We start from the raw sequence: 115,343 nt of genomic DNA on the forward strand, positions 1-115,343 counted from the left end.
AGGGTTCCATTTGCAAAAGCAGCCGCATAAGAAGGAAAAAATTGGTTAAACAAAAATAACAACATTAAAACATAACTAAATAATGCTTTGACTGATCTGTTCATATTAATTCCCCTTTAAATAATTTAATGTAATAAACTTCTTATAAAAATCTATATTTAAAATCAAAATTGATTTAGATAAAGAATAATAAATTTACTCTAACCATTTTTAACTTTACAAATTAATAGTTCTTTTTACGACTATATTTATTAATTTCTTGTATGGATCTATACTTTTTTTAATATTTCGTCAGGATATGTCAATATATTCCTCCTCATTATGTATTAGCATATCATCATTATCCACAGCTAGTCAATTATGTTTAAGTTTTTTAATAAATTATTTATATTTCTTATAAATAATTTAACAATTTATATACTTATTTCAATATCCTACAGCATTTCACATTAAACCAACAGTAAAAAAAACACTCTAGAACTTGTATAAACATTTGCAAAATGATCGAAATACGGACCATTTCACAATTGTAATAAGGTCTAAAGTGTTTTTTATTTGTTAATAAAATTACATGTTTAAATGTTTAAGTTAAAACATTACTGTTAAAGAATACACTCCTGTTCCAGGAGCATCTTTATCTCCCCCATTATTGTGCCTTACCAACACACAGTAGGTCTTATTTGCTTCTAAAGTTGCTGTAATTCTAAAGTTTTTATCTGTGCTACTTATGTTATTTTGTATTGTGGCAGAAACAGAACTTCCCGCAGCGTTTGTAAGGGTCCCAATCAAATCTGTTGTACCTGAGCTCTGAATAACATAGGTCCCTGATGATTGTGTTGTAAATCTTAAGACATCAATGTCACCTGTATAATTTATTTCTCCATTTGCTTGACTACCAATAACTACAGAACTAGCATTCTCAAATTCATTTCTATAGTCATCTGCAAGGGATGTTACTTTTATAACATATGTACCGATACCCGAGCTTAAACTATGAGCTACTCTTAAATAATATGTTTTGTTTGCTTCTAAATACTTTATTATGCTAAAGTTATTACCTATACCATAACTGCTATCACTTGCTATTACAGTATTCAGGTAGTCATACAACCAGCCATCGACATTTGTACTTCCAGTACTCTCAAATCCGTAATAGCCTGAAGCATTTGGTACAAACTTAAAATAATCAATGTCCCCTCCTGTTTCAATGTTTCCTTGCGTATCTTGACCAATTTCAAAATAGGTAGCTGACATAATGCTATTTCCATGGTCATCTGATCCATTACTAACTGATAAAGAATATCTGCCAGTTCCCGGATTATCTCTATCTCCTCCATTATTGTGTCTTACCTGTACATAATATGTCTTGTTTGCTTCTAACGTAACAGCTATTTTAAAATTTTTATCTGTGCTGTTTATATCATTTTGTATATACGCAGATATAGAACTTCCTACTGTATTAGTAATGCTACCTGTCAAATTTGTTGTTCCTGAGCTTTGTATTATGTAAGGTCCTGTAACCTGTGTAGTAAATTTAAATATATCAAAATCGCCTACATAATTTATTTCTCCATTTGTTTGACTGCCAATAACAACAGAACTAGCATTTTCAAATTCATTTCTATAGTCATCCATTAGGGATGTTACTTTTATACCATATACACCAATACCTGAGCTTAAATAGTGTATAACTCTCAAATAATAAGTTTTATTAGATTCCAAATACTTTACTATATCGAAGTTATTACCAATACCATAACTACTATCGCTCGCTATTAATGAGTTTAGACTGTCATATAGCCGCCCCTCCACATCTGTGCTTCCTGAACTCTCAAATGCATAATAGCCTGAAGTGCCTGGCACAAACTTAAAATAATCAATATCTCCTCCAGTTTCAATGTTTCCTGGTATCTCTTGATTTAAAATCAGGTTGGTGGACAAAGCTGAGTTATTTCCGTGATCATCAACTCCAGTAATAACTTTTAAAGTATATGCTCCAATACCTGTTGCATCTTTATCAACACTATTATGTCTAACATAAACATTGTAAATTGTATTTGCAGCTAAGGTAACTTTTATTCTAAAGTTTTTGTCAATACTGCTTATATCATTAGCATAATAAGTAGGAACAGAACTTCCGCTCACATTGGTTAGACTACCATATAAGTCAATTAGACCTGTACTTTCTATTATATATGGCCCTGCATTTATAGTGGTAAACTTGAAGCAATCAATATCGCACGGATAATCCAAATTCCCACTTGTCTCATTATCTACAGGAACCACTCCTCCTAAATTAGGCTCATTCCTGTAATCATCAGGTAATTGTGTTAATTTAATTCCGTATGCTCCTGTTCCGCTATAACTATAATTGGAAGCTCTTACATAATAACATTTATTTGACTCTAAATAACAAGCCATATAAAAATTACTTCCATATCCTGAGTCATTATCGCTTTTTATATTATTGTTTATATCATTGAATAAACCTCCTACAACATTCGTACTACCAGTACTTTCGATACTGTAATAACCTGATAAGCTAGGTATGAATTTAAAATAATCTACATCTCCTGCAGCATCGATCATACCTTCTATTTCTTGACCAATTTGTATTAGTGTTGCTGTGCTGGTATCGTTTCCATGATCATCAACATATGCAAATACACTGTTGCTAGAAATAAACGACTGATTAAATAAAAATAATAATAAATAAATTAGCAATAATTTAGGTTTCCTATTCATTTAGATGCTCCTTTTAATTCTAATTTTGATGTTTATTCATTTTCACAAATATACCACATACATACATTTCATGTCAATTACCCCATATATTATTAATTATAAACATCAAAATCAAGTAGTATTTTAAACCTAATACTATACCCTCGTAGCTTTTAAAATTTCATAATACAGTCTATCTTATCGGGTTCAATGTTGGCATAGGCCTTTTTATGTAACCGTCAATTATACTTTTTATTTTTTCATCCTTTGCAATTCCCTCATCAGAATAAAGCTTTCCATTATAGCTATCAAGAACCCACTCATTACCCTGACGCTTAAAGTTCAAATCCAATCTCCCCAAATGATTCGTATCTTCTCCACCGGCTTGGATAATGGGAATACCGTTAGTATCTATCGGCTTAAAGGTAGTCATATGGTCATGTCCGCTTATTACAGCTGACACATCCTTTATTTTTTTATTGATACTCATTCCCGCATGAGATAGCACAATCTGTATATCGGAATTACTCTTAACCTCAGGCAACAGCTCTTTGACAACCATAAGGCCTGACATAAAATTCTTGTTAACGGTCATTTCAAGCTTCTCCTCCTGTGGACTTGTAGATGTAATACCTATAATACCCACTTTCATACCGTTTACATTTACAATAGTATACGGCTTAATACCTTCCATGTAATTATCTGTATTCTTTAATTTTACATTTCCACAAAGTATGGGAAACTTAGCCCATTTAACCAAATCCGAAATTTGACTGTCACTTTCCTGGAGAGTACCGCTGTTTTTCTTTGATTTTTTGCTCCCCGGAACCTTAAATTCATTATTCCCAAGCACCATGGCATTATATCCCATTTGATTTAGCAGATCAATCTCAATTTTTCCTTGATAATTCTCATATTTCCCACGCTTGAAAAGATCGCCTGCATCAAGTAGAATAACATTTTTCTGCTCATTGCGTACCTGTTTTATTATAGTTGCGTATCCTGGCATCGTTTCAAAGTGTCCATGAATATCATTAGTACTTAATACAGTCAGTGAATACTCGTCCTTATTTATAATTCCTGTATCCGCAGTTTTTTTGTTAGGACCATTAGTTGGTTCTATTATCGGCTGGCTGGTTGGATTGAGTGTTTGCCCGGTTGGATTAAATGTAGTGTTTGTAGTTGGACTATTTACAGGGATTTTGGTATTTCCAGAATTACACGATGTAAGTGCTAATGGCAAAATTAAAATTATAATCAATATAAAATTTAAATAGCTTACTTTTAATTGTTTACCCATCAATTCTCCTCCATATTCTTGCTGTCAGTGCAAACTAAGTTACACATTTACTTTGTTAAACTACTTATATATCAAGGGTTTCAAGTTTTTTTGAATAAAAAAACAATGCCCCCCTCTTTTTCTGGTATAATTGAAGTTCCCACGCACCAAAAATCCAGAAAGGAAAGTGTCATTGTGAACTCAATTATAACTCTTTTAATAGCATATAATCAAATACTACTTTTGCAAATTCAACAGTTACTCGTTTTTATTGCGAAAAATATACCTCTAAGCTCTTCTAAATACGACTCCGAAAGTCCTAAATACAACAAGTACATTATCGACAAAGCACCTATTATCAAGCATTTTGAGCATTTTGAGCATTCTGAGCGTTTTGATTACAAACAGCTTCTTTCTGAATATCGTTCCTCAAATGGTAAGGAGCTTAAACCAGTTAAGTCTCGTGGTAAAAACCCTGTCCCCGAGTCCTTTACCTGTCCTCACTGCGGAGCCCCTCACAATTACCTCTATGATAATACAGGCGGTAGAGGCCACCTTCTCTGCAAGGTTTGTGATTTTCGCTTTAGCAGGCAAAAAGCCGAATTCAAGCCTGTTGTTTTTATCTGTCCTTACTGCGGTCATACCCTCGATCTTAAAAAGAATCGCAAACATTTTAATATTCACAAATGCATAAATAAAAAGTGTTCTTTCTATCTCAAAAACCTAAAAGCCCTTTCTCCTGAAGACTTGAAAGAGTATGAAGAAGAAAAATCAAGATTCAAACTTCATTACATTTACCGTGAATTTACACTAGACTTTTTTAAAATCGATTTAAGCTCAATTCCTGATAAACTATTTTCGTTAAACTTCAGGAATTTCTCTCCCCATGTAATGGGACTTTGTCTCACTTATTATGTAAACTTGGGGCTTTCGAGCCGTAAAACATCTCAAGCTCTCTACTACATTCACGGTGTTAAAATTTCTCATGTTACTGTTAGTAAATACGCTAAAACCGCTGCTTACACAGTAAAACCGTTTGTTGATAATTTTGATTACAAGCCTTCCAATAATCTTGCAGCTGATGAAACCTATACAAAGGTTAAAGGTGTTCGTCATTATGTTTGGTTTGTCATGGATGCTATAAAAAAATCGATCCTTGGTTACCAAATTTCTTATACCCGTGACATAGCTACTTGTGTTTTAGCTATGCGAATGGCTTTTGCAAAGTTTAAAGAATTCCCGGGCAAAGCCTTAAAATTCGCTGCTGATGGATACACTACCTACAAACTTGCCCAACAGTTGTTTGCCGAAAAAGGAATGGATTTTGATCTAATCCAAGTAATCGGGCTTACAAACGATGATCCTGTTTCAACAGAGTACCGCTGGCTTAAACAAATTATTGAGCGTCTTAACCGAACCTTTAAGTTCTCCTATCAAGTCACCAATGGCTAAGGAAGTAGTGAGGGTTCAAACGCTCATGTTTCATTGTTTGTAGCATATTACAATTTCTTAAGACCTCATCCTTACACCTACTGGCAACCACTCAACTCAATCCCTGAATTAGAATCCTTGCCCAACATGCCAGCTAAGTGGCAAAAGCTAATTGAACTTTCTCAGCATCTTATTGTTTCAAAACAGACTCATTGCTCGTCTAGCACCTCGGAACTATGACGATGTCAAGGGCGAGCGGTGTTTGCTCGTTCATCGTAGGCGAAGCCGAAGACCCTTGATATCTACACTACACCCAAATCCTCTTGGCTTGGTGGTCTGTGCAACAGACCGCCTGCCTTCCGGCGAGGATGGGGTTTGGGGCAACGCCCCATTCAAGCGGGGTTCAGGGGGAATGCGTATTTCCCTTGACAGGGATTGGGACAGAGTCCCAAGGTCTTCCATTGTTTAGGTATATTTTTCACTTTTCAAGGTTCAACTCAAATGTGATATTTCTTCCGTTGTTTTTCATAGGTTAGTTAACACTACCATCTTGCTGATATTTTTCTTATATTTTAACACAATGGAAATTTGAAACAAGAGATTTTATTATTCATAAATTTTCCAGACACTAAAAAAACCGGGACAAGAACAATTAATTCTGTTTGTCCCAGCTTTATTTGCTATTATTTTTTAATATGACATAGAGTACCCTGCAACATTATAATTCTTAAAATTAAAATCTTTGCCATTGGCATTTAGAAGTGTATTGTCTCCATATAATACAAAAAAGGTTATTCCACCATCAAGCACATTAACGTTTGCATAATCCACCATGTTATCTATGCTCTTGTCATATGGATTTCTTATTTTAACTCCTATTCCATTCCTCACACCAATTTCCCATGTAGCCTTTTCCATCTCCAAATTGATTTTATCAATAATCATTTTTGTTTTCCGTTCTTTTGTTAGACTCAAGACAGAATTGGGTTCTATCTGAAAATCAGACATTACCTTGTCCTTTTTCTCAGTTACTCCATCAAAGTACACAACCCTGTCATCCTTTGCATTCATATATATAAGTTTTTTCTCAGTTCCATCATATAAGGTGGTGGTAAAAAAGTAAGGCGGTCCCCATTGATCCTCAAAAACCCCTGGAATAGTCTCAACTTTTTTTGTAAGGAAAAACTTGTCCTTTAAAATTAGTGCTTTTAATAATATGCTCTTTTTTATTTTTTCAAAATTATCCTTGTTACCTGAATTGGAGTACAACTCATCATCAAAATCACTTAAAAGTTTCTTCATATCAATATTTACTTGAGACATATCATCAATATTATAACCCTTCGAAATCCCTTCCAGATTTATCGATTGATTTTCGATATTATTGACAATAACCTTGCACGATAGGTTCAATGTCTGCTTAACCTCTTCACTGTTTGCTGTCGAATAGTTTAAATAAGCCAGCGGAACAAAAACCATTATAATTAGAAGCAGTATTATTATAACCGCCATAATTTCTCCCATATGCTCACCCCTGTGATCTAAATTTAGGAATAACTATAATATTACTTCTGATTTCTATGCGGCTGGCAACAGAATTATTGCTGAGTGTAGATAACCTCTTTTATTGTTGCACCATCATTTTCATATGAAAGCTCTCTTAAAAATTCACCGGTTTCCAATATATAATCGCTTCCTGGAACTCCTGCAGTAATTCTTTCATTATCGCTGTCACCATAAACAGTATTTGTGCTGTCATAACTGTAAATACTATATCCAAGCTTTGTTGAAACGCTGATAATTATGGGTTCATTCCTGTTTTTTATATCAGCAATTACATCATATCCCTTGACCAAATCCTTTGGCTCATTTGATATTATACAGGATTTCAGAGACTTAATTCTTGTATCCACAGCTTTGCCTGAATTACCTCCAAAAAATGTTGCATTTATCAGGCGGCCAAATAATGTAAGATCATTATCCTCAACATATATGGTAACCCTGTCACCTACGCTCAGCTTGCTGTTTAAAATGTTCATTCCACCCTGCACCCCAGTGTTTCCGCCTATTTCTTTTCTTAGATCATCACCGTCATAAAAATATGTGTCATAAACTCCTGCTTTAAGCTGCCTTTCCAGCTTTATTTTAATTCGGTAATTGCCATACTTGGATAGCGAATCGGATAAGTAAGTAAATAGCTGCGGTGTTAATATTCCTAATGTAGAAAGGCTTTCACAGACATTATAATTAATGCTGTTTACATTAATTGAAACAGATTGATGCATAAAATAAAATGATGATAACAATACCATATATGTAAGAAACATGATGATAAGAAAAGTGCCAAAAAGCTTCCCAGCCATAAAGACCTCCCTTGTTTAATTTGTGCTTGGAGACGCCTGGGCGGATGATCCCATATCAACTATTGTAAAATCAACAGTATCAATAGACCCATCTGTTTTATATGTCTTCTTCATTGAATATACCTGAGAATCTGATATCTTGTTTACATCAAAACTTCCGCTTCCTCCAATGGTCACCTTAATACCCGGCTGGTTTAGATAGGATCTTATTGTACTTCCCATTACCCTGTTTGGATCATTAACCATTTGAATCAGCTTCTGCTGCTCTGTTGTACCCTTTTCACCCATTTGCTTGACACCTTCCTGCTGAGGCAGGATTGCAAAAGCAATAAGTCCAAGTACAATAATTAGAACAATTACAGTTGCAATTATCTTATCCATAAAAACTCCTCCTTTAATTGTGTTTGATTTAGAAATGGTTATAGAATACTAACCGTTTATCTTTAATCGTTAATAAGCATTAATTTGGGCTTGATACTAAGGAATGCCAATAGTGTATTTCCTCCAAATACTTCTTATCCACCTCAAATCTATAATCTGCAGTATAAACCGATTCATAGTCAATGCCGCTGAGGTTTGTTTTCCCGCTGAAATCCACATTGTCTACATATATTTTAACTTCCGGTTTGTCAGCATAATATCTTATTGCAGAAACAACATCACTTCCTTTAACGCTGCTTTTATTTGTATCAACACCCATGGTTTGTGCCTGAACCTTGTCCATTTTATCTGCTTTATCTGCTGTAGAACCTATTATTTCAAGGTTTCCTCTAAAAAGGTTTATTACTACTACTAAAAGACCTATAATTATAACTCCTATAACCACTTCAAAAACTACCTCTTTCATTTCCTCACCTCTTTTCAGCTTAAGTTATCATTGTAATAATGCCATATATCTGCCGACAATCAGTTTTCGAAATCACTCCTTATATGCTCTGCTAAATGTAAATTAATGTTAACTTATTACATGAGCTGGCTCATATTGTACGATTTCATCCATGGAATCATGAGATACATGATCATGATTACTATTAGAATCATAAAAAACATAATGCCCAGGATATTTATAAGATCAATCCTTTTCTTTATCTTTCTTGCTACCTCTCTCTTTTCCATTTTGAATTCATTATGGATATTGAGTATAGCCTGATCAAAGTCATAGTTATTTGCCTGGTCAAGCTTTTCATAAAACAGTTTTAAATCAAGATCCTTGGTACTGCCAATAAGGTCCATATATATGGTTTTATTGTCAATATTGTTTCTCTTATTGGCATCCTGTATTTCCTGAAGCATTTCCTTATAGTATTTGGACTTTTCAATAAGCATTTCCAAAAGTTCCATGAAATCAACTGGCTTTATGGAGCCATTAACAATTATGAGCTTTTTTAAGAACCTCAACTCCTTCCTTGCATCAGCCTTGGCAAAAAAGCTTGCCAAGTAAACAAGTATTTCAGGTATAAAACAAAACAGCAAGCTGATTAGAAGTATTGAAAATATATTTATTTCCCTGTATTTGTAATAGTCATGGAGCCTGTAATAAACCTTGTTTGCAATGGTGTCCTTTGGAAGTTCCAGGCTTTCATCCGCAGCCTTTATATATAATTTAATCCTTGACTGTAATTCTTCTTTGGACGTATTAATAAGCTCATTTTTAGAGATTTGTGACAACGCTGTGTCAAGACAATTGATTTCGTATTTTAAGGCCAGTTCTTTATCATTAACCTCACCCTTATACTGATACAAAAGGTCAGAGTAATAATCGAACCTATTATAGATATCCCTGGTATAGATCCCTACATCGGTGTAGTATTTGAGGAATAAAAATACTATGGCAATGATAAACAATATAAGCTTTATTCTAAAAAGCTTTTTAACAGAAAGCCTAGAATAGCTTAAAAATGACTTGTAGCCACCATAAATTTTAGAACCTTTTTTAGGAGTAAAAATGTTAATCCGGTCTATAACTTCAATGAGAATTTCCAGGCCGTTCTGTTTCTTTTCTCCTATTTTATACTGTTTTACGTCGGTAACTGTTTTCTTGATTACTGCAAGAAATGCCAGCAAGAAAGCTAAGAAAGCAGGAACCAGAAAAAGATTTGTAGATATGTCCATAGGTAAACCTCTCAATCCGAAGTTCTTTCCAAAAACAACATCATTCCTATATAAAACATAAGAGCAATTAAAAATCCCAACTTAACACCAATCCCATATGGGCTTGAATAAAATTCTACCGACTTATCGCCTAAAGCTGTAAAGTTGAAGCGTTCCACAAACCATATTCCAGGGAGAAGAAAGATGCTTAGAAAAACATAGGTCCTTGTGGATGCACTTAAATCCTTTTGGTTTGCTATATCTATAAGTATCTCTTCTGTTGTATTTTCTATCTGCTCCTTTATCACAGTGTTTCCGCCTTTATAGTGAGCCTGTTTTATAAGGTTTAAAAGAAGAGAGACATATTCGTTCTTATATGCCCTGTCAATCATTCTGAAGGTATTGTTTATATCATACATATCATTCTTTTTAAGCACATCATAAATTTTTATCATTTCTCGCTTTACAGCTTTGTCAAAATCATTCAGTGAAACGTTAATGGCCTTTAATATGTTTCCATGGGTTATATATCTGCTGTTTATGATTTTAAAGGTCTCCGGCAGTTGATTATTAAACCTGGATCTTGCAATCATTGTGAAAATATAAAATAGTAATATCGCAAATATGATAGCCATAAATATATAGAAAAGCAGTATGTACCAGATCACGGACACTAGTGGGATGAATATTATAATGCTTAATATGACTGCTCCTAAAAACATAAAGCATGCCATAGTAGCAAATTCGAGATTTCTCTCATATGAATAGTTGTTGAACATGCCGATCTTGAAAGCTATATTTTCAGCCATTATAAGAAAGTACCTGTTTTTCTTGAGTTTTTGTGTTATCTCACGAAGTGCATAACGCTTATCCTTGTTTATGCTATAAAACTGCTTGATCTTGTATGCATTAAGCCTCTGGAACATAATCCGTATTACAAGGACCACAGCAATAAGTACAAGCAACACACATACAGCCGTGAATAAATCCATCTGGATAACATAGCCTGCAAGCCTTTTCCATCCTTCAATTATTCTTGAAATTAAGGACATATTCCGTCACCTACTTTATATAGCTTTTTCATTCTTGCATCTTGAGAAGTAATCTATAAACTCGCTGATTTCCGTTTCATTAACATACCTTCCTATCTTGGAGAAATACTCCTTTGAAGGAGGATTTAATGCAATCCAATTGTTCTTTTCCCTGTCATATTGGATAATAACGTTGTACCTATAACTTTTCTTATATATATACTTGAGAACAGCATACTGGGCCATCTTGGCAAGGTTGTACAATAGATCCTTAAACCTGCCCTCAACAACAGGTGATATAAACGTCTCCTGCTCCACATACTCTATTTCCACTATGCTGTCTACAACTATCCTGCCGTTTTCCAGCTTTGCAAGGTGCACTACAAGGTCAAGGCCCCTTGCAATATCAGCCTCTGCAACATCGCTGTTATTATACATTTCTGTTCGCATCATAAGGTTTCTAAGATTGGTAACCACCTCAAATGGGGTCTTGGAGTGAAGTGTAGCTCCCACACCTGCATTGAGCCTCAAGCTTGAATTGACAAGCTCAGCAACCTCGGCAGGCTTTGTAATTTCACCAACATATATTACATCCCTGGCCATTTTAAGCATTATCTCAAAAAGCTGGGCTATTGTCCTGTCCGGGTTTTCAATCAGTGTCAGAACATTTTTCCAGGGATACTTTTTCCTGGCCTGAAGTTCATTTTGGGTATCAAGTATACCTATGCCCCACATATCAGGCACCTTCTCCATCATAGCCAGCAGGAAAGTAGATTTTCCAACCCCCATATCCGAACCTGTAACAAAGTGGGATCCTCTCCCCTTTTGGTTCATTGTCAGGAATTTATATACAAGTTCATTAATGGTATTATAAGTGTCCCGCATCTCCTCCAGGGTTATTTTGGAAAGGTTGAATATTCTTTCATTATAATAAAGATCACCTTCAGCTGTTGCGTTAAACCCTGCAACAGTTATACGGCTGCTGTTGTCCTTTGAGGTTACAAGGGTAGGGTTGCTCTTGTCATAGTTTAGAACTGCATTTCTTGTAGTCTTCTTTTGTATATTTAATATAACATTTTCATCTTCAAACCTTAAAAACTCCAAATGCAGCTTGTTTCCTCTATAAACTATATAAACATAATCCTTGTCAATTATGCCTATTTCACTTATTTTGTGGTGCTGAAGCGAGTCTATGACATCCTGGCCATAAACATCTGCATAAATAAATATAGCTAGAAGCTTAAGCTTCTTTGTAAGGTCATACCTCTCTTTTATATAATCTTCTTCCGCCTCAGCAATTTTCCAGATTTCCTTTTCAGACACTTTAATAAACAAGTTATACTTATTAATTATTTCTGATATGTCCATGATCTCCAAAAGCATCTCAAACACTACCTGAACATTGTTGTTCCTAAGCTCGGTAAAATCTATAAACCTGTTTATGCCGTCATCATCAAGCTTATAAAGCTGTTTTAATATGATTACATACTGATTTATAATATGTGCCCTTACTTCTTTTCTCCCTAGGGCAGCTTTGTCTTTATAACCTGTATAGCGTTGTATCTCTTTCTCTGCTTCACGTCTGTCTACGTTATAAAGCCTTTGGTATTTATCTGTATCGTTTAGTATTTCATCAATTTCCTTGGAGATTTTTTTAAACTCCTCAATACTATTGACCTTCAAATTTCCCACCCCCACTATTTCCTAGACATACAAAATCATGAAATGATTTTGCATCATTGGTTGTTGTCGTGTGAAATGATAGCACAGTATGCACGTCATTTCCTTGACATTAGGAATGAAAACAACTTGCCTTGTTTTGCTCCTGAATCCTTCAATTTAATACCTGAACCATATTTTTTTAATAAAAACTCTGCCAGCAAAAGCATTTCTTCATAAACAGCAGCCGTTTTCATACCTTTATTAAGTATAAAATTTAGTACGGAATGATCATTGCATTCATTTACCATGGAAACATCGTAGCTGATGGTAAAAATTTCGCCGTCATAGCCTTTGGATTTCAATATTTCTCTGACATCAGAAGTCTTAAGATTTATATTATCCCTAAATCTGTTTAAAACATATACTATCTTGTCGGCAAACTCTTTATACATGTGGTTTCCAACCGCCATATCAACAACATTTTTATACTGGTTAAGAACCACAACGATTACATCTGATCTTTCGAAAAACCTGTGTGTAAGAAGGCTGTTCCCTGATATAGTGTCAAAAACTATTGCATCATAAATTTTTTCCGAGAAGCTTATTACCTCGTCGATTATATAACTATTTAGTTCAAAACATTCATTAGCTATAAGAATATCCAGTTCCGGGTTTATGGATTTTACACATGTATCAAAATTATCTTCCCTCAAAAGACCTGCCTCAACTAAACTTATAAGACTATCAAGGCCTTTTAAGGCATGGGTATCACTAAAATAATATTCAATGTCCTTGCTGAATTTGTTAATATCTCCAAGCAGCACCTTTCCCTTTATAAGCTTTGTGAGCATTGCGGAAAGGTTAATTGCACTTTGGGTCTGTCCCATTCCCTTTTTTGGTGCTGTTACCGATATCACCATAAGCGCCGTCTCCTCTTTATCTTTGTACTTTAATCTGTGTTTTCTGGGAATCATTCTGAGCTTTAGTATCTTTTACTTCCTGCTTCGAGCTTTGGGTGGCATTGATATTTGCAGTAGATTCCGCTGTCCTTTCTATAGGAACAATGTCAGCAACGGCTGAATCCTTTTCATCAACCTTTATAAGAGGAATTTTCTTAGATTGCACCGAATAATTAAAAGTCTTCGCGGAAGCTTTCTGGCTTTCGTCAATATAAAGCCTCGTTTCAAGATATCCCAATTTGCTGGCTAAAAGAACATCCCTGTAGCTTAATTCATCAAGAGAGAATATCAGAGTATATGAGCTTATTATTCCATCCTTGCCTTCCGACTTATAAATCTTTCGTACTTTTGTTTTAGGAACTATTACATCATAAGTACCATTTCTATAATTTACAATTAAATCAACGATGTTACCAGGCTTAACCTCTTCCGCTACAATGCTCTTTACAGCAAATTCCTTCAGCCTATCGTAATCTCCAAACCATTTTTGCTCTGTTGAAAGGCTGTCTAAAATTATCTGTTCGCCATACCTGAGATCTTCTTTTGTTATTTTGTTTTTAATCACATCAATATCAAATGCAGCATTTGAGGCAACATAATCAGTGGGTATGTCAACTATCTTTACCTTTGCCTTAATTATTTCATCCGTTAACTGGGTATACTTAGGAATCCCTTCCTTATCTGCTACAACAGCTATTCTCGTCTTTGGCATGGCTGCTACATCAACTTTAGCTCTTATATCTTTTTCCAATCTAGTTGTAAGGCCAGGTATTCTTATGTTATTAAAGTAGTAAATGGTTCCAGCCATAAGCAAAAGAGATACTGCAATAAGTAAAATGAATTTTTGATTCTTTAGCATTAAAATTCATCCCTTTCCTATGTCATTTCAAAACTTTATAATAATCCATTAATTTCTTAACATTTGTCTATCGCAAATAAAAATCTGTCTATGATGTTTAATCATACCTTAACCTCTGCCAAAAATAGATCCTACAATGCTTCCTATTTTACTTCCAAATGTTTTTTTGGGAATTATATTAAAGTGGGATAAGATATTAAGATACTCGTTAGATTGCTTTTCTACTGCATTTTTGGCATAAAAAGAATTGATATTTCTATATTTTTCCCTATCTTGCTGGTAGCTGATACTGCCTATATATTTATTACCGCCAAAAAAACTGTTTAAAATATTTTCTGGAAGGTTACACTCCTTTTTGTAATCAAAAGCAATAAGTCTGATGTTATCACCTGAAACCCCATGTTTTTCCTTCATATACAAGAAATATCCCTCAAAGTCTCTTATTACATCTATGTTTGCTGTAGCAGAAATTATGTTGAAGTCACTTTTCATTATTGCTGCTTTGCCATACAGATCATGTATCGAGCCATTTAAACACACAATGGTAATATCAAAACACCTGTATGCATATTCCATAAGCTTTTCAACATCAAGGTCCTTATACTTTTCATAATTGCTAATGTCATATGGGTCTGTGAGAACATAAATGTTGTTTAAATCCCCAGTCCTTATACAGGCCTTTTCCAGTATATCCTGGGTAAACATATTACGTTCCATTGATTCTTTTATCATGTTAAATCCGAAATTTTCATTTCTTGCTGATAAGTATTTGTCTAGCTTAGGCACAAGATTAAGATTCAAATCAAGACTGGATGTCGTGAAATCCAAATTGACAACAATTACTTTAAAATTAGTAAAATTTGTAATTGCATAGGCTGACTCAGCAGCAAACTCAGAATTTCCCAGCACATTTAGTATTAACTTCTTAAAGCTTACAGGAGAATGTCTGGCATAATCTTTTCTGCTATTCATAGCATCAATATTATTAACTTTATTTCCTTTTGCATATACTTTTTTAAGATCATTCACGAGCACAGCAACATTCAAGTATCTTTCCTCCGGATCCTGCCTCGTACACTTGCTTATGATTCTGTCTAATTCCTCCGATAAATCACTGTCAAATAACCTTATGGATTTTATCTCATATGGAGGATCATTAGGACTTTTTCCTGTGACAAGATGATATAGTGTCACTCCAAGGCTGTAAATATCTGTTCTTTCATTTGTTTGACCCGTTCCATACTGTTCGGGAGCAGCGTATCCTCTTGTTCCGATGTAAACTGTATCAAAACTGTTCTCTTCTTTATATTCACGGGCAATGCCGAAATCTATAAGTTTAATGGCTCCATCCTTTGATAATATTATATTACCCGGCTTCATATCCCTGTATATTATGGGGTTGGGCTTTTGAGAGTGTAAATATTGAAGCACATCGCAAATCTCAAGTGCATAGCTTATAACCCTATCTTCCGAATACTTTCCCCCTTTGGCAAGCTCAACATCAAGGGATGTTCCTTCTATATAATCGACGATTATGTAAATGTTATCATCATCCTCAATTATATCAAAGATTCTTGGAAGAGCAGGATGGTTCAATCTTTTTAGTATGTTAGGCTCGACCAGAATATCTATCTTGGAATTTTTATTTATCTCCTTAATAGCCCACAAGGTCCCAAGCTTAACATTTTCAGCAAGATAAACAGTACTCATACCGCCTTGCCCAAGAGGCTTTAAAATACGGTATTTTCCATCGAAAAGCCCATTATAATTCATATTTATCACCATTAATATGGAATTTTGTATGGATTAAAGAATTGGTTGGATTTGAAAATTAGTGTATGTTTTAATTATATCAAAAATTTTACCATAATTCAATCTATTAAAATTAATTTAATCTATACATTTGTCTCGATATTATTTCTATTATCGTTAAGCCTTTTGATATTTGCTCCAACCAAACCTATGATTAATTTTTAATTGTGAAATTATTATTAAATTTATTCAAAATATATTGAAAAATTCTTAAAATAAAAGTAAAATTGAATAGGTAAAAAAATACATTATATGGCAGAGGTAAAAATAATTAAATTTTATATAGATTAAGGTTGCAAAATCGCTTGCGATTTTGCTCATAGTGATATTTAAGGGGTAAAATCAAGTTATGAAAGGTAGAATGAAGTATATAGCGACAGTTTTGGTCGTTACTATATTGCTCCAGATTCAATGTTTTAACACGGTAGTAGCAAAAGAAAGAATAGCAAGTGAAGATAATAATGTAATTACAAATAATAAAATCACAAGCAGTGATACAATGATCAGGCAATTTAAAGCACCTGGTGGAAATCAGGAAAGCACATTTGAAGATAAATTTGAGGGCATAAAGGTAGAGACCGCATTACCTAAAGAGGCTATGGACTTTGTCCATAAGCTGGAACTTAAGAAAAAGCTGTGTGAAAGTCTTTTTGAAATATCTTTAAGCCAAGGAATTGGCAGCGGTATAACAAATACTTATTCAGTTGAGGAAGCTGTCGATCTAATTGTAAATAAGTTGGATAATGAGCTGGATGTTTCTAACTGCGGTGTACCTAAGGAAATGATATCTTCAGTTCTATTTAGAGAAATAATTTGCTATGACGTGTTTGATAAATATGGAGATGGAAAATGGGCTAAAACCCTGGGAATATCCCAGATAAGTGTAGACGGAGCAAGAATTAACGACCAAATATTATCAAAAAAGGAGAATAGACTTCCAAAGTATTCCAACTTTACAGATGAAGAGATGTCTGTAATGCTAAAGGATGATCTTCTGAATGTACAATTTGCTGCTGAGGCTTTGAAAGCAAGAGCTTATTTAAAAAATATTTATATAAGAACCCATAATCAGTGGGAAATAGAAGAAATCTTAGCAGAATACAATGGCTATGAAGGTCAAATTCCCTTTGTTTCACAGCTTGCAGTTAAAATCGGGCTGGATATAAGATTGCCTGAAATAGGACTTGTACAATACAAGGATACCTATGGAAAGGAAACTTACAAATACTTAGAAGCTTTTAAAGCATATTATGAGGCGTTAAAAACCGCCTCATAATTTTTGTGTTCTATTTTTTATTTTTAATCTGTTTTTCTACTGCTTTTATGAAATTGTCGGTCTTATTTCCCTTAACCTTTACATCAGGAGTAATTTTCTGCCCCATTATGTTTTTCTCTTTAACATTCCAATAGAATGAAACAAGATAAACAAGGTACTTTTTGGATTTATTTTCGTATACGGTTTGCCCAACACCTTTTCCAAATGTAGGTCTTCCTACAATAGTAACATTAGGTAAGTACTTCTTTAGCCCTAGTGCAAGAAGCTCTGAACTGCTGGCGGAACGCTCATTCGTGAAAACAAAAATCCTTTTAAACTTCACAAGGTTAGCATCGGAATAATATGAATCCATATAGCCGTCACGATATATAAGGTAACTGGTAGCACATTGAGGAAGTAGTAAATCCAGTATCTCATTGGCTGCTTTGGTTAACCCTCCGCTGTTATCCCTCAAATCTATTATCAAATTCTTGTCTTGAGGCTTATTTATTTTATCAATAGCCTTTTTAAAATCCCTTGATGTATTTGATGTAAAAGAATTAATTCCTATGTAGAAAATATCATTTGCCACGAGTTTGGATATTATATGGCTGGAATTATCCAAATTCATGATGCTGTCATAATCCTTGCCTGAAATAACAAATGAAAAGATATCATCCTTTGGCTTGATGGATTTTATAAAAGCTTCAATATCTTTAATGCTTACATCCTTTTTTGTGTTGAACTTCTTCGATTTCTTATCAAAATCCTTGACTCTGTCCAAGTAAAGGTAATTTTCTTTGATAAAGTCAGTAATCTGTCTGCTTTCAGGCAGCTTCCTTTTTTCCAATTCTGTTTTAAGCCTTGCTGCAGTCTTGTTGTTTTTATTTGCCTTTAATGCCTTGTTATTATAATCCTCAGAATTCTTATAGTCCTGTAAAATATAGTATTCACATGCCGTAAGGGCCAGAACCTGGTCGTATTCTGGATTAACAGCCAGTATTTTCTTATAACAATCTATTGCTTCCTTATGTAGATTAATATACGAATAACTATCCCCCAGGTACCATAGAATATCAATATTTTTAGGAAATTTGTTGAGACCTTTCTTTGCAAGGCTTATACATTCATCATAGTTCTTCATGTAAAAAAAAGCACTTACCCTATCCACAATCGCATCCAAATAATCAGGCTCTATTGTTAAAGCCTTATTAAACATGGCTATTGACTCTTTAAATTTACTCTGGTTGAGATAAATGCAGCCCTTAACATCATAGGCAAAGGTATTATCGCTATCTAAATCCAAAACCTGCTTGCACAATTCCTCTGCTTCCTTGTACTCTTCATTCATCGTAAGGTTCTTTGCCTTCCACAGCTTGGCATAAGATGAATCTTTATCAATAGCCAAGGCTTTATCAAGGCTTTCCAAAGATTCCTTGTACATTTCCAAATAATATAATGATCTGCCCTTAAATACGTGGATTTCATGAACTTCCGGTGCTATCTCAATGGCCTTATCAAAGCATTTAATGGAATCTTCATATTTTCCCATATGACAGAGAGCATCTCCCTTACCTGCTAATGCATCAATGCCATTCTTACCCTTGCTTAAATTAATGGCTTTGTCATACATCTCTATTGCTTCTTGGTAATTAGAAGAATCATTCAAAATATCTCCTTTGTATATGTATGCCTCAATGTTGTTTGGGTCATACTTGATAGCCTTATCATATAAACCCAGGGCTTCTGATGCTTTTCCAAGCCCTTCCAAGGCATATCCCTTATTTAAATACGCAAAAGAAAGCCTTGGGTTTTTTAAAATTGCCCTATCGCTGTACTCAATTGCCTCATCATAACTTTCCATCATGTTTAAAGCATATGAAATATTGCTGATATATGCGGCATTTTCCGTGTCAAACTTATTGGCAGCTTTATAGTTATCCAAAGCATTTTCAAATTCTGATCTTCCAGAGAATGCATTGCCTTTTGTGTTGTAAGTATCAGCCAATTTCGGATCAAGCTTTATAGCCTTATCACATTCTTTTATGGCTTCATCAAACTTTCCTAAAGCCTCAAGTGCTTTCGCCTTGCCAGCTAGTGCTCCAACCTTTTCCGGATTAATATCCAGTGCTTTATCATAGTATATAAGAGCATTTTTATAGTCCTCTTCTCCTAGATACTTATCTGCCTGAACCTTATATGAATCAACCCTCCTACTGTCTGTACAGCCCTGTATAAACAAAGGAAATAGCATCATACACAATAGTAGAATACTTTTTTTCATTAACAATTACCTCACAAATAAATGCAAAAATTAATAGCTTAACATTCCTAAAAACTCATCCAGTTTATTTTTTATAAAAGATTCAAATGATGTATTAAGAAATGTTATATTATGTTTATCGTCAACTTCTACCATTTCCCACTCACCTTTTTTTGAAAAACCTATACTGTGACCATTATAATAGTCACCCAAAAATACTATATCCTTTAATTTTTCCGCTTTTGATTCTTCATAAATCTCTGATGCCTGTACTAATCCTCCATAAAGCATAAAGTAATTGTCTCCGATATCACCATAACCAATCTCTTCTAAATATTCAATATAATCTGCCGGAACACCAGGGTGCTCTTTTGTAATTACATTAATTTCATCTTTTGGCATTCTTTCAAATGAGCTTCTGATACCTTTTTTGATTAGTTGATATAAAAATTCGTCATATCTTCCCATTGATACTTAATCCTTTCCTTAAAATATTACTAAATATATTAGTTGATTTTATATATGATTAGTAATAACTAAGAATTAACTTTCGCTATAAATTTTGCTTATGTGTTGACTTAACTCATCAACACATAAGGCAAATTAATTTCTAAGTCATTGCTTAGCTATAACTTATGACAGATGCACTAAAATGCTTTGCTACATTAATTATGTCACTCATATTTATTGCTCCATCCTGGTTCACGTCCAAATCCTGTTTGTATTTTCCGTCTCCGGACGTACTATTAAAAACCAGTGCATACGCCATGATATCAGACATATTTATTGCACCATCACCGTTAGTGTCTCCAATCCACATCAATATAGGACTGGTACTTGTTGATAATTGAACATTACCATTTACCACAACCTTGGAGATTTCTCTTTTTAAATAATTCTTCTTGCTTATAATTAAAGTATGTCCCGATAGACTTCCCGAAACGCCGGAAATCTCAAAGAAACCATTCGAGTCTGTAATAGCCTCGACATCTGCATCTTTAACCTCAACCTTAAAGCCGCCCTTTATATATGCTGCATATTGGCTTGGAACTGAAAAATCAGGTGATATGTATCCGGTAATCTTATAATCATTTTGATTAGATGATGTAGGAGTAACTACTGGAGTCGGTGTTGGCCTAATACTTACCTGTGCTCCGAAATGCTTTGCCATCCCGGCTAACGCACCGACAAATGCTGCATTATAATCTATTGCCACCTCAGTATATTGATACTCATCAACACTCTCTTTAAAAGTATCGGTTTTATCGGGACCTCCAATCAAAGCACCCCTTAATACATATTTTGCAGGAGTCTTATCTGCGTTGTTTTCATATCCCTGCCCCCCCTGTGCAGCCCTATGGTGGACAAATGAGGACCACTTTGTTCCAAAACCCACTTCATAAGACATATTGGCAGGATTCTTACCAAGGATATAATCCATCTGTGACTGAGCAAAATCCAGGTATTTCTGGTTTGGTGATACCCTGTTGAATAAAAAGGCAACCATTGATTCCGCAGCGGCATATCTTAAAACCCCCCAGTAGTGAAGTACCCTAAGTCCTGCTGGTGTCTTATCCAGTGTATTTATCCAGTAATCGAGATTTGACTGGACCGAAGTTTTAAAAGTAGTATCTCCTGTCAGCTCTGCAATCTTCAGATGAGCTGCAAGATACATGTTATCCCAGCACATGGTCCATTTATTTTTTAATGGATCTTCCTGGTTAATATTCTTTTGGAGGGCATAATCTTTTGCTTCAGTCATATACTGCTCGTTCTTTTCTGCCACATAGAGCCATATCGCACCCCATGCTAAATCATCATACATGCTTGTAGACTGGTAAAAGAATTGGTAATCCCCTATTTTAGGTGATGCCTTGCAAAGTTGGTAAAGCTCCTTTGCAGCTTTCAGGCATTTATCTGCATATGCAGAATCTATACTTTTATAGTTTAAATACATAAGTGCCAATGCTGCAACAGTTTCTCCTACAATATCAGTTGCAGGATTAGATGGGTTAGCCACATAAAGAGCAGGCCTGTCACCGGTCTGAAGCTCCGGAGCTCCCCAATACTGGTGGTCTATAATTCCATCTCCCAATTGATAATAAAAAGTAGTAGGATTTGGGTGGCACCTTAAAAAATAATCTGTAAAATATTTTAGTTGTGAAAGCATTTTTTCAGTATTTCCTGTTGCGTCAAACACATCCCTGAACTCATAAATGGACCATCCAAGGACTGATGCGGCATACCCTTGAGGCAAACCGAATTTAACATGGTCTCCTGCATCATGATATCCACCTGTCAAATCAAGGCCTACATCCACACCATCTGTAATATGACAGGGGCCTTTCCTCCACTCAAAAACATTATCATCGACAGCTTCCTTACCACACTTGTTTGCATCATAAAACTCAATAGCATATTTAAGTGCCGTTGCATAGTCGAAGCTTTCCGCAAATACCTGCATCCTATTAGGCAAAGCAGATATGATTAACGTCAGCATCAGTAAGAATACACTTGCCTTTCTTAAGCATTTGCCTGTTCTTTTCATGTTAATCTCCTCCCAAAATAAAATTAAGTATTAACAAATAATTAACTGGTCATTAATCCAGTAATTTTTGAGTCTTGCTCTTATTTTTCTATCTATAGTTAAAGTGATTAATGATTAATCTATAATTTAATTATGTATAAAAGGCAAGCCCCTCTATTTTATTTTATCATAAATAACCAATTATTTAAAATTACCTGCATTAGCATGATCAAAAAATACTTCCGCTATAAATTTGTTATTCAAGCAACAAGATATTACACGAAACAACAATTTGTTTAACAATTACTTTATACAAAATGATAAAGCATAATCTAGATTTCCTTATTGTGAGAAACTGTAGCATTTAAAGGTATCAAATTAATTATTTTAATACATTTTATCATTTTTTATAATTTTTTAATTTTTAATTAAAATTATCAGACATAATTTTATTATCTACGTATTCTTTAATATAAACACAATGTAAAAATAATTTTATGGAGGACTTGATTATTATGAATAACAAATTATATCTTTCGGATAATGATAAAAAATTAGCAGGGGTTTGCGGTGGATTAGCTGAATACTTTGGAATGGATTCAACTCTGGTCAGATTGATTTGGGTAATACTTACCTTGTTTGCCGGACTTTCCATACTATTCTACTTAGCAGCATGGTTAATTATTCCAAGAAAACATTTATCATCCGATAAAATTTGGTAGTAGGTTAAGGAAAGGGCATTTCATAGAAACAAATCACTTTTAATTATTATATAAGAATTAACAAGTAATTAACTTGCCAATGAGGCATTTCAAAAAGCTGAATGAATCATATTACACAAAAAATACTTGAATAATGTATTTTTGAAATGTCCTAAATCATACCATCAATTCCGCTTTCTGAAATGCCCTTTATGCAGTACTTTAGTCATTACTTAAAATATGCTTTGAAACCAAATCTTCTATATTTTTTTCGGTAAACTCTTTAATTGATATGCCTTTTTTAAGCTCCCATGTTTCTATAAGGGTAGATGAGCCTTCTACTTCCAACTTTTCCAATGGACTTAATATTTCCATCTCAACAAGCTTGCCATTGGTATAAGTTTCATAGGAAGCACCCGAATCAGGATAAATCATACCGGCTATATAGTCTGATCTTTTTATAAAAAGACTGTCGTTTCTAATATAAGCTGCCCAGCCTTCCTCATTATTTGTTCCCATTTTGAATGACTCATCTTTTGCAGGCTTTACATCCAAAACTACATATTGATCCAACCATGAAACACGCTCATCGTTAAAGCGGGTATATGGCCATAAAACAATTGATCTATTTGGTAAACTCCCTGTACTACTTTTTGTAAGGGGTATGATTTCCTTACCACCAGGTTCCATAACAGTTACACTCCAGGTTGACAGTTCCACTGGCCATGCATTAAAATTTGTTAATTTATGTTCTATTTTAACTCTATTCTCATTGGGGTCAAGAGTTATAACCATCTCTTTCTGTATTTGCGTCCATGGTTCAATCTCTTGAGTAACATGTACCCCATTTTCAACAATCTCATATTTCACAGGATTATTATCTGCTATATATGTTCTCGGCACATTTTCAGGGCTGTGCCAAAGTCTGTGTCCACCCATAATCCTCCAAGTTCCAAACTTGGTATCTAAAGTAATATCAGCTTTCTCACAAAACTGGTTTTCCCCTCCAATAAAACCGAATCTTATAATTCTTGGGCCGCAGTCCAGCGTTACAACAAGATTTACCTCATTATTGGATATTTCAATGCATTTTCCAAAATCAAAATATTTAATTTCACTTATCTTTACTTTATTCATATTACACCTTCTTTATAAGAAATATCACAAAACACTTTAAGCCTGTTTAAGCTGCTATTCCCAACGTAAAGTAAGAAGTTCAGCTATAAAGGTCTAAAGTGTTTTTTAAAAATCGCTTGCGATTTTATCAATCTATATTAAAAGTTATAGATCTATTACATTTGTCTTAAGCAAATTATGGTGCAATATACACCATAATTCTTAAGACACTAATTTACCTTTATAAATTCTTAAAAGTTGAAGGATCAATGATTATCCCATTATTACTTCAACATTGTGAGTTCCCTTATCCTGTATGTGAGGAATAAAGTTACCTTCCTTTTCAACTCCATCAATTATAACCTTCTTAACACCTTTATTAATTTTATTAGGGTTCTTTATTGTAATATTATATACTGTTTCTCTGAAAACCCTCTTTATTTTGATGTTATCCCAATCCTTAGGAACGCATGGATCAACAACAATTCCATCATAGTCAGGTCTTACACCCAATATCCATTTTGTTATAGCTTCGTAGTTCCATGCAGCTGTTCCTGTAAGCCATGAGTTCTTTGCTTCCCCAGGCTTAACAGCATCCTTACCTGCAATCATCTGAGCATAAACATATGGCTCCATCTTGTGAATTTCGCTGATATCTTCAATGTAAGCAGGAGCAATCTTTGAATAGTATTCAAAAGCTTTTTCTCCTCTGCCTAAAACTGTTTCAGCAATCATTATCCATGGATTATTGTGGCAGAATATACCTGCATTTTCCTTATAACCTGGAGGATATGAAGAAATTTCTCCAAGATTTACATGATACTCACTGTATGCCGGATTCTGCAACACACAACCATACTTTGTGTTGAGGTACTTATCTACAGATTCCATAGCCCTTAAAGCTTTACCGCTTTCAACACCGATTCCTGCCATTACGCAGAAGCCCTGCGGCTCAATAAAGATTTTACCCTCTTCATTCTCATCACTACCAACTTTGTTGCCGTAGAAGTCATAAGCACGTAGGAACCAATCCTTATCATACCCGTGAGTTTCTACACAGTCTTTCATCTTTTGAACTTCATTCATGATGCTCTGACTCTTTTCCTTATTGCCCAATTTATCAAAGAGCTGTGCATACTCTTTTCCTATATAAACGAACATACCACCTATAAACACTGACTCTGCAGTTCTTCCCTGCTTGTTCTGGCAAGTCTGGAAGGATTCATCAGGATTAGTTGAGAAGCAGTTGAGGTTCAAGCAATCATTCCAGTCTGCTCTACCGATAAGCGGCAATCCGTGAGGTCCTAAATTATTTAATGTATAAGTGAATGATTTTTCAAGATGTTCAAGTAATGTACCTGTGTTATTTGGATTGCAATCATATGGAACCTGCTCATCCAATATTGAAATATCGCCGGTTTCCTTTATATAAGCTGTAGTAGCCAGAATTAACCACAATGGATCATCATTAAATCCTGAACCGATTTCATTATTACCCTTTTTAGTAAGAGGCTGGTACTGGTGATATGCACTACCATCCTCAAACTGTGTAGCAGCAATGTCAAGTATTCTTTGTTTTGCTTTATGTGGTATCTGGTGAACAAATCCGAGAAGATCCTGGTTGGAATCTCTAAAGCCCATACCTCTACCTATACCTGTTTCAAAGAAAGAAGCACTTCTTGACATGTTAAATGTTGTCATACACTGGTATGGGTTCCATATGTTAACCATTCTGTTTAACTTCTCATCATCACTTTCAACTGAGTATTTTGACAATAAATTATCCCAATGTTTTGCCAAATCTGCTAATGCCTTTTCAACTGCATTGTTGTCCTTATACTTTTCAATTAAAGCCACTGCTTTAGATTTATTAATTACTCCCTTTGAAACCCATTTTTCCTCTTCCTTGTTTTCAACATAGCCTAAAACAAAAACAAATACTTTTTCTTCATTTGGAGCAAGCTTTACATTCAGACCATGTGATGCAATAGGGTTCCATCCTGTAGCTACTGAATTTCTAGATTTACCTTCAGCAACAACCTCAGGTTCATGCAATCCGCCGAACTGACCCAAGAATGTGTCTCTGTCAGTATCAAATCCGTCAATAGGAGTATTTACACTATAAAATGCAAAATGATTACGTCTTTCCCTGTAGTCTGTCTTATGATAAATAACGCTTCCATCTACTTCAACAGCTCCAATGCTGTAAGTTCTTTGGTAGTTTGTCATATCATCATAAGCATTATAAAGACAGAATTCTATGAATGAAAATAGTGAAACTTCTTTTGCACTGCTTCCTGTATTCTTTAAGGATACTCTGTGTATCTCAACATTATCACCAAGAGGAATGGTATAAGTAATTTCAGTCTGAAGGTTGTTCTTAACACCCTTAATCTTTGTATAGCCGAGACCATGTCTGCATTCATAGCTGTCAAGATCCTTTTTAACAGGCATCCAGCTTGGTGAGTAATATTCATTTCCATCTTTAATGTAGAAATATCTTCCGCCATTATCAAGTGGAATGTTGTTATATCTGTATCTTGTTATTCTTCTAAGTCTTGCATCCTTGTAAAAGCAGTAACCTCCTGCTGTATTTGAAACAAGACCAAACATATCATCACTGCCAAGGTAATTTATCCAGGGATATGGAGTTTTCGGAGTGTTTATAACATATTCCCTGCTTTTATCATCAAAGTATCCAAACTTCATTTTATAAGCTCCTTTCGAGTATTTAAAGACACACCTAAAAGCTACACTATTTAAATGTGCTGTCAATAAAATTTTATGGAATCACTTAGGAATGCCTTAGAAATAACTTCGTATTCTCAAGGACAAAATCCCGACGATTTAACGGAGTTTTGGATGATGAGAATCGGATGTTATTTCTTAGCCATTACTTATTATAAAATCTCTAAACTGTCTACAAACTTGTACCTACAAAAAGACCATTATAGGGTGTAATTTAATGTTAAAACCTTATAACAGCCTTATATTCAAAATTTATTTAGTTTTTAAGCAACTTAAAATAAATAAATATTCTATAATTATTCTTTTACAGCTCCAGCAGTTAATCCGCTTATTATATATTTAGAACAGAATGAGAACACGATTATAATAGGCAGCATTGACATTGCAATGGCAGAATAAACTGCACCGTAGTCGTTCTGATAAACACCCTTAGCGAGTGCTGCCATAAGAGGCATTGTAAACTTTTCCTGTGTATTCAAAATGAACAACGGCAGCAAGTAACTGTTCCATGAGCCTACAAAAGTAAATATTGACATAGTAGCCAATGAAGGTATAATCATAGGAATTACTATGCTGTTAAATATCCTAAACTCCGAACAACCATCCATTCTGGCAGATTCCAATATTGAATCGGAAACAGTACCCTGTATATAATAACGTGTAAAGAATACCATTGCAGGATTTGCAATTGCAGGTATTACTAATGCAAGTCTATTATTCATAAGGTTAAGTGAATACATTACCTCACTTATACCAGCTAATGCTATCTGCTGAGGAACGATCAACGATCCTAATACAAGAGCAAATAAAAACTCTTTTCCTTTAAATTTATATTTTGCAAAACCAAAGGAAGTCAACGCACCGAAATATCCTGATAATACAGTAGCACTTACCGCAATCATAATACTGTTAAACATACCAGTCCATATAGGAACCAGTAACGTCATTCTTTTATAGTTTTCCAGAAATTCAAGTCCAGGTATCAGCAAGAGTTTCTGGGCAATATCAACACTTGAATGAGTACAGTTTATAATCATGAAGTAAAAAGGAAGAAAGCATATTACACCCAAAGCTGTCAAGAATATATACAATATAGTCTTTCCAATGCTGAATCTACCCTTTTTCTTAACAGTATAAAAATTACTGTTTAAGTTCTTTGCAGTAGCACCACTATAGTTCGCACTATAGCTCATTATATCCACCCCTTAATTATTAGCTAAATTTTTGTCAAGAAGCTTAAAGGTAATTGCAACACAGATTACTACTATGACAAACATACCAGCATAAATTGTTGCACCATAACCGTAATTCATGTTCTTGATAGTCATATTGTACATATACATAACCAAAGTGTAAGCTTTATCCAACGGTGCACCAACACCGTTTGTCAAAACGTAAGGAATATCGAATATTGTCAAACCACCTATGACTGATGTAACAATATTATACATAATACTTCCTTTTATACCTGGTATAGTGATATGTCTGAATGTCTGCCACCTGTTAGCACCATCAACATCTGCAGCTTCATACAAATCATCAGGAATAGCTTTAATACCGGCCATGAATATGATCATACTATAACCGAACCACATCCACCACAACGTAAAGGAAATAGCTCCTCTTGTAGCAGTTACATCCTGAAGCCAATAGAATGGCTCAGACAAAACGTTTAGCTTCATAAGAAGCATATTTAATGAACCTGCCTGCCAATCAAGAATGTAATAGAATAGCAAACCAACTGATGCCATAGTTACAAGATTTGGTAAGTAAAAGATAGCTCTGAAGAAACCTGCGGCTTTTATTTGTGCTTTTCTGTCTGTCAATATTGATGCAAGGCCTATAGCAAAAATCATCTGCGGTATAACGTTTCCTAACCAAATAATAACGGTATTTGCCAAACACTGTCTAAAGGTACTATCCTTAAGCAATTCAGTAAAATTGTCAAAGCCGACAAACTTAGGTGCAACAGTACCTCCATCCCACGAATTGAAGCTTAGCCATAAGGTGTAAAACATAGGAAACAAGGTAAAAACAGCTAGTACCGCGAAAAAAGGGGCAATAAAAATATAGCCGTATTGACCGTATTTATCTCCTGCTCTTAATTTATTTAACAAAGTTCCCCTCCTAAAATATTTAATTGAGTTGTCCCTGGCAACCATTAAAGGTTCACAGGGCAGGAATTGAAAATTACTCGACAGTTATGTCCTTCAAGTTAGTCTTAACCTTATCCTTGAATGTCTTGAGCATATCCTCCTTAGTACTTATCTTACCGGCAAGATATGATCTCATAGTGTCAACAAATGCATTCTCAATGGTGTCGTCATATTTTGTAAGAATGTTACCATTGATGTCTTTAATAAATGGTTCATAGAACTTAAACAGATCAACGCCCATAATCTTACTAATTTCTCCAGCCCCCTGAGAAATTACCATAAGGTTATTCGGGAAGTCCTGATTTTCTAACGCCCATTTCTTCATTGCATCGTTATCAGCTGTAAAGTACTTTAAGAATTCCCATGCAAGTTCTTGTTTTTCTGACTTGCTATAAATTCCGAACCAAGTCCCCCCCCAGAAGTATGTAAATGGCGGCTTCACTATCCCCCATCTGTTTCCTCCTGTAGCGTTCTTGTCGTTTGATCCAACAATCCACGGAACCCCCCATGTAGGGCAAGCCCACGCCAAAGCTTTATCATCTGACGCAATAGCAGCTGACCATGCTGGTGACCATTGGTCAAATGCAGCTTCGTATTTGTTGTCTCTAAGCTTTTTTGCAAAATCAATGAAGTCTAACATTTTCTGATCGATTGTAAGTTTGTTATCAACAACCCAACCTTGGCCCCGACCACCGATATACATTTTTTGTGGTTCTTCGAAAGTCGGAAACAAAGATACTTTACCAGCACTCTTATCTTTCAAAGTCCTTGCTGTCTCAAGCATTTTTTCAGGTGTTGAAATCATATCAGCTATAGCTGATGGGTCATCTGTACCGAGATATTGTTTAGCTGCACCCTTCTTGTAAGCTACAGCGCCAGCTGCTGCCTGGTGTGATAATGCTTTTAAACGAGCATTTGCATCAGTCCCAACTGCTACCGTATAAGGTATCATATTTCCAATGATATCCTTCGCTCTTTCAGTCAGATCCGCATATGCCTCAGGCATTTCAACAAATCTCTTTACAAATGCTGACTCTGCCGGAAACACATCAGGTACGCCTGAACCAGCTCTTACTGCAGAAGTGATTTTGTTCTGATACTGTTGATCCTTGTCGGGTACGATTGAAATGTTGACTTTAATGTTTGGATAAGCAGCATTAAATGATTTTACAATATTTGGCCCTTCATCTTTATTAAAGTGCCAAAATGTTATTTCACCTTTTAATGCCGTTCTATCCACGGGTGCCTCAGAAACCGAAGCACTAGCTTCTGCAGAAGGAGCTGCTGACGCTTCTGTAGATGAAGATGGTTCTGTTGAAGAAGCAGGATCCATATTTTCGCCACATGCTGCAAACATAGAAACCATCAATGATACACAAGCCACAACTGCCAAAAGCTTTTTGTACTTTTTCATTAAATAACTGTCCTCCTTATGTATTCTATATATTTATATCAGCTCATGGAGAAAAGGCTCGGTACCAAACCTCCATGAAATAATATCAAAACCTAGTCATGTCTTATATTTGAGGAGTAATCCAAAATAGCTGTTCCTAAGTTATATATTAATTCTGGATAACCAATATGTCAAGTGAATAATTTTGTGCAAACCGTTATAAAAAACGCTGGTAATTCAGTCAATTTTTATGCAATATTATACACAATTTTAAATGGATTTGGCTTAAATCTTTTAATTAAATACAAATAATATAAGATAATTATACTGCTTTATTCTCTCTATCTATAAACTAACATCTATCAAATCGCGACTTATCAATTATACAACAAAATTTTGTAACAATAAAGCCTTTTTATTTTAAAAATGATAATTAAAATATATTCAAAAAAATGGCATGTATACTATTTGTTTTCACTCATTTGTAGTTCTTGCCACTGCTGTCTTGATATTAGGACTTGTCTGGGCTTGCTGCCCTCAAATTTACCTACAATACCTCTAGCTTCCATTTGATCAACAATTCTGGCAGCCCTAGCATATCCCACCTTAAACTTTCTCTGTATAAGAGAGACAGATGCCATACCTGCTTCTACTACAAGCTCTGTGGCCTGTGGAAGCAAACTGTCGTTATCTCCAGGGTCGCTTTCCTCTTCATTAGTGTTAAGATTACTAATCTCATCAATAAGGTCATTATTATATTCCACTTCACCCTGTGTCTTTATAAACTCAACAACCCTTTCAACTTCTTTATCTGATACGAATGTACCTTTTACTCTAATAGGCTTTGGCTCTCCAACAGGATAAAACAGCATGTCCCCTCTTCCTAAAAGCTTTTCCGCACCAGCCATATCAAGTATAGTTCTTGAATCTACCTGAGAACTTACTGCAAAGGCTATCCTTGACGGTATATTAGCTTTTATTACCCCGGTAATAACATCTACGGAAGGTCTTTGAGTCGCTATTACAAGATGCATTCCCGCAGCTCTGGCCATTTGTGCAAGCCTGCATATGGCATCTTCCACCTCATTTGGAGCAACCATCATAAGGTCTGCCAACTCATCAATTATGATAACAACTTGAGGCAGTCGCTTTTGCTGGCCATCCTCCTCAACTACGGAATTATAACCTTTAATATCTCTTACTCCCTTTTCTGCAAAAAGCTTGTACCTGTTAACCATTTCCTGCACAGCCCAATTAAGTGCTCCAGCCGCTTTCTTGGCATCAGTAACAACAGGAATCAGCAGATGGGGTATTCCATTGTAAATACCAAGCTCAACAACCTTAGGGTCAACCATTAACAGCTTTACATCATCAGGAGAGGATTTATACAAGATACTAACAATTATACTGTTAATACATACGCTCTTACCTGATCCTGTAGAACCTGCAATGAGCATATGGGGCATTTTACCTATATCTCCCACAATAGTATTTCCCGATATATCCTTGCCGATGGAAAAAGCAAGTTTGGAAGGAAACCCCTGGAATTCTCTAGACTCTACAACTTCTTTCAAAAAAACGGGAATAACTTCTTTATTGGGTACTTCTATACCAATTGCTGCCTTTCCCGGAATCGGTGCTTCTATCCTTACACCAGAAGCAGCAAGGTTTAATGATATATCATCGGCAAGGTTGACAATTTTGCTGACCTTAACACCAGGACTCGGCTGCAGCTCATATCTAGTAACCGCAGGTCCTCTGCTTATATTAATCACTTTAACATCAACACCAAAGCTTTTTAAAGTTTCCTCAAGCTTTTTGGCCACTTCCATTGCCGTATTCTTTAATGTCTTTATGTCGCTGATTTCCTGATCATTATCATTTAAAAGCTCAAGGGGAGGAAAATTATAACTGGCACCAACCATTTCCTGTAATGATATTTCCTTGTCAACATCATTTTTTAAGCTTTCCACATCAATTTTCTTCTTCTTTTTTACATCCTTCATTATGAATTCTACATCTTCATCCATAATAGCCTCAAGACTGATTTCTCCCGAATTGGGTTGAACATCGCCTTCAACAGAAATGTCAAATTCATTATTCCTCTCATTCTTGATTTCCTTAGGATTTTTCTTCTGATTGGTGTTTAAAGCCGACTCCTCTACATCATCACTGTCTGTGTTGAAGTTAATCAGCTTGAATTTTCTTTTTGGGACAAGACCATCCTCATCTGCCACGCTGCCCCTAAAAGTATTTCTAACAGCATTGCCGGCACCTTTAATGACTTTCAGTTCGGTGCTTTTGTTTTTTACTCCTTTCAAGAAGCTTGCTAATGAAATATTTGTAAGGCGGATAAGCATTATAATGGAAAATGAAGTTAAAATTATAAGTGTCCCTACTGGGCGGAAAATTGATATAAGGGGCGTACTTATAATACCCCCTAGTATTCCTCCGCCGCTAAATTCATTGCCTAGATCGTAAAACACAAAAAGATGACCTATAAATCCCTGATTAGTAAATATTTGTTTATCGTAGTTAGAACTGTAAAAGCCTGTACTAATAATTGAAGATAACATTAACAACACTATTATGATATGTAAATATTTTTGATTAAGAGTATCATTCTTCTTAAAAATCATAAAAGCTGAATATACTATAAGCATCGGAGGAATGACATATGCAGGTATTCCCATAAAACCTAAAAGAACACTTTTTGACAGATTTCCAAATGCCCCAATAAGATCGCTATTAATCATTCCTATAAAAGCAAGGACACCTAGAGTTAACAGAATTAGACCAATTATTTCATGATTGTACCTCAGTATTCCATTTTCATTTTTCTTATTTTTCTTCTTTTGTATTCTTTTTACCTTCACTTTTGCACCCCCAAAAACATCGAAAAAAGTTAGTAATACAATTACTAACTTCGTTTTTAATATAACACATTTTTATTATCTTTTCTATAGTGAAATAAGTGACAATAAATGTTGTCAATTTTATGAATTATTCTATTTCGGTGCCTGGCTGAAGTTTCGGATTCAAATATGCAGATAAGGAAGTGCTTAACACCCTTCCTACTACATATTTATTACTGCTGTTTTTAAATACCTCCACTTTCTCGCCCATGTAATTTATCTCCATAGTGGCTAAATTATCTGAAGCCTGATTACTGCTATTAAAGGAATTATTATTAAAAATGGATTCATCAGGTATTATGGTATATAAAATCATTGGAGGGTTCCCCTGTCATTATTGCTAGCGTTATCCTTTTTCATAGCAATAAACTCATACAGCTTACTTAAGGCTTCTGAAAGTCCTCCCAAATCGTCTATAATTCCATTTTTAACAGCTTCCTCCCCAAACAACACAGTCCCCACATCATTTGCCAGTTCACCAGTCTTTAGCATTAATTCTTTAAATTTTTCCCTTGTTATTTTTGAGTTTTTTGATACAAATTGAACAACCCTCTCCTGCATCTTGTCAAAATATTCATATGCTTGCGGAACTCCTATTATCATCCCATTTAGCCTTATTGGGTGAATAGTCATTGTTGCAGAAGGTGCAATAAAGGAATGGGTTGTGGAAACAGCCATGGGAACCCCGATGCTATGTCCTCCTCCTAATACCAAAGAGACAGTAGGCTTGGACATACTTGCTATCATTTCAGCTATGGCAAGCCCTGCTTCCACATCTCCACCAACTGTGTTTAAAATCAACAAAAGCCCATCAATTTCAGGGTTTTCCTCAATTGCAACCAACTGAGGAATTACATGCTCATATTTTGTGGTCTTGTTTTGCGGCGGCAGTACCATATGCCCTTCAATCTGCCCTATTACAGTAAGGCAGTGGATATTCCCTTTGTTGGTAACTAGCGGCGTAGTCCCCATTTCCTTTAAGGCTTCAATGTTTTCAGTTTTCATGCTTTGTTCCTCTGCAGCCTCTAAAGATTTAAACGGTTTGCTAAAGGTCACCTTGCTTTCTTCATTCATTTTTACACTTCCTTATAATATATAATAAATATTATTATTGGATGATTTTAATAAAAAAAACTAAGTAAAATATGTAATTTTGCGACAGCAAATTATTCTTTTCATAAAATTTTTCTTTAATTGTGGCTTTATTTTTGATATTGTAGAATAAAGATGACCAAATTTATTTACCATTTTGCAACCATTAATTATGTTATAACAGATTGCGGGGTAAATAACATAATTTTTTAGACATAAAAAAAAAGCCCATAAAGGGCTATTAGGGGAGTAAATTTTCTTACTCACAATAATTATCGACATAGATTTAAAAAACTTAACACTAAATTTAAAATTTTTTTTAAATTTTTATTTATAACTTTTTATTCTCGAAAATGTTACAAAGTTATTAAGTATTTCTTTACCAAAGGTTTTTTAATATTCTCTGTAGAAATTAAAATAAAATTAATTAATCAATAAAATATTACAGATTGGGAGATACATATGAAAAATTTTATCAAACTTCTATTAATAGTAACCATCTTGTCTACATCGTTACCATCTTCTGCATCCCTGTCTCCTGTTACTGCAATAACTAATTTGACTCTATCGGCTACGTCTGATGTTGCTGAAGTTGCTGTTTCAAATGACTTAAGGGGCTTATGGGTTGCTACTGTGGTGAATATTGACTATCCGCAAAAACCTACTACCGACTCTGAGATACTTAAGAAAGAAGCTTTAGAGGCATTGGATTATGCCAAAGACTTAAGACTTAACGCCATATTTCTGCAGGTACGCCCTACTTCAGATGCATTCTATCAATCAAAATACTTTCCATGGTCAAAATATCTGACAGGAACTCAAGGATTAAAGCCTGCCAATTCCTTTGACCCTTTGAAGTTTTGGGTGGAAGAAGCACACAAGCGAGGCCTCACTTTACATGCATGGATAAACCCTTATAGAGTTACAAAAAAATCCTCTGCTGATGCCAAAGATACACTTAATTCTTTAGCACCTTCAAACCCTGCACGCCTAAACCCAAATTGGGTAGTTAAACATAATGACGGTAACTATTATTTTGATCCCGGAATACCCGAAGTACGCAAGCTGATTATAGATGGCGTAACTGAAATAATTGACAATTACCAGGTTGACGGAATTCATTTTGATGATTATTTTTATCCTGGTACCAATTTTAATGACAAAACAACCTTCAAAAAATACGGTACAGGCTTTAAAGACATTGGCGATTGGCGAAGATCTAATGTGAACAAACTCATTTATGACCTGTCAAAAGCAATTAAATCCAAAAATAAGGATATTCGTTTCGGTATTAGCCCATTCGGAATTTGGGCCAATAAAAAGAAAAATTCTCTTGGCAGTGATACCAATGGCGGAGAATCATACTACAGTCATTATGCCGACACAAGAAAATGGGTAAAGGAAAATATGATAGATTACATTGTGCCCCAACTTTACTGGTACATTGGTTTTAATCTTGCTGATTATTCCAAGCTCCTAACCTGGTGGAAAAATACTGTTAAAGGAACAAGAGTAGATTTATATATCGGTCAGGCAGGTTATTTATCAAATAATCCTAATCAATCTAGTCCCTGGCATGGAACTTCTGAAATGGAAAAACAGCTTAAGCTGAATGAAAAAACTCCCGAAGTTAAAGGAAATATTTTCTTTAATTATAGTACTATGGCCAAATCACCTTCATTATCGTCTTTAATTAAAGCAATACATGAAAAAAGGGACAAGCTTGGCACCAAAGTACCTATAACAGTAGCAAATCCAGCATCAAATATTAATACTTCTTTAGATAAGTACTATATTTATGGTACATCAGATCCGAATAAACCTCTTTATTTAAACGGGAATCAAATAAAAACCCGTTCCGATGAAGGCTACTTTGGTACTATCGTATCACTTTCAGAAGGTCCCAATGCATTGACTCTTTCCCAGGAGGGTTCTTATATAACCAGGATGATATACAGGCAAAACAATGTACAAAAGCCCACAAAAATGAGCTCACCCAATATACCGGCCTCTTCTGTTTTCCCTAAGTCCAAGGTATTCTTATCGGTTGGCGAGAAGATAACATTATCCTGTCAGGCACCTGCGGGTTCTAACGTTACTGTAAAGCTGGGCGGAAATAAATACACCATGAAACCCAAACCGGTAAGTACAAGTGGGAGCGGTATATATGCAACAACCTTTACATATGAGTTTACTGCCCCAAGCTACTCCGGAACTCCAAGAAATATTGACTTGGGAGCCCCAGTTTATACCATGACATATAAAAAAGTAACCAAGACGCAAACTGCACCGGAAAAAGTTGGAGTAATAATGAAAGGCTCACCATTTTTTGCAAAGGTAACAACCGATATTGCAAATACCTATGCAACTACTAATACTTCAGACGGTGCAGCTTATGAACTGTATAAGGGAATGGTTGATCGTATTACTGCAATTAGGGATAATTTTGTTAGATTATCCTCTGGCCAATGGATTAAAAGCAGCAGTATAAACACTTATACATCCACCACTTCAACACTTCCTGCTGTAAACAAATTGACATACACTCAGGGAGTAAGATGGGATTTTCTAGAACTGGAAACGCAATCCAACGCCGCAGCATATGCAAACTTTGACGGTTTATCTTTAAAAATAAACATACCGGCATCATCCACTGCATCTATGCCTATACTTCCCCAAGACTCACTCTTTTCTTCTATTGAGGCTTCTTCAAAGAGTATAGGCACTGAATATTCCTTACGGCTTAGTGATGATAAATATATAGAAGGTTATTATGTGGAAAAGAAGCAAAATTCAATAGTTATCCATGTAAAAAAACCTGTTAAAGCAGTTGAAGGCAGTCAACCCCTTACAGGTCTTACAATAATGGTTGATCCTGGTCATGGTGGAAGCGAAACAGGTGCAATAGGCCCTCTTGGACTTAAATACCCTGAGAAAGCTGTTAATCTGCAATCATCACTTAAATTAAAACTCGAACTGGAAAATCTAGGTGCAAATGTACTATTAACCAGGACAACCGACAAAACACTTTCACTTGATGACAGGCTAACTGCATCAAGAATTGCCAAGCCTGATATGTTTATCTCGGTACATGCCAACAGCATGGGAGATAATGTAGATATTTCAAAAATTGAAGGCTTCTCGGTCTTCTACAGGGAAGATTTGGCCAAACCTCTCGGGAACACTGTGTTGCAAGGCACAACGAACAAAATGGGCCGTGTTGATAAAGGATTACATAAGAATAACTTTTATGTGACAAGAGGAACATGGACTCCATCTATCCTTATTGAAAGCGGATTTATGCCAAACCCAACAGAGTTCGGATGGCTGATAGATGATTATGCACAAACGATTCTTGCAAAATCCATAGCAGATTCCATTGTTGAGTATTTTTCAAGATAGGTTAACAGTTAGGTATCTGTATAATGCTCATATCGCCTTAATATTCAAAAAGGCTTGCAGTTGATGCTGCAAGCCTTTTTGCGTCCCTAACCAGTTAATTATTTATTAAAAACTTAGTTAATCTTCCTGGAACAGTGCTGTAGATAAATACCTTTCCCCTGTATCAGGAAGCACTACAACAATTTTTTTACCTTTATTCTCAGGTCTTTTTGCCAGTTCAGTTGCTGCAAACACAGCGGCACCTGAAGATATGCCAACCAGCAAGCCTTCAGCTTTAGATAGCTTTCTTGCTGTTTCAAATGCCTCATCACTCTTTACCTTTATAATTTCGTCAATAACTTCAAAATTTAAAACATCCGGGACAAAGCCTGCACCGATTCCTTGTATCTTATGGAGACCTTTGCTCCCACCGGACAAAACTGCTGAATCAAATGGTTCTACGGCAATTATTTTCAAATCCGGCTTCCTCTGTTTTAAAACTTCACCTACACCTGTTATAGTACCACCGGTTCCTACCCCTGCAACAAATATATCAACTTCCCCGTCAGTATCCCTCCATATTTCCTCAGCTGTTGTCCTTCTGTGAATTGCTGGATTTGAAGGGTTTTTGAACTGTTGTGGAATATATGAATTTGGTATTTCCGCTGCAAGATCTTCAGCCTTCTTTATTGCCCCACTCATGCCCTCTGATCCAGGTGTAAGGACCAACTCAGCACCAAGTGCCTTTAAAAGGTTTCTTCTTTCAACACTCATTGTATCCGGCATAGTAAGTATAAGCTTGTATCCCCTTGCTGCTGATACAAATGCCAAGGCAATACCTGTGTTTCCACTTGTGGGCTCTATTATAACAGTATCTTTATTTATAAGTCCTTTATCCTCAGCATCCTTAATCAATGCAAAACCAATTCTATCCTTAATACTTGATGCAGGATTAAAGTATTCAAGCTTTGCGATAATACTCGCCTCAAGATTGTTATGCTTATTATAGCTAGATAGCTCCAATAGCGGCGTATTTCCAATAAGATCAGTCAAGCTTTTAGCTATTTTTGACATCTAATTCGCCTCCAAAAATTATTCCTACTATTCAAATAGATTTTGTTTGTCACATTAATTCTAATGTTTTGAACATGAATTGTCAATGTGTAGCCCTACTCCCATGATATCTTTCACCACATATGCTACAGAAAAAATGTGGTAAAGAAAAAATATATTATATCAACAAGTTTAGAGAAGAAAAACCGTCAGCAAACCATGAAGGCAGCGGTTTGGCAACAGGTACCCTGACACCGCTCATTACCATTTCACGATATACATTACCTGATATTTGAGCTATGTTTATCATTGAATCATTAATTAAACTGCTCTCGTACATGCATACCCTTTCACCACTCACACACAGATCCTTGGATGAAAATACTATATGCTTTCTGCATGTTATAGGTCTTACCGGGTATATAGAACACCCATTATCGCTATCTAAGAATGGACATGGTATTGATTGTTTGAGATAGCTCATTTTTACACGTTCATTTGACATCTGAAGAGAACTTGGCTGAAACTTTAATATACTCTTTACCTTTTCTGATAACTGCCCAACCTTATTTTCATCAAAATTTTCATTAACATACCTTCTAATATTTTCTGCTTCAATTACAGCTGTTTCTACTATTGCACAGCAGCAATGCCAACACCCCTTGTCACATGGACTATATTTCTTAAATTCATCAATTGCATCATCAAATGTTAGGTAAACATCCTTTAAAAGAGTCAGTCCATTTTCCATGCTAATATTCAAGGGTTTCTTCGTCTCCTTGTCCAAAAGCTCTTCCAATAATTCTTTTACCCTTTCCCTTCCGGACTCTATCTTTGTCTTATTATATACTATCTGTTTGCCTTCATAGTTTTCTGTACCAAGGTACTCTAAATCTCCATCACAACATTTCTTATATTTTTTTCCGCTGCCGCATGGACATAGGTCGTTCTTTCCAATTAACATTCCCATTTTATATTCCCCCTACACTTATACTATATAATTTTTATTAATCACTTTTAAGATATACTGATATAATAACGGATTTTTCTTATTTATTCTATATCAATCTCTTAATATAGACATAAAAATCGCACTAATTTTATATATTCAAATTAAGGAATGAAATATACAAACAATTAATGCGATTTATCTTCAATAGCTTATTTATAAGTCTCCATACATCTTTCAATTACTGCAAATGCTTCTGCTCTCGACAACTTAGTATTAGGCCTTATTTCATAGCCTTTATAACCCTTTATTATATCAAGTTCATATGCCTTATTTATATATCCTGCAGCCCATGCAGGTATTTTTTTAGTATCTATAAATTCTGGCAAAGTATTTGCTGATTTCTCATAACCAAAAGCTTTCATTGCCATTACTGCCATTTCCGCACGCGTCACATATGCCTTCGGCATGATTTTATTATTTTTATAACCATTTATTATTCCCATTTCTGAAGCTTTAATAATATAACCTAAAGCCCACTTGGAAATCTTATCATTATCAGCAAAAGACGATTTCTTCTCTTTACTGGGTTCATAACCTGCCGCTGTTAGAAGTAACTTTATAAATTCCTCTCTTGTAATCAATTTATTCAGCTTAATGGTACCATCTTTATAACCTGATATAAATCCCTTCACTGATAGATCATTAACTGATTGTTCAGCCCAATGTCCTTTTATTTCCTTAGAATAATCTGCTGATGGGATGTTAGGTGTAGGTTCCACTTTAACTGCAGGTGCCGGAGTATATGTTACTATAGGTGCTGTTGATTCCTGTACCGATGCCATTTCTGCTGTTGACTCCGGTGTTGGTTCTGCATTTACTGTCGGAGTGGTTGTTTCAATGGTCGCATCGTTTTGGATCTGTATTTTTACAGGCTGGGTATATAGATCATAAGTGTCTCCAGCTGCATCTGAAAGCTTTGCACTATAGCGAAGAGTCACATATGCATCACCCTGTTTTTGAGCTGTGATTTTATTCCTATTAACATGTAGCTTATCTCCGCCTGTTAACACTATAATCTCAGGAACAACCTCCTTCACTTCACCTTTATAGGTTTTCACATCTGCCTTTAATGATATAGATTCACCATTTTTAATGACATACTGACTTTGTTCGGAAGTTATTTCTGCAGCCCAATTGGAAAAAAACTGGGCACAATTTGTTGTCATGCTGCAAATACCCATTTTGAAGTACTTTTTAATTGTCGCCTTATCAATAAAAGTCCATGGACATATAACCATTCCTCTATGCTTGCTTATTTCCAAAAATTCTTTGCTAATATAAGAATACTTTGGCATGAAGCTTGAATTCAATGCCTGAGCCTGAAATAATGCAGATCTTAGTGACCCATAGACATCCAGAGAGCTTAAAGAACCGCTATAAAGAAATCCCAATGACATTCCAGGCATTATTTCTTTCATCCTCTTTAGCTGATCCTCTTTAAAAGAAATTGTGACCAAATGTGAATCATATCCTGTCTTCCTGACTAAATCATTATATAAGCCTACAGTAACCGGATCACTACCTTTTATTTCAACAAAAATAACCTGATCTTTTCCTGTAAACTTCTCAAAATACTGGTCAAGTGTCGGAATTTTTGCCGTCGGGTATTTTATAGGAAACTGTTTATTTACAAAATACGTTGAAAGCTCTTCAAGCGTTTTGTCAAATACTTTACCTGACCCGTTTGTTGTACGGTTAATGGTTTCATCATGCATAATAACTAAATGCTGATTCCCATCTTCACCAACCTTTGTCGGAAAGATGTCATTTTCAATAGTATCTGCTCCTAACTGAAAAGCAAGTTCACAACCTTCTATTGTATTTTCAGGTGCAAGCTTTGGAACCCCTCTATGCCCTATTAGAAACGGCCTTCTCACAATAGTTGTGTCATGGTTGTAAAGAGCCAATGCTTGTCTTGCCAACTCAGGTGAACCGGTTACAATACCGTTCGCTCCTGCTGTGATAATGTTGTGAAGTGCTACAAGCTTTATATCCAGCGATGAATTATCCGATATTGTCTCCTTGGGCCATACTGTAATTAGTCTCTGTTGAAGAAACTTAATATTATACCTTGTTGCTCCATCTTCCGGGATAACTGCTACCTTTGAAAGGCTCCTATTTACAGTATTCATAACATTCATAAGCTCATCGGTACTGGCACTAGAAGACAAATTGTCGAATTCAACAATTCCCCTTACAAATGTATATATTTCTCTTGCTTGTTTTACAAGGGCCGGATTCTTTGATACGACAAAAGCATCTTCTATCATATTATTTTTCAAGAACTCTGCAATGGCTTTTGCTGAATCTGCATCATTAACTCTGAATGCAGGTATCACCCTGGATTTCATAGCCTCATACATTGTGCTTACAGTTCCTATAACACTGTTTGAATTGTTTTCCAAAACTTCAAGGTTGTTATTAATTGAAAGAATAGCTGTAGCTGCAAGTCCATTGGATACTATCCTGTCAAAATCCTCCCTACTGTTAATCTCACTTACTATTGTAGGAGCCATAGCAATTTTTGTATCAGCCTCAACAACTCTCGAATAATTATCTTCATTCCGTATCATTCCAGGCATTTGTTCTTCCAATAAGGTAATTTTTAAATTATCTATCCTCATCTTGCTTCCTTTAGCCTGTAATCCTATTCCGCCCTCAAGATAACTAACTGCCTGGTCTGTTTCGATTAAAGGTATATTGTTTATCCATTCCTGTATTCTATTTGAATAAGCTTTTATAGTATAATGATACATTTTGTTTTCATTTATAGCTTCTGTAAAAAAGGCATTCTTTTTAACTTTCCATTTATCAGCACCTGTATATTCAGCAAATTCAACCCCATTCTTAACTGTTGCATCCTTTCTTACAGTCATTTGATAATATGGATAATCATTATTTTGAACACGGTAAATAATAGAATTCCAGTTATCTTCATCACTTGAGGTCAGATTGGTTATATCTGCCTCAATGGAGTAATTGCCAAAATTGGCCAAATATTCTGGTAATAGTATTCCTGCAGGATTATCATGAGATGTTCTTGCATCTATCTCAAACGCCCCATTTTTTACTCCTATTTTTGATGCAGAGGTTCCTTTCTTCCTTGTCCATCCATAAGGTATAGTCCCCTCAGGCAGCATGTCGAATTTTTCTTCATATAACACAAAACTTTCTTCAAAGCTTTTCCTTGTAAATAACAACACTTTTGTGGAAATACCATCCTTGGTTACTGTAGCTGTTGTATTTCCTGTCTCAACAATTTGAATACCACCATTAATGTACTGTGCTATATTGGGGTTGTCAAATGACCACTGACACTTTTCTCCTGTTACTTCTCTGGAAGTATTATTACTCATTTTCTCAATAAATTTTATATCGGACAATTTTATTTCATTTTTGGTTGCCAGAATATATCCTTTATCATGGGAAATGGAAACAGGCCTTACTTCTGTCGCAGAAGGAACTACATTAATGTCTATATCCTTCTCTACATTATAGTAGATAATCTTTATATTGCATCTTCCGGCTTTTAAAGGATATATTTTGCCATCATCTACCCTAAGAACCTTTTCATTAGAAGAGTACAGTTTGACTTTTTCAGATGAAACAGATTCTTTAGTCACTCCATCGGAAAAGTCAGCAGTAAAAGTTGGAATTATAGGGCTTGATAACGCTTCCATAGAAGAAGGTATATCGGTATTTATGTCGGTAACAGAAAGTCTGGTAACCTTAACATTGTCAAAGGCTACCTTGCACTGGTCAGCTTCAAAGCCAACCTTACCCCTTTCCAAAATATTTTCATCAAGTGTCTTGTCCGCTAACAAATCAAAATGTAAATCTCCACTAGCCTTAATATATTCCTTGATATTTTGATCAAATACACGCACTTTCATCGTATATGATTTGTTAAATTCAAGAATACCTTTATTCCAATTTCCTATAAAAGGTATTGACCATTTGTTATCCAAATCCCTATAGGATATTTCCCAAACTCCCGACTTTCTTATTGATGCCTCATTGTATGGATTTTTGCCATTTGAAGGTACTCGAAACATAATAGATGCCCACCGATTATTATCCATCACCGCATCAAAACAAACATCTGCCTCTATTGTGTAGTTATCCCATTGCACAGGTGCTGTTATTCTAGCCTGTTTTCCTGAACCTGATCCGTCGAAAACCAACGAATTATTCTCATCCCCATCCCATAAAAATTTTCCAACACTAATGGAAGGGCTTCCTTCGTTAGCATCTGATATCCAACCCATTGGTATATCTCCTGTACTATAACCTTCAAAATTCTCCTCCAGCAAAATACTGTTAAAAGAATCATCCTTTACAATATTATCAGATAGAATTATAGTTCCATATTCGCTGGTATCATTCCAAAAGCCTTGTTTATATGCACTCCATGCTTGAGAAACTTTTGAACCATCCGAATCCTTATCAGTAATGCTTAATTCAAACCCCAATGATTTTTTCAAATATGGATCAAAGGAAAGCATGTCCCAAGGAATTGCAGCTTCACATATCCATCCTTCGCCATATGTATTTATAGAACGAAGAATCTTCTTTTCATCCTTTCCGACATGATTTTGGGAAGAACCAAAACTGAATCCGGGAGTATTGCTATTTGGCCTATATGCAAAGCTTGCCTCCATATCACTGGATATATGAGGCGAAGACTGATGGGTTGTAGGATCGAAGAACATTGTTATATTATCCTGTTCATCCCAATTACCATTAAAATCATGAACAAAGTCTGCGTCTTCTTCTTTAACATCAACAGCTATATAAAGGTAAGTGTTGTCCCACAGCATTCCGAATTTAGCCTCTGTTCCGTTAAAGCCGCTCCCTAAATAGCAGGAATCAACCTGAGCACTAACTTTTTCTTTCCAAACGCTTTCATCTATCTTTCCGTCTATTTTAGGCGGAACTGATGTTTTACTTATCTCAAGTGATTTTCGCATATTAATATCTGCCGCATTTACGTTAAGTAAGCCAATACTCTGTACTACCATAATAAGCGATATTAAAATGGAAACAATCTTTTTCATTTAATTACCCCCTAGGAAATAAATAAATAAATTTATATAAAAATTATAAAAATTAATTAATTTTTTATGTAGTATAAAACATAAAATAATAAATATCCTTCTATTAGGAATTTAATTAATTCCAGTCAATACTTATTAACCATTATACTATAATAAGTGTTAAATATACAATCTAAAGGTATATTTGCTAAATAATAGAAGAGGCCTGACTTGAGGTCTATTAAAAAATGTATTATTTTATATATTATATCTTTAGGATACCATCAAATTTATTTTTTTAGAATGACTTATTTTTAGGTATTTGACATATTTTTCGATTATTTCATTTATAATGGTTAAAAATAAAACCACGAAGTGATTTAACTGTGTAAAATGCACAATAATCTCCTATACATTAAAAAAGCCAATGCAGCTATAACCGCATCGACTTTTTCTTTCTTTGTATTATCTTCTATTTTTTTACCCATTTTATTTTTCATTGGTTTTTATAGCTATATAACCCCAATCACAGAAATTGTCTTAAATCTATGAGACGTGTAACCCTATCTTGAATATCAGGATATTTCATTTTTCTGTCATAGAGATATGACTTAATTCCTATTTTTCTTGGGCCTTCATAATCACATACATAATCATCACCTACAAAACATATATCATGAGTGCTGACACCAGACTTTTGAACAGCTTCATCATAAATATTTCTGTGAGGCTTCCGCCAGCCATTTTTTACAGAAGTGACCACAATCTGAAAGTAGTCTATAATGCCTGTCTTACGCAACAAGTCTTCAATACCGTCATCCACAATAAAATTTGAAACTACACCAATTTTATATTTATTTGATAAATACTCCAGCAAACTCACCGTTTCATCTTCCACATAGCACCTTTCCGAATAGTTTTTCCAGTAATTTTGATGTATGCTGTTTAAAATCATCTTGCTGTTTTCGTTTATGTTTTTTCTATCCAGCATAAACATGAAACGCTCCGTAATGCTATGCTCTTTATATTGAGGGAGATTTTCATCGATTGAATCAGCTGCCAATCTATATTCATCAAAAAACTCTTCAAAGTCCTTCCATAAATATTCAACCCCGCATCCGTTATAAGCCCAGAAAGCATAATCTCTTCTTTTAGGCAGCTGCGTCATATCAATTATAGTTTCCATGCAATCAAACAGTATGAATTTTATATTTATCACTCCATTCAAAATCCGGCAAAATACTTGTGAAAGGTTAGATCATCTGTCAACTCAGGATGGAAGGATGTTGCCAACATATTATTCTGTCTTGCCGCTATAATTTTACATTCATGGACGGCAAGCACCTCAACATTTTCTCCAGCCCTTTCAATCCAAGGTGCCCTTATGAACACCAGTTCAATAGGATATTCTGATACCTTATCCATTACAGCACTGCAGGAAAAACTATCCAACTGGCTGCCGTAAGCATTTCTTCTTACTTCAATATCCATAACCCCAAGATGAATACTGTCTTCCTCAACAATTTTCCGGGCCAGCAGTATCATTCCTGCACAGGTTCCCCATACAGGCATTCCGCTATGTATTCTATCCACAAGGCAGCCTGAAAGATTAAAATCCCTTAAAAGCTTTCCTATAGTAGTGCTCTCACCGCCCGGAATAATAAGACTGTCTATTCTTTCAATATCCTTTTGGGATTTAACTTCCACAGGCAAGACATCATTAAGCCTTTGAAGGCTATTCATATGTTCCCTGTATGAACCTTGTAATGCCAATACGCCGATTGTCTTCAAACTTACCAACCCCTGTCGGACAATATGTTTTCAGGCTTTATCTCTGAAATCTCCAGACCATACATGGCTTCACCCAAATCCTCGGAAACCTCTGCTATAATCTCAGGATTTTTGTAATAAGTCGTTGCCTTAACAATTGCCCTAGCCATTTTCTCAGGATTTGAGGACTTGAATATCCCTGAGCCCACAAATACCCCTTCACTTCCTAAATGCATCATTAAAGCTGCATCCGAAGGTGTTGCCACTCCACCGGCCGCAAAATTAACAACAGGCAGCTTCCCTTCTTTAGCAACCTTTACAACCAGCTCATATGGTGCGGCAATTTCTTTTGCAAATGTCATAAGCTCTTCCGAAGGAAGGTTCATAAGCTTTCTGATTTCTCCCATTATAGTTCTCATATGCCTTACAGCTTCAACTACATTACCTGTTCCTGCCTCACCCTTAGTCCTAATCATGGAAGCCCCTTCACCAATTCTCCTTAAAGCTTCACCGAGGTTTTTTGCTCCGCATACGAATGGGATTTTAAAGTCATGTTTATCTATATGGAAGCTTTCATCTGCTGGTGTAAGTACTTCACTCTCATCAATATAATCTATTCCCAATGCTTCCAAAACTCTTGCCTCAACAATATGGCCGATCCTGCACTTCGCCATAACAGGAATTGATACTGCCTTCTTAATCTCCTTTATCATCTTAGGGTCTGACATTCTTGCAACGCCGCCCTGTTTCCTGATATCGGCAGGTACCCTCTCAAGTGCCATTACAGCAACCGCTCCAGCTTCCTGGGCTATCTTTGCTTCCTCAACATTTGTAACATCCATTATTACGCCGCCCTTTAACATTTGGGCAAGATTTTTGTTAAGCTCATATCTTTCTGACATGCTATCCCCTCCAACTGTATCGATACACATTATAGGTGTACCGATAAATTTTATAGATTATAGCACGCCTTCATATAAATTACAATACAAAAAATTACTCCAAAGCTTGTGAAAGATCATAAATCAGATCATCAACATCTTCAATTCCTATGGATATTCTTATCATATCAGGCGAAACCCCTGCTGCTTTCTGATCCTCTTCCGACAGCTGTGCATGTGTTGTGCTGGCCGGGTGTATTACCAGAGACTTTGCATCCGCTACATTTGCAAGGAGTGAGAATATCTTAAGTTTCTCGATAAACCTCTTACCTGCCTCTACCCCGCCTTTTATTCCAAAGGTAAATATGGATCCAGCTCCCTTTGGAAGGTATTTTTGTGCCAGATCATAGTATTTATTACCTTTTAGTCCCGGATAATTAACCCATGAAACATTAGGATGAGCTTCTAAAAATCCAGCAATTTTTAGAGAATTTGAAACATGTCTTTCAACCCTTAATGAAAGTGTCTCAAGACCTTGAATAAGCAAAAAAGAATTGAATGGGCTTATAGCCGCACCTGTATCCCTTAATAACTGTACCCTTGCTTTTACAATAAACGCTACAGCTCCCGCTGCTTCAACATATTTTACTCCGTGATAGCTGGGATCGGGTTCTGTAAGACCGGGAAATTTTCCGCTGCCTGCCCAATCGAAGTTTCCAGAATCAACAATCAGACCGCCTATTGATGTCCCATGTCCACCTATAAACTTGGTTGCAGAGTGGACAACTATGTCGGCACCAAACTCAATAGGCCTTATTAAATATGGTGTTCCAAAGGTATTGTCAACAATAAGAGGAATTTTATTATCATGGGCAATTTTAGCAACAGCCTCAATATCAATGAGGTTTATGCCAGGATTGCCGATAGTTTCGATATAAACCGCCTTGGTTTTTTCATTAATAGCTTTTCTGAAGTTTTCAGGATCATCCGGATCTACAAAAATTGTATTTATTCCGAGCCTGGGAAGTGTTGCTGCAAAAAGATTATATGTACCTCCATATAAAGTGCTTGCCGAAACGATTTCATCTCCGCTGCCGGCAATATTCAAAATGGCATATGTTATGGCAGCAGATCCTGAAGCTACAGCCAAGGCTGCTTTTCCGCCTTCTAATGCTGCAATCCTTTGTTCCAATACATCATTTGTCGGATTCATAATCCTGGTATAAATATTTCCCGGTTCCTTAAGTGCAAACAGATTTGCAGCATGTTCAACATTTTCAAAAACATATGATGTTGTCTGATATATAGGCACAGCCCTTGAACCAGTCGTAGGATCAGGCTTTTGTCCTGCATGTACCTGAAGAGTATCGAATTTCAGCTTTCTTTCACTCATATTATCAGTCTCCTTTATATTTAACTTTATTTTTCCTATATTATTACTCGGTTTTTATTTAAAAAATCACAAGCAATTTTGCATCCTTATCGTTGTGAGAAATTATGTTGTAGAATATACTATAATTTTGTACCATTTAATACTTATATATAATACATATCCGGGGAATTACCACTTATTTTCTTGTATTCATTAACAAGGTCCTCCAAGGTAAGAGAATCCACAATGCTGTTTATACTTTCATTGATCTTATCCCATACATTCAGCTTTATACAGTTCTGAATGATACTTTGGTGTGATATATTATCCTCAAGACCTTCATCAACAACCGATAGATCTCCTTCTAAAGCCCTTAATATACTGCCTACCTTTATGTTAACAGGGTTGTCAGCTAATACATACCCACCTTGTGCCCCTTTAACACTCTTTACCAAACCGGATTTTCTAAGAATTGAAAAAACCTGTTCCAAATAATTTTCCGATATGTCCTGTCTTTCGGCTATACTGCACAATGAAACATGATCACCTGCCGAGTTTACGGCTAAGTCAACCATTGCCCTTAATCCATATCTTCCTTTTGTTGAAAGCTTCATAGATTACCCTACCTTTTCCCTACTATTCCTATTTGTTTTATGATACATCTTATTTACTGGCCTGTCAATCATTTTTCTTATTATAAGGCATGATTGAAATATTACTTCCCGTTTTGAGCGTGTGTTCACGAGTTAAGTTAACACGAAAGCGAAATTATTATACGGGAAGTTATATTTTCAACATGCCTAACCATTTTTAAGTTGATTCAAATCAAATGGAGTTTGCTGGTATACATAGTAGTTAAGCCAATTTGAAAAAAGCAGGTTTGCATGCCCTCTCCACTTGACAATAGGCTCTTTCGCAGGATCATCATCAAGAAAATAATTTTGCGGAACTTTAATGTTAAACCCTTTTGAAACATCCCTATCATACTCAGCTTTCAAAGTAAGAGGATCATATTCGGAATGGCCTGTTACAAATATTTGCCTTCCACCCTTGGTTTTAACAATATACACCCCTGATTCATCAGATTCCGAAAGTATCTCCAGATCATTTATTTTCTCAATGTCTTCCCTTCTAATGCCAGTATGCCTTGAGTGAGGCACAAAAAACTCATCATCAAACCCTCTAAAGAGCATAACATTCTTCTTGTTTATCCTATGCTTGAATACACCAAACATTTTTTCAGACAATGGATATTTGGGTATTCCATAATGGTGGTAAAGTCCCGCTTGGGCAGCCCAACAAATATGAAATGTTGAGTACACATTAGTAATGCTCCAACCCATTATTGCTTTTAGCTCGTTCCAATATGTCACTTCTTCAAAGGGCATTGTCTCAATAGGTGCTCCAGTTATGATAAGACCATCAAACCTTTCGTTCTTTACAACATCAAAAGTTTTGTAAAAAGTTGCAAGATGCTCCTCAGGAGTATTCTTTGATATATGTGTCTGGGGATGCAAAAGTACTATATCAACCTGAATTGGGGTATTACCTACAAGTCTAAGCAGCTGTGTCTCAGTGACAATTTTTGTCGGCATAAGATTTAGAATAGCTATTTTAAGAGGCCTAATATCCTGATGTATAGCCCTTTGTTCAGTCATGACAAATATATTTTCATTTGACAGAATCTCCGCAGCAGGTAGATTATCAGGTATTTTTATCGGCATATGGTACCTCCTTATAATATCTTCTTATATAAAAATCAAATGTAAATGATAATTGATTTTTTGCAATTTTAATTCCAAGTTAATTTATATGAATAATATATTTATATTATATCTTTTCGCTTCTTTTTTCAATACAAAAAGAAATTATTGATATAAAAAAACGACCTGCATATTTTTTCTGCAGATCGTCTAGCTCTTTCACCTTAAGCCCTTATAAGTATTATTAACCCCTACATTTTCATGTTCATATCCATATGAAGCAATTCAGGGTTTAACATTCCGAATATCATAGCTATATGTGCAACTACAAGGAATATTCCTACAAAAATAGAATGTAATTTAAGTCTTCCCATCTCATCCCGCTTTCTTCCTATGATGCCCATTTCAAGTAATGCCATTCCAAGCAATGGAACTATTCCTGACAAATAAAAGCCCACAGCGATTACATCAGCTGGTCCCCTCCACTCACCCTTATCCTTTGATCATTAAATAATATAAGCTTCTTATAATATATCAGCTCATTATGTAGATTTTATGAAGATCCTTAAATACTTATTATACTAAGCTCTTCGCAAAACACATTCGTGTATAATAAAAGTATATTGTGTATAAAAAATTCCCAAAATAAAATATAAACCACTTTTAATCAGACAAATGATATAATACTGCGTATTATAGTATATATATATATCAATAGAGGTGAATCTCATGAAGAAACTGTATTTATCACATACTGATAAAAAAATAGCCGGTGTATGCGGAGGTATTGCAGAATATTTAAACATAGACTCAACTTTAGTCAGGCTTGGTTTCGTTATATTAGCCTTGGTTGCTTTTAGTTCGGTTTTTGTATATATAGCATGTTGGTTTATATTTCCAAGCGATGAGTTCTAGACTATCAAATAAAGCAACGAAGGGATTTTGTAAACATTAAAAATAGCCAACTCAATTACGCTTATTGCAGTTGGCTATTTGAAGACCTAAAATATTTTTTATTTGTCGTGATTTATTTTTATATATATGTATATTAACTCAAAATCATAATTAATATTTTAATTATTCCTTAACTAACTTTAAGTTCCAGTCTGAGTTTATCTGCTACCATTGCTATAAACTCAGAGTTTGTAGGCTTCCCTTTTCCCAAGTTTACAGTATATCCAAAGAGGGAGTCTATTGTATCAACCTGACCTCTACTCCAGGCAACCTCAATAGCATGGCGAATTGCCCTTTCCACTCTACTAGGAGTAGTATTATATTCTCTTGCTATAGATGGATAAAGCTGCTTGGTTATGGAATTTATTACGTCAAGGTCCTTTACTACCATTATTATAGCATCTCTTAAATACTGATACCCTTTTATATGTGCTGGCACTCCTATTTCATGCATAATGCTTGTAACCTCAGCTTCAAGGTTTCTTGGTGAAGGAGAAAAAACAGTCGGCCTGTCGTTTGAATGCTCGGATATCAAGATTGATGACTGGTTTACATCCTTAAGCTGCCTGATTCTTGATACAAGTATATCCATATCAAATGGCTTAACTACATAGTATTCCGCTCCTAGCGATAACGCACGCTGTGTTATCTTATCCTGGCCTACTGCTGATAGAATTATAAACATTGGTTTTTTGCCCATCTGAATGCTATTAACCCTCTCTAACACTCCAAGTCCATCAAGATGAGGCATAATTATATCCAATATTGCAATATCCGGTCCGTTGCTTGCAATCAAATCGAAAGCCTCCAGGCCATCTCTTGCAACTCCTACAACTTCAATATCACTTTGATTGTTTAGATACTCTGCTAATATATCACCAAACTCACGATTATCATCAGCAATAACCACCTGTATTTTTTTACCTAACAATTTAATTCCCCCTCAGCTTTTGTAAAAATTATGAATTCCATAGATATTATATTTCTGTTTCGACAAAATTTCAAGTCCAAATTGCTAATATTTAGGAATGTTAGTTTATTTGTACCAGCTTTTTTTTATTTTAGTATTCATAGATAAGACTTTGCATGGACTTGTAAAAGCAAGTTTATTAACATAATTTCCTGGACATAGAAGATCATTTCCCTAAATGAAACTTCCACCATTATTCTTAATATAATTATATACCATATTATTGATATTTCCCAGCTTTTAATTTTCGTTATTTCCCTGAACAATAGCTATGCTAGAAATATTTTTCGATAGACGCAAAAGATTAAACTGTGTTTTATTTAATAAATAGGTGCTTTAAACATGTCCGTTTAAGCACCTACATATTTTTGTAACATAAACTTTAGTATTTAAATGGACATATCAGCTGACTTTCTCCAGATTCTGGACATTTGTGCTTACCGTATTCTTCATCATCTTCTCAATAAAAATTCCATATCCTCGAGTAGGGTCATTGACCAGAACGTGCGTCACAGCACCTACTATCCTTCCATCCTGTATTATGGGACTTCCCGACATACCTTGTACTATTCCTCCCGACAAGCTCAAAAGCTCTGGGTCTGTAACTTTTATTACCATTCCCTTTGCACTGTCCAATTTCTGCCTCGAAACCTTTTGAATTTGTACATCATATTCTCTAACATCACTTCCATCAATATTGGACAGTATTTTAGCAGGGCCTTCCCTCAACTGACTCTTTAAAGCAATGGGGTAGAGCTTACCTTCTATCCTTGAAGCTGCATTATCATCCAAACTCCCGTATATCCCGAATTCAGAATTCTTGCTTATTGCCCCAAGTCTTTTTCTCTGTTCCATAAAAATTCCTTTCAATTCACCTGGTGCACCCTGTTTTCCTTTTTTTACAGATAATATTGTTGATTCTAATATCTCCCCATCTTTCACAGGCATTATCTTACCCGTATCAAGATCTGTTATACCATGCCCTAATGCACCAAAGCTTTTCGTACCAGGATCATAAAATGTAAGCGTCCCTATGCCGGCTGTACTGTCTCTAACCCATAAACCCAAATGATATTTGTTATCATCTGATGACTTGACAGGCTTAATGTATTTATTTAGCACTTCATCTCCATGCTTGATGCTCAAATTTATATTCTGTCCTCCACTGTTATCAATCTGCTCAATAAAATCATTTATTGAGACCAAATCATTTCCATTAGCTTGTAAAATTAAATCTCCCGGTTTTATACCGGTCTGTTTGGCTGGAAAGTTTTTATTTCCAGATAGATCTTCAACATCTGAAACACCAATCACAAGAAGTCCTTTTGTCCTTATTTTTACACCAATGGTATTTCCGCAAGCTATAACTTCCCTGCTTGGGACTACATTGATTTCCATGGTCTTCACAGGGATTAATCCAAATAAATTCATTCTAAGATTGACGCACCCCTGCTTTAATGACTTTAATGAAAAAGGATTGGTAAGTCCCACATCCAGGGTGCTTGCACTTGTTACCCCCATCTTTTGGCTAAGGAGGCTGATAACCCCTTCTCTATCAGCTTTTATGCTTACCAGGAATGGGCTTTTAAAATCATATGCAAAATCATCCCCTTCTGCCAAGGTCAATTGACCTGGTATTACATTAAGGGTTTGGGAATAACTAAGTAAGACTACCAAAATGCTTATTATTAGAAAAACTAAAATATTTTTTCTCTTATTGTTTGAATTCATCATTTATATCTCCCGGCACCAATGTCATATATATTAACACTTTTAATACATAACGTTTTCTTTTCATTCCTGCCTTAATTAAGGAATGACTAAAATATTGCTTCCGGTTTTGTACGAAGTTTATTGCGGAAGTTATATTTTAGTCATTGATAATGATAAGTTAACCTTTTATAACTTTTATTATTCAAACAAATTAATGCATTGAAGGTAAATAAAAAAACAGCCGAGTAATTATCCCGACTGTTTCTTGTAGTTAATATGTGTTATTAACTTTTATTTCCCAATCATACTTTAATTATTTCCAGAATCAATTTTGAATTTTTTAGCATTCTTAAGTATTTCCTCAGCATGCTTTAGTGTAATATCTGAAATATTGGCCCCGCCTAAGATTCTGGCTATTTCATTTTTAATTTCTTTGTCATTGATCTTGCGAATACTTGTTTTTGTCTGGTTATCAGCTGATTGTTTTTCTATCTGAAAATGCTCATCGGCCATGCATGCTATTTGTGCAAGGTGGGTTACACATAAAACCTGGTGACTTTCTGATATTATGGAAAGCTTCTCTGCAACCTTTTGTGCAGCTTTTCCGCTTATGCCTATATCTATTTCGTCAAAAATAAGGGTTGGAATGTCATCAACATTTGCAAGTATTGTTTTAATAGCAAGCATTATTCTTGACATTTCACCACCGGATGCTATTTTTGAAAGAGGCTTTAATGGTTCACCTGCATTAGGAGAAATCAAAAACTCCACCCTGTTAAGCCCATTAGCTAAAAATTTGTACTCATCATTTTCATCTTTTTCTGAGTTGAACTCAATATTAACCTTGAACTGTGCTTTTTTCATTTCCAGCTCTTCAAGCTCTTTTCCAATCTGTTCCTCCAAAATCTGTGCTGCCTTATTTCTTTCATCATTTATCTGTGAAGCAATTCCAAAAAGCTCATTGGATGTACTTAGGAGCTTTTTACTAAGCTCATTTACAATCTCATCACTTTTTATTATTTCTTCATATTCCGCTTCAGCTTTATTTAGATATTCTAAAATCGCTTCTATTGTATTGCCGTATTTTTTCTTAAGCCTTACAATAAGGTCAATTCTCTCCTCTATTTGTTCCAATAATTCAGGGCTGTATTCTATATTATCCCTTTCTTTTCTAATATGCTCCACTATATCATCCAATTGATATAATATCTCTTCCATTTTTACCGACAGCTTTCCATACTTTTCATCCAGCTTGGAAATAGAGTTCAGTTGTGATATGGCATCGCTGAGGCTGTCATAAACAGAGCTTTTTATATTGTTTCCGGAAAAAATATTTTCATATACACCCGATAATGCCTCAATAATTCTTTCAGCATTGGAAAGAACGTTCCTCTGCTTGTTTAACTCTTCATCTTCTCCTACCTTAAGCTTTGACTTCTTTATCTCATCTATCTGATACCTTAAATAATCGATTTTCTTTTCCCTGTCATTTTTATCGCCCGCAAGGGACCTGATTTTGTTCTTTATATCTTTATATTCCACAAGCAGAGCTGTATAATTTTCTTTAAGAAGGTTTATCCGGCTTGCTCCAAAGGAATCTAAAAGGTCTATATGGCTTTCTGTGCGGAGCAATGACTGGTTGTCATGCTGCCCATGAACATCAATGAGCTTGCTTCCAAGCTCTTTTAACATTGAAACAGTAGCCATTTTTCCATTTATTCTGCAGCTGTTCTTTCCCGCCAATGTAAACTCCCTTGAAATAATCAAGGTACCGTCTTCCTCAGGCTCAACACCTATCTCCCTTAGAAGCTCCTCTATATTGTTACCTTTTACCTGAAAAACCGCTTCCACAGAAGCCTTATCCTTACCAGTCCTGATCAGATCCTTTGAAAGCCTCTCTCCAAGAATTGCATTTATTGAATCGATAATTATAGATTTACCTGCCCCAGTCTCACCGGTTAATACATTTAAGCCTTTTCCAACTTCGATGCATATCTTCTCAATCAAGGCAATATTCTGTATTTCAAGTTGTTGAAGCAAGTCATCACCTCCAATAATCAATTAGTAATGCCTATATATTTTTATTAGCCAACTTGTTAAATCTATTGACCATTTCTTCCGCTATTTTTTCAGCTCTGCAAATTATCATTATGGTATCGTCACCAGCTATGGTTCCAAGAACTTCAGTCCACTTCATTGAGTCTATAGATGATGCACAGGCTTGGGCCATACCCGGAAGTGTCTTTACCACCACGATATTGTTTGCATAGTCGCTCGATACATAGGACTCGGCAAATATGGTAAGAAGCCTGTTTGAAATTGCACTCTCAGTTGGTGTAAAAGGAGCATATTTATAACGTCCATCTTCCATCATTACCTTAATGAGGCGAAGTTCTTTTATATCTCTTGAAACAGTAGCCTGGGTCACATCAAACCCAAGTTCCTTAAGCTTTTCAGCTATTTCCTCCTGGGTCTCAATTGTTTCCTTTTCTATCAATTCAAGAATTTTAGAATGTCTGCTATATTTCATCCTTGAATGTTTCTCCCCTCATGTAAAATTTTGATCTTAATATTTTGAAGAAATTCTTGTTTGCTACCTTTATCATTTTTACCGAGCAAGGAGCTTTTTTAACCTCTATGGAATATCCGCCTTTTACTTCATATCCATTCTGTCCATCAATAGTAACCATGGCACTATGCTGATAGTTTTCATCCACTACAACCTTAACCAGCCTTTCGGCAGCAGTTATGAAAGGCCTTGAATACAATATATGCGGACAAATAGGCGTAACAATAATTATATCCAGATCCGGCTCAACAATAGGCCCTCCAGCAGACAGCGAATATGCTGTCGACCCTGTAGGACTGGATACTATTATTCCGTCACCAGGGTAAGATTCTGCAAATACATTATTGATATAGGTTTTGACATGAAGTATTCTTGATAATTCCCCTCTTGAGATCACCACATCATTTAAGGCTATATCTTTAGCTATCACCTCTGATTTGCTGTAGATAACAGTTTCCAGCATCATTCGCTCTTCAATAGTATATCTGTCATTTAAAATGCTTTCAAGTGCTGCATCTATATCGGACTTTTCAATTTCTGTTAAAAAGCCAAGGGTACCTAGGTTTATTCCTAGTATGGGAACATTTGCAGTATATGCATTTCTGGCAACTTTTAGATAAGTCCCATCGCCGCCCAAGCATAAAACCCCTTCAGCCTTTGAGTAAATTTCTGTTTCATCAAGGGCCTCTACATTAAATTCCAATTTACTTGCAGATGCATGAGGCATCAAAACCCTTCCGCCCAGCTCAATGATTTTGCCGGCTACCAGTTTTGTAAATTCAAAATTGATATCTTTATCGGAATTTGTTATTATACCGATTGTTTTCATTATTTCCCCTTAATGTATATTAAAAGTGCCATCAATCAATAGTCATATGCTACAGATTAATAACTTTTAATGTAGTTTTATATTATAATAACACACTAAACACAATTCTGAAAATAATTTTTGGTGAATTTATAAGAATTGATTTGCCAAATTACTACAGATCGGCATGGGCACTATCAACAATTTTTGAAATATCTAGATCTAAAGATACAGTGTCATCCAAATTTGACAGATACAAAAGGTATTCAATATTGCCTTCAGGACCCTTAATTGGCGAATACGACAGTCCTTTTAATGAAAATCCCAGACTTGAAGCAAATTCTGCAATATTTTTTATAACTTCTTCATGTACTTTTGGGTCTCTTACAACACCCTTCTTGCCCACCTTTTCTCTACCAGCTTCAAACTGAGGCTTTATAAGGCATATTACTTGACCGTTTGGGTTAAGGAGCGTCTTGACTACAGGCAAAACCTTTTTCAGGGATATGAAAGATACATCAATAGAGGCAAAATCCTTAAGTTCTCCCATTTCTTCCGGCTTAACATATCTTATGTTAGTTCTTTCCATATTAATTACTCTTTCGTCATTTCTAAGCTCCCAGGCAAGCTGACCGTAACCTACATCAACTGCAGTAACTTCAAGAGCCCCTCGCTTAAGCATGCAATCTGTAAAGCCTCCTGTAGAAGCACCAATGTCAATAGCCCTAGCACCTGTAAGGTCGATATTAAAGAAATTCAATGCCTTCTCAAGCTTAAGGCCTCCTCTACTTACAAATGGTATGGCGTTATTTTTTATTTCAATCTCTGACTCAATATCAAATTTTGAGCCTGGTTTGTCTTCCTTGTTTTTATTTACATAAACAAGACCTGCCATAATAGTACTCCGCGCCTTTTCTCTGCTTTCAAACAAACCTTTTGCAACTAATAATACATCAAGTCTTTCCTTTTCCAAATCTTTTCCTCCAAATGTCCTTAGTAATGACGAAAAATTTACTTAGTCATATTGAAAATATAACTTCCCGTATAATTTCGCTTTCGAGTTCACTTAACTCGTGAACACACGCTCAAAACGGGGAGTAATATTCCAATCATGCCTTATCCAATAGTAGCCAAACCATACCTTGAGCAAAATTTGCCGAATAAATTCTCCACCTTCATTCTTTCCTGCTTTATTATAACAAGTATCTGCTGTTTTTCATCCTCAGTAAGGTTAAAAAACCTGAGCCCGTACTCAATCTTATAATCCAAAGTCTTTTTTGTTCGTGCTATTTGTGCAAAACCGCTGAAATTCATGGAACCAAAAGCTGTAAACACAAGCTTGATGTTAGAATTCATATTAATCTGATCCTTACATATGATAGCGGCTCCTGACTCACTTAAATCATTTATTATTCCTATATACTCGAATTTCTCATCTATACCTATTATCTTGCAAAAGTAACTTGCTTCATACCTGGCTGATTCTCTCATATCCTGAAACACATCGATTTTTATAATCTTTAATTTTATAGTTTGGGGAAGTGCCAGAGATATATCTTCCACCATACATGTCAGCGTAATAATGTTCTTCCCAATATTGAACTTGCATTTAACAAAGTCATTAATCAATACGGAGGCATTTAGTAATTCATTGGTAACAGGCATAACAAGTGAATCCCTGTTGACTTTTAAAAATGTATTCATAGACCATAAATTATTCTGGCTTGCCTGTACCCTGACAAAATAACCTGGTTTTAAATATGCCATTACCTGCGATACATCCAAGGTAGCCACCCCTTTACCAACTAATGATCTTACTGCTTTTTACACAACTTAAGTATTTCGCCTACTAGAGATTCTGCATCAAGCTTATACCTTTTAAAAAGCTGGTTTTTAGATCCATGAATAATAGGTTGATCTGGGAACCCAAAGAGCTTGGATTTTACATTTATTCCTCTTTGGTTTATCATCTCAAGCACACTACTGCCAAACCCTCCGGTAATAGTATTATCCTCTAACGTTATCATCTTCTTGGTCTTCATGACTGAATTGACGATAAGCTTAACATCAAGTGGCTTGACAAACCTTGCATTGATGAGTTCGACAGAAACACCAAGTTTTGTAAGTTCCTCTGTAACTTTTAGAGCAGTTTCAAACATTGTTCCTATGGATAGGAAAGTCAAATCACTTCCCTCCTTGTAAAGAACCCCCTGCCCAAGTTTGATCTCACTGCTATCAATAAGGCGATCCTTACCTTTACCTCTTGGATACCTGATGGCAACAGGCCCAGTATGCTCAGAAAACGCAAACCTAATCATCTTTCTCATTTCGTCATAATCACATGGTGCCATTATTGTAAAATTAGGTATATGACTTAAGAATGATAGATCATACAGCCCTTGGTGAGTTTCCCCGTCTTCACCAACAATTCCTGCCCTATCTACTCCAAAAACAACATGAAGATTCTGAAGAGCAACATCATGAAGCAATTGGTCGTAAGATCGCTGTAAAAACGAAGAATAAACCGCAAATACAGGCTTTAATCCATTTCTAGCCAAGCCTGCAGCAAAAGTAACCGCATGCTGCTCAGCTATTCCCACATCAAAAAATCTATCGTGAAACCTCTTTGAAAACTGATCAAGTCCTGTACCGTTAGGCATAGCTGCGGTTATGGCAACAATATTCTCGTCGGTTTCTGCAAGATCAGTAAGCTCAGATCCGAATACATCCGAATATGAAGGTCCTCCAGCTGACAGCACCTCTCCTGTTTCAATTTCAAATGGTGATATTCCATGAAAAAGGTGTGGGCTTTCTTCTGCAAAAGTATAGCCCCTTCCTTTCTGAGTGCATACATGTAATAATATTGGGCCTTTCATGGTTTTAACTCTTGTAAGCACTTCATTTAGCTCCACAAGGTCATGCCCATCAATTGGTCCGAAATACTTAAAACCTAATTCTTCAAAAAATATACCCGGCATAATCATATATTTTACTGATCCCTTTACCTTGCCTAAAGCCTTTACAGCACTTCTTCCTATAGCGGGTATTTTGTTTAATATAATATCCAAATCCTCTTTTACTTTGAAATAAAAGGGCTCTGTCCTTATCTTCCTTAAGTATTTTGAAAGTCCTCCAACATTTTTGGATATGGACATTTCATTATCATTTAATATGACAATAAGGTTATTAGGAGATCTTCCTGCATCATTCAGTGCTTCAAACGCCATTCCTCCAGTCAAAGCACCATCGCCTATCAAGGCAATTACCGAATACTTCTCCTTTCTTATGTCTCTAGCCTTTGCCATACCCAGAGCTGCAGAGATTGAAGTACTGCTATGCCCAGTATTAAAGGCGTCGTGCTCACACTCATTAACTTTGGGAAAACCTGAAATACCATCTAATTGTCTTAACGTGCAAAACTTGTCCTTCCTGCCCGTAATAATCTTATGTACATACGATTGATGGCCTACATCCCATATTATTTTGTCAGTAGGAGTATTAAAAACACAATGTAGTGCCAAAGTCAATTCAACAATCCCAAGGTTGGACGCAAGATGTCCCCCAGTTTTTGACACATTGTCTATTAAAAAAGCCCTGATTTCTGCAGCAAGCTCTTCAAGCTGATTTATGTCAAGTTTCTTTATATCATCCGGTGAGTTAATATCATTTAAAATACCACCCAAAAACCTTCAACTCTCTTTCGGTTTAACTTTACTACATGAACATCATTTAAGTAATGATTATAGCACATATGAATCCATATATAAAGTGTTGTCTGTCGCTAGTTGTTTCTTTTTGCTATATATAAAGCCATATTTTTTAGAAAATCAGCCTCTACCCCAAAAGACTCAAGGGCACTTATCCCTTCCTTTGTGACCTCATCCAAAATTTTCTTAGCTCCGTCCAACCCATATGCTGTAATATAGGTAGTTTTATCATTAGAAACATCACTGCCGCTGTTTTTACCCAAAGTAGATAGATCGCCTTCAATATCCAGTATATCATCCTTTATCTGGAATGCTAATCCAATTTTTTCTGCGAAGATTGATAGCCTTGATACTTGAGTTTCATCCGCACCGCATATTATTGCCGAAGAAACAATTGGAGCCTTAATCATTGCTCCTGTTTTACATTTATGCATATATGTGAGAGTTTCCAATGAAACCTTCTTACCTTCAGATTGGAGATCCACCACCTGGCCTCCTATCATACCGGTAGTGCCTGATGCCTTTGCAATATACTGCATGGCTTTAACCTTACTTACAATATTATCGGCACTTTTTAAAGCATCTTCAATCATTACCTCAAATGCATAATTAAGAAGGGCATCCCCTGCAAGTACCGCTAACCCTTCACCGTATACCTTATGGTTTGTAAGTCTTCCTCTCCTGTAATCGTCATTATCCATTGAAGGGAGATCATCATGAATAAGTGAGTAGGTATGTATCATTTCAATGGCACATGCATATGCAATAACCTCTTTAAATTCCTTTCCGAAAAGATCACACACTACCAGTGACAATACCGGTCTGATTCTCTTCCCCCCAGCCATAAGACTATATTTCATAGCCTCATAACAAGTTTTTTCCGGCACATCCCGAACCACTAAAATCTTTTCAAGTGCTTCATTTATATAGTCAAGATAAATCTCATATCTTTTATTAAATTCCATTTCCCGCCTCCACAATTTTATTCAACCGAAAAGTCCTCTTCTTTTATTTCACCTTTTTCATTCTCCAAAAGAATAGTTATTTTCTTTTCCATTTCATCAAGCTTGGTATTACAATATTTTGTTAATTCTATACCGCTTTGAAAAGCTTCAAGAGATTCTTCAAGTGAAAGCTCTCCTCTCTCAAGCTTTTTTACGATCCCTTCCAACTCTATTATTGCCTCTTCATAACTTTTTCTTTTCATAACCCGGCCTGTCCCCTTCTCCTTTTATGCATTTCTTATTTCACAACGCAATCAACTGTGCCATCCCTTAAGTTTATTTCCAATTCTGCTCCCTTATAAACATCATTTATAGACTGAATTACTTTTCCATTTTCTTTGTCTTTAATTATGCTGTATCCTCTGGCCATTATTGTAAGGGGACTTAGTGCATCAAGCTTCCCTGCCAATACTGCAAATCTAGATTTATATTCTGAAAAATTCATCTGCAAAGCTCTTATAAGACTCTTTTGAAAAATATCCAATCTCATTCTTTCCTGATATATTCTGTCAAAAGGCTGCTTAAATGCAGCACTGTCAGTAACACGGAAAAGCCTGTTTCTTTGAATAACCAGATTCTGATTTAAGGACCTTGCCAATCGGTATACCAGGTTGTTCAAGTCATTTTTTAGTGCTGCTTTCTCTGGAGCAACTATTTCTGCAGCTGCTGAAGGCGTTGGTGCCCTTTTATCAGCCACAAAGTCAGCTATGGTATAATCTGTCTCATGTCCAACAGCTGAAACAACCGGTATGTTAGACCTATATATGCTTCTTGCAACAACCTCTTCATTAAACGCCCATAACTCCTCTAATGAGCCTCCACCTCGGGCTAAAATGAGCACATCAACACAACGAAGCTTATTTATCCTGTCAATTGCCTTTGAAATTTGTTTTGCTGCACCTTCGCCCTGTACAGCTACCGGATAAATTTTTATATTAATGTTTGGATACCTTCTGCCCATTATATTAATTATATCTCTTATAACTGCACCTGTTGATGATGTTACAACTCCAACAGCCCGGGGCAATAGAGGCAGCGGCTTTTTAAAACTTTGGTCAAATAACCCTTCCTTTTCCAGTTTCTGCTTAAGCTGCTCAAAAGCCAAATGAAGAGCCCCAATTCCATCAGGCTGCATTGACTCCACATAGAGCTGGTATTGACCATCTCTTTCAAAAACCGAAACATAACCGCCTATAATAACTCTCATACCGTTTTCCGGAATAAATTTCAACTCACAGTTATATGTTTTGAACATAACACATTTTATAAGACTGGATTCATCCTTAAGCGTAAAATACATATGTCCCGAGTAATGATTTTTATAATTGGAAATTTCGCCTCTTACCATAAGGCCTGAGAGTAAAACATCTCTGGAAATCACATTTTTCAAGTACCTGTTTATCTCAGATACTGTGAGAATTTGTCGCATAAAACCTCCATTTTGCGAATAATGCTAACACTATCAATGTATGGACATACAAATTAACACACACCCTTGAATATGGTATGTGTGTTAATTACATTAAATAATATGCTATTCGTTAGAACCATCTACATGTACAGGAAATATCTTGGATACTTTACCCAAGATGCCGTTAACAAATGATCCTGCATCTTCCGTACTGTATTTCTTAGCTAGTTCAACCGCTTCGTTTATGGAAACATTGAATGGTATATCTTCTCTAAAGCAAACTTCATAAATACTTAACCTTAGTATTGACAAGTCAACCTTTGAAATCCTATTGATTTTCCATCCCTTAGCATGCTTTTCGATAAGTGCGTCAATCTCTTCAATTTTACTATATACACCATTTATGACTTCGTTTACATATACTGTGTCATTTTCAGTTAACTTCTCTTCCTCTAAAACGTATTGTACCTGCTGCTCTCTATCATCCCTCTGTATCTCCAACTGGTATAAGAGCTTCATTGCAGTTTCGCGGGCTGCTCTTCGTCCCATTAAATATTACCTCCAAATAAGCTTTGCGTATATCAAATTTATTAATCCTAAGTAATTTAAATGTAAAAGATTAACCTATGTTTAATAAAACTTAGCCACTTCTTACCTTAAAGTACCTGGCGGAAAAATCTTATCCAGAAACTTTCTTAGATAATCTTTGTCAACACTTAATACCTTACCAATATAATACCCCACTGCCATGCAAATTACAATAAAAATAAACTTTAATACCCCAATTATAAGAATAGATACAGCAATTAGAAAGCCTATTATTGCTCCATTTACTTCGCCCTTGTGAGATTTATAAAAACTGTATATTTTGTCCATATTCATATAATTTGCCTCCAGGGCTTATTCCACCCTATTTTTATTATACCCAACAAATATATTATCAACTATCACCTTAACCTCAATTACCCTTATCCCTGAAGTATCCTCTACAGTTTTCTTAACCTTGACCTGAATATCTTCGGATAGTATAGGTATATTTACGTCAGATAATACTACAGCTTTTATTACTACAGTTACCCCTTCCATTCCCTTATATACATAAGCCTTTGCTTCCTTAATGCCGGAAAGCCGTTTTGTAGCTGCCAGGGCAATACTTTCAATGGAGTTTAGTGAAACCTTAATCTCACCTATTTCAGTTTTTTTGCTGATAGTCCTTTTCTCTGTGTCATCATTCGTTCCTGATAATAACAATATAACACTAACTGCTAGAATACCTAATCCTCCAAAAAAAACTATGCACTGGAATACATTGTTAGTCAATAGGTTTGATGATATATATGTTGAAATGCTTTCAAAGGAGTCGGGCATGACTGTTAAAAACATAATTGCCATGGTAAATATAATAACTACAACAAAATATATACCTAGTATAGCCCGCTTTAATGTACTGTTCATATTTTGCCTCCTCTTTTGTTTTATCTAAAAAATATCTATTCTACATTGGAGTCATTTTTATTTTCGGTATCAAAATTAACACCCTGTATATGAATATTAACTTCCACTACATTCAGGCCGGTCATTGTCTCAACAGTCTTTTTTACTCTTTCCTGTATATCCCAAGCCACATCGGGTATCCTGCAGCCGTAATCAATAATTATATATAAGTCAATTGCTGCTTGTTTTTCACCAACCTCAACCTTAACGCCCTTAGAGAGGCTCTTTCTGCCCAGCATCTCAACAATTTCTCCGGCAATACCACCGCTCATCCCTGCAACGCCTGATACTTCCATAGCAGCAATCCCGGCTATTATGGCAACAACCTCATCAGTGACCTTAACCGTGCCTAAGTCACTTAAAAGCTCATGATTGATTTCCTCCATAAAAAACCCTCCCAGCATGGAGAACATAATTGCTAAAAAATACTCTTTATCAGGAGTTAATTATATCATTATATATAAGTATTATCAATATAAGGAGGATCAATGCTTAAAATATATTTTTTATTCTTATTTTATCAATATCCAAATTTGCCTGTCTTGACACAATATCATATATCTGTGCTGTCTGAGAGGAAGAAAGATTCGGTGCCTTAACCACTATGTCTACACTTCCGTCATCTGCAAAGAATGCTATAACATCGCTGAATCCATTTTTCATTATCAGGCTTTCAATTCTCATTTCTCTGTCTGAATTTTCAGCCATTCTTGTAACTTTCTCATAAGCTTTAGTTCTGGCTTCCTTTGTCAGGCCTGAATCGTCAGCAATTGCTTTCAATGTATCATTGTTTCTTCCCCTGTTTACTTCTTTATCAAGCTTTGCCCGTGCAAAAAAATCATTTGCTTCTTTTGAGGCATCCAGTCTTTCACTTGCTTTTTTGTCTGATTCCCCACTGCCTTTTGTATTATCATTATCACTTGTCTTATCGTTGGTATTGGTTTTATTATCTTTATTCTCCTCTTTACCTTTAGAGTCCTTACTATCTTCTTTTTTATCCTTATTTTTGTCTGCTTCTTTATCATCAGATGAAACAGCATATTCACTGTCCACATAAACAGCTTCACCCAACCTTGAATTATCGCTGTTATCTACCGAGGTGCTGCCCTTCTTATAACTATACTGAAGATAACCGGCAACCACCAGCATTAAGACTAAAGACAGCACAACTATTTGTTTTCTTTTAAATACCATCATATAAAAGCCCCCTTTTAATATTTGAATTATGTATTTAAATGCCCTATACTTGTCATTTAATTTATATTCATAATCCTGCAAATTTATAATTAAAATTATTAAAATCAGTTTATTTTGTATAGCTGCTTCCGCTTTCTAGAACTTCAATTCTATGAATCGGAACATCTAAAAGCACCTGTACTGCTCTGGCAAGTCTTTCTTTAACCTCAGGATCTGAAGCTCCCTCAGCAACAACCACTACACCCTTAACCTGGGGCATAATTTCTTTTAAGACTATAGGCTTTTTATTATTTCCTTGGATTTCTTCGAATACCACTTTGTTTTCACTGTCATTTTGTTTTATACTTCTTACCCCACCTCCTGAGTCTTTTTCCTCTGTATCATTTTCATTCCTTTTAATATCGTAAGCAGGTACAATCTCTTTTCCGGATACATATGTCACCATGACATTAACCTTCCCTGCTCCTTTTACCGTCATTAAGATTTCTTTAAGCCTCTTTTCATTCGTGTCTGTATCACTAGACTCCACTTTGGCAGCTGTCTCCACAACCGGTGTTAAATTACCATTAACCGGCTCTTTTTTTGGCTCATTCTTTTTGAACAGGGACCCACCGGCTACAATAGCAATTATCCCGATTATGATAACTATAACTGAGTTTTCTATAATTTTTTTCTTATTTTTACTTTGGAATAACTTTTCCAGTAACTTTTTAATTTCTATCATATCCTTCTCCCATTCATCCTTTTGTAAGGAATGACTAAAATATTCTTAGTCATTACTAAATTACCTTTGAGTCTTTGTTTGCTGACTTTGGCATGTAATTATGATATCTTCCTTTTTCACCCCCAGAAGCTCATTTATTTTGTTCTTTAAATGTGAATCCAGCTTACTGTCTACAACATTGTTTGTAGCTACTTTATCGGTTTTTATGCTTCTTTTGTTTGTTTGGTGAGTATTAGCTATGGAAATTTCACTTCCAGGGCCTACTTGAATTTTTTCTACTTTTGGTATCATACTTACACTCTGGACAGCATCCTCTTCATCTTTCTTATTGAGACTCATATATATCCGCTTAATCTCCCCATACTTTTCCGAGTTTACGTCTTCATCTACAATTACATCAGCCTTCACTGATTCTATCTCATCATTTTGTGCTGCATAGTTTTCCAATTGGTCTATAATTTTTTGTCTGTATACTTCAATAACTTGCTTTGATTGGTTTTTATTTAATACCTTACTCTTTTTCTCAATATCCATTTTGTTGATATTTATGGTCTCAAAGAGTTCCAAGCCTTTTAAATCTGATTCCTTCTCAATAAATTTTAATATAGGAGTTATGAGAGTAATCATAATAAGAAATCCCGAAATCAAATTAATATACTTTTTCATTCTTCCCGAAGGAACTAAAATCTCAAGAAGAACAATAAATATTACCAGTGTTACTATATTGATGGTCCATCCCCTCAAAAATTCAATCATAAACTTCTCCTCCTTATAGATACCTAACTGTAAAACCAGTTATATACAGTTCGATATCTTATGAATGACGGGAATATATTTTAGTCATTAGGAATGGCTAAGGCATTCCTAAGTCATCGTATAGCAGATGAAATGCTGCTTGAAGCAATTATTGCCGTTATGGCAATTAGGAACATAAATGCCACGCAAGCTACTACTCCTAAAACGAATGTAAGAGATCCTGCTACATCATTTATGCACTTTACAATTCTATTTTCTGCAATAGGTTCAACCAATACAGCTGTCATTTTATATAATGATATAAGTGCAAATATTTTAATTATTGGTACGAGGCATATAGACACGATCCCTATCATTACAGCTATACCTGATGCATTTTTTATTAGCAGTGTACATCCTAAAACTGTATCTGCTGCATCTGCAAGGTATTTTCCAGCCACAGGTATAAATGCTCCTATTGCAAACTTGGCAGTTTTGCTTGAAACTCCATCAACAACAGCACCTACTGATCCCTGTATTGTAATTATTGCTATAAAGACAGTCAGTATTAATCCTAAAATTACTGTCCCTGTCTGCTTTAAAAAGGATGCCAGTTTGGATATCTGAACCTTGTCTGAAATATTGTTTACCAAAGATAAAATAGTTGAAAGAAGAATTATTGGAATAAAAATATTCTTCATAATTGTTGCAACAATCTCAACAATCACCACAAGAAGGGGCTGAAATATGCCCCCTGATGTAATATTCCCACTTGATATAAGTAATGTAATAAGTATAGGAATAGATGCCTGCATAAAATCAACCATGTCGTCTATTATACCTCTTCCCATGGTTAATACAGAGTTTAAGCTAACTATCAAAACCGATACAATAACTATGTAGCAAACAAAAAAGGCTAATTCCCCAACGCTCGCACTTAAAAATGACGATTGAAGGTTTTTAAGAATAGCACACAAAACTATAAGAACAATAAGCTTAATTAATATACCAATGTTTATATATATTTCTTTAAAGAAATAACGTAATACTCCATTTAATATACTCTTTATATTTAGATTAAACTTACCTTTAGCAGCATTTGTTATAAACCCATTAGGGTCATACTCCGGCAAAAGCTCCTTTATACCATTATTGGCATAGTTTTGCATCTGGTTCTCAATGCTCTTAGCTTCCTCCGATTTAGCCTGCTCTTCAATAAGCTTATCATCCCCAATATTATCACTTTCTGCATATACATTATATATATAAAGTGATTGCATTTGAAACAAAGTAAGAATGATAATAAAAACCAGAATTGATACTTTAACATATTTTTCAAATTAAAAATTAATGTTCTCTTCATACTAATCCTCTTTGGTACTTTTATTTTTTGTACATAAAACATATTTATATATAGATATTTAACTACGTCCAACTTTATTACATAAAATTTTAATTTTAATATAATTTGTTGTCTCCTTAACTACCGGATTGACTGTCCATGGAAGGATTCATATATAGTAACCAGTCCTTTAGCATTTCACACATATAATCAAGAAATCCTTTGCGTAGAACCTCATGCTTTGTTTTTAGCTCTGACTGTGCAATAAGTTTTCCATTCAAGGAGAAACTAATATTTCCAATGTTCACACCTTCGCTAATAGGTGCTTCTATAGAATCAGGAATTTCTTCCACACGTTTTAAATTATTGAATTCCTCATCCGTTAATGGGTACTTTATTTCATCACTCGAAGTTATTGCCACAAACTTTTCTTTTCCTTTTATCACCGGTACTCTTTTAAACTCATCATCCACCCTTTTCAATGTACGTAGCTTGTAATTTTTAAAAGAATAATCCAGTATTTTTCTGCTGCTCTCTGCCCTGATAGTTCTTGTCGGACATCCAAGGACAACAGATATCAACCTCCATCCATCCCTTGTTGCAGAACATACAAGGCACCTTCCTGCCTGGCCGGTATACCCTGTCTTAACACCATCAGCACCAGGATAAAAACCCAGCATTTCATTTGTATTATATAAACTTCTGCCGGTAATACTTTTGGAAATAGTCTTGCATATGCTGGCGAATTCAGGTTTTGAAAGTGCATACTTTGCCATTTGAGCAAGCTCAAGAGCAGTAGAATAATGGCCCTCACGGTCCAAGCCATGAGGCGTTTTAAAGGACGTATTTACAAGATTTAGTTCCTTGGCTTTTTTATTCATCATATCTACAAATGTTTCCACATCTCCTCCAATGTGCTCAGCTATAGCTATAGCCGCATCGTTACCCGAGTTGAGCATCAGACCGTATAATAACTCCTTCAATTTCAGCTTTTCTCCCTCTTTCAGGTTGATACTTGATCCTTTAATGCTTGCGGCCCTTTTGCTTATTGTGACTATATCATCAAGATTACCGTTTTCTAGAGTTACTATGGCTGTCATTATTTTTGTAGTACTGGCAATATACTTTCTTTGTTCAGCATTTTTTGAATATAAAATCCGTCCGCTGTTTGAGTCCATAACAATAGCAGCATGTGCATTAACTACAGGAATAGACGCAAGAACATCCTTCTGCTTGGAGACAAAGGCTTTTATGACAAGCTGCCCTTCATTCAAATCATCTGAAAACGAATAAGTGCATATATTTACAATCATTATAAAGATAATGATTATACTAGTTTTACATTTTATACCTATCACTTAACCCACCTCAAATTAATATTTATATGAAAATATATGAATTGAATTTGTCTAATATAATAAATTTGATTAATTAATATCACAATATACTATATAAAGATCAACTTTTATATAGAGCTAATCCTTATGCAATTATATTACAATATTTGTAAAGGAATTGTTTTTAATCTCGACCAAAACTTACTACTTATAATCTTATAGTTTTAAGACACAATAAGACTATAAAGGGAGGTGATATTAAAATGGCAAACAACAATAACAACAGCAAAACTCAGTTTGATAACATGAAGTATGAAATAGCTAAAGAAATTGGTGTAAACTTAAAACAGGGATATAACGGTGACTTAACTGCAAGAGAAGCAGGTAAAGTTGGCGGTAATATAGTTAAGAAAGTTTTTCAGTCATACACTGGTAACAGCTATCCTACTGAAAAATTAAATGACACTTCCAGATAAGTATAGCATTCTGGCATAGTTTATAGTGCTTTTTATTTTAGTAATATGATCTTCTTATTCATAAATATTAAAAAGCACTTCAATGTAATAAAATATTGCTAGATTTCACTCTGTGAATCAGCACTAAAAGGACTTCAAATATGATTTTGAAGTCCTTTTAGTATTAAGAAACATCATAACTTTCCAAACATAAATAAGAAACAGGCAGATAATAAAGCTTCTCCGACTGTCTCTTTTAACATACCTTCTATTTTAATTATTTCAATGCTATAAAATCCTAATTAAGCATTAATTCTTGAGGCTTCCTGCTGTGCCTTGCTTATTTCCTGTTGACTTGCATTCTCAATTTGATACCATCCCTTTTGAGTCATCAAGTCAAAAATCTGTTTCTGATGATTAAATGTACTTGTAAGAATACTTGCTGCATCATTCCTTAAAAACTGATTATTGCTTTCAAGTACTAAATTTGTCAATGAAGATGCTGCAAGCTTATGCTCATTCAATAAAATGGACATGACTTCCTGATCAGTAAAACTTTTCATTTCCAATCCTCCTTACTGTATTGTCGCTGTATTAATATGTTTGATTAGTGTCTGTAAATCACTTTGATGATCTTTTGCCATCTGCTGGCATAAACTTTTGATTTGTGCATCGGTACATATTTCTGCACAACTTTCCATAACCTTGATGCTATTTTGTGTCATTTTGATGTTATCCTGAACCAGCATAAGCTCTTTTGAAGTAAGTGACATAAGCTACCTCCTTAGTTAATATTAGTTTTATCATATCAATAAATATCATTTGCATTTTTTTCTGATATATTCATTTATATTTAAAGTGATTAAACTTTTAACATAAATAAAATAATTTATTTAAGAGCCATTTAAAGATACCGAACTGTAAAGTTATATAATATTTTGCCTGGAGTAGCCCTTTTTCGGCGATTCTGCACACTACATATAACTAGTTTTACAATTTGGTATCTGCAAATACATAACCAAAGGAATAAAGGTAAAAATAAAATATAGACAAATGTAAAAATTAATTGATTTTTATGTATTTTATACAATTCTTCATTTAAAATAACTGAAAGGATGATATTGTGTTAGTAGTTTTTATAAGGACTCTCATACTCTTTTTAATAGTCGTTGTTGTCATGCGTGCTATGGGAAAACGACAAATCGGCCAACTCCAGCCTTTTGAACTGGCAGTTGCTATAATGATATCCGAATTAGCTGCTGTACCAATGCAAAATACAGGAATTCCTTTGATAAATGGAATAATTCCTATTATCACATTGCTGGTTGCACAGCTCTTACTGTCATTAATATCCTTAAAAAGTGTCAAAGCTCGCGGTATCATATGCGGTAAACCAAATATACTTATTGAAAATGGTAAAATCATTGAAGCAAACTTGCGAAAAGAAATGTATACATTGAACGATTTGCTTGAGCAGTTGCGTATTAAAGGCACAAGCAACATATCGGATATTGAGTATGCAATCCTTGAAACTAATGGGCAACTTAGCATAATTCCTAAATCCCAAAAAAGGCCTATCACACCTGAAGACATTAAAATTGACACCCAATATGAAGGAATCCCCTTAGATCTTGTAATTGATGGTGACGTCAATTATAAAAATTTAAAAAGAGCCAACCTTGATGAAAGCTGGCTTATTAATCAGCTAAATAGTTTGGGTATAAGAAATATAAAGGAAACTCTATTTGTCAGTTTGGATTCAGCTGGAAAATTATACTTGCAGAAAAAAAGTAAGGAAGGGGAGGGGCATTGATTTGCATAACACCAAGATATTTATTGGAATCATTCTTCTGGTATCTGGTATGTTAGTATTTAGTCTAGTTAGCTCATACTACTTGAATCGCTCAGCTCAAAAAATAGATTATCAAATAAGAAAAATTGAAGCAAATTCCAGATCCAACGATTGGATAAATGCAAATATAGAGCTTTCCAATCTTGAAAAGCAATGGAAAAAGTCTTCAAATACATGGGCAATGCTTATTGATCATGTAGAAATTGATAATATAGACGATTCACTAACTCGTATGAAAGAATATATCAAAGCCAAAAATAGTGTTTTATCTTTAGGAGAGCTAGCCAGTTTAAAACAATATGTCAACCATATTCCACAAAAAGAGTCTTTTAGCCTTATTAATATTTTTTAGCACAAATTATATGTTTTGCAATAATTATTTTGCATTTTAAATTATTGCAAAACATTTCGTTTTCATGACTATAATTAATCATTCCTTTATTCATCAATCATCAATTAATGAAATACGCCATTTGTCAGGTAAATAATAAATAAAATATATAACACACCGCAAAATATAAAAGGTAATGGGGTTAATTCCTTCTTTACCTTCATCCATAACAGCAAAATGACAGATGATACTAATGATAATACACAACTTACCATAGCAGTATTATTAAGCTTCCATGTAGTAAAAACTATTCCAACCGCCACAGGTATACAACTTTGAAATACCATTGCACCACTAATATTTCCTAGTGCAAGTGAATCTTTTCCTTTCCTTATCCATATTATACTGTTAAACTTCTCAGGTAATTCAGTAGCAATTGGAGTAATAATTAAAGCAAGAATCATCGGTGAAATTTTCAACGCTTGGGAAATTCCTTCTATATTTGACACAAAGATGTACGACCCTGAAACTATTCCAGTAAGTGCAATTGATAACTGCAATAAAATTGCAGTCAAACTTACCTTTGATTGAGAAAACTTTAATATATATAGCTTTTCAAGCCTATCTACAGAAGTTTTATCGTGCTTTACAGTTAGAAAAACATAGTATACATACATTAATATCAGCCCGATAGATATTATCACTTTTGCAGTGTAATTTTCTATAAATGACATTGTTATTGCAATAGAGTACATTAATGCAAAAAACTCCATATCCCTGCCAAATATTTTTTTATTTATCTTAATGCTAAGGCCGCTTTTTCGTTTTTTACAGAAAAGTATAACACTAAACCCAGTTATAAAAAATGCCAGCGTACTCAGCATAAAAGGTGCACCTAATATTGCACCTATACCAACATCTAAAGAGCTGTCTTCTCCGCTTTTTCCTGATTTTATAATTGCTATTATCGGAATTAGTGTTTCAGGCAGACATGTACCAACCGCTGAAAAAATGCTTCCTATAACTCCATCCCCAAAGTTTAGCTTTTTCCCAAACCATTCTATTGCATTTGTAAATAATTCACAACTTAACAGTATTATGATTAGCCCTAAAAACAATAATATAATATATATTTGCATATAACCTTTTCCTTTATATTGCATTTCACCACGGAATGATTAAAATATAACTTCTGCTAAAACTTGCCCCCTTAGTTGACTTAACTCGTCAACACTCACATAGAAATCGGAATAGATATTTTAATAATTCCTTAATGAGCATCTCATATTATAATAACTATTCTCAAAAAAGCACTAATATTCATATAATACATGTTTAATAAAATAACAAAGTAACAAAGTCATTTTGCATTGTTCGTTCCGAGGATTACATAATTCCCCACTCTAAAAAATAAGTTTCATTCTTCATTCCTTTGATGTTTGATGATATGAAATTTGAAGATTGAAGATGCTATGTGCTATGTGCCATGTTATGGCATGTGTATACAGACAATAAAAAAGGAGGTTGCAAACTGCTTGTGTAAGCAATATTACAACACTCCATATAATTAATCCTTATTAAAAGTGATTAATATATATTACATATACTTCTTATTATTCAATTAATTACTTCTTATTATTCAATTAATATTTCGCTTCCATCCTTCTCATCTCTAGTGTATTTATGATTTCTAGATGCTTCTTCAATATCTCCATATGCCCAGTATTTTGGCGATACATCTGGGAATGAACCCACTTTCACCTTAAGAGGTCCTCTATAAAGCATTCTATTAATCATTGTAACAACTTCTGCACGGGTTATATTGTTGTTTGGTTTAAATGACCCATCACTATAACCCTGAATTAGTTTAAACCTGTATATCTCTTCAATATAGTTTTTAGCCCAGTGCTTATTAATGTCAGTAAAATGTACCTTTGATGGTGCTATATTATTAAGATGCAGGTAATTAAATATTACTGTGGACAACTCTGCCCTAGTTATAGGTGCATTCGGATGGAAAGTAGAATCCTTATATCCCTTGAATATTCCACTCTTCGTTACCGCTTCAATATATTTCAATGCCCAATGCTTATTGGAAACATCCTTATAACTGCTTTTTGCACCATCCTTCACAGTAAGTCCCATAATACGAGCAAACATTGCAGCTACCTCAGCTCTTGTAACATTTTGCTTAGGCTTGAATGTTTTATCCTTATATCCTAATATGTACGAACTATGGCTACCTGGTGTAAATCTATTGGAGTATAGCATTACTCTAATTGTTGATTTATCATCATTTCCAGTAGTGATATTTTCAGGTATATCAACTGTTTGATCACTGCTAATTGTAACTGTATTATCTGTATACTCCTCTGATTTAGTCAATGAATCAACTTTAACTTTATACTCTTTTGTATATGATTCGCCTACAGCAAGATTACCTATCATCCATACAATTTCACTTCCCTTTACTGCACCCTTGGCTGCATCATAAACTTTAGTAAACTTAGGTATCTGTGCTGCTATTTTAACGTTTGTAGCATTGACTTTACCAATATTCTTGTATTCAATAGAGTAAGTTATTATACTTGATTCTTCATACCTGCTCTTGTCTGAACTTATAAACACTGCCAAGTCTGCATCCTTATTGTAGCCAGGTCTTACTATTGTTGGCTCTACAACAACAATTGGAGTTGCAGTAGGTGTCGCTGTAGCAACTGACGCTTTTGTTGGAGTTGCTGTTGCTGTAGTAGTTGCTGTTGGTATTGTACCTGTAATAGGTCCAGGTCCAGCTGGTTGATTACTTGTTGGCTCAGCAACAACTTTTGTTGGAGTTGGGCTTGCTACATTTGGCGTCACTGTAGGTGTTGGTGTTAACGACCTTACTGTTATACTTCCGTCTGTAAATTCTGCACCTATTTTGATAATCTTCTTTTCAATGAGTCCAGAAAATGCTCCTACTGAATCTTTTCTTATATAATATGTACCATCAGATGCAGTACTCTTTACTTTAAATTTTATTTTTGCAAATATTCCATCATTAACTATTTGCATTCTGCCTTGTGTTCCATCACTAAACAGGAAGTATATCTTTCCTTCGTCTTTATTATTGCTACTGAAGTTTCCTAATGGAACAGGTACTATTTCGCCTGCTTCTGCACTGTCTAACTCCAATGCACTTGCGTCATATTCCAGTATAAAGTTACAATTGTTAATTCCAATTGATGGTACATCCTTAAACTCTACTGGTACAACTACTTCTCCTGATGCTTCTGCATTCACCTTTCCTATTATTACATTCATACTGTATAAAGGCGTAGCTGTAGGAGTCCCTTTTACCGTTGAAGTAGCTGTTGGCGTAGCAGTTGGAGTTGTGCTTGCTGGTGTCGCAGTTGGTGTCACTGTTGCAGCTACAGTAGGTGTTACATTTGTTCCTGTTGCAGTTGCAGTAGGTGTTGATTTTGCAGACTCCACTGATATACTTCCGTCTGTAAATTCTGCACTTATTGGGACCAACTTATCAACCAATCCTGAGAATGCTCCTACTGAATCTTTTCTTATATTATATATACCAGCTGCTGCACTACTTTTTACTTTAAATGTTATATTTGCAAAGATTCCATCATTAGCTATCTGCATTCTGCCCTGTAATGCATCATTAAATAGGAAGTATACCTTTCCTTCGTCTGAATTATTACTGCCGAAGTTTATTAGTGCATCCGGAACTATTTCACCTGCATCTACCTTCTTTACTTCCAACACGTTTGCATCATATTCCAGTACAAAGTTGCAATTGTTAACTCCAATTGCTGGAATATTCTTAAACTCTACTGGTACTACTACTTCTTCTCCTGCAACTACATTAACCCTTCCTATCACTACATTCATCTTGTATACAGGTTTAATTGTAGGAGTTCCTTTAACTGTTGGTGTTGCAGTTGCAGTCGGTGTTGCAGTTGCAGTCGGCGTTACTGTTGGTATCATAACACTTGGTGTCGCAGTTTCCGTTGGTGTTGCAGCACCTGGTGTTGCAGTTGCCGTTGGTGTTGCAGTACCTGGTGTTGCAGTACCTGGTGTTGCAGTTGCTGTTGGTGTTACTGTTGGTATTGTAACACTTGGTGTCGCAGTTGCTGTAGGTGTCACTGTTGGTGCTGTAGTTGCAACTGTTATACTTCCGTTTGTAAATTCTGCTCCTATTGAGGTCATCTTACTATCTTTAAGTCCTGAGAACGATCCAATCAAATCTTTCCTTATGTCATAAACACCTATAGCTGTAGTACTCTTAACTTTAAATGTTATCTTTGCAAATACCCCGCCATTTTCTATTTGCATACTGCCTTGCGATGCATCATTGAATAAGAAACTTATCTTTCCTTCTTCCGACTTGTTATTGCTAAAATTAGCCAACGGAGTTTTAATTATATCACCAGCTTCTACGTTCTTTAACTCCAGTGCAGTTGCATCATATACAAGTTTAAAGTCGCAGTTGTTAATCCCAAATGATGGCACGTTCTTAAACTCTATCGGTACTACTACTTCTCCTCCTACTTCTGCATTCATCTTTCCTATCACTACATTCATCCAGTACATAGGAGTAGCTGTAGGTGTTCCTTTTATTGTTGGTGTTGCAATTGGTTTTGCAGTTGCTGTAGGTGTTATTGTTGTAACTATAGCACTTGGTGTTGCAGTTGCTGTTGGTGTTACTGTTGGTATAGTATCACTTGGTGTCGCAGTTACTGTTGGCGTTACTGTTGGTATTGTAACACTTGGTGTCGCAGTTGCCGTCGGCGTTACCGTTGGTGTTGCAGCACTTGGTGTTGCAGTTGCTGTTGGTGTTACCGTTGGTATTGTAACACTTGGTGTCGCAGTTGCTGTTGGTGTTACCGTTGGTATTGTAACACTTGGTGTCGCAGTTGCTGTTGGTGTTACTGTTGGTGTTGCAGCACTTGGTGTTGCATTTACTGTAGGTGTCACTGTTGGTGCTGTAGCTGCAACTGTTATACTTCCGTTTGTAAATTCCGCTCCTATTGAGGTCATTTTATTATCTTTAAGTCCTGAGAACGATCCGACCAAATCTTTCCTTAGGTCATAAACACCTGTGGCTGTAGTACTCTTAACTTTAAATGTTATCTTCGCGAATACCCCGCCATTTTCTATTTGCATACTGCCTTGCGATGCATCATTGAATAGGAAACTTATCTTTCCTTCCTCCGACTTGTTATTGCTAAAATTAGCCAACGGAGTTTTAATTATATCACCAGCTTCTACGTTCTTTAACTCCAGTGCAGTTGCATCATATACAAGTTTAAAGTCGCAGTTGTTAATCCCAAATGATGGCACGTTATTAAACTCTATCGGTACTACTACTTCTCCTCCTACTTCTGCATTCATCTTTCCTATCACTACATTCATCCAGTACATAGGAGTAGCTGTAGGTGTTCCTTTTATTGTTGGTGTTGCAATTGGTTTTGTAGTTGCTGTAGGTGTTATTGTTGTAACTATAGCACTTGGTGTTGCAGTTGCTGTTGGTGTTACAGTCCCAACTACAATACTTCCGTCTGTAAATTTTGGACCTATTGAGGTCATCTTATTATCAATCAGACCTGAAAAAGATCCCACTGAATCTTTTCTTATATTATATATGCCTGAAGCCGCAGTACTCTTTACTTTAAATGTTATCTTTGCAAATACCCCGCCATTTTCTATTTGCATACTGCCTTGCGATGCATCATTAAACAGGAATTGTATTTTCCCTTCTGACTTATTACTGCTTAAGTTTGCTAATGGCTCAGGTACTATATCACCAGCTTCTACCTTCTTTAACTCCAATGCATTTGAATCATACACCAGTTTAAAGTCACAATTATTAATCCCAAATGGAGGTACATTCTTAAATTCTATAGGTACTACTACTTCTTCTCCTATCGCTGCATTCATATTTCCTATCAGTACATTCATCCAGTATATAGGAGTAACTGTAGGTGTTCCTTTTATTGTTGGCGTAGCAGTCGGTGTAGCAGTTGGTGTAATCGTAGAAGAATCTGCAGGTGTACTAGTAGGTTTAACAGTAACATTCCCAATATTTATAATACCATTCTCGAATATTGGATTAATTGATGTCAATTTGCCATTTAAATTACCAGAGAACTTTCCATAGCCTTCAGCATTAATTTGATAAGTACCTGAAGCTGCATTACTATTTATCTTGAATTTCAGTTTGGCAAAAACTCCATTGTTTTTTATTGGTGAACTACTTTGAGTTGCATCATTAAAAAGCAAATTAATTATTCCGCTATTCTCCATACATGCCAAATTTACTATTGAATCCTTGACAATACTTCCAGCTTCATATGTTACGTATTCAAAGATACTTTTATCATATTTAACCGAAAAATCGCAATTGTTAATTCCAAAATCCGGTACATTTTTAAATTCAATTGGTACCTCTATAACTCCACCTGCTTCTCCACTAATCTCTCCAATATTTACATTGAGATTATACAACGGGTTTGGTTTTGGAGTAGAATTATTTGTTGGAGTAGAATTATTTGTTGGAGTAACTGAGATTGTATTAGTTGGTGTTTGTACCTCAGTATTGCTAGGCACAGGTGTTTGAGCAGAATTAAAAATTTCAATGCTGCCATTATTAAATTGAGGTTCAATTGAAGTCATTTTTGCTGATGATATTCCAGAAAAAGCACCAATAGTATCAAGTTCTAACCCGTAAACACCAATATTAGCATCGTTAACTGCTTGAAATTCTAAATTCACAAAAATACCATTATCCTTTATTGGCATTCCACCTTGAGATGCATCACTAAATAATAGCTTAATAATACCTTCATCTGGTTTATTTATGCTCAAATTAGCTAGCGGTGCCGGAACTATTGTACCAGCTTCATTTGATACATATTTTAAAACATTAGAATTATATTTTAGTGTAAAATTACAGTTATTTATCCCAATTGATGGAATATCCTTAATCTCAACAGGCACTTTAATTTTATCTCCAGCTTTAACTTTAACTTTACCAATTTCTATATTAACAATTGGCTTATTAGTTACAGTAATGCTTCCATCTTTAAATATTGATTCAATAGGTATTAACTTACTATTGCTTAAAGCGGAAATTGAACCAATTGCTTTGATGCCTACTGAATATTTCCCAAATGCGGCACTCTGCTTAATTTTAAATTTAACATTAGCAAAAGTACCATCTTCTTTTATTGACATTGCACCTTGAGCTTGATCATTATATAAAAATTTTACTAGCCCATCAGATGGCATATTGTAGCTATAGTTAGCCATTGGCAATGTTACAATATCACCTGCATCAGCAGAGATAAATTCCATAATATTTTTGTCATAAGCTAAAGTGAAATTACAGTTATTAACACCCATTACAGGAACTTCATTGAAAGTTATAGGTACTATAACTGTATCTCCCTGATTAGCTTTTACATCACCAATTTGAATTTTCATTTTATTTCCTGGTGAACTTTTCGTTGGTGTAGGTGGCACACTAGTTGGTGTAGGATGCACACTTGTTGTTGGAGAAACACTGCTTTCTATATCTTTTACATTTACACTTCCACTTAAAAACTGAGTGGCTATTGATTTTAAATTATTATTTTGTTTACTCGAAAATGAACCTAATTCAGATAGATCTATTCTATATGTATCCCTTATAGCATTGCCTTTTATTTTAAATTTAATATTTGCAAAGACTCCATCATTTTTAATTGATCTGGTCCCCTGTGAAGAATCACTAAAAAGGAACTTTATTTTCCCTTCCATTGATCTATAACTCGAATAGTCAGCAATTGCTAAAGGTATTATATTTCCAGCTTCTGTTGTTAAAAACTCTAGTGCATTTGAATCATAAGATAAGGTAAAATTACAATTATTTATTCCATTATCAGGCACGTTTTCAAATGTAATAGGTACATTTACTTCCGTTCCTGCAATACCCTCTACATTCCCAACTTTAACATCTAATTTACTTGTGCTAACATCTGAAACATCTATAGAACCTGAAAAAAAAGTTGGACTTAATGATTGCATTTCTTTCCCTGACATTCCAGAAAAAGATCCATATGATGATACTTTAATATTGCTTATACCTTTTTGGGCATTATCCTTAATTTTAAAACTTATGACAGCAAATAAACCATTTTCGTTTATTGGCATATTTCCTTGGGTAGCATCACTAAATAAAAACTTAATGATGTCTTTTGAATTATTACTACTAAAACTAGCTACTGGAAGTGGTACGATATCCCCGGCCTCAACTGAATTAAAGTCTAATATATCAGAATCAAACTTTATTGTGAAATCACAGTTATTAATCCCTATCTCAGGTACATTCTGTAAATTAATTGGTACTTTAACTGTACTCCCCGGAATTCCTTGAGCGGAGCCTATTATGATATTAACTTGAGGCGTTGCAGCAAATTGAATTGAAAACGATGATATAATATAGCAAACTGCTAATATTACAGATAAAATTTTGCGTTTTAATCTTGGGCTCTGCAATGATATTCTCCCCCTTCATAAAATTATTGAATTCAAGTATTCCCGAAACAAAGTTTCGGGAATACTCGAATTAGACTACTTATTTATTAATTTTATTTATTATTATTTTTGTTCTGCTGGGAACTCGGAAATCATTCCTATTAACCATTGTCTCATGTACGCATAGTCATCTGAATCTACATTTCCGTCTCCATCAACATCAGCATTAGCTAATCCGATATCTCCTCCAGGGAAATCAGCAATCATACCGATCAACCATTGTCTCATATATGCATAGTCGTCTGAATCAACATTTCCATCATTATCAACGTCACCATATAATACTGTAGCTGTGCCTTTTGGATAGATGAGTCCAGGTTGTACTACTTTGTATGCACTTGAGCTGTACATATTGCCATCCCAGTCGAACAACATTGTTCCATCAACTGCATTATTCATGCTGCTTCCGTTTTCAAATGTTGCCAACTTAATTCCTTCTGCAGGTATTTCTTTAATTACTTTAAATGTTACCTTTGCAACAGCTCCAGTACTTTCAGGTTTGCCTGATGCTCTGTATGCTGAAAGGTTCATATACAATCTACCGAAGTTCAATACACCTTGTGAAAGGTTATGCTTAGACATGTCTGTTGCGTTAAATCTTCCCTGCAACAATGTTCCATAATCAGGCATTGTTGAATCAGTGTATGCTTCGTCAGCAATTGTATCCCAAGGCTGTAAGTATGTTGTATTGTACTTGATGTTAAACTGGTAGCCTGAGAAATTAGTTATCTTGTCAACATTTATTGTAAGTGTTACTTTATCACCAACTGCAACCTTATCATTATCAATAGCTGTCAATACAGATCCATCTACAGGTGTAGTAGGTGTTGGTGTAGCTGTAGCAGTAGTTGGTGTTGCTGTAGCAGTAGTTGGTGTTGCAGTGGCAGTAGTTGGTGTTGGTGTTACAACAACTGGAGCATTAACTGCTGGTGCCTGTGTTACTTTGTAGTTTGCCAACTGTGTTCCATCCCAATCAAATACCATTGTTCCGTCAACTGGATTTGTGAGGCTTGGTACATTTGTCAATTCTATCTTAGTTTCAGTAGCCTTCAATACCTTAAAGGATATTACTGCTATTGATCCTTCTTTTTCTGCTACTCCTGATGCCTTGTATCCTGCCATATTCATGTAAGTTCTTCCAAATGTAAGTATTCCATTTTCAAGATTATTTGCTCCCATGTCTGTTGGGCTGTATCTCTTCTGGAGTAACTTACCGTATTCAGGTACTGATGAATTATCATATGCTGTTCCATCTGAGTATACTGGTTTCAATACTGCTGGATCAAACTTAATATTAGCCTGATATCCTGCAACTGAATCAAAGTCTTTAACGTTGATTGTTGCTGTAATTATGTCGCCTACTGCTGCTGTTGTCTTATCTAATGTTACAAACACTTCACCTTTTGTATTTACCTTAGTTGGTGTTGGTGTTGCTGTTGCAGTAGTTGGTGTTGCCGAAACAGTAGTTGGTGTTGGTGTTACAACAACTGGACCATTAACTGCTGGTGCCTGTGTTACTTTGTAGTCTGCCAACTGTACTCCATCCCAGTCAAATACCATTGTTCCGTCAACTGGACTTGTGAGGCTTGGTACATTTTTCAATAATACTTTAGTTTCAGTAGCCTTCAATACCTTGAAGGAAATTACTGCTATTGATCCTTCTTTTTCTGCTACTCCTGATGCCTTATATCCGGACAAATTCATGTAAGTTCTTCCGAATGTAAGTATTCCATTTGCAGTATCATTTGCACCCATGTCTGTTGGGCTGTATCTCTTCTGGAGTAACTTACCGTATTCAGGTACTGATGAATTATCATATGCTGTTCCATCTGAGTATACTGGCTGCAATACTGCTGGATCATACTTAATGCTTGCCTGATATCCTGCAACTGAATCAAAGTCTTTAACGCTTATTGTTGCTGTAATTATGTCGCCTACTGCTGCTGTTGTCTTATCAAATGTTACAAACACTTCACCTTTTGTTATTCCCTGAGTTGGTGTAGCTGTAACTTCTGTAGGTGTTGGTGTTGGATCTGTAACAACTGGACCATTAACTACTGGTGCCTGTGTTACTTTGTAGTTTGCCAACTGTACTCCATCCCAGTCAAATACCATTGTTCCGTCAACTGGACTTGTGAGGCTTGGTACATTTTTCAATAATACTTTAGTTTCAGTAGCCTTCAATACCTTGAAGGAAATTACTGCTATTGATCCTTCTTTTTCTGCTACTCCTGATGCCTTATATCCGGACAAATTCATGTAAGTTCTTCCGAATGTAAGTATTCCATTTGCAGTATCATTTGCACCCATGTCTGTTGGACTATATCTCTTCTGGAGTAACTTACCGTATTCAGGTACTGATGAATTATCATATGCTGTTCCATCTGAGTATACTGGCTGCAATACTGCTGGATCATATTTAACACTTGCCTGATATCCTGCAACAGAGTCAAAATCTTTAACGTTGATTGTTGCTGTAATTATGTCGCCCACTGCTGCTTTTGTCTTGTCTAATGTTACAAATACTTCACCTTTTGTTATTCCCTGAGTTGGTGTAGGTGATGTTGTTGAACCACCTGCCTGTGTTACTTTATAATTGTCCAACTGAACTCCATCCCAGTCGAACATCATTGTTCCTGTTATTGCATTTGTAAGGCTTGGTGAATCAGCTAACAAGATGCTTACTGGACCACTCTTAAGTACCTTGAATGAGATCTTAGCAATTGATCCTGTATTTTCTTTTACTCCTGCTGTTTTATAACTTGCCAAGTTCATATATGTTCTTCCAAATGTGAGTGTTCCCTTTGTAAGATCATTTGATGCCATATCTGTTGGGCTGTATCTCTTCTGGAGTAAATCACCACTTTCAGGTACTGATGAACTGTCATATGCTGTTCCATCTGAGTATACAGGTTGTAATGCTGAAGGATCATACTTAATGTTTGCTTGATATCCTGATATTACATCAAATTCCTTAACATTAATTGTTGCTGTAACAATATCTCCAGCTGCTGCTGTTGACTTGTCTAATGTTACGAATACTTCACCTTTTGTTACTCCTGATCCAAGTTTAATTGTTGATGCTTGTTTAACTGTATATCCGCCTAACTGAGCTCCTGTCCAGTCAAATAGCATTGTTCCATCAACCGCATTTGTCAAGCTAGCTGCATTCTCTAACTTAATTGATGTTGAACCAGTTGATTTGAGAACCTTGAATCTAATTACTGCTATAGATCCTGTTGTTTCTGCTGATCCTGATGCCTTGTATGAATCCAAAGCCATGTATGTTCTACCAAAAGTAAGTGTTCCCTTAGCAACATCATTTGCCGCCATATCTGTTGGGCTGTATCTCTTCTGGAGTAAATCACCATACTCAGGTACTGCAGCATCATCATATGCTGTTCCATCTGAGTATACAGGTGTCAACGCTGCTGGATCGTATTTAATATTAGCCTGATATCCTGCAAAACCAGGGATTTTATTAATTTTCAGTGTAGCTGTAATAATATCTCCAACTCCTGCAGTTGTTTTATCAAGACTTAATTCTACTGTACCATCTATTGGTGTAGATGTATTTTTGGTCGGTGTTGGAGTATTTTTTGGTTTTGTTGGTGTACTTGTTGGTCTATCTGTTGGTGTATTTTCTGGACCAGTTGGTGGTGGCGTACCATATACCAAAGCTCCATTGTAATAAACTGCAACAAGTTTGTTTTCTCCAAACTGACTCATTGAACCTGGATATGAATAGTCATTTGATTGATCAACATTAGTCCAGTCAGCTTTTGCAACTCTACCCTGAATTGTTACTTCAGATTGACTTGGCCACTGTGCACCAGCTGCTCCAAGTGTTCCGGATGCCAATTTAATTTCTATATACTTATTAGCCTTTGCATGTACTGGTGATAAATTGTTGAATGTAGCACTTGCTGAACCAATACTTACATAGTCTGAGTAATAAGTTAATGCTTTATCATCATCACTTGTGTAGAAGTATCTAATTGTAATTTTTGAAAGATCATATGTTGATGATCCTGTATTTTGTAACTTCATGTTCATGTAAATCTGATTTGAGCTTGCTGCTGCACCATTGTTGCTGAACAACAACTTCAAGTCGCTGTTAACTTGTACAGGTGTTGGTGTATTTGCTGGTTTTGTTGGTGTTGCTGGTTTTGTTATTGTTGGTGTATTTCCTGGTTTTGTTGGAGTAACAGTTCCGTTTATTGAAGAAGCCTGTGCTACTTTATATCCTTTTAACTGTGCTCCTGTCCAGTCAAATAACATTGTTCCATCAACTGCATTTGTCAAGCTTGCAGCATTTTGTAACAATATAGCTGTTGCAGTAGACCTTAATACTTTGAATCTAATAACAGCTATTGAACCAGTTGTTTCTGCTGATCCTGATGCTTTGTATGAATCCAACGCCATGTATGTTCTACCAAAGGTAAGTGTTCCCTTTGAAAGATCATTTGATGCCATGTCTGTTGGGCTGTATCTCTTCTGTAACAATGTTCCATATTCAGGTACTGCTGCACTATCATATGCTGTTCCATCATCGTAAACTGGCTGCAATACTGCTGGATCATATTTAACATTTGCCTGATATCCTGCAAATCCAGCTACATCCTTAACATTGATTGTATATGTTATGATATCGCCTACTGATGCAGTTGTCTTATCCACAGTTGCTACTACTCCTGAACCAGGTATCTGTGATGGTGGTACTGACACTGTTGGTACTGGAGTTTCTACAACAACTCCGTTTATTGAAGGAGCCTGTGCTACTTTATATCCTGCTAATTGTGCTCCGCTCCAATCGAATAACATTGTTCCATCAACTGCATTTGTTAAACTTGCAGCATTCTGTAACTTAATAGTTGTAGCTGTATTTTTCAATACTTTGAATCTAATAACAGCTATTGAACCAGTTGTTTCTGCTGATCCTGATGCCTTGTATGAATCCAAATTCATGTATGTTCTACCAAAGGTAAGTGTTCCCTTTGAAAGATCATTTGATGCCATGTCTGTTGGGCTGTATCTCTTCTGCAACAATGTTCCGTATTCAGGTACTGCTGCACTATCGTATGCTGATCCATCATCATAAACTGGCTGCAATACTGATGGGTCATATTTAACATTTGCCTGATATCCTGCAAATCCAGCTACATCCTTAACATTGATTGTATATGTTATGATATCGCCTACTGATGCAGTTGTCTTATCTACAGTTGCTGTTACACCTGAACCAATTGTCTGTGATGGTGGTACTGACACTGTTGGTACTGGAGTTTCTACAACAACTCCGTTTATTGAAGGAGCCTGTGCTACTTTATATCCTGCTAATTGTGCTCCGCTCCAATCGAATAACATTGTTCCATCAACTGCATTTGTCAAGCTTGCAGCATTCTGTAACTTAATAGTTGTAGCTGTATTTTTCAATACTTTGAATCTAATAACAGCTATTGTACCACTTGTTTCTGCTGATCCTGATGCCTTGTATGAATCCAAGTTCATGTATGTTCTACCAAAAGTAAGTGTTCCCTTTGAAAGATCATTTGATGCCATGTCTGTTGGACTGTATCTCTTCTGTAATAACTTACCATAATCAGGTACTGCTGCATTGTCATATTCTGTTCCATCTTCATAAACTGGCTTCAATACTGATGGATCATATTTAACATTTGCCTGATATCCTGCAAATCCAGCTATATCCTTAACACTGATTGTATATGTTATGATATCGCCTACTGATGCAGTTGTCTTATCTACAGTTGCTTCTACACCTGAACCTGTTAATGGTGTTGTGGAAGGTACTGTTGAAACTGTAGGTAATGGTGTTGTTGTTACAACAACTCCATTTATTGAAGGAGCTTGTTGAACTCTATATCCTGCTAATTGAGCTCCTGTCCAATCAAATAACATTGTTCCGTCAACTGCATTTGTTAAACTTGCTGCATTCTGCAAAGTTATAGTTGTTGCTTCAACTTTTAATACTTTGAATCTGATTACAGCTATTGAACCTTCTTTTTCTGCTGCTCCAGAATTCTTGTATGAATCCAAATTCATGTATGTTCTACCAAAGGTAAGTGTTCCTTTAGTAATATCATTTGATGCCATATCTGTTGGACTGTATCTCTTCTGCAACAACTTACCATATTCAGGAGCTGATGCATTATCATATGCAGTTCCATCTTCGTAAACTGGTTGCAATACTGCAGGATTATACTTAAGATTTGCTTGGTATCCTGCAAATCCGTTTATATTTTTTACATTAATAGTAGCTGTTATTATGTCACCAACTTTAGCATCAGTCTTATCTACCTCTACAGTTACACCTGAATCTATAGGTTGAACTGGTGAAGTTGGACCTGCTGTAGGTTTTACTGTTGTTGGTGCTGTTGTTGGTGCTACTGATGGTTTAGTACCATCATCATTTAAAACAGGTGCTTGTTCAACTGAGTAATTCGAAAGCTGTGCACCTGTCCAATCAAACACCATAGTACCGTCAACTGCATTTGTTAAACTTGCTGCATTCTGGAGCTTTATTTGAGTTGATGCTTTTTTCAATACTTTAAACTTGATTATAGCCAAAGTACCAGTTGATTCTGATGAACCAGAATTCATGTATCCTGACAAGTTCATATATGTTCTTCCAAATGTAAGTGATCCATTTGCAAGATCATTTGCACCCATGTCTGTTGGGCTGTATCTCTTCTGTAATAACGTTCCATATTCAGGTACTGATGAACCGTCATATGGTTCTGTTGCTGAGTAAACTGGTTGCAATACTGCAGGATCATACTTAACATTAGCTTGATATCCTGCAAAGTTCTGAATACCATTTGCACTGATTGTTGCTGTTATAATGTCGCCAACTGATGCTGTCGTTTTGTCAAGAGTAACTGAGATGGAAGGTGCTGCTGCAGCTAACGACACATTTGTGAAAACACTTCCAAGCAACAACAAAGTCGTTAGCAAAACTGCCAAAAGTCTTTTTGTTCTCATCGATTATAAACCCCCTTATTTATTATATAACTTTTCTATTCTTTTACTTTTTTATAACCTCCTTAATCAAAATTTGATAAATTCAGTGCTTCTAAACTGCTATCCTTAAAATTATAATTATAATTAACAGCCCGACACTTACCTTCTCCACTAGACAATAGTTTCATCAAATTGTCAGACTAATTATTATACGCTTCCTATAATCGCCAATACAACTTCTTAATATAATCTAAAACTAACTACTTGATGTTTAATAAAAGCACTTAGGTATATTTACAAAATCACTTTACCTATACCTAACAAAACCATCCGCTATATCCCCCTCCTCTTTTTAAATTGTAATAAATGCCTCTAAAAGAATTAAACCTAAACATTATATAGAGTTCATTTAACTTCTTTAAAATGAACTTTATAACTGTCTGGATTATAAGTAAACAATTCAGTTTAATTCTTTTAAATAACAATTACCCCCTATTAAGTAATCAGAGAAACCAAGGCGACCATGAAGCAAATTTAGCGAATACTTAAAATGATTAACCTTGTCCTATAAATATACAAACACACAATCCATTTGTTTTCTGTCGTATTTTAATTATTTAAATTAAATCACTGTCACAAATATTTTGTATGTTTTTACCTAATAATAAGTGTTTCAAAGTGTCTCACTATTTTAACTGTCTACAGGTTTTGTACTGCTTGTCTTTTTAATCGTTAATTTTACTGCTAATTATATGTAAATTAAAGTCGTTTTTTATTTTAAATGTACTTATATATAATGTAATAAAAATGAATTCATAACATATCAGCTATTATAATTAGTTGGATTCTGGATTCAAGAATTTAGGAGTAGAATCAGGACTGGTAGCCATATCAGGCTATTAAAACGATAAAACAGATAAGTGCCGAACAAATCGTTCAATACTTTGTATATGTACACTTTATACTCCTCCATCAAATATAATCAAAACAATTATATTTATCTCTCTTTTTGTATACTTGAATACTAAGCTGATATATTATTTTTTCAAGGATCATATGCTAGCTGCAAATATAAATAAAAAATTTAAGCATATATAACACTATTCGATTATAGAATCTACCCTATAATAACCTTTGATTATAGTATATTAAATTTTAGCTTCCTTTTTAATTGATAATCATGGCATTTAGTGAATATTTTTGGCATAGGCACATAATAACCAATTTACCAATCTTATATATATGTCAAACGTTGTACTTATTCTTTTTAATGTTAAAAACGTTTTAGTAATACTTTAAACTCTTTTATAAATCAATATAATATTTACAAATATAATATACGAACAAAGACATAAATTAAGTGTTGCTTTATAATAAAAAATACAAAAAATTATTGATTATTAGCACTTTTATTATAAAAAGCAACACTTAATATTCATTTTTATGAGTAAAGAGATTAATCATTTACATTTGTTCATCACTAATCTTTGCAAACCATCCGTTAACCACCAGTAAATATAAAAGATTATTAATATTCAAACTTTTCCTTAAAGTATTCATCAAGCTCATCAATTTTAACTCTTATCTGCTGCATTGAGTCTCTTTCTCTTATAGTTACACTGCCATCATTCAATGAATCGAAATCAAAAGTTATACAGTAAGGTGTTCCAATCTCATCCTGCCTTCTGTACCTTTTTCCGATGCTTCCTGTTTCATCATATTCACATACGTAATTTTTTATCAGTTTCTCATAAACTTTATAAGCTTCTTCTCCCAATTTCTTGGATAAAGGTAATACGGCTGCTTTTACAGGTGCAATCGCAGGATGGAACCTAAGAACAGTTCTAACATCTCCTTCTTCTATTGTTTCTTCATCATAAGCATCACACAGAAAAGCCAATGCAACTCTGTCAGCACCTAATGAAGGTTCTATACAATATGGAACATACTTTTCATTTGTAGCAGGGTCAAAATATGATAAATCTTCTTTGGAATGTTCCATATGCTGCTTTAAGTCAAAATCTGTTCTATCAGCAATACCCCAAAGCTCGCCCCAGCCAAAAGGAAACTTAAACTCAATATCTGTTGTTGCATTACTATAGTGAGATAATTCTTCTTTTGAATGATCCCTCAGCTTAAGGCTTTCTTCTTTTATTCCATGCTTTATAAGCCAGTTATAGCAAAAATCCTTCCAGTAATTAAACCATTCAAGATCTGTTCCAGGTTGGCAGAAAAACTCAAGCTCCATCTGCTCGAATTCCCTCGTCCTAAATGTAAAATTACCTGGTGTTATCTCATTCCTGAATGATTTACCAATCTGACCGATACCAAAAGGCATCTTTTTCCTGGTGGTCCTTTGTATGTTCTTAAAATTGACAAATATACCTTGTGCTGTTTCAGGCCTTAAGTAGATTTCTGCTTTAGAATCTTCTGTAACACCTTGGAAAGTTTTAAACATTAAGTTGAACTTTCTTATATCTGTAAAGTTGTTTTTTCCACAGCTTGGGCATGTTACATTCTTTTCTTTCATATATTCAAGCAGTTGTTCATTTTTCCACCCGTCAATTCTCAAATTGATATTGTTTTGTTCATTCCAATCTTCTATAAGTTTATCTGCTCTATGTCTAGTTTTACATTCCTTACAATCAATTAATGGGTCACTAAACCCACCAACATGTCCTGATGCAACCCATACTTGTGGATTCATAAGCAATGCACAGTCAACCCCTACATTATAAGGACTTTCCTGTACAAATTTTTTCCACCATGCCTTTTTTACGTTGTTCTTCAGTTCAACCCCTAAAGGACCATAATCCCATGCATTTGCCAAACCTCCATAAATATCTGAGCCAGGATATACAAATCCTCTGTTTTTTGCTAACGCAACAATTTTTTCCATCGACTTATCAACCACTCTTAATTCCTCCCTCATATTTTATTCCATATAAAAATATATTCTCCATAAGGCATATAAAAATCTGTTAACTTTTATATATTAAATTTATTAATCTTTAAATGCACTTGATCTTTTGTCATTATACATTCTTACAGCATAATTTAATATCTCATTTGCCACTTTTTCCTTAGTCATAATAGGCAACTTAATTATTTCGCCACTGTTTAAAATTATTGATACAATATTCGTATCATGATTAAACCCTGCACCTTCCATTGTCACATCATTTGCAACAATCATATCCATGTTCTTTTTTGAAAGTTTGGACTTTGCATTATCATATATGTCATTCGTTTCTGCAGCAAATCCTACCAGTACTCTATCACCCTTTTTCCCACCTATACTATAGGCAATATCAGGGTTCTTTACCAAAGTTAGAGTTAATTCATTCGAGGATTTCTTTATTTTTGAGTTTGAAACAAAAGAACATTTATAATCTGCAACAGCTGCTGCCATAATTATAATATCAGCTGACTCATAGAGCTCATTTACCTTTTGAAACATATCATCAGCTGTTGTTGCCTCAAAAACATTTACATTCTCAGGTCTTTCAATATTAACAGGGCCTGTTACTAAAGAAACACAAGCACCGCGTTTCTTTGCAACCTTTGCAATAGCATAACCCATTTTACCTGAAGAATGGTTTGTTATGTACCTTACAGGATCAATAGCCTCCCTAGTTGGCCCTGCTGTGACAAGTATCTTTATATTTCCCATGTCACCTTTATTTATCGTCAGGTCAACTGCCATATCAACTATTTCTTCAGGTTCCGGCATTCTTCCTTTAGCATTAATGCCGCATGCAAGCATACCTGTGGCTGGTTCCATAAACATATAACCTAATCTCTTTAACTTTTCAATATTGTCTTTTACTAGAACATTTTCATACATATTTACATTCATAGCTGGCACTATAAGTACCTTCGCCTTTGTAGCCATAACAGTTGTAGTCAGCATATCGTCAGCAATGCCGTTTGCAATCTTTCCTATTATGTTGGCAGTAGCAGGTGCTACAATGAGCAAGTCTGCTTTTTGTGCAAGTGATATATGCTTTATATCATAATTAACCGGTTCCTGGAACATATCTGTTATAACAGGATTGCGGGAAATAGACCTGAATGTGAGAGGTGCAACAAATTTTTGAGCACTTTCCGTCATGATAACATTTACTTCTGCATCAAGCTTTTTCAACCTGCTGACAATTTCAACAGATTTATATGCTGCAATACCTCCGCATACGCCAAGAACAATATTTATCCCGTTAAGCATAAAATTTCCTCCTACACATACATCAAAAGACGATAAAACTTATTCCCTGAACATCAAAAAAATAAGACTTGAATTGAGTAACAACTACACAACACCTCAACCCATACATCTTATTTCTATGAAATCAACTATTTTACATTTGATGGACATACTTCGAACACGTTGACACTATTGATTTTAATCAACAAACCAAGTTAGTATCGGCTAAGAAATACAATCCGACTCCCGTCGTCCAAACCCCCATTAAATCGTCGGAGTTTTGTCATTGAGAATAGGTCGTTATTTCTAAGGCATTACTTAATACCGCTTTTTGTTCTTACGTATGTAATCTTATTTTCATTAATCTCATTAATTGCAATTGTTACAGGCTTTTCCGAGTTGCATTTGGTAAGCTTGTTAGAACCGTCAGCAATCTGCCTTGCTCTTTTTGCGGTTGCAACAACAAGTGTATATCTACTGTCGACTTTTTCCATAAGCGAACTTATTGGCGGATATATCATAATATAATCTACCTCCTATAAACTTGAATACAAGTTGTAAATAATATTTAAAATATTATCTCCATATTCTTTATCGTAATTTTCCAATTTTTTATTAATCTTTTTCTTCTTCTATAATATCATCTACACTATCTGTTTCTTTTACATTCAACCTATGTGCTACTGTTTCCGGTTGAACAGCTGATAATATAATATGATCGCTATCTGTAATTATTACTGCTCTTGTTCTCCTACCATATGTGGCATCAATTAGCATTCCTCTATCTCTGGCTTCCTGTATAATTCTTTTAATTGGTGCTGATTCAGGACTTACAATAGCTACTAGTCTATTTGCTGACACAATATTGCCAAATCCTATATTGATTAACTTCATATTTAGCCTCCTACGACTTATTCAATGTTTTGAATCTGTTCACGTATTTTTTCAAGTTCGCTTTTTAAATCAATAACATTCTTGGTAATACTTAAATCATTAGCCTTTGAACCTATAGTATTTATTTCCCTGTTCATTTCCTGAACAAGAAAATCAAGCTTTCTTCCTACAGGTATACCTAAATCCAAAGTTTCCCGCATCTGCTTTATATGGCTTGCCAGCCTTTGTATTTCTTCATCAATACTGCATCTATCTGCAAAAATCGCAACCTCAGTTGCAATACGATTCTCATCTATAGTTTGCTGCTCTGTAAGTTCTTTTATCCTTGACTCCAATTTTTGTTTATATTCTTTAGTTATCTCAGGTGCTCTTAGCTTTATATCATTCAATACGTTTTCAATGAGCATCAATTTTTCCAGTAAATCATTTTTAAGGCTTTCACCTTCTATTTGCCTCATTTTTATCAGTTCATTCAGTGCATTTGCCAACGAAACCTTAAGTATATTCCAAATAGCCTCACTGTCCTGCTCAACCTTTTCAATCTTCAGCACATCAGGAAATTTGGCAATAAGTGAAGCCGAAATATCATCCTTTAAATCATATTTGTCCTTGAGCAATTCTACTGCATTTAAATATGCTTTTGCCAATGGCTCATCTATAATAACGGTCTTGGAATCATCATTATGGTTTTCTAGAGATATAAATACATCTATCTTGCCTCTCGAAACCACTTTTGAAATTTCTGACCTTATCTTATCCTCCAAGCATGAAATCTGTCTTGGCATCTTTATAAATATATCACTATACCTGTGGTTTACTGTTTTAATTTCAGCCAAGATCAGTTTTCCTTCATCCTGAAATTCGCCTCTACCAAAACCTGTCATACTCTTTATCATATGTATTTCATCCTTTTTTAAAGTCTATTATGTATTATAACATAGATTGCAATATTTTAAAGATTTTTTTGAATTCTCATATATTTTTTCTCATTTTCTCGCTTTTACTCTGTTTTTCAAGTAATTAATGAATGAAGCTATACTTTAGTCATAACTATATTAAAAGTGTTAATGATAATCACTTTTAATATAAACATTTTTAATAGTTATACACGTATATTATTAGTTATCCTAGGTCTCCCAATTCGTACATAATTATCGAAAGTACTGATAAACCGGCAGTTTCAGTTCTTAATATTCTGGGACCTAATGTGACCGGTACAAAACCGTTCTCAACTGCCAAATCCACCTCACTGTTAGAAAATCCACCCTCAGGGCCAATCATTACAGATATTGTTTTTGCATCATTGCCTTTTATGACTGATTTAAGCTTGTTTCCTGACTCCTTTTCATATGGAATCAAACTCAAATCTGCTCTTTTTAATTTAGCAACAGCTTCATAAAAAGTAACAGGATTCTCCACGGTTGGCATTATACCCCTGTTGCATTGTTTGGATGCTTCCTGGGCTATTCTTTGCCACCGTGTAATCTTATTCTTTGAATCCTTTTCGCTATTTATTTTAACAACAGTCCTTTCTGTAAGAACAGGAACTATTCTTTTTACTCCCATCTCAACAGACTTCTGAATAATCATATCCATTTTATCAGACTTAGGAATCCCTTGAAACAATGTTATGTCTATATCGGACTCGTTGTTGTTCTTATACTTCCCGACAATACGTGTAACAACATAACTTGATTCATAGCTGTCGATAACAACATCGTAGTCAGTACAATTTCCATCGCTTATAACGAGAGAGTCTCCCTGCCTAAGCCTAAGAACATTCTTAATATGATTAAAGTCTTCTCCTGATATAGTTATATTTTCATTTTGAATTTCTTCATCTTTTACAAAGAATCTTGGCATTTAAATGCAATCGCCACCCATTCACCCATTTCTAGTATTTCCTCTACCTTAAACCCTTTGGAAGTATAAGCATCAAGCACATCTTGCTTTCTCTCCTTAATTATCCCGGAAGTAAGAAAATACCCTTCTTTATTTACATAATAAGGCATTGAATCGGATATGTCAACAATAACACTTGCTATGATATTAGCGATCACAACATCATACTTGAATGGTTTCACATCCTTTAAAATGCCCTTTAATATATTAATCCCGCTGCTTGCATTATTTAACCTGCAATTCTCACGTGCTACTTTTACAGCAACCTCATCAATATCTACAGCAGTAATATCCTTTGCTCCAAGCTTATGTGCTATTATTGCAAGTATTCCTGTACCACAACCCAAGTCTAAGGTGCTGTCACCCTCTTTTAGATATTTCTCTAAAAGCTGTGAACACATCATGGTAGTTTCATGGGTACCTGTTCCAAAGGCCATTCCCGGATCAAGTTCTATAACAATATCATTACCTGATGCATCATAGTTTTCCCATGAAGGCTTTATAACTACCCTTTCAGCTATTTTAACCGGCTTGTAGTATTTCTTCCATGAGGTTGCCCAATCCTCATCATCAACTTCATTATATCCCATATACCCTTTTCCAGTATTAAGAAAATTTCCAATAAAGCTTATCTTTTCATCTATTAATGCAATTAACTCATTAACGTTTTTATCATCAGAAAAATATGCCTTAATTTTAACGTCTTCACCTAAATTGTCAAAAAACTCTTGATCGGCATAATCCAAAGTACCAGGCTTTAAAAGCTCCCTCCTGATGTCATTAGGATCCTCAATGGCAACTCCGCCGGCCCCAATTGAAGTAAGCATCTCAGATATTGCATCATTTGCTTCTTCCGTAGTATTTATAATTATTTCGTACCACTTCATCTTTTCCTCTTTCTTGCTATTTATTCAGCAGTCTCTTTTATACTTTCAAAAAAGCAATTAATTTTTACATAATGCTTTTTATACTACATGCCAAGTGCATCCTTCATTTTATCAAAGAAACTTTTTCTCTGCTCATGGGTTTCTTCGCTTACCTCTGCAAATTCTCTGAGAAGTGCCTTTTGGTTTTCATTGAGCTTCTTGGGAACTTCAATATTAACCCTGACATATTGATCTCCCCTGCCGTTTCCTCTCAAATGCGGCACTCCTTTACCCTTGAGTCTGAAAACCGTTCCAGTCTGTGTAGCCTCAGGAATAGTATACTTTACTTTACCGTCAAGGGTAGGCACCTCCAGCTCGCAGCCTAACGCCGCCTGCACAAAGGTAATTGGCATTTCACAAATAACATCATTTCCTTGTCTGGTAAATAATGCATGTGCTTTGACCCTCACACCTATATACAGATCGCCTCTTGGACCGCCTTTTGAACCTGGCTCTCCCTCTCCCCTTAAAGATATAGTCTGCCCATCGTCTATGCCCTGAGGAATCTTAATTTTCAATTTGGTACTTTTTCTTACCTTACCCTTACCGCTGCATGAATTACACGGATCACTTATGATTTTTCCTTCTCCGCGACATGCATCACAAGCCCTTACATTAACAAACTGGCCAAATGGGGTATTTTGCTTGTATTGTACCTGTCCCGACCCATTACAATGCTTACATGTTGTGGGTGTTGTTCCAGGCTTTGCACCACTTCCGCTACATGTGGGACAGTTTTCCATCCTATTGAGGGAAATCTCTTTTTCAGTTCCAAAAGCTGCCTCTTCAAAGGTAACTTCTATGGAATATTTTAAATCATTACCCTTCTGTGGACCACCCTTGCTCCTTGAAGATCTTCCAAAGCCTGAACCTCCAAAGAAAGTCTCAAAAATGTCACCGATTCCGCCAAAATCAAAGTCACTAAAGCCGCCGCCTCCAAAGCCATTTGGATCGGTTCCGGCATGACCATACTGATCATAACGTCCTCTCTTTTGTGAGTCGCTTAATACCTCATAAGCTTCATTTATCTCTTTGAACTTAGCTTCAGCAGTCTTATCACCAGGGTTTACATCCGGATGATACTTCTTTGCAAGTTTTCTATATGCCTTTTTTATTTCTTCATCGGATGCTCCCTTACCTAATTCGAGGATTTCATAGTAATCTCTCTTATCAGCCATCCTATCAACTCCAATCTATAACCTTATATATTACAATAGCCAAAGCCATTAGTGTGACATGGGGATAACTTTCAAAACCGCTATGCAGCTTTGTATCCTTTAAAATCTGTCGAGATAAAAGTTTCCCGGTGTCTAACCCATGACTTTGGCCTATTTTTAAATTAATTATTATTTATTATCCTCATCAACAACCTTATAATCAGCATCATATACGTTGTCGGAACCTCCCATTTCAGGTCCTCCCTGTGCTCCTGCATTAGGATCAAAACCTGCATCTGCAGCTCCGTTAGCCCCTGCTCCTGTATTCTGATACATTTTTGACGATATTTCATAGAAAGCCTGTGTCAGAGATTCAGTTGCATTTTTAATATTTTCTGTATCAGTACCTTTTAATGCTTCCTTAACTTTATTTATTTCTTCCTGTATTTTTGCTTTATCCTCTGAGCTTAATTTATCACCGAGCTCGCCTAACTGTTTTTCACACTGGAATACCATTGAATCAGCATTATTTCTGACATCAACCTCTTCCTTTTTCTTCTTGTCCTCAGCCGCAAATTTTTCTGCTTCTTTTACAGCTTTATCTATCTCATCATCTGATAAGTTGGTAGAAGCGGTAATAGTAACCTTCTGCTCGTTCCCTGTACCAAGGTCCTTAGCTGAAACGTGAACGATACCGTTAGCATCTATGTCGAATGTAACTTCGATCTGAGGTATGCCTCTTGGTGCCGGTGGAATTCCAGTAAGCTGGAATCTTCCAAGGGTCTTGTTGTACTGAGCCATTTCCCTTTCACCCTGTAATACATGGATCTCAACACTAGTCTGACCATCTGCAGCAGTTGAAAACACCTGGCTCTTTTTAGCAGGTATAGTAGTATTTCTTTCAATAAGCTTTGTACAAACTCCGCCTAATGTTTCGATACCGAGTGATAATGGTGTAACATCAAGAAGCAATAGATCTTTAACTTCTCCGGTAAGTACTCCAGCCTGAATTGATGCTCCTACAGCAACACATTCATCAGGATTGATTCCTTTAAAAGCCTCCTTACCAAGATATTTCTTAACAGCTTCCTGAACAGCAGGAATTCTTGAGGATCCACCTACCAGAAGAATTTTATCTATCTTATCTACACTAAGTCCAGCATCCTTCATCGCTTGTCTTGTAGGCTCCATTGTCTTTTCAACCAAGTCCGCAGTTATCTCATCGAATTTAGCCCTTGTAAGTGTAACATCAAGGTGCTTAGGTCCTGTTGCATCTGCAGTTATAAAAGGAAGATTTATGTTTGTAGTTGTAACACCGGAAAGCTCAATTTTTGCTTTTTCTGCTGCTTCCTTCAATCTTTGTAGAGCCATCTTGTCATTTCTTAAGTCTATACCGTTTTCTCTCTTAAAGCTGTCTGCCAGGTAGTCCATAACCCTCTGGTCAAAGTCATCTCCACCAAGTCTATTGTTACCATGTGTTGCAAGAACCTCGAAAACTCCGTCACCAATTTCAAGAATGGATACATCGAAGGTTCCTCCACCCAAGTCAAATACCAGTATTTTCTGGTCATGTTCCTTATCAAGACCATATGCTAAAGCAGCAGCAGTTGGCTCGTTGATAATTCTTAATACCTCAAGACCTGCTATTTTACCTGCATCCTTTGTTGCCTGCCTCTGTGAGTCACTGAAATACGCAGGAACAGTAATAACAGCCTGTGTTATTTTTTCTCCAAGGAATGCCTCAGCATCAGCTTTAAGCTTTTGCAGTATCATTGCAGATATTTCCTGGGGAGTATATTGGTTATCGTCAACTTTTACCTTTCTGTCTGTTCCCATATCCCTTTTGATTGATATTACAGTTCTATCAGGATTTGTTATGGCTTGTCGTTTTGCAACCTGGCCAACCAACCTTTCGCCTGTTTTTGAAAATGCTACAACAGACGGAGTAGTCCTGCTTCCCTCTGGATTAGGTATTACAACAGGTTCTCCACCTTCCATAACCGATACACATGAATTTGTTGTTCCCAAATCTATTCCTATTACTTTTGCCATATTCTCTATCCTCCTCTTAATAATCAGTTGGCTACTTTAACCATACTATGACGTATTACTTTATCTTTTAAAACATACCCTTTCTGGAATTCCTCAACAACTGTATTAGAATCATACGAGTCGTCTTCAATATGCATAACAGCATTATGTAGTTGAGGATCAAAAGTTTCCCCTACAGATTTAATTTCCTCAACGCCAAGATTCTTCAATGCATCCTTAAGCTGTCTGTATACAAGCTCCATGCCTTCTTTAAAAGAAGAATCGGTAGTTGAATCATTTTCAGCTGCTTTTATAGCCCTTTCAAAATTATCAACAACAGGAAGCATTGACAGTACAGTCTCACTTACAGCATCGTTATAAAGTGCGTCTTTTTCTTTTACTGTCCTCTTTTTGTAGTTATCAAATTCGGCAGCAGTACGCTGAAGCATACTAAAATATTCCTCGCACTGTTTGCTTTTCTGATCCAACATTGTTTTCATTTCTTCAATTGCAGAAACATTATCGCCACCATTTCCTGATGTTTCCTGTTCCTTTACATCAGAAGCAGTACCACCATTTTCAACTGATGGGTCTTTGGGCTCGTTTTGATTATTTTTCTTATCACTATCGCCTGAAAATATACCCATATCTTCTTAGTCCACCCTCCCCGTTTATTCATTAGTTCAAAAAAATCACTTGCGACTTTGTCAACCTTAATTGTTGCCGTTAGGAATTATGATATACCATACACCATAATTCCCAGGCATGAACAAAAATAAATGCTGTTACATGCCTTATTAACTATCATCTATATCACCTATATATTTTAATATTTCTTCATTCAACTTTCTTTTAAGAAAATTCATCGAAGAAATAACCTTTGCATATTCCATTCTTGTAGGACCAATAACACCTATGGTTCCAAGCACAATATTACCAATGCTGTATGTTGCAGTAATAAGGCTGCAATCCTTAATCTGTTGTATATCATTCTCTGTTCCTATATGAACACCTATACTTTCCGTGCCATTTTTATCGTTTAGAATCTTGTATATTTTTTCTTTCTCATCCAGAACATTCAAGAACTCCTTTGCCTTTACAATATCCATAAACTCCGGAAAGTTAAGTATGTTGGTAGTACCCTCCAAATACACATCGGAATAATCTATATTGTTTATAGAATCCACTATACCGTCAATTATCGGTATCAGTATTTCTTTCGTAATACCTAACTCTTTTTCTATATCCAGCAAAATATTATTGCCTATCTGATCTATTGTAAGCCCATTCAGCTTAATGTTTAGTACATTTGACAGCATAATTAACAAATCTGCAGTAACATTATCCTGAATCTTAATAAAGCTGTTTCTTACCACATTTGCACTAGTAACCACTATTACAAGTGCTCTTCCGGGCTGAATCGGCACAACCTGTACGGCCTTAAGAATGCTTTTTTTCAACTGCGGTGCAATTGCAATCGATGTATATTTGGTGATCTTGGACATTATCATCGATGCTTGCCTTATAAGTTGATTCATTTCATTTATCCGTACTTCAAGTGCCTGTTTTATACAATCAGCTTCCTCAGTGGAAATAACCCTTTCTTTCATCAGCTCATTGACATAAAGTCTATAGCCTTTGTCAGAGGGTACTCTACCTGCAGATGTATGCGGCTGTCCTAAAAACCCCATTTCCTCAAGATCAGCCATTTCATTCCTAATAGTGGCAGAACTTAAGCCAAGCTCATGTTTCCTTGCGATTGTTCTTGAACCAATAGGTTCTGCTGTGTCAATGTAGTCATCAATAATAGCCTGAAGAATCCTTCGTTTTCTATCATCCAAGTACATGTTCCAGCTCCCCTTTGTTAGCACTCTACTTAATTGAGTGCTAATTATAATTTAAATATATCCCCATGACAGTTATTTGTCAAGTATTTTATGCTAAAATCCCAACAATTACAAATAATATCTTTATCGGCAATACTTTGAAGGCAATGAACATTATTAATCGATAAATTCCATAAAAACCTGATTGGCATAATCCAAACCTGTTTCTGTAAGCATTAGCCTTTTATCTTTATACTCAACTAATCCCCTTGCGATCAATTTGTTAAACTGCTCACCAAATCTATCCATAATTTCAATTCCGTATCTTTCTTTGAAGTCCAATATGGAAATGCCTTGAGTAAGCCTCATTCCAAGAATGACAAACTCAGACATGCTTTCAGCTTCATCTATAAAAGCTTCTCCTTCTACATATTTACCCTCATTTTTTATATAGTTTTCAACATAATCTTCTATGCTATATACATTATTATATCTTTTTTTGTTGAAGTATGAATGTGCCCTGCCCCAAAACCTAAATAGTTTTCCGCATTCCAATATATAAGGTTGTGCTTGCACTCAAAACCTTCCTTTGAGAAATTGGATATTTCATACATATTATATCCATATTGTGACAGCTTCCTTTTAGCAATATAATACATTTCTCTATCCAATTGGTCATCTATTTCCTTTATATCTCCATTGTTATACTTTTCCCAAAACACAGTATTTTCTTCTATTTTAAGGCTATAGCTTGATATATGCTCCGGCCCTTGGCTTATTATATTATTTAGCGTCTCATTCCAATCATCCAGTGTTTGATCTGGAAGAGAAAAAATCACATCCACATTTATGTTATCAAATCCTATTTCTCTTGCAAGTTTAAAATTATTGGTAAAATCTTCAACGCAATGAATCCTGCCAATGCTTTTTAAAAGCTTGTTTTGCCAGGCTTGCAGTCCTATACTCAGCCTGTTTATTCCAATATATTTATATGCTTTAAGTTTAATTTCTGACAATGTACCGGGATTCGATTCAATGCTTACTTCTGCATCGCTTCTTAAATTATAATGCTTGCGGCAAAGCTCCAATACATCTTCAATGTACCGTGAATCAACACTTGAAGGAGTCCCGCCGCCGATAAAAACCGTCTTTACTTCATATTGCCCTGCTCTTTCACTGTTTAATATGATCTCTTTTTTTAATGCATCAAAATAAGCTTCCACCAAACTGCTCTTATTTGAAGAGGAATTAAAGTCACAATAGTAGCACTTTGATATACAAAAAGGAATATGAATATAAATCCCAATACTTTTTTTCATATTAACTCCCAAAAACTATACTTAAGTGTCCAGTTTCAAAACTGTCATAAATGCTTCCTGCGGAACCTCTACACTTCCAACCTGTCTCATTCTTTTCTTACCCTCTTTTTGCTTCTCAAGGAGCTTCTTCTTTCTTGTTATGTCCCCGCCGTAGCATTTTGAAAGAACGTCTTTTCTATAGGCTTTTACTGTCTCCCTTGCTATTATTTTACCGCCGATGCAAGCCTGTATGGGAATTTCAAATTGCTGCCTGGGTATTGACTCTTTAAGCTTTTCGGCTATTCTTCTTCCCCTCGCATATGCCTTTTCAGTATGGACAATAAATGAAAGAGCATCAACAATATCCCCATTTAACATTATGTCCAGCTTTACAAGAGTTGAAGGATTGTATCCTATAAGCTCATAATCCAATGAAGCATAACCTCTTGACCTAGATTTTAGAGCATCAAAAAAGTCATATATTATTTCATTGAGGGGCATTTCATATAAAAGCATTACTCTTCCCTCATCAATATATTTCATATCCTTATATACACCGCGTCTTTCCTGGCTGAGATCCATTATGCTGCCCACATAATCCGTCGGTAGCATGATAGAACATTTAACCATGGGCTCCTCCATTGAACTGATCTCTGCAGGCGGCGGCAAGTTTGACGGGTTGTCAATAAATACGGTCGTCCCATCAGTTCTGTTAACCTTGTATATAACACTCGGAGCCGTTGTAACCAGGTCTAAATCGTATTCCCTTTCAAGACGCTCCTGAATTATCTCCATATGCAAAAGCCCTAAAAATCCGCATCTAAAACCAAACCCAAGGGCTATAGATGACTCCGGTTCGAAGCTTAATGAAGCATCGTTAAGCTGCAGCTTTTCAAGTGCATCCCTCAAATCTCCATACTTTGAACCGTCTGCGGGGTATATACCGCAGAAAACCATTGAATTTACCTTTTTATAACCGGGCAAAGGCTCTTTTGTAGGGTTATCCGACAGAGTTACAGTATCACCAACCCTGGTGTCCCGGACATTCTTTATACTGGCAGCAATATACCCTACCTCTCCTGCCAAAAGCTCACCGCAAGAAGCAAGAGATCCCGGTCTGAAATATCCGACTTCAGTAACCACAAACTCTTTTCCGGTATACATCATCTTGATCTGGTCCCCGACCTTCACGCTGCCTTCCTTTATTCTTACATATACAATAACACCTTTATAGCTGTCATAGTAGGAATCGAATATAAGTGCCTTCAAAGGAGCAGTTTCATCGTTGTCAGGACAAGGTACACCTTTTACAACACTCTCCAAAACATCTTCAATATTCAATCCGTTTTTGGCTGAAACCATTGGTGCCTCACTTGCATCAAGCCCAATTATATCCTCAATTTCCTTTTTGACTACATCAGGCTGGGCACTTGGCAAGTCAATTTTATTTATTACCGGAAGAATTTCCAGGTTATGTTCCAAAGCCAGATAAACATTTGCAAGGGTTTGTGCCTCAATCCCCTGTGCAGCATCTACAACCAGTATTGCTCCTTCACATGCAGCCAAACTCCTTGAAACCTCGTAATTAAAATCTACATGCCCTGGAGTGTCTATCAGGTTGAATATATATTCCTCTCCATCACTGGACTTATATACCATTCTTACGGCCTGAGCCTTTATAGTAATACCACGTTCCCTTTCGATATCCATATTATCTAGGACCTGATCTTCCATTTCCCTTAGGGTTAAAACCCCGGTCTTTTCCAACATCCTGTCTGCAAGGGTTGATTTCCCATGATCAATATGTGCTATTATACAAAAATTTCTTATCTTCTTTTGTCTTTCGCTTGCCATCAATAAAATCCTCCAAAGGTTTCATTAATATGTGTTTCATTAATATATATTAAATATTATTATTTCATGTACATTACTAGATTTTCATCCAAATGCATAGCGATTAGTCATTTACATTTGATTGTATCCAGCTTTCTATTATAACATAACTTAAACAAGGTGAATAGATAAAATGTGATTTAGTTTAGCCCTCAGTTTTAAATTGGTAAAAGTTTATTGCAAATCCTTTAGCAAAACGTTATAATATTATTGAAAATTCAATGATGTTTTCTTACACAGATGTAACTTCCTAATCGACTAAGACGTCGATATCAGTAACTTTTATGGATACCACATATTAATCACTTTAATTGGATTGTGGTGATTTCATATCTTAAGAAGGAAGACAATGATTGTTATTCCTCCTTTATGCCGGGTAGACCTGTATCCCGTCATATATAATCTTTCAGGTTATCTTAATTTCCAGAAACAATGGGGTTGAAGGAGAAAATTTAATATTAATTATGCTAGAAAGGTGATATTATAATGAATGATCTCAATCTCCAAATTTTAGGTGGCGGTATAAACACCGTCTGGGTTTTATTATGTGCTGCTCTGGTTTTCTTTATGGAAGCGGGTTTTGCAATGTTGGAGGCAGGTTTTATAAGAGCTAAGAATTCCCTCAACATTATTATGAAGGTTTTTATTGATTGCTGTTCAGGATTGCTGGGTTATTGGGTATTAGGTTTCGCATTGATGTACGGTCTCGATAAATTTGGTATAATCGGAACCACAGGTTTTTTTGCCACCGGTGATATGAGCAATTTACCATTCTTAAGAAACCTGGGGTTGCCTGTTGAAGTGTACTGGATGTTCCAAGCAGCTTTTGCAGTAGCAGTTGCTACAATAGTATCCGGTGCAGTATCTGAAAGAATGAAATTCCTCCCATATATGTTTTTTAGTTTTATCGCAACTGCAGTTATTTATCCAGTGGCAGGTCATATGATCTGGAATCCGGAAGGATTATTCGCAAAGATGGGCATGCTTGATTTTGCCGGTTCGGCTGCAGTTCACTCTGTAGGTGGATGGGCATCCCTTGCAGCGGTTATTGTTCTTGGCCCGCGAATCGGAAAGTATAAAAAGGATGGTTCTATAAACGTTATACCTGGTCACAGCTTGCCATTAGCAGCTTTGGGTGCCTTTATACTCTGGTTCGGCTGGTTCGGTTTCAATCCTGGAAGTGCATTAACAGGACTTGACGGAAGCATCTCCCATATAGTGGTAACTACAAACCTGGCAGCAGCAGCCGGGGGCTTTGTAAGTGCTATATTCACACTTATAAGATATGGCAAGGTTGATGCCAGTATGACTATGAACGGAGCCCTTGCAGGATTGGTTTCAATAACTGCCGGATGTGCTTTTGTAAATCTCCCGAGTGCTGTAATAATAGGAGCTATAGCTGGTGTTCTTGTTGTTGTTGCTGTTGAGTTCTTTGATAAAATTCATGCAGATGACCCTGTTGGTGCCATTGCAGTCCATGGTGTGTGCGGTTCCTTCGGAACTATCGCTGTAGGACTTTTTGCTTCAATAGGAACATCAAAGGGACTTTTCTTCGGCGGCGGCCTAAAGCTTTTAGGTGTTCAAGCTTTAGGACTTCTCACAGTATCGGCTTGGGCATTCTTTTCCACATTCATGGTTTTTAAAGTATTAAAAGCAATTTCAGGTATAAGGGTTAGCAAAGAAGATGAGGTTGAAGGTCTTGATATTAGTGAACATGGGGTAAGGGCCTATGCACAGACAGCAATGGATGACAGTCTGGTTCTTGAAGATCTCGGCAATAACATTACAGCCAGTCAAAAGACTAAATCAGGTATAAAAGCCAGCCAGGCTAATATAGAATATATTACATAGCAATATTTTAGTCATTCCTTAAAAACCTTCCCAACGTAAAAGCTGCTGCAACACTATAAATTTAGTTTTGCAGCAGCTTTCTTTAATGTCTAGAAAATTATGGTGCATACTACACCCTAACTGCTCTAATCGATATAAATTTTTTCGGTATTGTAGTTAAAAAGAGCAGCCCGCCCATCATTTTCAACAAAATTTACAATATTGTTAAGCATACTGTCAATGTGCTTGGCATCATTCGATACACAAGAAACCCCTATAACAGCATTTTTCCATGTATCGTTAAGGTCAACTTCAGCAATTGAGGCATTATATCTTGCTTTAAGTCTTTCAATTATACTCTTAATGATCTGTCTTTTATCCTTGAGAGAAAACGCACCTTCAAGGGACAATTCCATTCTGCATACTCCAACAATCAAAGAATTTCACCTTCCTTTTTAATGCTTAGTCATGATCAAAAAATAACTACCACTATAAATTTCGCTCATGTGTTGACTTAACTCAACAACAACCGCGTAGAAATCGGATGTAATTTTTCATTCATGCCTTATTATACCGATTATAGCATAAATAAATCTTAAGTTGTGGAAATTCCCTATAATTATTGCTATAATATAAAATAAATTAGCACTCCACATTAGAAATGCCTAAAATAGTCTTATAAACAAAATAACTTAAGGTATTACATTAAAATATCAAGGAGATAATTACTATGCCTACGGTATTAGTTATTGATGATGAAACCACAATTTTAGAAAATATAAGATTCAATCTGGAAATGGAAAATTATAATGTAATTACTGCATCTAACGGAGAAGATGGTCTCAACATTTTCAGGGAAAAAATAAATATCATAGATGCAGTTATTACCGATATGAGAATGCCAAAACTTACAGGTATTGATGTACTAAGAGAAGTAAAAAAACTTATGCCTGAAATGGGTGTCCTCATTTTAACAGGTCACGGTGATATAGAAAATGCCATTCAGACGATGAAGGAAGGTGCTTTTGAATATCTGAAAAAGCCCCTTAATGTCGATCAATTATCCATAATAATATCTAAAGCCATAGAAAAAAAGAATTTGCTTTTGGAAAATACCAATATACAAAAGAAGCTTCTGGATCAGAACTCTTATCTTCAAGGCTTACATGATTCAGCTGAAAAAATTCTATTGAATTTGCTTCCAAAAAAGCTGCCTGAGATGGATAATGTAAGATTCTCTGTGGAGTACAAGTCTTCTGAAGCTGTAGGCGGAGACATGTATGATATTTGTGATATTGGAGATTATCTATGCTTTTATGTTTTTGATGTTTCCAATCATGGTATACTGGCAGCAGTAATTGCCGTTATACTGAAAAGTTTTCTCCAAAACATAGAATACAACTACAGGCAAGGTATTAATAAACGTAGGTTCCCAGAAATTGTTGCAGACCTTAATAATGAGGTACTTATCAATACTGCAGAAAATGTTTTTGCTACCCTTTTTCTCGGATTCTTGGATAAAAAAACCAATGTGCTGTATTATGTGTCTGCAGGACATGTCACACAATATTTGTTTAATAACGAAAAAATAGAACCTTTAAACTCAACAGGAACCGTCCTTGGTGCTTTTGAAGATGCAACCTATACCTGCAGCGTTCATCAGTTAAGCCCCGGAGATAAAGTAGTTCTATTTTCTGACGGAATACTGGAAGTTTCCAATGATGATATCATATTTGGTTATAAAAACATTGAAAAAAACCTTATGGAAAACAACTCCAAGCCTATAGATGTTATAACCAAAGAGCTTTTAAAAGCCTCTGCCCAATATGGCAGCAATGACTTCTTTGACGATGTAACAATTGTTGGAATGGAACTTATTAAGTAATTCATTTTTTATATTCAGTATAAAACCATTTAATAAAACATAGTTATATTGCACTATTACATAAAACTTATTTTTATCTGGAGGGTTATATGTCTGCATCAGAATCACTATTGGGCAACTTAAAAACTTCAGCACTTCTTGATAATATTTTAAACAGTTCTACAGAATACGCAATCATAGCCACGGATTTAAACGATATGATAGTATTTTGGAACAAAGGTGCGGAGATAATTTACGGTTACAATGAAACTGAAATGGTAGGAAAACAAACACCTCAAATTCTTCATGTAAATAGTTCGCCTACCAATGACATTCTTTTACATAGTGACAGCAACTACAGTTCAAGAGTTAATGATTACGAAATGAAAGCGATAAGAAAGGATGGTACCATACTCCCTGTCTCAGTAACAGTCACTCCCAGATTTAAAAGCAATAATGATATGTGTGGTTATTTAATCATTGTCAGAGATATAACAAACCTTAAAGTGGAAGAAAAATACAGGAATATTCTTATTGAAGTTGCACACCTCGTTAATTCCCCTATAAGTATAAACGAAATGTGTAATGGTATTATAAATGCTATCAGCACAATACTTGAAATACCTGTAGTATTTATCTGCCTGCTTGATAAAAGGAACAATAATTTTTATGTAGAACATCAAATAGGTCTTAACAGCGACTATAAGAGGCATTATTGCTCTTATACCTATGATGATAAATTCGTTTATGGTAATGTATTCGATTGTTTTCTGACTTACTCCCAATATACTATAAACTATGGTAAGCTGGCAGGACACGCAATATGTGAGTTTATGCAGGATGAAAACCTGTCCGAATCAGATAGCTCAATAATACACATACCACTACTTGCAGACATAGCTTTAATGGGAATACTGCATATAGTTATACCTTCTTCAAGAAAAAATCTGCTGCTTACCGAAACTCAAGTACTAAGTATAATAGCCAATGAAATATCAGCCGGTATTCAGCGCAAAAGGCTCGAAGAAGAGATAAAGCAATATGCCTATGATCTTGAAAGGCTGGTACAGGAGAGAACCGATCAGCTGAGGGTCAAGGATGCACAGCTTGTTCAGTCAGGAAAACTTGCTACACTTGGGGAAATGGCTACAGGTATAGCCCATGAAATCAACCAGCCGCTTGGAGGTATAAGCTTAATTGTACAGGGATTACAGCGTGCAAAAAACTTAGGCAAGCTAAATGACGAGATCCTCGATGAAAAGCTTAGATCCATAATCGAGCAAATAGATAGAATAAATAAAATAATAACTCATTTAAGAACCTTTGCCAGACAGTCGAAGGAAGCACATCAGCCAATATTGGTCAGTGTTCCGCTGCTTGATGTGTTTAAACTTATCGGTCAGCAGCTGAAAAACAAAAATATAACAATCGAAACCTTTATTTCCGAAGAAGTTCCTATGGTATTTGCAGACCACAACAAGCTTGAGCAGGTGTTCTTAAATATTCTTAGCAATGCTAGAGATGCACTTGATGATTTTGAAAAAATTATAAAACGTCTCAAGGAAAAGGGAACACCGCCGGAATGGGTAAAAAACTGGCAGAAGAAAATTATAATAAGCACTTATGAAAAGGACAAATATGTATATGTAGAAATTGAAGATACCGGAGGAGGAATTCCAAAGGAGCTGATAAACAAAATATTCGATCCCTTTTTTACCACAAAGGAAGTGGGTAAGGGAACGGGCCTTGGCCTTTCAATAACATTTGGTATTATAAAGGAATTTGGAGGTACCATAACTGTAGACTCAGAGGAAATGCTCGGCAGCAGATTTACAATTAAGCTTCCTGTATATGATTCAACATATAATCCTATAAGTGATGTATATGATTATTAAGTTCCAATACAATTTATATACAAAACTTATATTTATAAATTATATACAAATATAAAATTTACCATCTGGATTTTCCTTCAAATGAGTGATATAATGGATATGGAGGGCTTAATAATGCAAATATTAAATTATAATCTCGAGGCATTTATCCCATATGATGAGGATAACATTGAAAAATTTCTTACCATTTGCGAAGATGCTATTGACAATATCACTAATGATGAAAAGCCTAAATTCAAGCTCAAAAGTGCTATTCACGAGCTTTTAGTCAATTCTCTGGAACACGGATATAAAAAAATCCGGGTAAGGTTTCTTTGTCCATAAAGAGGACTGAAGATTCTATTTTATTTGAGTTGTGCGATGAAGGAAATGGTGTTGATGTCGAGACACTGAATCTTAATCGCAGAGTTTCCGATATGAACTCGATGTCATCAAGAGGTTGGGGCCTAACCTTGGTCAACAACTTTTCAACCAATTTAAAGATTGCCCCAAATAATCCCAAAGGCACAAAGATAACCTTAACCATCCCACTGGATTAGTATCAATTATTTATACTATTTCAGTTTGAAATCATTTCTCTAAAGCTGTTTATATCTGTAACAGGGGCCCTGCATGCAAAATTTTCACAAACATATGCTGTGGCTTTATCTTCAATCTGATTATAGTTTTCCAAATAAGGTATTATATCTGTCAATTTATTGTTATCCTTTAAATACAAAACTGAAACAGTAAACGGTCTAAACTGCTCATTAATTACATTTAACATTCTTCGAGCTTCATTATTTGCAGTTTCAGATACAACAACCACTTCTTTAGGATTTGATTTTGCATACATGGCTGCTATCAAAAAGAAAGTATATCCCGAGGGATATTTTTTTATTTCAGCACCAAATGCATTAAGAATTTGTACTGCTCTTTCCTCATATTTATTATCTCCTGTTATCCTGGCAAGCTTAAGGAAGTTGTACGCAGTAACCGAGTTTCCTGAAGGCGTTGCACCGTCATAAATTTCCTTAGGCCTTGTAATGAGCTGCTCACTGTCACTGCCATATACAAAGAATCCTCCATTCTGAGAATCCCAGAAATACTTAACAAGATCTTTACTTAGCTCTATAGCGTTTTTGAGGTAATATTCATCATAGCTGGTCTCATATAGCTCTATAAGGCCCCAAATAAAAAATGAATAGTCATCTACATAAGCATGATATGAAGCCTCTCCATCCCTGTATCTTGCCAGTAACCGCCCATCATTCCTTATAAGGTTTTTCAAAATAAAATCTACAGCCTTTTTTGCAGCATAATCATACTGTTTTTTACCAAGAACTCTGCCGGCAATGGATAAGGCTGCTATCATAAGACCATTCCACGATGTAAGTACCTTATCATCCTTGTATGGGTGAACCCTTCTTTCACGGTGTCTATATAGTCTTTCCCTGGATCTGTCCAAAAACTCCTTATCAATATCATATAAGTCTGTTCTGATTAGATTAGGTATGTTTTTACCTTCAAAATTCCCTTTTTGTGTAATGTCAAAATACCTGCAATATTTCTCTCCATCTTCTTTTCCAAGGACTTCAATGATCTCATCTTCAGACCAAACATAAAATTTACCCTCTTCGCCTTCCGAATCTGCATCTTCCGCAGAATAAAAAGCTCCGCTTGGAGAAGTCATATCCCTTTGAACATATGCCAATATCTCATCTGCAATCTCTCCATACTTTTTATTTCCTGTAGCCTGGTACGCCTCAATATACGCTATAGCTAAAAGTGCATTATCATACAGCATTTTTTCAAAATGGGGTACCAGCCATTTTCTATCAGTTGAATACCGGCTGAATCCAAATCCTACATGGTCATATATTCCGCCCTTATACATGGAAATAAGAGTTTTCTCCACAATGCTTAAGGCTATTGGATCCTTTGTATTGTACCAGTACCTTAGCAAGAAGTACAATGTATGGGGAGTAGGAAATTTGGGAGCACTGCCAAACCCTCCATGTTTTTCATCAAAGGCTTCTTCAAAATGTGTAAAAGCCTCAATGATTGTATCTTCACCGATTCCCTCAGCAAATGTTTCCTGATCAGTATTAAGAAGCCCTACTATTTTATCCCCTGAATCAACAAGTGCTTTTCTATTGTTGTCCCAAGCGTTCTTTACCTTCTCTAAAATAGTTATAAGCCCTGCCATGCCTATACTGTCATGTTTGGGGAAATATGTTCCTGCAAAGAAAGGCTTTTGATCTGGAGTCATTATTACAGTAAGCGGCCATCCTCCATGGTTTGTAAGCATTTGGCATACATTCATGTATATATGATCGATATCCGGCCTTTCTTCTCTATCCACTTTAATGGAAATAAAGCCTGAGTTTAAGATTTTTGCTACCTCTTCGTCTTCAAAACTTTCTCTTTCCATTACGTGGCACCAGTGACATGTTCTTTGAATACAGGTCAGCTATAGCCAATAGACAGGAAGATAGGCTTATCTTCTGACTTGGCTTTCTGAAAAGCTTCATCACTCCAAGGAAACCAGTTTACAGGGTTATGAGCATGTTGTAACAAATATGGGGATTTCTCATGGATTAGTCTATTGGCTTGTTTATTAGTTGACATGTGGGCATCACCTTCCTTTCATAATTTTATAGTTTGTTGGGTTTTTATAGTAAAGTATTATTTTTATTTACCACCAAACTATTATTTGAAAGAAAGTGATTATATATTCAGAATTAATGAGGCATATAGTCCTTGCTCCATACCTACAAAAACCATTTAACCATCAAATATATAGCAACTGTAAAGGTGTATGACTTTGCCATTTCAATCTGCTGATTGGAATAATAAAAGTTTATCTAATACCTAAACTGAGGTTTTGTTCCATTTACTAAAGGAATTCCCCAATAGTCTCTATTGCCATTGTTTTGTTTAGTAATTTTAATTTCATAATCATTGGTAGTAAAATCTGGATGAATAATCACTTCTCCTTTAGCTATTCCAGACAATGTCATACTTATTTGTTCTTTTGAGTAACCTTTAATTCCATTTTTCATCATTTTACTATAAGATGTTGAATATATCTTATTAAAGTTTGGTATTTGCACTTTGGTCTTTACTATATAGGTGTTTTGATCTATCTTAGTTATAACTCTCTCATCTGTTTCTGATATATAAGAGGCTATTATTTCATAAACTCCAGAATCCATTTTATTAACTCCATCTACAATATAAACACCACTTTTTAGTTTAATAAAATAATTGTCTGTAACTCTATTTATTTCACTCTCATTGGGATCTTTTGCTGTACATCCTGTAAACAATCCAAGTATCATTATTATTGTAGCAACTATTATTAAGTTTTTCATAATCTCAATTTCTTCCTTATATTTTTAAGAGATATATAGAATTTTTCACTATATATTTTGACCCAAGTAGTTTAAAAATATTCTATCATCATTTCAAAGGATATACAATTCATATGTATAGTTGATAAAAAGGGTATAAAAGAGTTTCACCCTATACCCACAATATCTCATCAGCTCCCAGTTCCAAACCTACTGAAATGAAATGCAACTGTCAAAAGCTCCTGTATCTGTTCTGGATTGTACCTCTCATCATTTTTATACTGCTCTCTCAACTCTTTCAGCATGATACAAGCCCTTCTATATGTCTTACATATATTGAACTCCTGCTTCATGTTTTCAACAAACCATTGCTGCTTTTTACTTCCTATCATCATGCAGCCCCACCTTCTTCCTGCTCTGTGTCCTCAACATCCCTCAAAAGGCTGTCAATATCTGTACTACCTTCTATGACTTCCAACATTAAAAGCCTATCTGCAAGATTTAAGCAGTAGCCTTTTGTTGTAGAGTCTTGCAAGTCCATACCTTAGCAGCAATGCCTTTGCCATTTCTTGAATGTAGCATTTGTTTCTATATTTAACACTTCTCAGAATACCTTTAAATTTCTGCTCATCACTATTTCTTGACATATTCACTACCTCCATTCAATTCATCACATAGGTTGATTAAATCATCAATTTCTGTCTTATCCCAATAGGCTTCTTCTTCCTCTCTGCCCAATACTTCAACAGTACTTGTCCCAAGCTGTTCTTTGCTAAAATAGTAAATATTGTTAGAGAATTGGGATTTCTTATTCTTATCAGAGTTCTTTTCAATTTTTACAATTAATTTTTCCAGTCTCAGACTTTTCAAACACTCTTGGATTGTCCTTTGGGAGATTACTGTGGATTGCTCTATCTGTTGAAATGTGGGATAACAGGTAAACTCTGTATTATGCATGTGCTTTATCAGGAACAACAAAACTTTTATATCATTCCCTGACAGTCTTTGAAACTGTTCAGAGCCTATAAACTCTGGAGATACATACACCCCATACCCAATTAAATCATTCTGCCTTGGAAGAAGTAGGCAGTTCTGAGACTATCAATAGACCTATGTTGAATGAGGTTAGAGATAGGGTTAAGGCCAAGGAGATTAGATGTCTATTAGTTTATAGATTGGACAGGCTTTCAAGAAAGGTTACTAACACAGAAAGGCTTCTTAAAGAGTTCCAGTTCCATGACTTAATCCTGATTGAAGCCCACAATGGCAGGGTTGTAGATTACTCAGACCATATTGGGAATAAGCTAACTGCTGTAATGAATGACCTATACCTTGAACAGTCCAAGCAGGTATTGAATGCAGGTAAAATAAAGTCTGTATCCTTGTATGGTAACCACTTAGGGGAAGCCCCATTGGGTTATACTTATGACAGGGTTAGCAAGAAATTAGTCCCTAATGAGGATAAACACATTATTGAGGAAATTTATGATTTATATTTACATGATATGAACCTGTTTGATGTAGCTGTTGAAATGAACAAGAGAG

The 115,343-nt window shown here is 35.5% G+C and carries 91 protein-coding genes and 2 pseudogenes (2 of these 93 running past the window's edge); 14 read left to right on the forward strand and 79 right to left on the reverse strand.

The annotated features are described in order from the left end of the window. From Bccel_RS09475 to Bccel_RS09485, 3 genes are all read right to left on the reverse strand, one after another. Nucleotides 1-104: the beginning of a fibronectin type III domain-containing protein gene (locus Bccel_RS09475; RefSeq protein ID WP_050753324.1), read on the reverse strand. 34,585 nt of this gene lie to the left of the window's left edge; the window shows 104 of its 34,689 coding nt (coding positions 1-104); its start codon is at nucleotides 102-104; its stop codon lies off the left edge, out of view. Between the two features lie 484 nt (nucleotides 105-588). Continuing rightward, a complete protein-coding gene (locus Bccel_RS09480; protein WP_036946808.1) occupies nucleotides 589-2,745 on the reverse strand; it encodes a hypothetical protein in 2,157 nt (718 codons plus the stop codon). A gap of 172 nt (nucleotides 2,746-2,917) precedes the next feature. Beyond that, nucleotides 2,918-4,024 carry a bifunctional metallophosphatase/5'-nucleotidase gene (locus Bccel_RS09485; protein ID WP_036946811.1) on the reverse strand — a complete coding sequence of 369 codons (1,107 nt, stop codon included), beginning with the start codon at nucleotides 4,022-4,024 and terminating at the stop codon, nucleotides 2,918-2,920. Nucleotides 4,025-4,114: 90 nt separating this feature from the next. On the opposite strand from Bccel_RS09485, the gene Bccel_RS09490 reads away from it, so the two are divergent. Next, nucleotides 4,115-5,455, forward strand: a complete 1,341-nt coding sequence (locus tag Bccel_RS09490; protein WP_242853238.1) for a DDE-type integrase/transposase/recombinase — start codon at nucleotides 4,115-4,117, stop codon at nucleotides 5,453-5,455. A gap of 669 nt (nucleotides 5,456-6,124) precedes the next feature. Here the strand turns inward: Bccel_RS09490 and Bccel_RS09495 are convergent. From Bccel_RS09495 to Bccel_RS09540, 10 genes are all read right to left on the reverse strand, one after another. Further along, entirely contained in the window at nucleotides 6,125-6,958 is an 834-nt protein-coding gene (locus Bccel_RS09495; RefSeq protein WP_036946814.1) for a hypothetical protein, read from the reverse strand. A gap of 74 nt (nucleotides 6,959-7,032) precedes the next feature. Continuing rightward, nucleotides 7,033-7,797: a hypothetical protein gene (locus Bccel_RS09500; RefSeq protein ID WP_036946817.1), complete on the reverse strand. Its 765-nt coding sequence runs from the start codon at nucleotides 7,795-7,797 to the stop codon at nucleotides 7,033-7,035. Between the two features lie 15 nt (nucleotides 7,798-7,812). Beyond that, nucleotides 7,813-8,178: a hypothetical protein gene (locus Bccel_RS09505; protein ID WP_036946820.1), complete on the reverse strand. Its 366-nt coding sequence runs from the start codon at nucleotides 8,176-8,178 to the stop codon at nucleotides 7,813-7,815. A 79-nt stretch (nucleotides 8,179-8,257) separates the two neighbouring features. Continuing rightward, entirely contained in the window at nucleotides 8,258-8,644 is a 387-nt protein-coding gene (locus tag Bccel_RS09510) for a hypothetical protein (protein WP_036946823.1), read from the reverse strand. Between the two features lie 116 nt (nucleotides 8,645-8,760). Continuing rightward, on the reverse strand, nucleotides 8,761-9,909 hold the full coding sequence (locus Bccel_RS09515; RefSeq protein WP_036946826.1) for a hypothetical protein: 1,149 nt from the start codon (nucleotides 9,907-9,909) through the stop codon (nucleotides 8,761-8,763). 11 nt (nucleotides 9,910-9,920) lie between these two features. After that, nucleotides 9,921-10,940 (reverse strand): hypothetical protein, encoded by a 1,020-nt coding sequence (locus Bccel_RS09520; protein WP_036946829.1) that lies wholly within the window; start codon nucleotides 10,938-10,940, stop codon nucleotides 9,921-9,923. 15 nt (nucleotides 10,941-10,955) lie between these two features. Continuing rightward, complete coding sequence (locus Bccel_RS09525) at nucleotides 10,956-12,602, reverse strand: ATPase, T2SS/T4P/T4SS family (RefSeq protein WP_036946832.1); 1,647 nt, start codon at nucleotides 12,600-12,602, stop codon at nucleotides 10,956-10,958. 95 nt (nucleotides 12,603-12,697) lie between these two features. Continuing rightward, nucleotides 12,698-13,501, reverse strand: a complete 804-nt coding sequence (locus tag Bccel_RS09530) for a CpaE/TadZ family protein (protein ID WP_036946835.1) — start codon at nucleotides 13,499-13,501, stop codon at nucleotides 12,698-12,700. 16 nt (nucleotides 13,502-13,517) lie between these two features. Next, nucleotides 13,518-14,399: a CpaB family protein gene (locus Bccel_RS09535; RefSeq protein ID WP_036946838.1), complete on the reverse strand. Its 882-nt coding sequence runs from the start codon at nucleotides 14,397-14,399 to the stop codon at nucleotides 13,518-13,520. Between the two features lie 108 nt (nucleotides 14,400-14,507). Further along, entirely contained in the window at nucleotides 14,508-16,172 is a 1,665-nt protein-coding gene (locus tag Bccel_RS09540; protein WP_050753325.1) for a serine/threonine-protein kinase, read from the reverse strand. Nucleotides 16,173-16,560: 388 nt separating this feature from the next. On the opposite strand from Bccel_RS09540, the gene Bccel_RS09545 reads away from it, so the two are divergent. Further along, nucleotides 16,561-17,487, forward strand: a complete 927-nt coding sequence (locus Bccel_RS09545) for a hypothetical protein (RefSeq protein ID WP_036946841.1) — start codon at nucleotides 16,561-16,563, stop codon at nucleotides 17,485-17,487. A 10-nt stretch (nucleotides 17,488-17,497) separates the two neighbouring features. On the opposite strand, the gene Bccel_RS09550 is transcribed toward Bccel_RS09545, so the two are convergent. From Bccel_RS09550 to Bccel_RS09560, 3 genes are all read right to left on the reverse strand, one after another. Then, nucleotides 17,498-19,750, reverse strand: coding sequence for a tetratricopeptide repeat protein (locus tag Bccel_RS09550; RefSeq protein WP_036946844.1), 2,253 nt, complete (start codon nucleotides 19,748-19,750; stop codon nucleotides 17,498-17,500). Nucleotides 19,751-19,780: 30 nt separating this feature from the next. Then, nucleotides 19,781-20,197, reverse strand: coding sequence for a hypothetical protein (locus Bccel_RS09555; protein WP_050753326.1), 417 nt, complete (start codon nucleotides 20,195-20,197; stop codon nucleotides 19,781-19,783). A 154-nt stretch (nucleotides 20,198-20,351) separates the two neighbouring features. Then, nucleotides 20,352-22,277, reverse strand: coding sequence for a glycoside hydrolase family 9 protein (locus Bccel_RS09560; protein WP_081927372.1), 1,926 nt, complete (start codon nucleotides 22,275-22,277; stop codon nucleotides 20,352-20,354). A 494-nt stretch (nucleotides 22,278-22,771) separates the two neighbouring features. On the opposite strand from Bccel_RS09560, the gene Bccel_RS09565 reads away from it, so the two are divergent. Next, nucleotides 22,772-22,978 carry a PspC domain-containing protein gene (locus tag Bccel_RS09565; RefSeq protein WP_036946847.1) on the forward strand — a complete coding sequence of 69 codons (207 nt, stop codon included), beginning with the start codon at nucleotides 22,772-22,774 and terminating at the stop codon, nucleotides 22,976-22,978. A gap of 201 nt (nucleotides 22,979-23,179) precedes the next feature. On the opposite strand, the gene Bccel_RS09570 is transcribed toward Bccel_RS09565, so the two are convergent. From Bccel_RS09570 to Bccel_RS09605, 8 genes are all read right to left on the reverse strand, one after another. Continuing rightward, a complete protein-coding gene (locus Bccel_RS09570; RefSeq protein ID WP_036946850.1) occupies nucleotides 23,180-24,094 on the reverse strand; it encodes a hypothetical protein in 915 nt (304 codons plus the stop codon). Between the two features lie 252 nt (nucleotides 24,095-24,346). Further along, complete coding sequence (locus Bccel_RS09575) at nucleotides 24,347-26,782, reverse strand: glycoside hydrolase family 94 protein (protein ID WP_036946853.1); 2,436 nt, start codon at nucleotides 26,780-26,782, stop codon at nucleotides 24,347-24,349. A 335-nt stretch (nucleotides 26,783-27,117) separates the two neighbouring features. After that, complete coding sequence (locus tag Bccel_RS09580; protein WP_081927374.1) at nucleotides 27,118-28,014, reverse strand: carbohydrate ABC transporter permease; 897 nt, start codon at nucleotides 28,012-28,014, stop codon at nucleotides 27,118-27,120. Nucleotides 28,015-28,026: 12 nt separating this feature from the next. Beyond that, nucleotides 28,027-28,938 (reverse strand): carbohydrate ABC transporter permease, encoded by a 912-nt coding sequence (locus Bccel_RS09585; protein WP_036946856.1) that lies wholly within the window; start codon nucleotides 28,936-28,938, stop codon nucleotides 28,027-28,029. Between the two features lie 73 nt (nucleotides 28,939-29,011). Next, on the reverse strand, nucleotides 29,012-30,391 hold the full coding sequence (locus Bccel_RS09590; RefSeq protein WP_036946859.1) for an ABC transporter substrate-binding protein: 1,380 nt from the start codon (nucleotides 30,389-30,391) through the stop codon (nucleotides 29,012-29,014). Nucleotides 30,392-30,834: 443 nt separating this feature from the next. Beyond that, nucleotides 30,835-33,246: a DNA translocase FtsK gene (locus tag Bccel_RS09595; protein ID WP_036946862.1), complete on the reverse strand. Its 2,412-nt coding sequence runs from the start codon at nucleotides 33,244-33,246 to the stop codon at nucleotides 30,835-30,837. Nucleotides 33,247-33,373: 127 nt separating this feature from the next. Next, nucleotides 33,374-33,601, reverse strand: a complete 228-nt coding sequence (locus tag Bccel_RS09600) for a YlzJ-like family protein (RefSeq protein ID WP_036946865.1) — start codon at nucleotides 33,599-33,601, stop codon at nucleotides 33,374-33,376. Beyond that, complete coding sequence (locus Bccel_RS09605) at nucleotides 33,598-34,359, reverse strand: ClpP family protease (RefSeq protein ID WP_036946868.1); 762 nt, start codon at nucleotides 34,357-34,359, stop codon at nucleotides 33,598-33,600. Before Bccel_RS09605 ends, Bccel_RS09600 begins: the two co-directional genes overlap by 4 nt. Nucleotides 34,360-34,839: 480 nt before the next feature. Between Bccel_RS09605 and Bccel_RS09610 the strand changes: the two genes are divergently transcribed. Further along, on the forward strand, nucleotides 34,840-37,779 hold the full coding sequence (locus Bccel_RS09610) for an N-acetylmuramoyl-L-alanine amidase (RefSeq protein WP_050753327.1): 2,940 nt from the start codon (nucleotides 34,840-34,842) through the stop codon (nucleotides 37,777-37,779). A gap of 117 nt (nucleotides 37,780-37,896) precedes the next feature. Here the strand turns inward: Bccel_RS09610 and cysK are convergent, their stop codons facing one another. The 10 genes and pseudogenes from cysK to Bccel_RS09660 all read right to left on the reverse strand — a co-directional run. Then, nucleotides 37,897-38,832, reverse strand: coding sequence for a cysteine synthase A (gene cysK / locus Bccel_RS09615; RefSeq protein ID WP_036946871.1), 936 nt, complete (start codon nucleotides 38,830-38,832; stop codon nucleotides 37,897-37,899). A 157-nt stretch (nucleotides 38,833-38,989) separates the two neighbouring features. Next, the gene (locus tag Bccel_RS31405) at nucleotides 38,990-39,781 is read right to left on the reverse strand and encodes an SEC-C metal-binding domain-containing protein (RefSeq protein ID WP_036946874.1); all 792 of its coding nucleotides are present in this window, start codon (nucleotides 39,779-39,781) and stop codon (nucleotides 38,990-38,992) included. Between the two features lie 191 nt (nucleotides 39,782-39,972). Further along, nucleotides 39,973-44,880, reverse strand: coding sequence for an S-layer homology domain-containing protein (locus tag Bccel_RS09625; protein WP_050753328.1), 4,908 nt, complete (start codon nucleotides 44,878-44,880; stop codon nucleotides 39,973-39,975). A gap of 505 nt (nucleotides 44,881-45,385) precedes the next feature. After that, complete coding sequence (locus Bccel_RS09630; protein ID WP_160317708.1) at nucleotides 45,386-46,078, reverse strand: HAD family hydrolase; 693 nt, start codon at nucleotides 46,076-46,078, stop codon at nucleotides 45,386-45,388. Between the two features lie 5 nt (nucleotides 46,079-46,083). Beyond that, nucleotides 46,084-46,650 carry a pyridoxal 5'-phosphate synthase glutaminase subunit PdxT gene (pdxT, locus tag Bccel_RS09635; RefSeq protein WP_036946880.1) on the reverse strand — a complete coding sequence of 189 codons (567 nt, stop codon included), beginning with the start codon at nucleotides 46,648-46,650 and terminating at the stop codon, nucleotides 46,084-46,086. Between the two features lie 2 nt (nucleotides 46,651-46,652). Continuing rightward, nucleotides 46,653-47,531 carry a pyridoxal 5'-phosphate synthase lyase subunit PdxS gene (pdxS, locus tag Bccel_RS09640; RefSeq protein WP_036946883.1) on the reverse strand — a complete coding sequence of 293 codons (879 nt, stop codon included), beginning with the start codon at nucleotides 47,529-47,531 and terminating at the stop codon, nucleotides 46,653-46,655. A 94-nt stretch (nucleotides 47,532-47,625) separates the two neighbouring features. Then, a complete protein-coding gene (locus tag Bccel_RS09645; RefSeq protein WP_036946886.1) occupies nucleotides 47,626-48,903 on the reverse strand; it encodes a homocysteine synthase in 1,278 nt (425 codons plus the stop codon). Nucleotides 48,904-49,046: 143 nt separating this feature from the next. Then, nucleotides 49,047-49,496, reverse strand: a complete 450-nt coding sequence (locus Bccel_RS09650; protein WP_036946889.1) for an RrF2 family transcriptional regulator — start codon at nucleotides 49,494-49,496, stop codon at nucleotides 49,047-49,049. A 186-nt stretch (nucleotides 49,497-49,682) separates the two neighbouring features. Beyond that, nucleotides 49,683-50,606 carry a homoserine O-acetyltransferase MetA gene (gene metA, locus Bccel_RS09655; protein ID WP_036946892.1) on the reverse strand — a complete coding sequence of 308 codons (924 nt, stop codon included), beginning with the start codon at nucleotides 50,604-50,606 and terminating at the stop codon, nucleotides 49,683-49,685. Between the two features lie 230 nt (nucleotides 50,607-50,836). Further along, nucleotides 50,837-51,067, reverse strand: a pseudogene (locus Bccel_RS09660) (DUF6803 family protein); the annotation flags it as partial. 247 nt (nucleotides 51,068-51,314) lie between these two features. On the opposite strand from Bccel_RS09660, the gene Bccel_RS09665 reads away from it, so the two are divergent. Then, nucleotides 51,315-51,500 (forward strand): PspC domain-containing protein, encoded by a 186-nt coding sequence (locus Bccel_RS09665; RefSeq protein WP_036946895.1) that lies wholly within the window; start codon nucleotides 51,315-51,317, stop codon nucleotides 51,498-51,500. 169 nt (nucleotides 51,501-51,669) lie between these two features. Here Bccel_RS09665 and spo0A read toward each other — a convergent pair whose 3' ends face one another. The 20 genes from spo0A to Bccel_RS09765 form a co-directional block, all read right to left on the reverse strand. Beyond that, entirely contained in the window at nucleotides 51,670-52,470 is an 801-nt protein-coding gene (spo0A, locus tag Bccel_RS09670; RefSeq protein WP_036946898.1) for a sporulation transcription factor Spo0A, read from the reverse strand. Between the two features lie 441 nt (nucleotides 52,471-52,911). Beyond that, nucleotides 52,912-54,243, reverse strand: a complete 1,332-nt coding sequence (spoIVB, locus tag Bccel_RS09675; RefSeq protein WP_036946901.1) for a SpoIVB peptidase — start codon at nucleotides 54,241-54,243, stop codon at nucleotides 52,912-52,914. 288 nt (nucleotides 54,244-54,531) lie between these two features. After that, nucleotides 54,532-56,262, reverse strand: a complete 1,731-nt coding sequence (gene recN, locus Bccel_RS09680) for a DNA repair protein RecN (protein ID WP_036946904.1) — start codon at nucleotides 56,260-56,262, stop codon at nucleotides 54,532-54,534. Between the two features lie 31 nt (nucleotides 56,263-56,293). Then, nucleotides 56,294-56,752, reverse strand: a complete 459-nt coding sequence (locus Bccel_RS09685) for an arginine repressor (RefSeq protein ID WP_036946908.1) — start codon at nucleotides 56,750-56,752, stop codon at nucleotides 56,294-56,296. Then, nucleotides 56,742-57,620: an NAD(+)/NADH kinase gene (locus Bccel_RS09690; RefSeq protein WP_036946911.1), complete on the reverse strand. Its 879-nt coding sequence runs from the start codon at nucleotides 57,618-57,620 to the stop codon at nucleotides 56,742-56,744. Before Bccel_RS09690 ends, Bccel_RS09685 begins: the two co-directional genes overlap by 11 nt. Before the next feature lie 154 nt (nucleotides 57,621-57,774). Then, nucleotides 57,775-58,572, reverse strand: coding sequence for a TlyA family RNA methyltransferase (locus Bccel_RS09695; RefSeq protein WP_036946914.1), 798 nt, complete (start codon nucleotides 58,570-58,572; stop codon nucleotides 57,775-57,777). Nucleotides 58,573-58,715: 143 nt separating this feature from the next. Then, nucleotides 58,716-59,384: a PilZ domain-containing protein gene (locus tag Bccel_RS09700; protein ID WP_036946917.1), complete on the reverse strand. Its 669-nt coding sequence runs from the start codon at nucleotides 59,382-59,384 to the stop codon at nucleotides 58,716-58,718. A 29-nt stretch (nucleotides 59,385-59,413) separates the two neighbouring features. Next, nucleotides 59,414-61,282: a 1-deoxy-D-xylulose-5-phosphate synthase gene (dxs, locus tag Bccel_RS09705; protein ID WP_201781952.1), complete on the reverse strand. Its 1,869-nt coding sequence runs from the start codon at nucleotides 61,280-61,282 to the stop codon at nucleotides 59,414-59,416. A 98-nt stretch (nucleotides 61,283-61,380) separates the two neighbouring features. Beyond that, nucleotides 61,381-62,271, reverse strand: coding sequence for a polyprenyl synthetase family protein (locus tag Bccel_RS09710; protein WP_036946920.1), 891 nt, complete (start codon nucleotides 62,269-62,271; stop codon nucleotides 61,381-61,383). Nucleotides 62,272-62,288: 17 nt separating this feature from the next. Continuing rightward, nucleotides 62,289-62,513: an exodeoxyribonuclease VII small subunit gene (xseB, locus tag Bccel_RS09715; protein ID WP_036946923.1), complete on the reverse strand. Its 225-nt coding sequence runs from the start codon at nucleotides 62,511-62,513 to the stop codon at nucleotides 62,289-62,291. Nucleotides 62,514-62,548: 35 nt separating this feature from the next. After that, nucleotides 62,549-63,739: an exodeoxyribonuclease VII large subunit gene (xseA, locus tag Bccel_RS09720; protein WP_036946926.1), complete on the reverse strand. Its 1,191-nt coding sequence runs from the start codon at nucleotides 63,737-63,739 to the stop codon at nucleotides 62,549-62,551. Nucleotides 63,740-63,844: 105 nt separating this feature from the next. Further along, entirely contained in the window at nucleotides 63,845-64,270 is a 426-nt protein-coding gene (nusB, locus tag Bccel_RS09725; RefSeq protein WP_036946929.1) for a transcription antitermination factor NusB, read from the reverse strand. Nucleotides 64,271-64,372: 102 nt separating this feature from the next. Continuing rightward, entirely contained in the window at nucleotides 64,373-64,603 is a 231-nt protein-coding gene (locus tag Bccel_RS09730; protein WP_036946932.1) for a DUF2273 domain-containing protein, read from the reverse strand. Nucleotides 64,604-64,621: 18 nt separating this feature from the next. Next, nucleotides 64,622-65,176 carry an alkaline shock response membrane anchor protein AmaP gene (amaP, locus tag Bccel_RS09735; RefSeq protein WP_036946935.1) on the reverse strand — a complete coding sequence of 185 codons (555 nt, stop codon included), beginning with the start codon at nucleotides 65,174-65,176 and terminating at the stop codon, nucleotides 64,622-64,624. A 35-nt stretch (nucleotides 65,177-65,211) separates the two neighbouring features. Beyond that, the gene (locus tag Bccel_RS09740; protein WP_036946938.1) at nucleotides 65,212-65,601 is read right to left on the reverse strand and encodes an Asp23/Gls24 family envelope stress response protein; all 390 of its coding nucleotides are present in this window, start codon (nucleotides 65,599-65,601) and stop codon (nucleotides 65,212-65,214) included. Between the two features lie 106 nt (nucleotides 65,602-65,707). After that, nucleotides 65,708-66,412 (reverse strand): SpoIIIAH-like family protein, encoded by a 705-nt coding sequence (locus tag Bccel_RS09745; RefSeq protein ID WP_036946941.1) that lies wholly within the window; start codon nucleotides 66,410-66,412, stop codon nucleotides 65,708-65,710. 109 nt (nucleotides 66,413-66,521) lie between these two features. After that, the gene (locus Bccel_RS09750) at nucleotides 66,522-67,136 is read right to left on the reverse strand and encodes a hypothetical protein (protein ID WP_036946944.1); all 615 of its coding nucleotides are present in this window, start codon (nucleotides 67,134-67,136) and stop codon (nucleotides 66,522-66,524) included. A gap of 60 nt (nucleotides 67,137-67,196) precedes the next feature. Continuing rightward, nucleotides 67,197-67,892 carry a stage III sporulation protein AF gene (gene spoIIIAF / locus Bccel_RS09755; RefSeq protein ID WP_036946947.1) on the reverse strand — a complete coding sequence of 232 codons (696 nt, stop codon included), beginning with the start codon at nucleotides 67,890-67,892 and terminating at the stop codon, nucleotides 67,197-67,199. A gap of 113 nt (nucleotides 67,893-68,005) precedes the next feature. After that, nucleotides 68,006-69,187 (reverse strand): stage III sporulation protein AE, encoded by a 1,182-nt coding sequence (gene spoIIIAE, locus Bccel_RS09760; protein WP_276326242.1) that lies wholly within the window; start codon nucleotides 69,185-69,187, stop codon nucleotides 68,006-68,008. Between the two features lie 163 nt (nucleotides 69,188-69,350). Continuing rightward, nucleotides 69,351-70,571 (reverse strand): D-alanyl-D-alanine carboxypeptidase family protein, encoded by a 1,221-nt coding sequence (locus Bccel_RS09765; protein WP_242853239.1) that lies wholly within the window; start codon nucleotides 70,569-70,571, stop codon nucleotides 69,351-69,353. Nucleotides 70,572-70,813: 242 nt separating this feature from the next. On the opposite strand from Bccel_RS09765, the gene Bccel_RS09770 reads away from it, so the two are divergent. Further along, nucleotides 70,814-71,026 (forward strand): alpha/beta-type small acid-soluble spore protein, encoded by a 213-nt coding sequence (locus tag Bccel_RS09770; RefSeq protein WP_036946950.1) that lies wholly within the window; start codon nucleotides 70,814-70,816, stop codon nucleotides 71,024-71,026. A gap of 281 nt (nucleotides 71,027-71,307) precedes the next feature. Here Bccel_RS09770 and Bccel_RS09775 read toward each other — a convergent pair whose 3' ends face one another. Further along, nucleotides 71,308-71,568: a spore coat protein gene (locus Bccel_RS09775; RefSeq protein ID WP_036946953.1), complete on the reverse strand. Its 261-nt coding sequence runs from the start codon at nucleotides 71,566-71,568 to the stop codon at nucleotides 71,308-71,310. 12 nt (nucleotides 71,569-71,580) lie between these two features. After that, nucleotides 71,581-71,778: a ferritin family protein gene (locus tag Bccel_RS09780; protein ID WP_036946956.1), complete on the reverse strand. Its 198-nt coding sequence runs from the start codon at nucleotides 71,776-71,778 to the stop codon at nucleotides 71,581-71,583. A gap of 350 nt (nucleotides 71,779-72,128) precedes the next feature. Between Bccel_RS09780 and Bccel_RS09785 the strand changes: the two genes are divergently transcribed. Both Bccel_RS09785 and Bccel_RS09790 read left to right on the forward strand, forming a co-directional pair. Next, nucleotides 72,129-72,818: a DUF421 domain-containing protein gene (locus Bccel_RS09785; protein WP_036946959.1), complete on the forward strand. Its 690-nt coding sequence runs from the start codon at nucleotides 72,129-72,131 to the stop codon at nucleotides 72,816-72,818. A 1-nt stretch (nucleotide 72,819) separates the two neighbouring features. Continuing rightward, nucleotides 72,820-73,209, forward strand: a complete 390-nt coding sequence (locus Bccel_RS09790; RefSeq protein WP_036946962.1) for a DUF4363 family protein — start codon at nucleotides 72,820-72,822, stop codon at nucleotides 73,207-73,209. 104 nt (nucleotides 73,210-73,313) lie between these two features. Here the strand turns inward: Bccel_RS09790 and Bccel_RS09795 are convergent, their stop codons facing one another. The 17 genes from Bccel_RS09795 to lepA all read right to left on the reverse strand — a co-directional run bounded on the left by Bccel_RS09795 (nucleotide 73,314) and on the right by lepA (nucleotide 104,835). After that, nucleotides 73,314-74,327 carry a sodium:calcium antiporter gene (locus Bccel_RS09795; protein ID WP_036947211.1) on the reverse strand — a complete coding sequence of 338 codons (1,014 nt, stop codon included), beginning with the start codon at nucleotides 74,325-74,327 and terminating at the stop codon, nucleotides 73,314-73,316. Between the two features lie 496 nt (nucleotides 74,328-74,823). Beyond that, complete coding sequence (locus Bccel_RS09800; protein ID WP_050753330.1) at nucleotides 74,824-81,723, reverse strand: cohesin domain-containing protein; 6,900 nt, start codon at nucleotides 81,721-81,723, stop codon at nucleotides 74,824-74,826. Nucleotides 81,724-81,825: 102 nt separating this feature from the next. Beyond that, nucleotides 81,826-88,764: a cohesin domain-containing protein gene (locus Bccel_RS09805; RefSeq protein WP_050753331.1), complete on the reverse strand. Its 6,939-nt coding sequence runs from the start codon at nucleotides 88,762-88,764 to the stop codon at nucleotides 81,826-81,828. A 1,507-nt stretch (nucleotides 88,765-90,271) separates the two neighbouring features. Beyond that, nucleotides 90,272-91,642 (reverse strand): glycine--tRNA ligase, encoded by a 1,371-nt coding sequence (locus tag Bccel_RS09810; protein WP_242853247.1) that lies wholly within the window; start codon nucleotides 91,640-91,642, stop codon nucleotides 90,272-90,274. 105 nt (nucleotides 91,643-91,747) lie between these two features. Next, nucleotides 91,748-92,968, reverse strand: a complete 1,221-nt coding sequence (coaBC, locus tag Bccel_RS09815) for a bifunctional phosphopantothenoylcysteine decarboxylase/phosphopantothenate--cysteine ligase CoaBC (RefSeq protein WP_036946974.1) — start codon at nucleotides 92,966-92,968, stop codon at nucleotides 91,748-91,750. A 293-nt stretch (nucleotides 92,969-93,261) separates the two neighbouring features. Next, on the reverse strand, nucleotides 93,262-93,468 hold the full coding sequence (gene rpoZ / locus Bccel_RS09820; RefSeq protein ID WP_036946977.1) for a DNA-directed RNA polymerase subunit omega: 207 nt from the start codon (nucleotides 93,466-93,468) through the stop codon (nucleotides 93,262-93,264). Nucleotides 93,469-93,562: 94 nt separating this feature from the next. Further along, complete coding sequence (gene remA, locus Bccel_RS09825) at nucleotides 93,563-93,841, reverse strand: extracellular matrix/biofilm regulator RemA (RefSeq protein ID WP_036946980.1); 279 nt, start codon at nucleotides 93,839-93,841, stop codon at nucleotides 93,563-93,565. A 17-nt stretch (nucleotides 93,842-93,858) separates the two neighbouring features. After that, nucleotides 93,859-94,737 (reverse strand): YicC/YloC family endoribonuclease, encoded by an 879-nt coding sequence (locus tag Bccel_RS09830; protein ID WP_036946983.1) that lies wholly within the window; start codon nucleotides 94,735-94,737, stop codon nucleotides 93,859-93,861. Nucleotides 94,738-94,963: 226 nt separating this feature from the next. Then, on the reverse strand, nucleotides 94,964-95,704 hold the full coding sequence (locus tag Bccel_RS09835; RefSeq protein WP_036946986.1) for a 16S rRNA (uracil(1498)-N(3))-methyltransferase: 741 nt from the start codon (nucleotides 95,702-95,704) through the stop codon (nucleotides 94,964-94,966). Next, nucleotides 95,686-96,630: a 50S ribosomal protein L11 methyltransferase gene (gene prmA / locus Bccel_RS09840; RefSeq protein WP_036946989.1), complete on the reverse strand. Its 945-nt coding sequence runs from the start codon at nucleotides 96,628-96,630 to the stop codon at nucleotides 95,686-95,688. Before prmA ends, Bccel_RS09835 begins: the two co-directional genes overlap by 19 nt. Nucleotides 96,631-96,713: 83 nt before the next feature. After that, nucleotides 96,714-97,847, reverse strand: coding sequence for a molecular chaperone DnaJ (gene dnaJ, locus Bccel_RS09845; RefSeq protein ID WP_036946993.1), 1,134 nt, complete (start codon nucleotides 97,845-97,847; stop codon nucleotides 96,714-96,716). A gap of 168 nt (nucleotides 97,848-98,015) precedes the next feature. After that, complete coding sequence (dnaK, locus tag Bccel_RS09850) at nucleotides 98,016-99,878, reverse strand: molecular chaperone DnaK (protein ID WP_036946996.1); 1,863 nt, start codon at nucleotides 99,876-99,878, stop codon at nucleotides 98,016-98,018. A gap of 23 nt (nucleotides 99,879-99,901) precedes the next feature. Beyond that, nucleotides 99,902-100,504, reverse strand: coding sequence for a nucleotide exchange factor GrpE (gene grpE / locus Bccel_RS09855; protein ID WP_036946999.1), 603 nt, complete (start codon nucleotides 100,502-100,504; stop codon nucleotides 99,902-99,904). Nucleotides 100,505-100,654: 150 nt separating this feature from the next. Next, complete coding sequence (gene hrcA, locus Bccel_RS09860) at nucleotides 100,655-101,704, reverse strand: heat-inducible transcriptional repressor HrcA (protein WP_036947002.1); 1,050 nt, start codon at nucleotides 101,702-101,704, stop codon at nucleotides 100,655-100,657. Between the two features lie 156 nt (nucleotides 101,705-101,860). Continuing rightward, nucleotides 101,861-102,259: a hypothetical protein gene (locus tag Bccel_RS31410; protein ID WP_242857004.1), complete on the reverse strand. Its 399-nt coding sequence runs from the start codon at nucleotides 102,257-102,259 to the stop codon at nucleotides 101,861-101,863. Beyond that, the gene (gene hemW, locus Bccel_RS09865) at nucleotides 102,154-103,002 is read right to left on the reverse strand and encodes a radical SAM family heme chaperone HemW (RefSeq protein ID WP_242857005.1); all 849 of its coding nucleotides are present in this window, start codon (nucleotides 103,000-103,002) and stop codon (nucleotides 102,154-102,156) included. The genes Bccel_RS31410 and hemW overlap by 106 nt, the downstream gene beginning before the upstream one ends. Before the next feature lie 21 nt (nucleotides 103,003-103,023). Beyond that, nucleotides 103,024-104,835, reverse strand: a complete 1,812-nt coding sequence (gene lepA / locus Bccel_RS09870) for a translation elongation factor 4 (RefSeq protein WP_036947008.1) — start codon at nucleotides 104,833-104,835, stop codon at nucleotides 103,024-103,026. A gap of 525 nt (nucleotides 104,836-105,360) precedes the next feature. Between lepA and Bccel_RS09875 the strand changes: the two genes are divergently transcribed. After that, complete coding sequence (locus Bccel_RS09875; RefSeq protein WP_081927376.1) at nucleotides 105,361-106,725, forward strand: ammonium transporter; 1,365 nt, start codon at nucleotides 105,361-105,363, stop codon at nucleotides 106,723-106,725. 125 nt (nucleotides 106,726-106,850) lie between these two features. On the opposite strand, the gene Bccel_RS09880 is transcribed toward Bccel_RS09875, so the two are convergent. Continuing rightward, complete coding sequence (locus Bccel_RS09880; protein ID WP_036947011.1) at nucleotides 106,851-107,141, reverse strand: DUF503 domain-containing protein; 291 nt, start codon at nucleotides 107,139-107,141, stop codon at nucleotides 106,851-106,853. A 293-nt stretch (nucleotides 107,142-107,434) separates the two neighbouring features. Between Bccel_RS09880 and Bccel_RS09885 the strand changes: the two genes are divergently transcribed. The 4 genes from Bccel_RS09885 (at nucleotide 107,435) to Bccel_RS31420 (ending at nucleotide 111,002) form a co-directional block, all read left to right on the forward strand. Continuing rightward, nucleotides 107,435-108,589: a response regulator gene (locus Bccel_RS09885; protein WP_036947014.1), complete on the forward strand. Its 1,155-nt coding sequence runs from the start codon at nucleotides 107,435-107,437 to the stop codon at nucleotides 108,587-108,589. An 89-nt stretch (nucleotides 108,590-108,678) separates the two neighbouring features. Then, nucleotides 108,679-110,463, forward strand: coding sequence for a PAS domain-containing sensor histidine kinase (locus Bccel_RS09890; RefSeq protein WP_050753332.1), 1,785 nt, complete (start codon nucleotides 108,679-108,681; stop codon nucleotides 110,461-110,463). A 114-nt stretch (nucleotides 110,464-110,577) separates the two neighbouring features. Then, nucleotides 110,578-110,787 (forward strand): hypothetical protein, encoded by a 210-nt coding sequence (locus Bccel_RS31415; protein ID WP_242853240.1) that lies wholly within the window; start codon nucleotides 110,578-110,580, stop codon nucleotides 110,785-110,787. Continuing rightward, nucleotides 110,778-111,002 (forward strand): ATP-binding protein, encoded by a 225-nt coding sequence (locus tag Bccel_RS31420; protein WP_242853241.1) that lies wholly within the window; start codon nucleotides 110,778-110,780, stop codon nucleotides 111,000-111,002. Before Bccel_RS31415 ends, Bccel_RS31420 begins: the two co-directional genes overlap by 10 nt. A 20-nt stretch (nucleotides 111,003-111,022) precedes the next feature. Here Bccel_RS31420 and Bccel_RS09900 read toward each other — a convergent pair. The 5 genes and pseudogenes from Bccel_RS09900 to Bccel_RS32050 all read right to left on the reverse strand — a co-directional run bounded on the left by Bccel_RS09900 (nucleotide 111,023) and on the right by Bccel_RS32050 (nucleotide 114,845). Continuing rightward, nucleotides 111,023-113,073: pseudogene (locus Bccel_RS09900) on the reverse strand (thioredoxin domain-containing protein). Between the two features lie 236 nt (nucleotides 113,074-113,309). Further along, nucleotides 113,310-113,819, reverse strand: coding sequence for a hypothetical protein (locus tag Bccel_RS09905; RefSeq protein WP_036947020.1), 510 nt, complete (start codon nucleotides 113,817-113,819; stop codon nucleotides 113,310-113,312). Between the two features lie 170 nt (nucleotides 113,820-113,989). Next, nucleotides 113,990-114,193 (reverse strand): hypothetical protein, encoded by a 204-nt coding sequence (locus Bccel_RS09910; RefSeq protein WP_036947023.1) that lies wholly within the window; start codon nucleotides 114,191-114,193, stop codon nucleotides 113,990-113,992. Between the two features lie 93 nt (nucleotides 114,194-114,286). Continuing rightward, entirely contained in the window at nucleotides 114,287-114,445 is a 159-nt protein-coding gene (locus tag Bccel_RS30210; RefSeq protein ID WP_154673543.1) for a hypothetical protein, read from the reverse strand. Then, complete coding sequence (locus Bccel_RS32050) at nucleotides 114,432-114,845, reverse strand: helix-turn-helix domain-containing protein (RefSeq protein ID WP_036947026.1); 414 nt, start codon at nucleotides 114,843-114,845, stop codon at nucleotides 114,432-114,434. Before Bccel_RS32050 ends, Bccel_RS30210 begins: the two co-directional genes overlap by 14 nt. Nucleotides 114,846-114,871: 26 nt before the next feature. On the opposite strand from Bccel_RS32050, the gene Bccel_RS09920 reads away from it, so the two are divergent. Beyond that, nucleotides 114,872-115,343, forward strand: the beginning of a protein-coding gene (locus tag Bccel_RS09920) for a recombinase family protein (RefSeq protein WP_154673544.1). It continues 971 nt past the right edge of the window; 472 of the gene's 1,443 nt are visible here — the first part of the coding sequence; the start codon lies at nucleotides 114,872-114,874; the stop codon falls past the right edge of the window.

It is taken from the genome of Pseudobacteroides cellulosolvens ATCC 35603 = DSM 2933 (assembly GCF_001262605.1).
Lineage (GTDB): Bacteria > Bacillota > Clostridia > Acetivibrionales > DSM-2933 > Pseudobacteroides > Pseudobacteroides cellulosolvens.

What these genes read in the sequence shown, in the direction of transcription:
- Bccel_RS09480 (WP_036946808.1), bottom strand. Translation starts at nt 2,745, where the DNA reads ATGAATAGGAAACCTAAATTATTGCTAATTTATTTATTATTATTTTTA.
- Bccel_RS09485 (WP_036946811.1), bottom strand. Translation starts at nt 4,024, where the DNA reads ATGGGTAAACAATTAAAAGTAAGCTATTTAAATTTTATATTGATTATA.
- Bccel_RS09495 (WP_036946814.1), bottom strand. Translation starts at nt 6,958, where the DNA reads ATGGGAGAAATTATGGCGGTTATAATAATACTGCTTCTAATTATAATG.
- Bccel_RS09500 (WP_036946817.1), bottom strand. Translation starts at nt 7,797, where the DNA reads ATGGCTGGGAAGCTTTTTGGCACTTTTCTTATCATCATGTTTCTTACA.
- Bccel_RS09505 (WP_036946820.1), bottom strand. Translation starts at nt 8,178, where the DNA reads ATGGATAAGATAATTGCAACTGTAATTGTTCTAATTATTGTACTTGGA.
- Bccel_RS09510 (WP_036946823.1), bottom strand. Translation starts at nt 8,644, where the DNA reads ATGAAAGAGGTAGTTTTTGAAGTGGTTATAGGAGTTATAATTATAGGT.
- Bccel_RS09515 (WP_036946826.1), bottom strand. Translation starts at nt 9,909, where the DNA reads ATGGACATATCTACAAATCTTTTTCTGGTTCCTGCTTTCTTAGCTTTC.
- Bccel_RS09520 (WP_036946829.1), bottom strand. Translation starts at nt 10,940, where the DNA reads ATGTCCTTAATTTCAAGAATAATTGAAGGATGGAAAAGGCTTGCAGGC.
- Bccel_RS09530 (WP_036946835.1), bottom strand. Translation starts at nt 13,501, where the DNA reads ATGGTGATATCGGTAACAGCACCAAAAAAGGGAATGGGACAGACCCAA.
- Bccel_RS09535 (WP_036946838.1), bottom strand. Translation starts at nt 14,399, where the DNA reads ATGCTAAAGAATCAAAAATTCATTTTACTTATTGCAGTATCTCTTTTG.
- Bccel_RS09540 (WP_050753325.1), bottom strand. Translation starts at nt 16,172, where the DNA reads ATGAATTATAATGGGCTTTTCGATGGAAAATACCGTATTTTAAAGCCT.
- Bccel_RS09545 (WP_036946841.1), top strand. Translation starts at nt 16,561, where the DNA reads ATGAAAGGTAGAATGAAGTATATAGCGACAGTTTTGGTCGTTACTATA.
- Bccel_RS09550 (WP_036946844.1), bottom strand. Translation starts at nt 19,750, where the DNA reads ATGAAAAAAAGTATTCTACTATTGTGTATGATGCTATTTCCTTTGTTT.
- Bccel_RS09555 (WP_050753326.1), bottom strand. Translation starts at nt 20,197, where the DNA reads ATGGGAAGATATGACGAATTTTTATATCAACTAATCAAAAAAGGTATC.
- Bccel_RS09560 (WP_081927372.1), bottom strand. Translation starts at nt 22,277, where the DNA reads ATGAAAAGAACAGGCAAATGCTTAAGAAAGGCAAGTGTATTCTTACTG.
- Bccel_RS09565 (WP_036946847.1), top strand. Translation starts at nt 22,772, where the DNA reads ATGAATAACAAATTATATCTTTCGGATAATGATAAAAAATTAGCAGGG.
- Bccel_RS09570 (WP_036946850.1), bottom strand. Translation starts at nt 24,094, where the DNA reads ATGAATAAAGTAAAGATAAGTGAAATTAAATATTTTGATTTTGGAAAA.
- Bccel_RS09575 (WP_036946853.1), bottom strand. Translation starts at nt 26,782, where the DNA reads ATGAAGTTTGGATACTTTGATGATAAAAGCAGGGAATATGTTATAAAC.
- Bccel_RS09580 (WP_081927374.1), bottom strand. Translation starts at nt 28,014, where the DNA reads ATGAGCTATAGTGCGAACTATAGTGGTGCTACTGCAAAGAACTTAAAC.
- Bccel_RS09590 (WP_036946859.1), bottom strand. Translation starts at nt 30,391, where the DNA reads ATGAAAAAGTACAAAAAGCTTTTGGCAGTTGTGGCTTGTGTATCATTG.
- Bccel_RS09600 (WP_036946865.1), bottom strand. Translation starts at nt 33,601, where the DNA reads ATGATTTTATATACCATAATACCTGATGAATCCATTTTTAATAATAAT.
- Bccel_RS09605 (WP_036946868.1), bottom strand. Translation starts at nt 34,359, where the DNA reads ATGAATGAAGAAAGCAAGGTGACCTTTAGCAAACCGTTTAAATCTTTA.
- Bccel_RS09610 (WP_050753327.1), top strand. Translation starts at nt 34,840, where the DNA reads ATGAAAAATTTTATCAAACTTCTATTAATAGTAACCATCTTGTCTACA.
- cysK (WP_036946871.1), bottom strand. Translation starts at nt 38,832, where the DNA reads ATGTCAAAAATAGCTAAAAGCTTGACTGATCTTATTGGAAATACGCCG.
- Bccel_RS31405 (WP_036946874.1), bottom strand. Translation starts at nt 39,781, where the DNA reads ATGGGAATGTTAATTGGAAAGAACGACCTATGTCCATGCGGCAGCGGA.
- Bccel_RS09625 (WP_050753328.1), bottom strand. Translation starts at nt 44,880, where the DNA reads ATGAAAAAGATTGTTTCCATTTTAATATCGCTTATTATGGTAGTACAG.
- pdxS (WP_036946883.1), bottom strand. Translation starts at nt 47,531, where the DNA reads ATGTCAGAAAGATATGAGCTTAACAAAAATCTTGCCCAAATGTTAAAG.
- Bccel_RS09645 (WP_036946886.1), bottom strand. Translation starts at nt 48,903, where the DNA reads ATGAGTGAAAGAAAGCTGAAATTCGATACTCTTCAGGTACATGCAGGA.
- Bccel_RS09650 (WP_036946889.1), bottom strand. Translation starts at nt 49,496, where the DNA reads ATGAAGCTTTCAACAAAAGGAAGATATGGATTAAGGGCAATGGTTGAC.
- metA (WP_036946892.1), bottom strand. Translation starts at nt 50,606, where the DNA reads ATGCCGATAAAAATACCTGATAATCTACCTGCTGCGGAGATTCTGTCA.
- Bccel_RS09665 (WP_036946895.1), top strand. Translation starts at nt 51,315, where the DNA reads ATGAAGAAACTGTATTTATCACATACTGATAAAAAAATAGCCGGTGTA.
- spoIVB (WP_036946901.1), bottom strand. Translation starts at nt 54,243, where the DNA reads ATGATGAATTCAAACAATAAGAGAAAAAATATTTTAGTTTTTCTAATA.
- Bccel_RS09685 (WP_036946908.1), bottom strand. Translation starts at nt 56,752, where the DNA reads ATGAAATATAGCAGACATTCTAAAATTCTTGAATTGATAGAAAAGGAA.
- Bccel_RS09690 (WP_036946911.1), bottom strand. Translation starts at nt 57,620, where the DNA reads ATGAAAACAATCGGTATAATAACAAATTCCGATAAAGATATCAATTTT.
- Bccel_RS09710 (WP_036946920.1), bottom strand. Translation starts at nt 62,271, where the DNA reads ATGGAATTTAATAAAAGATATGAGATTTATCTTGACTATATAAATGAA.
- xseB (WP_036946923.1), bottom strand. Translation starts at nt 62,513, where the DNA reads ATGAAAAGAAAAAGTTATGAAGAGGCAATAATAGAGTTGGAAGGGATC.
- xseA (WP_036946926.1), bottom strand. Translation starts at nt 63,739, where the DNA reads ATGCGACAAATTCTCACAGTATCTGAGATAAACAGGTACTTGAAAAAT.
- nusB (WP_036946929.1), bottom strand. Translation starts at nt 64,270, where the DNA reads ATGGGACGAAGAGCAGCCCGCGAAACTGCAATGAAGCTCTTATACCAG.
- Bccel_RS09730 (WP_036946932.1), bottom strand. Translation starts at nt 64,603, where the DNA reads ATGAATATGGACAAAATATACAGTTTTTATAAATCTCACAAGGGCGAA.
- amaP (WP_036946935.1), bottom strand. Translation starts at nt 65,176, where the DNA reads ATGAACAGTACATTAAAGCGGGCTATACTAGGTATATATTTTGTTGTA.
- Bccel_RS09740 (WP_036946938.1), bottom strand. Translation starts at nt 65,601, where the DNA reads ATGGAGGAAATCAATCATGAGCTTTTAAGTGACTTAGGCACGGTTAAG.
- Bccel_RS09745 (WP_036946941.1), bottom strand. Translation starts at nt 66,412, where the DNA reads ATGATGGTATTTAAAAGAAAACAAATAGTTGTGCTGTCTTTAGTCTTA.
- Bccel_RS09750 (WP_036946944.1), bottom strand. Translation starts at nt 67,136, where the DNA reads ATGATAGAAATTAAAAAGTTACTGGAAAAGTTATTCCAAAGTAAAAAT.
- spoIIIAF (WP_036946947.1), bottom strand. Translation starts at nt 67,892, where the DNA reads ATGATTGAATTTTTGAGGGGATGGACCATCAATATAGTAACACTGGTA.
- Bccel_RS09770 (WP_036946950.1), top strand. Translation starts at nt 70,814, where the DNA reads ATGGCAAACAACAATAACAACAGCAAAACTCAGTTTGATAACATGAAG.
- Bccel_RS09775 (WP_036946953.1), bottom strand. Translation starts at nt 71,568, where the DNA reads ATGAAAAGTTTTACTGATCAGGAAGTCATGTCCATTTTATTGAATGAG.
- Bccel_RS09780 (WP_036946956.1), bottom strand. Translation starts at nt 71,778, where the DNA reads ATGTCACTTACTTCAAAAGAGCTTATGCTGGTTCAGGATAACATCAAA.
- Bccel_RS09795 (WP_036947211.1), bottom strand. Translation starts at nt 74,327, where the DNA reads ATGCAAATATATATTATATTATTGTTTTTAGGGCTAATCATAATACTG.
- Bccel_RS09805 (WP_050753331.1), bottom strand. Translation starts at nt 88,764, where the DNA reads ATGAGAACAAAAAGACTTTTGGCAGTTTTGCTAACGACTTTGTTGTTG.
- Bccel_RS09810 (WP_242853247.1), bottom strand. Translation starts at nt 91,642, where the DNA reads ATGGAAAAAATTGTTGCGTTAGCAAAAAACAGAGGATTTGTATATCCT.
- coaBC (WP_036946974.1), bottom strand. Translation starts at nt 92,968, where the DNA reads ATGCTTAACGGGATAAATATTGTTCTTGGCGTATGCGGAGGTATTGCA.
- rpoZ (WP_036946977.1), bottom strand. Translation starts at nt 93,468, where the DNA reads ATGATATATCCGCCAATAAGTTCGCTTATGGAAAAAGTCGACAGTAGA.
- remA (WP_036946980.1), bottom strand. Translation starts at nt 93,841, where the DNA reads ATGAAGTTAATCAATATAGGATTTGGCAATATTGTGTCAGCAAATAGA.
- Bccel_RS09830 (WP_036946983.1), bottom strand. Translation starts at nt 94,737, where the DNA reads ATGATAAAGAGTATGACAGGTTTTGGTAGAGGCGAATTTCAGGATGAA.
- Bccel_RS09835 (WP_036946986.1), bottom strand. Translation starts at nt 95,704, where the DNA reads ATGCCAAGATTCTTTGTAAAAGATGAAGAAATTCAAAATGAAAATATA.
- prmA (WP_036946989.1), bottom strand. Translation starts at nt 96,630, where the DNA reads ATGAAGTGGTACGAAATAATTATAAATACTACGGAAGAAGCAAATGAT.
- dnaJ (WP_036946993.1), bottom strand. Translation starts at nt 97,847, where the DNA reads ATGGCTGATAAGAGAGATTACTATGAAATCCTCGAATTAGGTAAGGGA.
- dnaK (WP_036946996.1), bottom strand. Translation starts at nt 99,878, where the DNA reads ATGGCAAAAGTAATAGGAATAGATTTGGGAACAACAAATTCATGTGTA.
- grpE (WP_036946999.1), bottom strand. Translation starts at nt 100,504, where the DNA reads ATGGGTATATTTTCAGGCGATAGTGATAAGAAAAATAATCAAAACGAG.
- hrcA (WP_036947002.1), bottom strand. Translation starts at nt 101,704, where the DNA reads ATGTACTTGGATGATAGAAAACGAAGGATTCTTCAGGCTATTATTGAT.
- hemW (WP_242857005.1), bottom strand. Translation starts at nt 103,002, where the DNA reads ATGAAAAAAAGTATTGGGATTTATATTCATATTCCTTTTTGTATATCA.
- lepA (WP_036947008.1), bottom strand. Translation starts at nt 104,835, where the DNA reads ATGGCAAGCGAAAGACAAAAGAAGATAAGAAATTTTTGTATAATAGCA.
- Bccel_RS09875 (WP_081927376.1), top strand. Translation starts at nt 105,361, where the DNA reads ATGAATGATCTCAATCTCCAAATTTTAGGTGGCGGTATAAACACCGTC.
- Bccel_RS09885 (WP_036947014.1), top strand. Translation starts at nt 107,435, where the DNA reads ATGCCTACGGTATTAGTTATTGATGATGAAACCACAATTTTAGAAAAT.
- Bccel_RS09890 (WP_050753332.1), top strand. Translation starts at nt 108,679, where the DNA reads ATGTCTGCATCAGAATCACTATTGGGCAACTTAAAAACTTCAGCACTT.
- Bccel_RS31415 (WP_242853240.1), top strand. Translation starts at nt 110,578, where the DNA reads ATGCAAATATTAAATTATAATCTCGAGGCATTTATCCCATATGATGAG.
- Bccel_RS09905 (WP_036947020.1), bottom strand. Translation starts at nt 113,819, where the DNA reads ATGAAAAACTTAATAATAGTTGCTACAATAATAATGATACTTGGATTG.
- Bccel_RS09910 (WP_036947023.1), bottom strand. Translation starts at nt 114,193, where the DNA reads ATGATGATAGGAAGTAAAAAGCAGCAATGGTTTGTTGAAAACATGAAG.
- Bccel_RS30210 (WP_154673543.1), bottom strand. Translation starts at nt 114,445, where the DNA reads ATGTCAAGAAATAGTGATGAGCAGAAATTTAAAGGTATTCTGAGAAGT.